Annotated in this window: 115 protein-coding genes, 1 tRNA gene and 1 riboswitch (1 of these 117 running past the window's edge); of the genes, 52 read left to right on the top strand and 64 right to left on the bottom strand. The window is 56.3% G+C overall.

All coding sequences use genetic code 11. The features are described from left to right. Positions 1-152 precede the first annotated feature (152 nt). The gene (locus QLG09_RS08805; RefSeq protein ID WP_014171619.1) at positions 153-1,628 is read left to right on the top strand and encodes a TrkH family potassium uptake protein; all 1,476 of its coding nucleotides are present in this window, start codon (positions 153-155) and stop codon (positions 1,626-1,628) included. 33 nt (positions 1,629-1,661) lie between these two features. On the opposite strand, the gene ftsP is transcribed toward QLG09_RS08805, so the two are convergent. The 4 genes from ftsP to QLG09_RS08785 all read right to left on the bottom strand — a co-directional run bounded on the left by ftsP (position 1,662) and on the right by QLG09_RS08785 (position 6,814). Beyond that, on the bottom strand, positions 1,662-3,074 hold the full coding sequence (ftsP, locus tag QLG09_RS08800) for a cell division protein FtsP (RefSeq protein WP_020883655.1): 1,413 nt from the start codon (positions 3,072-3,074) through the stop codon (positions 1,662-1,664). A gap of 59 nt (positions 3,075-3,133) precedes the next feature. Then, positions 3,134-3,871 (bottom strand): 1-acylglycerol-3-phosphate O-acyltransferase, encoded by a 738-nt coding sequence (gene plsC / locus QLG09_RS08795; protein ID WP_020883654.1) that lies wholly within the window; start codon positions 3,869-3,871, stop codon positions 3,134-3,136. 164 nt (positions 3,872-4,035) lie between these two features. Further along, complete coding sequence (gene parC / locus QLG09_RS08790) at positions 4,036-6,294, bottom strand: DNA topoisomerase IV subunit A (RefSeq protein WP_014171622.1); 2,259 nt, start codon at positions 6,292-6,294, stop codon at positions 4,036-4,038. A 118-nt stretch (positions 6,295-6,412) separates the two neighbouring features. Beyond that, entirely contained in the window at positions 6,413-6,814 is a 402-nt protein-coding gene (locus QLG09_RS08785; protein WP_223398745.1) for a NirD/YgiW/YdeI family stress tolerance protein, read from the bottom strand. Positions 6,815-6,952: 138 nt separating this feature from the next. Here QLG09_RS08785 and qseB point away from each other — a divergent pair, with 138 nt between their 5' ends. The 4 genes from qseB (at position 6,953) to QLG09_RS08765 (ending at position 9,990) form a co-directional block, all read left to right on the top strand. Beyond that, positions 6,953-7,612 carry a quorum sensing response regulator transcription factor QseB gene (gene qseB, locus QLG09_RS08780; protein WP_025203157.1) on the top strand — a complete coding sequence of 220 codons (660 nt, stop codon included), beginning with the start codon at positions 6,953-6,955 and terminating at the stop codon, positions 7,610-7,612. Further along, positions 7,609-8,958, top strand: a complete 1,350-nt coding sequence (gene qseC / locus QLG09_RS08775; RefSeq protein ID WP_282488832.1) for a quorum sensing histidine kinase QseC — start codon at positions 7,609-7,611, stop codon at positions 8,956-8,958. Before qseB ends, qseC begins: the two co-directional genes overlap by 4 nt. A gap of 105 nt (positions 8,959-9,063) precedes the next feature. Continuing rightward, positions 9,064-9,645: an NAD(P)H-dependent oxidoreductase gene (locus QLG09_RS08770; RefSeq protein WP_014171626.1), complete on the top strand. Its 582-nt coding sequence runs from the start codon at positions 9,064-9,066 to the stop codon at positions 9,643-9,645. Positions 9,646-9,675: 30 nt separating this feature from the next. Next, on the top strand, positions 9,676-9,990 hold the full coding sequence (locus tag QLG09_RS08765; RefSeq protein ID WP_014171627.1) for a putative quinol monooxygenase: 315 nt from the start codon (positions 9,676-9,678) through the stop codon (positions 9,988-9,990). 58 nt (positions 9,991-10,048) lie between these two features. Here QLG09_RS08765 and QLG09_RS08760 read toward each other — a convergent pair whose 3' ends face one another. Genes QLG09_RS08760 through QLG09_RS08750 form a run of 3 tightly spaced genes read right to left on the bottom strand, consistent with a single transcriptional unit; the run spans position 10,049 to position 14,376 of the window. Next, the gene (locus QLG09_RS08760; RefSeq protein WP_020883650.1) at positions 10,049-11,236 is read right to left on the bottom strand and encodes a glycoside hydrolase family 88 protein; all 1,188 of its coding nucleotides are present in this window, start codon (positions 11,234-11,236) and stop codon (positions 10,049-10,051) included. 27 nt (positions 11,237-11,263) lie between these two features. Further along, complete coding sequence (locus QLG09_RS08755) at positions 11,264-12,529, bottom strand: oligosaccharide MFS transporter (protein ID WP_025203155.1); 1,266 nt, start codon at positions 12,527-12,529, stop codon at positions 11,264-11,266. Positions 12,530-12,561: 32 nt separating this feature from the next. Continuing rightward, the gene (locus QLG09_RS08750; RefSeq protein ID WP_282488831.1) at positions 12,562-14,376 is read right to left on the bottom strand and encodes a DUF2264 domain-containing protein; all 1,815 of its coding nucleotides are present in this window, start codon (positions 14,374-14,376) and stop codon (positions 12,562-12,564) included. A gap of 166 nt (positions 14,377-14,542) precedes the next feature. Here QLG09_RS08750 and QLG09_RS08745 point away from each other — a divergent pair, with 166 nt between their 5' ends. Continuing rightward, positions 14,543-15,382, top strand: a complete 840-nt coding sequence (locus tag QLG09_RS08745) for an AraC family transcriptional regulator (protein WP_014171631.1) — start codon at positions 14,543-14,545, stop codon at positions 15,380-15,382. A 5-nt stretch (positions 15,383-15,387) separates the two neighbouring features. Here QLG09_RS08745 and QLG09_RS08740 read toward each other — a convergent pair whose 3' ends face one another. Genes QLG09_RS08740 through QLG09_RS08720 form a run of 5 tightly spaced genes read right to left on the bottom strand, consistent with a single transcriptional unit; the run spans position 15,388 to position 20,061 of the window. Then, positions 15,388-16,275 carry a MurR/RpiR family transcriptional regulator gene (locus QLG09_RS08740; protein ID WP_059306686.1) on the bottom strand — a complete coding sequence of 296 codons (888 nt, stop codon included), beginning with the start codon at positions 16,273-16,275 and terminating at the stop codon, positions 15,388-15,390. Continuing rightward, positions 16,272-17,222: an iron-siderophore ABC transporter substrate-binding protein gene (locus QLG09_RS08735; RefSeq protein WP_020883645.1), complete on the bottom strand. Its 951-nt coding sequence runs from the start codon at positions 17,220-17,222 to the stop codon at positions 16,272-16,274. The genes QLG09_RS08740 and QLG09_RS08735 overlap by 4 nt, the downstream gene beginning before the upstream one ends. A gap of 9 nt (positions 17,223-17,231) precedes the next feature. Beyond that, positions 17,232-18,272: an iron ABC transporter permease gene (locus QLG09_RS08730; protein ID WP_282488830.1), complete on the bottom strand. Its 1,041-nt coding sequence runs from the start codon at positions 18,270-18,272 to the stop codon at positions 17,232-17,234. Beyond that, on the bottom strand, positions 18,269-19,252 hold the full coding sequence (locus QLG09_RS08725; RefSeq protein ID WP_059306685.1) for an iron ABC transporter permease: 984 nt from the start codon (positions 19,250-19,252) through the stop codon (positions 18,269-18,271). The genes QLG09_RS08730 and QLG09_RS08725 overlap by 4 nt, the downstream gene beginning before the upstream one ends. Further along, the gene (locus QLG09_RS08720) at positions 19,249-20,061 is read right to left on the bottom strand and encodes an ABC transporter ATP-binding protein (protein ID WP_014171637.1); all 813 of its coding nucleotides are present in this window, start codon (positions 20,059-20,061) and stop codon (positions 19,249-19,251) included. The genes QLG09_RS08725 and QLG09_RS08720 overlap by 4 nt, the downstream gene beginning before the upstream one ends. Positions 20,062-20,445: 384 nt before the next feature. Here QLG09_RS08720 and QLG09_RS08715 point away from each other — a divergent pair, with 384 nt between their 5' ends. Further along, the gene (locus QLG09_RS08715) at positions 20,446-22,587 is read left to right on the top strand and encodes a TonB-dependent siderophore receptor (protein ID WP_059306684.1); all 2,142 of its coding nucleotides are present in this window, start codon (positions 20,446-20,448) and stop codon (positions 22,585-22,587) included. Positions 22,588-22,670: 83 nt separating this feature from the next. Here the strand turns inward: QLG09_RS08715 and parE are convergent, their stop codons facing one another. From parE to nudF, 5 genes are read right to left on the bottom strand one after another with little or no spacing between them, the layout of a single operon-like run. Then, positions 22,671-24,563 carry a DNA topoisomerase IV subunit B gene (gene parE, locus QLG09_RS08710; protein WP_020883640.1) on the bottom strand — a complete coding sequence of 631 codons (1,893 nt, stop codon included), beginning with the start codon at positions 24,561-24,563 and terminating at the stop codon, positions 22,671-22,673. Positions 24,564-24,591: 28 nt separating this feature from the next. Continuing rightward, positions 24,592-25,173: an esterase YqiA gene (yqiA, locus tag QLG09_RS08705; RefSeq protein ID WP_047743671.1), complete on the bottom strand. Its 582-nt coding sequence runs from the start codon at positions 25,171-25,173 to the stop codon at positions 24,592-24,594. Continuing rightward, complete coding sequence (gene cpdA / locus QLG09_RS08700) at positions 25,173-26,000, bottom strand: 3',5'-cyclic-AMP phosphodiesterase (protein ID WP_020883638.1); 828 nt, start codon at positions 25,998-26,000, stop codon at positions 25,173-25,175. Before cpdA ends, yqiA begins: the two co-directional genes overlap by 1 nt. Positions 26,001-26,027: 27 nt before the next feature. After that, on the bottom strand, positions 26,028-26,450 hold the full coding sequence (locus QLG09_RS08695; RefSeq protein ID WP_014833293.1) for a DUF1249 family protein: 423 nt from the start codon (positions 26,448-26,450) through the stop codon (positions 26,028-26,030). After that, on the bottom strand, positions 26,447-27,079 hold the full coding sequence (nudF, locus tag QLG09_RS08690) for an ADP-ribose diphosphatase (RefSeq protein ID WP_032680277.1): 633 nt from the start codon (positions 27,077-27,079) through the stop codon (positions 26,447-26,449). Before nudF ends, QLG09_RS08695 begins: the two co-directional genes overlap by 4 nt. Before the next feature lie 204 nt (positions 27,080-27,283). Here nudF and tolC point away from each other — a divergent pair, with 204 nt between their 5' ends. The 3 genes from tolC to QLG09_RS08675 all read left to right on the top strand — a co-directional run bounded on the left by tolC (position 27,284) and on the right by QLG09_RS08675 (position 30,781). Beyond that, the gene (tolC, locus tag QLG09_RS08685; protein ID WP_020883637.1) at positions 27,284-28,762 is read left to right on the top strand and encodes an outer membrane channel protein TolC; all 1,479 of its coding nucleotides are present in this window, start codon (positions 27,284-27,286) and stop codon (positions 28,760-28,762) included. Positions 28,763-28,952: 190 nt separating this feature from the next. Beyond that, positions 28,953-29,618 (top strand): DUF1190 family protein, encoded by a 666-nt coding sequence (locus QLG09_RS08680; protein ID WP_014171645.1) that lies wholly within the window; start codon positions 28,953-28,955, stop codon positions 29,616-29,618. Positions 29,619-29,620: 2 nt separating this feature from the next. After that, entirely contained in the window at positions 29,621-30,781 is a 1,161-nt protein-coding gene (locus QLG09_RS08675) for a glutathionylspermidine synthase family protein (RefSeq protein ID WP_014171646.1), read from the top strand. A gap of 69 nt (positions 30,782-30,850) precedes the next feature. On the opposite strand, the gene ygiD is transcribed toward QLG09_RS08675, so the two are convergent. Further along, on the bottom strand, positions 30,851-31,639 hold the full coding sequence (gene ygiD, locus QLG09_RS08670; protein ID WP_020883636.1) for a 4,5-DOPA dioxygenase extradiol: 789 nt from the start codon (positions 31,637-31,639) through the stop codon (positions 30,851-30,853). A gap of 196 nt (positions 31,640-31,835) precedes the next feature. Here ygiD and zupT point away from each other — a divergent pair, with 196 nt between their 5' ends. Further along, complete coding sequence (zupT, locus tag QLG09_RS08665; protein ID WP_020883635.1) at positions 31,836-32,609, top strand: zinc transporter ZupT; 774 nt, start codon at positions 31,836-31,838, stop codon at positions 32,607-32,609. Positions 32,610-32,676: 67 nt separating this feature from the next. Here zupT and ribB read toward each other — a convergent pair whose 3' ends face one another. Continuing rightward, on the bottom strand, positions 32,677-33,330 hold the full coding sequence (gene ribB / locus QLG09_RS08660; RefSeq protein WP_014171649.1) for a 3,4-dihydroxy-2-butanone-4-phosphate synthase: 654 nt from the start codon (positions 33,328-33,330) through the stop codon (positions 32,677-32,679). Between the two features lie 105 nt (positions 33,331-33,435). Then, positions 33,436-33,586: riboswitch (FMN riboswitch) on the bottom strand. 117 nt (positions 33,587-33,703) lie between these two features. Between ribB and ubiK the strand changes: the two genes are divergently transcribed. Continuing rightward, positions 33,704-34,000: a ubiquinone biosynthesis accessory factor UbiK gene (gene ubiK, locus QLG09_RS08655; protein WP_020883634.1), complete on the top strand. Its 297-nt coding sequence runs from the start codon at positions 33,704-33,706 to the stop codon at positions 33,998-34,000. A gap of 95 nt (positions 34,001-34,095) precedes the next feature. Here the strand turns inward: ubiK and hldE are convergent, their stop codons facing one another. The 3 genes from hldE to QLG09_RS08640 are packed head-to-tail and all read right to left on the bottom strand — an operon-like array spanning position 34,096 to position 39,744. Next, on the bottom strand, positions 34,096-35,526 hold the full coding sequence (gene hldE, locus QLG09_RS08650) for a bifunctional D-glycero-beta-D-manno-heptose-7-phosphate kinase/D-glycero-beta-D-manno-heptose 1-phosphate adenylyltransferase HldE (RefSeq protein WP_020883633.1): 1,431 nt from the start codon (positions 35,524-35,526) through the stop codon (positions 34,096-34,098). A 40-nt stretch (positions 35,527-35,566) separates the two neighbouring features. After that, positions 35,567-38,425: a bifunctional [glutamate--ammonia ligase]-adenylyl-L-tyrosine phosphorylase/[glutamate--ammonia-ligase] adenylyltransferase gene (glnE, locus tag QLG09_RS08645; RefSeq protein ID WP_152691348.1), complete on the bottom strand. Its 2,859-nt coding sequence runs from the start codon at positions 38,423-38,425 to the stop codon at positions 35,567-35,569. Between the two features lie 17 nt (positions 38,426-38,442). Beyond that, entirely contained in the window at positions 38,443-39,744 is a 1,302-nt protein-coding gene (locus QLG09_RS08640; protein ID WP_049023324.1) for an inorganic triphosphatase, read from the bottom strand. Between the two features lie 229 nt (positions 39,745-39,973). Here QLG09_RS08640 and QLG09_RS08635 point away from each other — a divergent pair, with 229 nt between their 5' ends. Then, positions 39,974-40,594: a TIGR04211 family SH3 domain-containing protein gene (locus tag QLG09_RS08635; RefSeq protein ID WP_049023332.1), complete on the top strand. Its 621-nt coding sequence runs from the start codon at positions 39,974-39,976 to the stop codon at positions 40,592-40,594. Positions 40,595-40,655: 61 nt separating this feature from the next. Further along, the gene (locus QLG09_RS08630) at positions 40,656-41,897 is read left to right on the top strand and encodes a multifunctional CCA addition/repair protein (RefSeq protein ID WP_049023325.1); all 1,242 of its coding nucleotides are present in this window, start codon (positions 40,656-40,658) and stop codon (positions 41,895-41,897) included. A gap of 10 nt (positions 41,898-41,907) precedes the next feature. Here QLG09_RS08630 and bacA read toward each other — a convergent pair whose 3' ends face one another. Next, positions 41,908-42,729, bottom strand: coding sequence for an undecaprenyl-diphosphate phosphatase (gene bacA, locus QLG09_RS08625; protein ID WP_014171656.1), 822 nt, complete (start codon positions 42,727-42,729; stop codon positions 41,908-41,910). A 107-nt stretch (positions 42,730-42,836) separates the two neighbouring features. Further along, positions 42,837-43,205 (bottom strand): bifunctional dihydroneopterin aldolase/7,8-dihydroneopterin epimerase, encoded by a 369-nt coding sequence (folB, locus tag QLG09_RS08620; protein ID WP_020883629.1) that lies wholly within the window; start codon positions 43,203-43,205, stop codon positions 42,837-42,839. 107 nt (positions 43,206-43,312) lie between these two features. Here folB and plsY point away from each other — a divergent pair, with 107 nt between their 5' ends. The 10 genes from plsY to ureG all read left to right on the top strand — a co-directional run bounded on the left by plsY (position 43,313) and on the right by ureG (position 51,100). Beyond that, positions 43,313-43,927: a glycerol-3-phosphate 1-O-acyltransferase PlsY gene (gene plsY, locus QLG09_RS08615; RefSeq protein ID WP_049023326.1), complete on the top strand. Its 615-nt coding sequence runs from the start codon at positions 43,313-43,315 to the stop codon at positions 43,925-43,927. A 92-nt stretch (positions 43,928-44,019) separates the two neighbouring features. Continuing rightward, positions 44,020-45,486 carry an MFS transporter gene (locus tag QLG09_RS08610; protein ID WP_049023327.1) on the top strand — a complete coding sequence of 489 codons (1,467 nt, stop codon included), beginning with the start codon at positions 44,020-44,022 and terminating at the stop codon, positions 45,484-45,486. A gap of 116 nt (positions 45,487-45,602) precedes the next feature. Then, a complete protein-coding gene (locus tag QLG09_RS08605) occupies positions 45,603-46,430 on the top strand; it encodes an urease accessory protein UreD (protein WP_049023328.1) in 828 nt (275 codons plus the stop codon). A gap of 10 nt (positions 46,431-46,440) precedes the next feature. Next, positions 46,441-46,743, top strand: a complete 303-nt coding sequence (locus QLG09_RS08600) for an urease subunit gamma (protein WP_003862556.1) — start codon at positions 46,441-46,443, stop codon at positions 46,741-46,743. A gap of 10 nt (positions 46,744-46,753) precedes the next feature. Further along, positions 46,754-47,068 (top strand): urease subunit beta, encoded by a 315-nt coding sequence (locus QLG09_RS08595; RefSeq protein WP_020883624.1) that lies wholly within the window; start codon positions 46,754-46,756, stop codon positions 47,066-47,068. Next, positions 47,061-48,764, top strand: a complete 1,704-nt coding sequence (gene ureC / locus QLG09_RS08590) for an urease subunit alpha (RefSeq protein ID WP_049023329.1) — start codon at positions 47,061-47,063, stop codon at positions 48,762-48,764. The genes QLG09_RS08595 and ureC overlap by 8 nt, the downstream gene beginning before the upstream one ends. Positions 48,765-48,773: 9 nt before the next feature. After that, complete coding sequence (gene ureE / locus QLG09_RS08585; protein WP_032678986.1) at positions 48,774-49,250, top strand: urease accessory protein UreE; 477 nt, start codon at positions 48,774-48,776, stop codon at positions 49,248-49,250. Positions 49,251-49,259: 9 nt separating this feature from the next. Beyond that, on the top strand, positions 49,260-49,799 hold the full coding sequence (locus QLG09_RS08580) for a HupE/UreJ family protein (protein ID WP_049023871.1): 540 nt from the start codon (positions 49,260-49,262) through the stop codon (positions 49,797-49,799). After that, positions 49,799-50,473, top strand: a complete 675-nt coding sequence (locus QLG09_RS08575) for an urease accessory protein UreF (protein WP_049023872.1) — start codon at positions 49,799-49,801, stop codon at positions 50,471-50,473. The genes QLG09_RS08580 and QLG09_RS08575 overlap by 1 nt, the downstream gene beginning before the upstream one ends. Before the next feature lie 9 nt (positions 50,474-50,482). Beyond that, positions 50,483-51,100, top strand: a complete 618-nt coding sequence (gene ureG, locus QLG09_RS08570; RefSeq protein WP_014171666.1) for an urease accessory protein UreG — start codon at positions 50,483-50,485, stop codon at positions 51,098-51,100. Between the two features lie 40 nt (positions 51,101-51,140). Here ureG and tsaD read toward each other — a convergent pair whose 3' ends face one another. Next, the gene (gene tsaD / locus QLG09_RS08565; protein WP_049023873.1) at positions 51,141-52,154 is read right to left on the bottom strand and encodes a tRNA (adenosine(37)-N6)-threonylcarbamoyltransferase complex transferase subunit TsaD; all 1,014 of its coding nucleotides are present in this window, start codon (positions 52,152-52,154) and stop codon (positions 51,141-51,143) included. Positions 52,155-52,390: 236 nt separating this feature from the next. On the opposite strand from tsaD, the gene rpsU reads away from it, so the two are divergent. The 3 genes from rpsU (at position 52,391) to rpoD (ending at position 56,464) form a co-directional block, all read left to right on the top strand. After that, positions 52,391-52,606: a 30S ribosomal protein S21 gene (gene rpsU, locus QLG09_RS08560; protein ID WP_001144069.1), complete on the top strand. Its 216-nt coding sequence runs from the start codon at positions 52,391-52,393 to the stop codon at positions 52,604-52,606. A gap of 114 nt (positions 52,607-52,720) precedes the next feature. Further along, the gene (dnaG, locus tag QLG09_RS08555; RefSeq protein WP_025202985.1) at positions 52,721-54,466 is read left to right on the top strand and encodes a DNA primase; all 1,746 of its coding nucleotides are present in this window, start codon (positions 52,721-52,723) and stop codon (positions 54,464-54,466) included. Positions 54,467-54,616: 150 nt separating this feature from the next. Further along, a complete protein-coding gene (gene rpoD, locus QLG09_RS08550) occupies positions 54,617-56,464 on the top strand; it encodes an RNA polymerase sigma factor RpoD (protein WP_020883616.1) in 1,848 nt (615 codons plus the stop codon). 84 nt (positions 56,465-56,548) lie between these two features. Here the strand turns inward: rpoD and mug are convergent, their stop codons facing one another. Further along, positions 56,549-57,055: a G/U mismatch-specific DNA glycosylase gene (mug, locus tag QLG09_RS08545; RefSeq protein ID WP_025202984.1), complete on the bottom strand. Its 507-nt coding sequence runs from the start codon at positions 57,053-57,055 to the stop codon at positions 56,549-56,551. 124 nt (positions 57,056-57,179) lie between these two features. On the opposite strand from mug, the gene QLG09_RS08540 reads away from it, so the two are divergent. After that, positions 57,180-57,255: transfer RNA gene (locus tag QLG09_RS08540), tRNA-Ile, on the top strand. A gap of 81 nt (positions 57,256-57,336) precedes the next feature. Here QLG09_RS08540 and QLG09_RS08535 read toward each other — a convergent pair. The 25 genes from QLG09_RS08535 to QLG09_RS08415 form a co-directional block, all read right to left on the bottom strand. Next, positions 57,337-57,537, bottom strand: a complete 201-nt coding sequence (locus tag QLG09_RS08535; protein WP_025202983.1) for an ogr/Delta-like zinc finger family protein — start codon at positions 57,535-57,537, stop codon at positions 57,337-57,339. Positions 57,538-57,604: 67 nt separating this feature from the next. Then, complete coding sequence (locus tag QLG09_RS08530) at positions 57,605-58,759, bottom strand: phage late control D family protein (RefSeq protein ID WP_049023875.1); 1,155 nt, start codon at positions 58,757-58,759, stop codon at positions 57,605-57,607. Next, positions 58,756-59,220 carry a phage tail protein gene (locus QLG09_RS08525; protein WP_014171677.1) on the bottom strand — a complete coding sequence of 155 codons (465 nt, stop codon included), beginning with the start codon at positions 59,218-59,220 and terminating at the stop codon, positions 58,756-58,758. Before QLG09_RS08525 ends, QLG09_RS08530 begins: the two co-directional genes overlap by 4 nt. An 11-nt stretch (positions 59,221-59,231) precedes the next feature. Next, positions 59,232-61,679, bottom strand: coding sequence for a phage tail tape measure protein (locus tag QLG09_RS08520; RefSeq protein ID WP_049023876.1), 2,448 nt, complete (start codon positions 61,677-61,679; stop codon positions 59,232-59,234). Further along, positions 61,672-61,791: a GpE family phage tail protein gene (locus tag QLG09_RS08515; RefSeq protein WP_014171679.1), complete on the bottom strand. Its 120-nt coding sequence runs from the start codon at positions 61,789-61,791 to the stop codon at positions 61,672-61,674. The genes QLG09_RS08520 and QLG09_RS08515 overlap by 8 nt, the downstream gene beginning before the upstream one ends. Positions 61,792-61,823: 32 nt before the next feature. Then, positions 61,824-62,132, bottom strand: a complete 309-nt coding sequence (locus QLG09_RS08510; protein WP_014171680.1) for a phage tail assembly protein — start codon at positions 62,130-62,132, stop codon at positions 61,824-61,826. A 56-nt stretch (positions 62,133-62,188) separates the two neighbouring features. Next, positions 62,189-62,707, bottom strand: coding sequence for a phage major tail tube protein (locus QLG09_RS08505; protein ID WP_014171681.1), 519 nt, complete (start codon positions 62,705-62,707; stop codon positions 62,189-62,191). Positions 62,708-62,718: 11 nt separating this feature from the next. Next, a complete protein-coding gene (locus QLG09_RS08500) occupies positions 62,719-63,906 on the bottom strand; it encodes a phage tail sheath protein (RefSeq protein WP_025202978.1) in 1,188 nt (395 codons plus the stop codon). Positions 63,907-64,219: 313 nt separating this feature from the next. Beyond that, positions 64,220-64,651 carry a tail fiber assembly protein gene (locus QLG09_RS08495; RefSeq protein ID WP_282488828.1) on the bottom strand — a complete coding sequence of 144 codons (432 nt, stop codon included), beginning with the start codon at positions 64,649-64,651 and terminating at the stop codon, positions 64,220-64,222. Position 64,652: 1 nt separating this feature from the next. After that, positions 64,653-66,851, bottom strand: a complete 2,199-nt coding sequence (locus QLG09_RS08490; RefSeq protein ID WP_079231668.1) for a phage tail protein — start codon at positions 66,849-66,851, stop codon at positions 64,653-64,655. An 11-nt stretch (positions 66,852-66,862) separates the two neighbouring features. Next, complete coding sequence (locus QLG09_RS08485) at positions 66,863-67,393, bottom strand: phage tail protein I (protein ID WP_025202975.1); 531 nt, start codon at positions 67,391-67,393, stop codon at positions 66,863-66,865. Continuing rightward, on the bottom strand, positions 67,386-68,294 hold the full coding sequence (locus tag QLG09_RS08480; protein WP_040018802.1) for a baseplate assembly protein: 909 nt from the start codon (positions 68,292-68,294) through the stop codon (positions 67,386-67,388). Before QLG09_RS08480 ends, QLG09_RS08485 begins: the two co-directional genes overlap by 8 nt. Before the next feature lie 5 nt (positions 68,295-68,299). After that, positions 68,300-68,650 carry a GPW/gp25 family protein gene (locus tag QLG09_RS08475; protein WP_014171687.1) on the bottom strand — a complete coding sequence of 117 codons (351 nt, stop codon included), beginning with the start codon at positions 68,648-68,650 and terminating at the stop codon, positions 68,300-68,302. Continuing rightward, entirely contained in the window at positions 68,647-69,288 is a 642-nt protein-coding gene (locus QLG09_RS08470) for a phage baseplate assembly protein V (RefSeq protein WP_032678996.1), read from the bottom strand. Before QLG09_RS08470 ends, QLG09_RS08475 begins: the two co-directional genes overlap by 4 nt. Before the next feature lie 109 nt (positions 69,289-69,397). Continuing rightward, on the bottom strand, positions 69,398-69,865 hold the full coding sequence (locus QLG09_RS08465) for a phage tail protein (protein ID WP_282488827.1): 468 nt from the start codon (positions 69,863-69,865) through the stop codon (positions 69,398-69,400). Continuing rightward, the gene (gene lysC / locus QLG09_RS08460) at positions 69,828-70,073 is read right to left on the bottom strand and encodes an Rz1-like lysis system protein LysC (protein ID WP_072126476.1); all 246 of its coding nucleotides are present in this window, start codon (positions 70,071-70,073) and stop codon (positions 69,828-69,830) included. The genes QLG09_RS08465 and lysC overlap by 38 nt, the downstream gene beginning before the upstream one ends. Beyond that, positions 69,973-70,386: an Rz-like lysis system protein LysB gene (gene lysB, locus QLG09_RS08455; RefSeq protein WP_032670153.1), complete on the bottom strand. Its 414-nt coding sequence runs from the start codon at positions 70,384-70,386 to the stop codon at positions 69,973-69,975. The genes lysC and lysB overlap by 101 nt, the downstream gene beginning before the upstream one ends. After that, the gene (locus QLG09_RS08450; protein WP_049023883.1) at positions 70,383-70,892 is read right to left on the bottom strand and encodes a lysozyme; all 510 of its coding nucleotides are present in this window, start codon (positions 70,890-70,892) and stop codon (positions 70,383-70,385) included. Before QLG09_RS08450 ends, lysB begins: the two co-directional genes overlap by 4 nt. Beyond that, positions 70,876-71,097, bottom strand: coding sequence for an HP1 family phage holin (locus QLG09_RS08445; protein ID WP_014171693.1), 222 nt, complete (start codon positions 71,095-71,097; stop codon positions 70,876-70,878). The genes QLG09_RS08450 and QLG09_RS08445 overlap by 17 nt, the downstream gene beginning before the upstream one ends. Next, positions 71,088-71,291 carry a tail protein X gene (locus tag QLG09_RS08440; RefSeq protein ID WP_020883600.1) on the bottom strand — a complete coding sequence of 68 codons (204 nt, stop codon included), beginning with the start codon at positions 71,289-71,291 and terminating at the stop codon, positions 71,088-71,090. Before QLG09_RS08440 ends, QLG09_RS08445 begins: the two co-directional genes overlap by 10 nt. Before the next feature lie 123 nt (positions 71,292-71,414). Next, on the bottom strand, positions 71,415-71,855 hold the full coding sequence (locus tag QLG09_RS08435) for a DinI-like family protein (protein ID WP_053058888.1): 441 nt from the start codon (positions 71,853-71,855) through the stop codon (positions 71,415-71,417). A gap of 109 nt (positions 71,856-71,964) precedes the next feature. Further along, entirely contained in the window at positions 71,965-74,160 is a 2,196-nt protein-coding gene (locus QLG09_RS08430) for a replication endonuclease (RefSeq protein WP_282488841.1), read from the bottom strand. Between the two features lie 7 nt (positions 74,161-74,167). Then, complete coding sequence (locus QLG09_RS08425; protein WP_020883597.1) at positions 74,168-74,389, bottom strand: TraR/DksA family transcriptional regulator; 222 nt, start codon at positions 74,387-74,389, stop codon at positions 74,168-74,170. Next, complete coding sequence (locus QLG09_RS08420; protein WP_020883596.1) at positions 74,389-74,616, bottom strand: DUF2732 family protein; 228 nt, start codon at positions 74,614-74,616, stop codon at positions 74,389-74,391. The genes QLG09_RS08425 and QLG09_RS08420 overlap by 1 nt, the downstream gene beginning before the upstream one ends. A gap of 67 nt (positions 74,617-74,683) precedes the next feature. Next, positions 74,684-75,022, bottom strand: coding sequence for a DUF5347 domain-containing protein (locus QLG09_RS08415; protein ID WP_040018793.1), 339 nt, complete (start codon positions 75,020-75,022; stop codon positions 74,684-74,686). Positions 75,023-75,309: 287 nt separating this feature from the next. Here QLG09_RS08415 and QLG09_RS08410 point away from each other — a divergent pair, with 287 nt between their 5' ends. Both QLG09_RS08410 and QLG09_RS08405 read left to right on the top strand, forming a co-directional pair. After that, complete coding sequence (locus QLG09_RS08410; RefSeq protein ID WP_025202968.1) at positions 75,310-75,885, top strand: phage repressor protein CI; 576 nt, start codon at positions 75,310-75,312, stop codon at positions 75,883-75,885. Between the two features lie 280 nt (positions 75,886-76,165). Further along, on the top strand, positions 76,166-77,335 hold the full coding sequence (locus tag QLG09_RS08405; protein ID WP_282488826.1) for a DNA repair protein: 1,170 nt from the start codon (positions 76,166-76,168) through the stop codon (positions 77,333-77,335). Here QLG09_RS08405 and QLG09_RS08400 read toward each other — a convergent pair whose 3' ends face one another. Next, on the bottom strand, positions 77,336-78,100 hold the full coding sequence (locus QLG09_RS08400) for a siderophore-interacting protein (RefSeq protein WP_282488825.1): 765 nt from the start codon (positions 78,098-78,100) through the stop codon (positions 77,336-77,338). Between the two features lie 146 nt (positions 78,101-78,246). Between QLG09_RS08400 and QLG09_RS08395 the strand changes: the two genes are divergently transcribed. After that, positions 78,247-78,741 carry a PadR family transcriptional regulator gene (locus QLG09_RS08395; protein ID WP_032679005.1) on the top strand — a complete coding sequence of 165 codons (495 nt, stop codon included), beginning with the start codon at positions 78,247-78,249 and terminating at the stop codon, positions 78,739-78,741. Here QLG09_RS08395 and QLG09_RS08390 read toward each other — a convergent pair. Continuing rightward, entirely contained in the window at positions 78,738-80,297 is a 1,560-nt protein-coding gene (locus QLG09_RS08390) for a methyl-accepting chemotaxis protein (protein ID WP_040018791.1), read from the bottom strand. The two genes, QLG09_RS08395 and QLG09_RS08390, sit on opposite strands and share 4 nt — an antisense overlap. A gap of 335 nt (positions 80,298-80,632) precedes the next feature. Then, a complete protein-coding gene (locus QLG09_RS08385; protein WP_025202964.1) occupies positions 80,633-82,153 on the bottom strand; it encodes a PAS domain-containing methyl-accepting chemotaxis protein in 1,521 nt (506 codons plus the stop codon). Between the two features lie 436 nt (positions 82,154-82,589). Here QLG09_RS08385 and ygjG point away from each other — a divergent pair, with 436 nt between their 5' ends. Continuing rightward, positions 82,590-83,969: a putrescine aminotransferase gene (gene ygjG, locus QLG09_RS08380; RefSeq protein ID WP_020883590.1), complete on the top strand. Its 1,380-nt coding sequence runs from the start codon at positions 82,590-82,592 to the stop codon at positions 83,967-83,969. A gap of 33 nt (positions 83,970-84,002) precedes the next feature. Here ygjG and QLG09_RS08375 read toward each other — a convergent pair whose 3' ends face one another. Next, on the bottom strand, positions 84,003-84,605 hold the full coding sequence (locus tag QLG09_RS08375) for a helix-turn-helix domain-containing protein (protein ID WP_020883589.1): 603 nt from the start codon (positions 84,603-84,605) through the stop codon (positions 84,003-84,005). A gap of 42 nt (positions 84,606-84,647) precedes the next feature. On the opposite strand from QLG09_RS08375, the gene QLG09_RS08370 reads away from it, so the two are divergent. Together QLG09_RS08370 and QLG09_RS08365 are read left to right on the top strand one after the other, a co-directional pair. After that, entirely contained in the window at positions 84,648-85,334 is a 687-nt protein-coding gene (locus QLG09_RS08370; RefSeq protein WP_049023887.1) for a B3/4 domain-containing protein, read from the top strand. 12 nt (positions 85,335-85,346) lie between these two features. Beyond that, entirely contained in the window at positions 85,347-86,195 is an 849-nt protein-coding gene (locus QLG09_RS08365; protein WP_049023888.1) for a dihydrodipicolinate synthase family protein, read from the top strand. Between the two features lie 38 nt (positions 86,196-86,233). Here QLG09_RS08365 and lsrG read toward each other — a convergent pair whose 3' ends face one another. From lsrG to lsrA, 6 genes are read right to left on the bottom strand one after another with little or no spacing between them, the layout of a single operon-like run. Beyond that, complete coding sequence (gene lsrG / locus QLG09_RS08360) at positions 86,234-86,527, bottom strand: (4S)-4-hydroxy-5-phosphonooxypentane-2,3-dione isomerase (RefSeq protein ID WP_020883586.1); 294 nt, start codon at positions 86,525-86,527, stop codon at positions 86,234-86,236. Beyond that, positions 86,524-87,411 carry a 3-hydroxy-5-phosphonooxypentane-2,4-dione thiolase gene (gene lsrF / locus QLG09_RS08355; protein WP_014171710.1) on the bottom strand — a complete coding sequence of 296 codons (888 nt, stop codon included), beginning with the start codon at positions 87,409-87,411 and terminating at the stop codon, positions 86,524-86,526. The genes lsrG and lsrF overlap by 4 nt, the downstream gene beginning before the upstream one ends. Positions 87,412-87,422: 11 nt before the next feature. Next, entirely contained in the window at positions 87,423-88,424 is a 1,002-nt protein-coding gene (gene lsrB / locus QLG09_RS08350) for an autoinducer 2 ABC transporter substrate-binding protein LsrB (RefSeq protein WP_049023889.1), read from the bottom strand. After that, the gene (lsrD, locus tag QLG09_RS08345; protein WP_014171712.1) at positions 88,421-89,404 is read right to left on the bottom strand and encodes an autoinducer 2 ABC transporter permease LsrD; all 984 of its coding nucleotides are present in this window, start codon (positions 89,402-89,404) and stop codon (positions 88,421-88,423) included. The genes lsrB and lsrD overlap by 4 nt, the downstream gene beginning before the upstream one ends. Continuing rightward, on the bottom strand, positions 89,405-90,436 hold the full coding sequence (lsrC, locus tag QLG09_RS08340) for an autoinducer 2 ABC transporter permease LsrC (RefSeq protein WP_020883583.1): 1,032 nt from the start codon (positions 90,434-90,436) through the stop codon (positions 89,405-89,407). Next, complete coding sequence (gene lsrA / locus QLG09_RS08335) at positions 90,433-91,920, bottom strand: autoinducer 2 ABC transporter ATP-binding protein LsrA (protein WP_020883582.1); 1,488 nt, start codon at positions 91,918-91,920, stop codon at positions 90,433-90,435. The genes lsrC and lsrA overlap by 4 nt, the downstream gene beginning before the upstream one ends. Before the next feature lie 215 nt (positions 91,921-92,135). On the opposite strand from lsrA, the gene lsrR reads away from it, so the two are divergent. From lsrR to QLG09_RS08320, 3 genes are all read left to right on the top strand, one after another. Beyond that, entirely contained in the window at positions 92,136-93,107 is a 972-nt protein-coding gene (gene lsrR / locus QLG09_RS08330; protein WP_020883581.1) for a transcriptional regulator LsrR, read from the top strand. Positions 93,108-93,140: 33 nt separating this feature from the next. Beyond that, positions 93,141-94,721 (top strand): autoinducer-2 kinase, encoded by a 1,581-nt coding sequence (gene lsrK, locus QLG09_RS08325; protein ID WP_049023337.1) that lies wholly within the window; start codon positions 93,141-93,143, stop codon positions 94,719-94,721. A gap of 160 nt (positions 94,722-94,881) precedes the next feature. Beyond that, on the top strand, positions 94,882-96,903 hold the full coding sequence (locus tag QLG09_RS08320) for an NADPH-dependent 2,4-dienoyl-CoA reductase (RefSeq protein ID WP_282488824.1): 2,022 nt from the start codon (positions 94,882-94,884) through the stop codon (positions 96,901-96,903). 61 nt (positions 96,904-96,964) lie between these two features. On the opposite strand, the gene rlmG is transcribed toward QLG09_RS08320, so the two are convergent. Continuing rightward, positions 96,965-98,101, bottom strand: coding sequence for a 23S rRNA (guanine(1835)-N(2))-methyltransferase RlmG (gene rlmG / locus QLG09_RS08315; RefSeq protein ID WP_014171718.1), 1,137 nt, complete (start codon positions 98,099-98,101; stop codon positions 96,965-96,967). Between the two features lie 85 nt (positions 98,102-98,186). On the opposite strand from rlmG, the gene QLG09_RS08310 reads away from it, so the two are divergent. The 4 genes from QLG09_RS08310 to sstT all read left to right on the top strand — a co-directional run bounded on the left by QLG09_RS08310 (position 98,187) and on the right by sstT (position 102,468). Then, entirely contained in the window at positions 98,187-98,690 is a 504-nt protein-coding gene (locus tag QLG09_RS08310; RefSeq protein WP_025202954.1) for a M48 family metallopeptidase, read from the top strand. Positions 98,691-98,760: 70 nt separating this feature from the next. Continuing rightward, complete coding sequence (locus tag QLG09_RS08305) at positions 98,761-99,759, top strand: Gfo/Idh/MocA family oxidoreductase (RefSeq protein WP_049023339.1); 999 nt, start codon at positions 98,761-98,763, stop codon at positions 99,757-99,759. 263 nt (positions 99,760-100,022) lie between these two features. Next, entirely contained in the window at positions 100,023-100,991 is a 969-nt protein-coding gene (locus QLG09_RS08300; protein WP_025202952.1) for a TerC family protein, read from the top strand. 235 nt (positions 100,992-101,226) lie between these two features. Beyond that, positions 101,227-102,468: a serine/threonine transporter SstT gene (gene sstT / locus QLG09_RS08295; protein ID WP_014171722.1), complete on the top strand. Its 1,242-nt coding sequence runs from the start codon at positions 101,227-101,229 to the stop codon at positions 102,466-102,468. Between the two features lie 101 nt (positions 102,469-102,569). Here sstT and QLG09_RS08290 read toward each other — a convergent pair whose 3' ends face one another. Beyond that, positions 102,570-104,057 (bottom strand): altronate dehydratase family protein, encoded by a 1,488-nt coding sequence (locus tag QLG09_RS08290; RefSeq protein WP_014171723.1) that lies wholly within the window; start codon positions 104,055-104,057, stop codon positions 102,570-102,572. A gap of 17 nt (positions 104,058-104,074) precedes the next feature. Beyond that, entirely contained in the window at positions 104,075-105,487 is a 1,413-nt protein-coding gene (uxaC, locus tag QLG09_RS08285) for a glucuronate isomerase (RefSeq protein WP_040018780.1), read from the bottom strand. Positions 105,488-105,960: 473 nt separating this feature from the next. Between uxaC and QLG09_RS08280 the strand changes: the two genes are divergently transcribed. The 11 genes from QLG09_RS08280 to QLG09_RS08230 all read left to right on the top strand — a co-directional run. After that, positions 105,961-107,259, top strand: coding sequence for an MFS transporter (locus QLG09_RS08280; RefSeq protein ID WP_138278318.1), 1,299 nt, complete (start codon positions 105,961-105,963; stop codon positions 107,257-107,259). Positions 107,260-107,376: 117 nt separating this feature from the next. Further along, a complete protein-coding gene (gene exuR / locus QLG09_RS08275; protein ID WP_014171726.1) occupies positions 107,377-108,153 on the top strand; it encodes a transcriptional regulator ExuR in 777 nt (258 codons plus the stop codon). 344 nt (positions 108,154-108,497) lie between these two features. Next, complete coding sequence (gene yqjA, locus QLG09_RS08270) at positions 108,498-109,160, top strand: DedA family general envelope maintenance protein YqjA (RefSeq protein WP_014171727.1); 663 nt, start codon at positions 108,498-108,500, stop codon at positions 109,158-109,160. Between the two features lie 2 nt (positions 109,161-109,162). After that, the gene (gene mzrA, locus QLG09_RS08265; protein WP_020883575.1) at positions 109,163-109,546 is read left to right on the top strand and encodes an EnvZ/OmpR regulon moderator MzrA; all 384 of its coding nucleotides are present in this window, start codon (positions 109,163-109,165) and stop codon (positions 109,544-109,546) included. A gap of 143 nt (positions 109,547-109,689) precedes the next feature. Continuing rightward, positions 109,690-110,058, top strand: a complete 369-nt coding sequence (locus tag QLG09_RS08260) for a DUF1090 domain-containing protein (protein WP_014171729.1) — start codon at positions 109,690-109,692, stop codon at positions 110,056-110,058. A 29-nt stretch (positions 110,059-110,087) separates the two neighbouring features. Then, positions 110,088-110,393, top strand: a complete 306-nt coding sequence (locus QLG09_RS08255; RefSeq protein ID WP_003862645.1) for a YqjD family protein — start codon at positions 110,088-110,090, stop codon at positions 110,391-110,393. A 1-nt stretch (position 110,394) separates the two neighbouring features. Next, positions 110,395-110,793: a phage holin family protein gene (locus QLG09_RS08250; protein WP_013098867.1), complete on the top strand. Its 399-nt coding sequence runs from the start codon at positions 110,395-110,397 to the stop codon at positions 110,791-110,793. Beyond that, positions 110,790-111,086, top strand: a complete 297-nt coding sequence (locus QLG09_RS08245) for a YqjK-like family protein (RefSeq protein ID WP_020883574.1) — start codon at positions 110,790-110,792, stop codon at positions 111,084-111,086. The genes QLG09_RS08250 and QLG09_RS08245 overlap by 4 nt, the downstream gene beginning before the upstream one ends. A 209-nt stretch (positions 111,087-111,295) precedes the next feature. Continuing rightward, positions 111,296-111,688, top strand: coding sequence for a DoxX family protein (locus QLG09_RS08240; protein ID WP_006178691.1), 393 nt, complete (start codon positions 111,296-111,298; stop codon positions 111,686-111,688). Between the two features lie 72 nt (positions 111,689-111,760). Beyond that, positions 111,761-112,747: a glutathione S-transferase family protein gene (locus tag QLG09_RS08235; RefSeq protein WP_020883573.1), complete on the top strand. Its 987-nt coding sequence runs from the start codon at positions 111,761-111,763 to the stop codon at positions 112,745-112,747. Positions 112,748-112,853: 106 nt separating this feature from the next. Next, on the top strand, positions 112,854-113,056 hold the 5' portion of the coding sequence (locus tag QLG09_RS08230; RefSeq protein ID WP_014171733.1) for a DUF805 domain-containing protein. The gene runs 163 nt beyond the window's last position; the window shows 203 of its 366 coding nt (coding positions 1-203); the start codon lies at positions 112,854-112,856; its stop codon lies off the right edge, out of view.

The following is a 113,056-nucleotide window of genomic DNA, read 5'->3' as shown; positions in this document are numbered from 1 at the left end:
TAGTCCGCCGGATTTGAAGAAAAGGATGCAAGAAGTAAACAGAAAATCCTGGAAGCCGTTAAAATACAGCGCACTGTTAATTTTGGATCATAATATCCACTCTATCTTGCGGTAATCAGTTACCGGGATGCATTCTGGCACGGAGTTTCTTTGTGAAGTTCAACGATTCGTTACATGTGTCCCAGCTGCGGGTTGTGCTTCACCTCTGCGGTTTTCTGGTTCTTCTGTACAGCCTGTCCATGCTGCCGCCGATGGTTATCGCCCTGCTGAATAAAGAGCGAACCTACTTTGCTTTTTTAACCACCTTTTTGACCTTTTTCACTCTTGGTGGACTCACCTGGCGGGCAACACGTCATTCCGGTATACAGCTGCGCACCCGTGACGGTTTCGTGATTATCGTTCTGTTCTGGCTGCTGTTTTCATTGATTAGCGCCATGCCGTTATGGATGGATGACGGTCTGCAACTCTCCTTTTCCGATGCGCTCTTTGAAGGGGTCTCAGGGATCACCACCACCGGGGCGACGGTGATTGGAGACGTCAGTGCCCTGCCGAAATCGTACCTTTATTACCGCGCTCAGCTCAATTTCATTGGCGGATTAGGGGTCATCGTACTGGCCGTCGCGGTCCTGCCACTGCTCGGTATCGGTGGCATGAAGCTGTATCAGTCGGAAATGCCAGGGCCGTTTAAGGAGGAGCGCCTGACGCCCCGACTCGCCGATACCGCGCGTACGCTGTGGGTAACCTATCTGGCGCTGGGACTGGTCTGCACGCTGGCGTACTGGCTGGCGGGCATGCCCTTTTTTGACGCCGTCTGTCACGGGCTTTCCACCGTCTCATTGGGTGGGTTTTCAACCCGAAGTGAGAGCATCGGGTTTTACGACAGCCACGCGATTGAGCTTGTCGCCGGGGCTTTTTCACTGCTTTCCGCGTTTAACTTTACCCTCTGGTATGTCGTCATCGCGCGCCGCACGCTGAAACCGATTCGGCGCAGCCCGGAGGTGAAATTCTTTCTCGGTGCCGCCACCGTCATTATCGCCATCACCGCCTGGCAGGTGTGGCACGCGGGGATGTACAACGGCACCGACAGCCTGGTACATGCCTTCTTTCTGGCCAGCTCCATGATGACCGACAACGGTCTTTCGACGGCCGATTACGCTCACTGGCCTCCCCACACCATTTTCCTGCTGCTGAGCGCCAGCTTTTTTGGCGGCTGCGTCGGCTCTACCTGCGGCGGGATCAAAGCGCTGCGTTTTCTCATCATGTTTAAGCAGTGTATTCAGGAGATGAATCAACTCGCGCATCCGCGCGCGCTGCTGAGTATTAAGGTCGGCAAAAGCGTCGTGAATGAACGCGTTCTGCGCTCGGTCTGGAGCTTCTTTTTTCTCTACGTGATGATAACGGGCTTTTTCGTCTGGGCGCTGAATCTGCTGGGATACGATCTGTTCACGTCATTTGCCACCGTTGCGGCCTGCATTAACAATATGGGGCTGGGGTTCGGCGAAACGGCATCAACCTTCGGGACGTTAAAAGACGAGGCCAAGCTGTTGATGTGTGCGGCGATGATTATGGGGCGTCTGGAAATTTATCCGGTACTGATCCTGTGCTCACGCTTTTTCTGGCGGGCATAAAAATTCCCGGCGAACCGGGAATCGTATCGTGGTTTAGGGTGCCGGGTTGACCAGCATCTGGCCGACGGATCCCCTGTCCATCATCTCCAGCGTCTGGCTGTGGAACAGGAACGGGAAGTGCGGCCACGAAGGCTGTCCGTAGTAGACCAGCAGTTCGACCTGCCCATCCACCCAGACGGTATCCTTCCAGCCCCTGTCTTCGGGGAACGGCATCGCGCCATTGACGTTGCGGATCAGGAAACTCACCCCTTCGATATGGAACGACTGCGGCATGTCCGAGCGAACCGTCCAGCGCTCCCAGGTACCCTGCTGCGCGGTAATATCGATACGGTTAACGTCCCACAGCGTGCCGTTGATCCCCGGGTCGTCGCCCAAGCTGATATCGCGGCTGCGCACCGGCGAACCGCTCATGATCTCCTGCGGAAGCAGGCGCATCGGCAGGCTATCGGTCACCAACGGCAGCAGGCCGGTAGGACGCAGGGTCAGCACCAGAGTGGAGACCAGGATACTCGACGGCTCAAAGAAACCGCGAATGCGGTCCACAATGCTGGCCGCTTCGCCACAGGTGATCGACACCTCATCACCATTGGTCATATCAATAAGGATTTCGCGGCGTTCGCCTGGCGACAGCGCCAGCTGCTTCACGGAAACCGGGGCCGGTAAAAAGCCCTGGTCGCCGGAGATGACGTGTAGCGCGCGGCCATCGCTCATTTGCAGCTGGTAGCGGCGCGAGTTAGAAGCATTCAGCAGACGCAGACGTACCCATCCGCGCGACACTTCGACATACGGACTTTGCGCGCCGTTAACCAGCAGCGTATCACCAACGAAGCCACCGCTGCCCGGCTCGCTGTATTCCGGCGTGCCGAAATTATCCAGCCGTTTGTCCTGAATAATGACCGGAAAATCATCCACGCCATAGTGGTTCGGGATTGGCAGGGATTTACTGATTTCATCTTCCACCAGCCACATGCCGGCCAGGCCGTTATACACCTGCTGGGCCGTGCGGTTAGGGGTATTGGCATGATACCAGAGCGTCGCCGCGCTCTGACGAATCGGCAGAACAGGCGCCCAGTCAGCGTTAGGCGACATCATGCGCGCCGCGCCGCCAAGCAGCGGGCCAGGCACCTGTAAACCACTGATGGTCATGGCGACATTTTCTGTCGTACGGTTACTGTAGATCAGCTTAACGTCATCGCCATTCCACACGCGTATGGTCGGCCCAAGGTAACGCCCGTTAATGCCCCACACCGGCGCACGCGTGCCCTGGGTAAAGGACCAGTGGCTGCGCTGTAGCGTCAGGAAAAGCGGCTGCCCGCGACGGGATTCTATTAACGGCGGAATGGGCAGCGGCTGTTGCTGCCCGGCGGCGTTGGCTGTCAGCGGCAGCGCACCCGCACAAAGGGCGATCCCGGAAGCCTGAATAAACTGACGCCGACTGAATGACATATAAGCTCCATCTGAAACGACTAACAACGCGGGAATTCGTTTTCCCTTTTAACGCCGGCTTACTTCTTACCGGCGGCTTCTCTCTCTGCGACTTCTTTGTCGAGCAGCGCAATATGCTGAGCCATCAGTTCACGGCAGTGTGCTGCCAGCTCGCGAACCTGATCTTTACCGTATTTGCTGGTATCCACCGGCGGCAGCATTTCGACAATCACCAGCCCGTTATTCAGGCGGTTAAGATTAATCTTATTAGAAGTATTGGAAACACACACAGGAATAATTGGAACACCTGCCGCAATTGCAGCATGAAACGCACCGGTTTTGAACGGCAGCAGGCCACGGCCACGGCTGCGCGTCCCTTCCGGGAACATCCATATTGAGATCCTGCGCTTTTTGAAGTGATTAACCACTTCAGCAATAGTGCTGTGCGCTTTCGCGCGGTTGTTACGGTCAATCAGCAGGTTACCGGTCAGCCAGTACAGCTGGCCGAAAAAAGGGATCCACAGCAGGCTCTTTTTGCCCACGGTCACGGTCGGTGGCAGAACAATGTTGGAGGCCGTCACCATATCGTAGTTGTTCTGATGGTTAGCGATAAAGATGGCGTTACCGAAGTTCTCAGCCCCTTCCGGCAGGCGTTTTTCAACCTTCAGGCCAAACAGCGGCGCAAGGCGGCCGAACATATGGCCGAAGGTGGCGACATGTTTCGGATTGCGCGGACTGAACAGGCAATAAATAGAGCCGAAAATACAGACCAGAATGCAGTAAATAATGGTAAGAATTAAACGAACAATGAATAGCATAGCGACCTCTGAAGCCCTGACAGCTGACAATTATACTTCACCTGTGGCCAGGTAAGGACTTTATTACGAGCGCGTATTGTTAATCGCAACGCACGAATTAACAACGATTTTACGGGAAATTTTATTGAAATTCCCCCTCCGGAACAGAGGGGGAGATAACGGCGTTACTCTTCGCTGTCGCCCGCGGTACTGCGCGCAGGAGAGTCAATCTCCACGCGGTCAATACGCTGCAGGCCGCGCATCAGCGAGCCGCGTCGACCGCGCTCGCCCACCACTTTCTGCAACTCTTCCGGACGAAGCTTGATTTTACGTTTGCCGACATGAATGGTCAGCGTGCTCTGCGGCGGCAGAATAAAGAGGTGCGCCAGACCATCTACCCCTTTCGCCGCTTCCGCTGACGGGATGCTGATGATCTTGTTGCCCTTGCCTTTTGACAATTCCGGCAGGTCGCTGACCGGGAACATCAGCATACGTCCGGCGGCAGTGATCGCCAGCAGCATATCGCTATCGTTTTCCACCACCAGCGGCGGCATCACATGCGCGTTGTCAGGCAGGCTGATCAGCGCCTTACCGGCACGGTTGCGGGAAACAAGATCGTTAAAGGTACAGATAAAGCCGTACCCCGCGTCAGACGCCAGCAGCAGTTTCTGGTCATCGGCTTCCATCAGCATATGGTCAACCGTCGCACCCGGCGGCAGCGTCAGCTTACCGGTAAGCGGTTCGCCCTGTCCGCGGGCAGAAGGCAGCGTGATCGGGTCGATGGCGTAGCTGCGACCCGTCGAGTCGATAAAGGCGACCGGCTGGTTGCTCTTACCTTTCACGGCGGCTTTAAAGCTATCGCCCGCCTTGTAGCTCAACCCTGGTGCGTCGATATCGTGACCTTTAGCACTGCGCACCCAGCCGCTCTGAGACAGCACAATGGTGACTGGTTCTGATGGCTGCATGTCGTGCTCATTCATCGCCTTCGCTTCTTCGCGCTCATGCAGCGGAGAACGACGGTCGTCACCGAATGCATCGGCGTCAGCCTGCAGCTCTTTCTTGAGCAGGTTGTTCATCTTGCGTTCGGACGCGAGGATCGCCTGCAGCTGATCGCGCTCTTTTTCCAGTTCGTTCTGCTCACCGCGGATCTTCATCTCTTCGAGTTTGGCGAGATGACGCAGTTTCAGCTCAAGGATTGCTTCGGCCTGGGTTTCACTGATGCCAAAGCGCGACATCAGCGCCGGCTTCGGCTCGTCCTCGGAACGGATTATCTCAATAACTTCGTCGATATTGAGGAACGCCACCAGCAAACCTTCAAGGATGTGCAGGCGTTTAAGCACTTTTTCCAGTCGATAGTTCAGACGGCGGCGAACGGTATCGCGACGGAACGTCAGCCATTCGCTCAGGATCTCCAGCAGGTTTTTCACTGCCGGACGACCGTCGAGGCCGATCATGTTCAGGTTGATGCGGTAGCTTTTTTCCAGATCGGTGGTGGCAAACAGGTGGTTCATCACCTGCTCCATGTCCACGCGGTTGGAACGCGGCACGATCACCAGACGCGTCGGGTTTTCGTGGTCGGATTCGTCGCGCAGGTCATCCACCATCGGCAGCTTTTTATTGCGCATCTGGGAGGCAATCTGTTCCAGCACTTTCGCGCCGGAGACCTGGTGCGGCAGCGCGGTGATGACCACTGCGCCGTCCTCTTTGGTCCACACCGCACGCATGCGCACGGAGCCGCGGCCGTTCTGGTAGATTTTGCGGATTTCCGCGCGCGAGGTGATGATTTCGGCCTCGGTCGGGTAGTCCGGCCCCTGCACGATATCCAGCAGATCGTCCAGCGTGGTCTTCGGCTGTTCAATCAGGGTGATGGCGGCTTTCGCCACTTCACGCAGGTTGTGCGGCGGAATGTCCGTCGCCATACCCACCGCGATACCGGTAGTGCCGTTCAGCAGGATGTTCGGCAGACGCGCAGGCAGCATTTTCGGCTCCTGCATCGTACCGTCGAAGTTTGGCACCCAGTCCACGGTTCCCTGACCCAGCTCGCCCAGCAGCACTTCAGCATAGCGGGAGAGACGGGATTCGGTATAACGCATCGCTGCGAAGGATTTCGGATCGTCCGGCGCCCCCCAGTTCCCCTGACCATCCACCAGCGGATAACGGTAAGAGAACGGCTGTGCCATCAGCACCATCGCTTCATAACAGGCGCTGTCGCCGTGCGGATGGTATTTACCCAGTACGTCACCGACGGTACGGGCGGATTTTTTGAACTTAGCGGTCGCATTTAGCCCCAGCTCGGACATCGCATAGACGATGCGGCGCTGAACGGGCTTCAGGCCATCCCCGATAAACGGCAACGCCCTGTCCATGATGACGTACATGGAGTAGTTCAGGTAGGCGTTTTCCGTGAATTCATGTAGCGCGAGGCGCTCTGCCATATCGCTCATTATGTGTGATTCCTCAACTCAGAAACCGAAAGGTTTCAGGCAATATTGCCGCAGATACTACCTTATCTGGCGTGTTGAGTCACAAAGAAAAAGGGCCGCATCCGCGGCCCTTTCGGGGTTATTTGTTCAGTTTGATAACCTGCTTCACGTCGATTTCAAAATCGTTCCACTCTTTATCGACTTTACCCTGGATTTCCACCTTATCCTGCGGGGTTACGGTCACGCCGTTCCAGCGCTTGTGGTCAATCTCCACGTTAACCGTACCGGTCTCATCGCGGAAGGTGTAGCGGTCATCAGACAGGCGCTGAGTGATGTTCCCGCGCAGCTTCACCCAGCTGTCGTCCTTCATGTCCTTCACTTTCACCGCGTTGGTGAGATTCGCGTCATTATCGACAAAACCGCCCGCCTGCGTCTGGGCCTGGGTTTGTGCGGCAGAGGGGCCGTTAAATCCGCCCTGTGCAGCAAAAACAGGGGCAGTGGTCATCATCATGATGGCGGCAATCGCAGCGAATTTTTTCATATTAACTCTCCCTTTAATGTGGTTTCGCAGTCCATTTAACAGGGTAAACCTTAACAACTTCTTAAGGGAAAAATTTATTTATTATTACTGTACAGCAGGCTGATGCAGAGGGTTTACTGACGTTATCAAGGAGGGAACATGCGCATTTTACTGGTTGAAGACGACAAGCTGATCGGCGATGGCATCAAGGCGGGTTTAAGCAAAATGGGCTTTAGCGTGGACTGGTTCACCGACGGAAAAACCGGCCAGACCGCGCTTCATTCTGCACCGTATGATGCCGTAGTGCTGGATCTGACGCTGCCGGAAATCGACGGACTGGATATTCTGCGCGCCTGGCGCGAAAGCGGACGCCGCGAGCCGGTATTGATTCTGACGGCGCGGGATGCGTTGAACCAGCGTGTCGAAGGGCTGCGTCTGGGGGCGGATGATTACCTGTGCAAGCCCTTTGCACTGATCGAAGTGGCTGCCCGCCTTGAGGCGCTGGTGCGCCGAAGCCACGGTCAGACCCGCAGCGAGTTGCACCACGGAAAGGTCACGCTCGATCCCACCAGTCTCGTGGCCACGCTGGACGGCGAAACGCTGACGCTCAAGCCGAAAGAGTTCGCCCTGCTGGAGCTGCTGATGCGTAACGCGGGCCGCGTGCTGCCGCGCAAGCTGATCGAGGAAAAGCTCTACACCTGGGACGACGACGTCTCCAGCAACGCCGTTGAAGTCCATGTTCACCATCTTCGCCGTAAACTGGGCAGCGAATTTATCCGCACCGTGCACGGTATCGGCTATACCCTGGGTGACGCATGAAACTGACCCAACGCCTGAGCCTGAAGCTGCGCCTGACGCTCCTCTTTTTAGTGCTGTCGCTGACGGCGTGGTTTGCCGCAAGCCTGGTCGCCTGGCAGCAGACCACCCACACGCTGGATAAGCTGTTCGATACGCAGCAGATGCTGTTTGCCAAACGGCTGTTGACCATGGATCTGGATGAGATCCGGGCCCCCGAACGGATGCGTGAGATCCCCAAAAAAGCGAAGCACGGTCGTCTGGATGACGACGCGCTGGCCTTCGCCATCTACGCCACCGACGGCAAGATGATATTAAATGACGGCGAAAACGGGCGGGACATTCCGTACCACTATCGCCGCGACGGGTTTGATAATGGACGGCTACAGGGCGACAACGACGAGTGGCGTTTTTTATGGCTCACCTCACCCGACGGAAAGTACCGCGTGGTGGTCGGCCAGGAGTGGGAGTATCGCCAGGAGATGGCGGTAGATGTGGTCAGCTCCCAGTTGACCCCGTGGCTGGTGGCGCTGCCCCTGATGCTGTTGTTGCTGATCGTTCTGCTGAGCCGGGAACTGAAACCGTTAAAAAAACTGGCGCAGACCCTGCGCTCCCGCTCACCGGATGCCACCGACGCGCTCCCGACTCAGGGGGTTCCCACTGAGGTGCGCCCGCTGCTCGACTCGCTGAACCATCTGTTCACGCGAACCCAGGAGATGATGACCCGCGAGCGTCGTTTTACCTCAGATGCCGCGCACGAGCTACGCAGCCCTCTCGCGGCCCTGAAGGTGCAAACCGACGTGGCGCAACTGTATCAGGACGATCCGCAGGCGCAGCAAAAAGCGCTGGCGCAGCTGCATGCGGGTATCGATCGCGCATCCCGGCTGGTGGATCAGCTCCTTACGCTGTCGCGTCTGGACTCGCTGGATAACCTCGACGATATCGAACCGATCGTGATGGCCGATCTCCTGCAGTCGGCGGTGCTGGATATCTGGCATCCGGCACAGCAGGCCGGGATTGATATTCGCCTGAACATTCATGCCCCGCAGGTCACACGTCAGGGCCAGCCGCTGCTGCTGAGCCTGCTGGTGCGTAACCTGCTGGACAACGCCGTGCGTTATAGCCCGCAGGGCAGCGTGGTGGACGTCACGCTGGACACCCGGCGTTTTACCGTGCGTGACACCGGCCCCGGCGTTTCCACCGATGCGCTGGCGCGTATTTGCGAGCGTTTTTATCGCCCACCGGGACAGGATGCAACGGGTAGCGGCCTGGGGTTATCTATCGTCAGGCGCATTGCCGCCCTGCATGGTATGCGCGTCGCGCTGGGCAATGCGGCAGAAGGCGGCTTCGAAGTGAAGGTCAGCTGGTAAGGGATTATTGCGTTTAATGCAAAAGACTTTGCACATTTTGCTCATTTAACCGCATCGCTCGCGCGCGTAGAATCCTCGCCATACTTTCATCTTCGAGGACACCTCATGAGCAACATTCTGATTATCAACGGTGCAAAAGAATTTGCGCACTCTAAAGGCCAGCTGAATGACACCCTGACCGAGGTCGCGGACGGTTTTCTGCGCGACGCCGGGCATGATGTTAAGGTCGTGCGCGCGGACAGCGATTACGATGTCAACGCGGAAGTGCAGAACTTCCTGTGGGCTGACGTGATTATCTGGCAGATGCCTGGCTGGTGGATGGGCGCCCCCTGGACCGTGAAAAAATACATGGATGATGTCTTCACCGAAGGCCATGGCGCACTGTACGCCAGCGACGGTCGCACCCGCTCCGACGCATCCAAAAAATACGGTTCTGGCGGCCTGATTCAGGGCAAAAAATATATGCTGTCCCTGACCTGGAACGCACCGCTGGAAGCGTTCACCGAGAAAGATCAGTTCTTCGAAGGGGTGGGCGTTGACGGCGCGTATTTGCCGTTCCACAAAGCTAACCAGTTCCTCGGAATGACGCCGCTGCCAACCTTTATCGTTAACGACGTCATCAAAATGCCTGACGTCCCGCGCTATATCGCAGAATATCGCAAGCATCTCGCGGAAATTTTTGCTTAACTGGTAACCTGGAATTAGAAGGAGTTAACCATGCTTACTGTTATTGCTGAAATCCGTACTCGTCCAGGCCAACATCACCGCCAGGCGGTGCTGGATGAGTTCGTGAAAATTATCCCCACCGTACTGAAGGAAGAAGGCTGCCACGGCTACGCGCCGATGGTCGACGCCACCACCACCGCCAGCTTCCAGGCTACTGCCCCAGACTCGATCATTATGATTGAGCAGTGGGAAACCGTGGCCCATCTTGAAGCCCACCTGCAGACCGCGCACATGAAAGCGTGGAGCGACGCGGTGAAGGGCGATGTGCTGGAAACGCATATCCGCATTCTGGAGCAAGGGGTGTAAGTTTACCCTGTTCCTGATTCCTGCCCTCCCCCTTCCGGGAGAGGGTCAGGGAGGCATATTACCAGTACAACTTCCAGCTTTGGGTAAACCTGACCAACGCCTCCACGTAGAAGTAGTCTCCCCAGCTCGCGCACTCGTCCACGCCTTTATTGCTTGCCAGATGATAAACGGAGTGCTTCAGCAGCCCAGTGCCCTTCTCGTCTTTGCCCATCAGGTAGTGTTTCGTCAGTGACGACATCATTCCTTTTGCCCATTCAGAATACCGCTCGCGATCCGGATCGGTCACCGGCAGGTGCTTCACCAGCTCCAGCAGGCCACATACCGCAATCGCCGCCGAGGACGCGTCGCGTAGCGCATCCGTGCCGACCAGCGCCAGATCCCAGTGGCAGACGTAATCTTCCGGCAGACGGTTGAGGAAGTAGTTCGCCAGCCGTTTCGACAGGGCAATCATCGTCGCATCACCGGTATAGATGTAGCTCAACAGGAAGCCGTAAATTCCCCACGCCTGCCCGCGCGACCAGCAGGAGTCATCGGCATAGCCTTGCTGAGTATTGCCGTAGCGCGGCGCGCCGGTGTGCACATCCATATAGTAGGTGTGGAACGTTGAGGCATCTTCACGGATAAGGTACCTCGCTGCCTGCATCACGTGCGCTTTGGCGGCATCGGCAAAGCGCGGATCGCCCGTCTGTTCGCTCGCCCAGTAGAGCAGCGGCAGGTTCATATTGCAGTCGATAATCATCCGCCCGGCCTGTTCCGGGTCAGCCAGATCGCCCCACGCCTGAATAATCTTTGCCTTCTCGTGGAAGCGCTCCAGCAGCGCCTCCGCCGCCAGCAGCGAGAAGCCACGCGCCTCACGGTTACCGGTCAGTCGCCAGGCCGCCACGCAGGAGAGCGTATACAAAAAGCCCAGATCGTGGGTGTTAGTGTCGTGGCGCCCGGCGATACGCAGGCCAAACGAGCGCACATGTTTTTCCGCCATCGCGCGGAATTTCGCTTCGCCGCTCATCTCCCACGCCAGCCACAGCTGCCCGGTCCAGAAGCTGGTGGTCCACTCCACGTTGTCGGTCAGCGGATAAAAACCCTGCTGGCAGGTTTCCGCCGGGAACTGCTCACCAAACGCCGTTAAATGGCGGCTAATCAGCGCAAGGACATGGTCGCGTGCTGAACTCAGTTCATCGCGGAATACGCGCGAATCAACGGGCACGGGGATAGCGGGCAGGCGTTCCTCTGCGATACGACTTAACATATTTCGGTTCCTTCTTTGACGGCTTAATTATCGTGATGAGGGTTCTGCTACGTTCAGCGCGCGGGGGCCGCGCCATTTACTCTGGCAGGCAGATAACGTAAAGGCAGAAATAAACGTGAAGATCAGCGCCGTGGCGCCCATGATGATATAAGTGTTCTCGAAACCGATGCGGTCATACATATAGCCAGCAGGCGACGAGACCACGACATTGCCGACGTACAGCATCGCCTGATATCCCAGCAAATACATGGTGGCGTTAACGCGCTTATCGAAATGTTCGGCAATATATTTAAAGACGGAGACCAGCAGCAGACAAATTTCCAGACCGTACAGCGGCTTAAGAATGGAAATTAACAGATGTGAATCACACAGACCGGAAATAATCAGACGCGCACCGACCACCAGCCCGACAATTAACAGCCCACGTTTGGCGCCAATAGCGTTCACCAGCAGCGGGATCACCATATACATGACAAACTCCATTCCCGACTGCACGGTCCCCAGATAACCAAACACCGCATTGCCCTGGTGAATATCATCAAAGAAGGTCACGAAATAGCGCGAAAACTGCTGCTCGGCGATAAACATCATCCACGCCACACCGGCCACGTACAGACAGAAGGCCCAGAATTTACGGTTACGCAGCAGCGCGTAAACGTCTGACGGGGCAATTTTCTCTTTTGTCAGCACTTCGCCGGCATGTGCGGAGTTAGTGTTCACTTTCAGGCTCAACAGGACAATCAGCATCACCACCGATGCCACGCTGCCCATAATAAAGTTATACGCTGGCGAGAGATTAAACAGCAGGCCGGAGAAGGAGGACGCCACTGCCCAGCCAAGGGAGCCCCACATCCGGATCTGACCAAACTCCATACCGTTTAAACGGCTAAACCGGTCAGAATAGGATTCGCACGCCGCCACGCCCGCATACCAGGCAAAGCTTAAATAGAGTGCGCCAATAATAATCCCCAGCAGCGTGTTGGACATTAACAGCGGCTGATAGACATAAATAAAGAACGGCGCCATCAGGGCAGACATTGCCACCACAAAATAGAGCAGGTATTTGCTCATGCCGATCTTATCGAGAATATAGCCATAGATGGGCTTCAGAATGACGGAGAAAATCCCGTTCACCGCAAATACGGTACCAATCACCGAACCACTGAGGTTCGCTTTCTGGCCTAACCAGATAGCCAGCAGGCCAATACTGGCAGACCAGGTAAAGAAATAGAGAAATATAAAACTGCTGATTTTGTAATATTCAGTTCTGTTTGTTGTAGCGGTCTTTTTCATATCATCCTCGCCGACGTGTAGGGTCAGAGTTTTTATAATGAGAACGACAGCTGTCGCTCACTGCCGGGCTCGCGGATAACAACCCGGTTCTCGCTGATATTCAGTTGTGGGACTGCCATAACCGGCTGGCTTTCGCCGGCGACGGCGGCACAACAGAGCCAGCTCTCCCCCTGCGCAAGCGTGGTTTTCAACAGCGGAATGGCAGCGCATTCCGGGAACATAATGCTGCTGTTCGGCGGTGTGACGATGCTGTCCGGTTCACGGTTAATCACCGGAGAGAGATCGACCAGCACGCTGGTGCCATTACCGGCGACAAGCCAGCATCCGTTCTCACGGATCTGCGGTTCGGTGTTCATCACCGCAAAACCGCCCTCCGCCGTATTCAGTCGACGGGCGCTGTTGATACGGTGCAGGCGCAGGTGCCACTCACCAAACGGCACTTGCCAGGTTTCGATATGGACGTCATGCCACGGAGACCAGCGTGAGTAGAGATAATCTTCAGTGACCCGCACCGCTTCACATTCGCGGCGACCGCGGAAATAGTTATCCCCGTCTGCCAGCAGCAGCATGGAGTCGCAGGCGGCATGTTTCAGGCCAAACCGTCCGCGCTCAATCGTGAAACCAAAGCGGCTGGAGTAGGCAAATTTGGTATATTTGGCTTCCGTATTCACGTAGTTATTCAGCTCAAGCTGCCCGGCGGTAAGCAGGGTGACGTGCTGCGACTGACCGTCATGCATCAGGATCTGCTGTGCATGCGGGATGACGCGTTTTTCCGCAAGCTCGGGCAGCGGCTGCTCTTCAGCCTGCCAGAACGGATGGTCCTCCGGCATCGCCAGAATCAGGTAAGTTTTCAGCGCCCAGTATGGCGAGCCGGGGGCGTTATAGTCCTCACACATCGCCAGGTTCGGGTAAGCAAAACCGAGGGTCAGAATGCCGTCCCGATCGGTGATGGGCTGTTGCTGCCACCAGCGCAGATGGCGCAGCACGATGCCCTTCACAATCCCCGGCGTGAACACCTCCAGACCGGAAAAGGCGACGGCACTCCAGAAGGCGACCATTGCAAAGCGATAGGTCAGGCTGCGACCAAACGGTACCGAGGCACCGTCGGCGGCTGACCAATAGATAAAGTCTTCGGCGAACAGGCGCGAACGCGCTCGCAGCACCTGCGTCCTCTCCTCGTCACCACTCAGGGTGGCGTAAATCAGGCCGTAGAAATGGAATGCCATCGAGATGTAATAGTCTTTCGGCCGCCCCGGCCCGTCGGAATACCAGCCATCGCCCAGGTAATAGGCCTCCATCATCGCAAACCGTCGGTCAATCGCCGTCTGGTCATACGGCAGGCCAGCGCGCTTAAAACCGAGCTGCACCATAATGGCAAAGTAGTTCCAGTTGCTGTCCGGCATTTGCGCATGGGCGATCTGGTTGAGCCATGCGTGCAGGTTTATGACCTCGCGCCCGGTAAAGTGCGCGGTGAGTTTATCCCCCAGCAGGGCAAGCCCCAGACCGTAGGCCGCCATTTCGACCAGACGCTGATCGTAGGGGCCGGTTTCGCCCCAGTAACCGTCACTGTGCGGATCGGTGCCGAGTTTGATCGCGGTAAGGTATTTTTCGCAAAAGGGGCTGGCATCGCCGGATGCCAGCAGCGGAAACAGCCCCCATAGCGCACGTGAGAGTCCCTCCATCTGCGCGATATCCGTGCTGTAGTGCGCACAGGTTTCGCCCAGCGAAAATCGTGAACTGCCCGGCGCAAACGCCTTATCCAGCGCACTCAACAGAGTATTCAGTGACGCCACGATATCCTGGCGTGAAGACAACGGATTTGATTTTTCTTTGTTTGCCGCCCACATACGCTCACCCTCGTAATCAACTGCGGCAAAGCATAGTGAATCCACACGGGGCAGAAATGTTAGCCATGTCACAGCTAAGAGCGATGAATAAACCCGCAGTTAAGAAAATTTAAAAAGGTGGTTTATAAAGAGATTCTGACGGGAAAAAGTTGAGTTTTATTGCACTATGCGCGACACGCCAACATCCGATCATCTGGAGCTGATTACCTTAAATGACACCGTGGTGTCGTTTAGCCGCCTGTTCGCCAATACGGTGCGCTATCACCACTGGCATCAGTGTCTGGAAATTCTCTATGTGGAAGAAGGCTTTGGCGTGGCGATTGTCGATAACCGTCACTACACCATGCGCCCCGGGCGGCTGTTTTTCTTCCCGCCATTTACCCTGCATAAGGTGATGGTGGACGAGAAGGCAGAGGCCCTTTACAGGCGCACCATTATTCATCTCGACCAGCATGCCGTACTGAAAACCCTGCGTGATTTTCCGCAGGCTCAGCAGCGTCTGCAGAAGCTGTCTCGTCGTGGCGGCGAGGCCTGGGTCGCTGACCTGGCGCATTGCCAGAAGCATATCGATTATCTTCTTGGCTGTTATCAGCCGCCGCTGAACAGCGAAAACATTGCCGGGCTGTTGATTAGCCTGTTTGCCATGCTGCCGGATGATAACGACGGTGCCCCGGGGAGCAGTCAGGGAGTGGCAAGTCAGGTGATGTTCTGGCTGGATGAGCACTATCGGGAGAAATTTCGCCTGGATGCGCTGGCGGCTGAGCTGGGAAAATCACGCAGCTATGTATCGCGAAAATTCCATGCGGAAACAGGCGAGAAGATCCACGACTATCTGAATACGCTACGGCTGCGAAAAGCCTGCGAGTACTTGCTGCACAGCAATGCCAGCGTGCGTGAGATTGCCGCGCGGGTGGGATTTTCCGACGTGACGTGGTTTATCAGCGCCTTTAAAAAAGGGATTGGCGAGACGCCGCTGCAGTACCGGAAAAATCATGGCGCGGCGTGATCCCCTCACCCGCTCTTCTTGCCCGGTTTTAACCCGCGATGAAATTCGTTAATGCGCTTCATCGACCTGATGGTGCGCTGGGGCTCCGTTGACGCTACAGATAAAATGATCATCTCCAGACACAGCAGCACCGTGCCGTGGAGCGGAATTTTTCCCTTTTCACCGCCGCGCGGAACGTGGATCACCACGCTGGCCTCTTTGCTGAAGCGCGAGTCCGTAGCATTGGTCAGCAGTATCGTGGGAATACCCAGCCGTTTCGCTTCACGCAGCGTGGTTTGTCCTTCCCGGTGGGCCGATTTTTGCGCCATCATCACCAGCACGTCGCCGCGCTGTAAGGCTATCAGTTGCTCTGCCAGACCAATGCCGGTGCGGTTGAGCGCAATAGCGGGCAGGCCGATACGGCTGAACAGCCGGGAAGTGTACTCGGCCAGAATGCCGGAAGCCCCAATCCCAAAGATCGCGACCTGACGTGCCTGCGCCAGCAACGACACCGCCTGCGCCATTGCGTAGCGGTTGTGCGGCTCGGATAGCACGTTACAGGTATGCTGATGCCCTTCCAGCACAAAATCGATGCTCGCGTTCACGTCGCTGGTGAGCGTATTCACCGTGGTGGACATTTTTTCACTGGAGGAGACCACCGGCCCAAACCACTGCTCCAGAGTCTGCTTCAGGTCACGCAGCCCGGCAAAGCCAAGAGCCTGAATGGCGCGTACCACCGTAGCGTCCGAGGTTTTCAGCAACGCGGCAATCTCCATCGCCGTCTGCTCCATCACCGCTTCGCGGTTTTCATTGATGTAACGCGCGACCTGCAGCAGGCGCGGCGTGAGCTGGTGCGCCCGCGAGCGAAAGCGGTCGCCATAGACATCAACCCGGGCTTTGTCTTTTCTGATCACTGTGACGCCTCCGGCAGCGGTCGACCGGCAATCTGCGACTGCACCTGGGCGGCCATCAGGCCTAAGGAGGCAAAGGAGTTCGAGATGGCCTCTTCACGGGAGATCAGTATGTAGTGGCCGGTGCGACAGGCATTGAGGAACTGACACCAGCCAGGCATCACGGCATCCATCGCTGCCAGCTCATCCTGCGGTTTGCCGCCGGTATCCCCGCGCCAGGTGGCAAAGACAAAATCTGCATCCAGCTCGGGCAGACGCTCGGCGCTGACGTCAATTCGGCCGCCGTCAGGGATGGACTCAATCAGCGGCGGGAATGTGAATCCTGCGTCGCGCAGCACGCGCCCCAGCGAGTGGTAGCTGTGCATGGCGTTGATTTTGCCCTGGTTGGCCTGTATCACCGACACGGTGATGTTGCGGGTGTCGATGGTCGCTTTCAGGGCGTTAATCTGCTCCTGATAGCGACGTTCAAGGATCTTCAACCGGGCTTCGGTGCCCGTGAGCTGTGCCAGCTTGCGGTAGATCTCCGGCGCGCCGCCATCGAGATGATCGATACTCACCGTCGGGGCAATTTTCTCCAGCTGTTCAACCGGCGTGTTACGGGTTGGTTCGGTGATGATCAGATCCGGCTTTGCAGCGGCGATGGCCTCGATGTCGATATCCGCGGAGCCGATAAATTTGATGTCGGCGTTATCAAAATCAACGCCCGTCAGCATGCCGCTGGCGCGCAGAAAATGGCTACCGTCCGGCCGCGTGCGCCCGTGGCTTGCCACTGGCGGCACGCCGAGCTCAATCAGCGGAATGGTGATATCCAGATCGTGAAGCGAGACAATCCGCTTTGGGTGAAGGGGCACAGTCACCTTGCGGTTCAGATCGTCGGTAAACGTCTGCGTCGGCTCCGCCGCACTCACGGTAAACCCCACCAGCAACAACATCGAAAAAAGTATACGCATCACCATCCCCTAAAATCTGTCCCGTCGCTGCCAGAGCAGCAACAGGAAAAACGGTCCGCCAATCAATGAAATGACTACGCCTGCCGGCAGCTGCAGCGGCAGGAAAGCCAGACGTCCGACGTTATCTGCCAGCAGAACCAGCAACGCCCCCAGCACGGCACTTCCCGCCAGCAGCGCGGTTTGTCCGCCGCGCAGCAGCAGGCGTGCCATATGTGGCGCAATCAGTCCCACAAAACCGATACTGCCCACGCACGAGACGCAGGCCGCGGTCAGCACCACCGGGGCAAGCACGCGCAGCAGCGCCAGCCGTGAGGTGTGTACGCCAAGTCCCGTTGCGGTGGGGTTGCCCATCAGGGCCACGTCTGCGGCGCGCGCGGTCAACAGCAATAGCGCAAATGCCGGCAGCGTCCAGGCTGCCGCAATGCCCACCAGCGTCCAGTTTGCTGCATGCAGGCTTCCCGCCAGCCACAGCATCGCCGTTTGCACGTCACGCACGTCGGCGGTGGTCATGAAGACCCCCATTGCCGCGGCAAACGCCCAGGAAACACCGATCCCCGTCAGGATAAATCGCGGTCGCGAAATATCGCGCGCCAGCGCCACCACCAGCAGCGCGGTGAGTATGCCCCCCGCCATTCCCGCCAGCGGTCGCCAGGCCAGGCTGAGCGCCGGGAACTGAAAAATCAGCACCAGCACCGCCGCGCTACATCCCTCTTTCACGCCGATAAGCCCCGGGTCGGCAAGGCCATTACGGGTGACAGACTGCATCGCTGCCCCCGCCATGCCGAGCATGGCACCGCATAACACCGCCATCAGCAGACGCGGCAGACGGATATCCATCACGATGTAGCGCGTATCCGCCTCCAGACTTTGCGGATACAGCAGCGCCCGTCCGATGGCCGACGTCGGGATCGGCAGCGAGCCGTGCGTCAGGCCAAACCCGAGCAGGATAAAGGCCGTGAGTAAAATCAGCGCAAGGCAGGCCAGCGCCCTCGGGCGTACCAGCGTTGAAAAGGTGCCAATACGCAACGCGCGCAGTCCGGCCCGGCTCATTTGAACGCCCTCGAGGCCATAAAGATAAAGACGGGAGCACCGACCAGCGCGGTCATAATGCCGGTCGCCAGTTCATAAGGGGTAAACAGCGTGCGGGCGGCGAGATCCGCCAGCAGCAAAACCAACCCTCCACACAGGGCTGAAAGCGGCACCATCACGCGCAGATCCACCGTCACCAGACGCCGTATCAGCTGCGGCACCACGAGGCCAATAAAACCAATCGGCCCGGCAACGGAGACTGCCGCGCCACACAGCAGCGCAATTGAAAGCAGCGCGAACAGGCGCGTTCGGAGAAGCGATACGCCAAGCCCCTGGGCCATCCGGTCACCCAGTGCCAGCATATTGAGTGACCGCGACAGCCAGAGCGCAAGGGCGAAACCCGCGCCAGCGGCCCACGAAGCGCTGCGAAGCGTTCTTTCTGTTATCCCGGCCAAATCCCCCGCCAGCCAGGTGCGTAAGGCGAGAAGCGTCTGCTCATCAAGGATCAGGACCGTGGCGGTAATCGAGGAGGCGAACGCCGACATCGCCACCCCGCACAAGGTGACTTTCATCGGCGTCAACCCGGTGCGTCCCGAAGAGGAGAGCATCAGTACCAGCAGAAACAGTGCGGCGGCGCCGGTGGCGGCAATCAACGGGCGACCAAACGGCAGGGTGAACCCGAGTGCGCTTGTCAGCACGACAGCCAGCGCGGCGCCGGCATTCAGCCCCAGAATATGTGGCTCACCCAGCGGGTTACGGATAACGGACTGCAGCAAGACGCCTGCCACGCCAAGTGCAGCGCCGGTCAGCATGGCCGCAAGGAGGCGTAACAGGCGCAGCCTGATAATGATGTTATGGTCGAAATTGCGCGGGTCGAAATCGACAAAAGCCTGCACGACCGTCAGGGGAGAAATAACGCGCGCGCCCGTGCCCAGATGTGCAATTGCGCCCATCACCAGCAGCAGCGCAAAGAGCAGAAAAGCCAGTGACGTTCGCATCATGATTTTTCTGCGACCTGGCGAAACGGCATGAAGAACGGTTTGCCGGTGAGCGGATTAACTGACATATGTACGTCAACCTCAAACACCGCTTTGATCAGTTCCGGCGTACAGGTATCGCCCTCGTGAAGCACGCCCTCGACTTTCCCCTGGCGTAAAAAGACCAGGGAATCACCGTAGTTCACCGCGAAGTTAAGATCGTGCAGCACCACCACGACGGTGCGCCCGTGCTGACGGGTCAGCGTATGCAGCAGTTCAAGGATTTCCACCTGATAGCGGAGGTCAAGAAACGTTGTCGGCTCGTCGAGCAGGATATAGGGCGTTTGCTGCGCCAGCGCCATCGCAATCCAGCAGCGCTGACGCTGGCCGCCGGAAAGGCTTTCCACCGGCAAATGGGCAAACTCCGCCGTACCGGTCAGGCGCAGTGCCTCTTCCACGGCCTGCTCGTCTTCGTCACTCCACTGGCGCATAAAATTTTGCCAGGGGAAACGCCCGCGCGAAACCAGTTCAAACACGGTTAACCCTTCCGGCAACAGCGGTGACTGCGGCAGAATGCCCAGCTGACGGGCGACCGCTTTGGTTGGCTGTTGATGAATGGCTTTGCCATCCAGCAGCGCAGCTCCCCCGAGCGGTTGCAGCAGACGTGCGATCGTGCTCAGTAGCGTGGATTTTCCACAGCCGTTCGCGCCCACCAGAACGGTTATTTTCTGTGGGGGGATCGCAAGCGAGATCTCATCGACGATGATTTTTTTCTGATAGCCAGCAGAGAGGTTCTCAAGAACCAGCCCTGACTTATTCGTGTTGTGAGCCACGTGAACGCCAACTTAATAAAAAACTAACAAATAAAAATAAAACTCATTCTCTTTTGAGAGTTTGCCGCTGCGCCATGTAGTAGTCAAGAGAAGAAACACCCTTAAAACCCCAGGGTTATCGTGCAGAAATGGGAAAACCGCTAAACGCATTAATTAATTTATTTTCAACAAGTTAATTGCTTACGACGCTAAGTATCAGAGGGGACGTACTGCTGTAGTCGATTTTTGCTTTTTTCCATTTACTACTACATCAGCGCATGATTGAATGATTCTCAATTACATGTTCGATGCCAGCGATGGCTAACGAGCAGACCGTAAAGGGCAATGACTCACACATTCTTCCGTGACGCTTCATTCGCGGGATATTTCGGGAAAACAGATGTAATGGCTACGTTCACTCCTTCACTCTCTGGGGTAAAAGGGCGCGCGCTCTTTTCACTGCTGTTTATGGCGCCGCTGGTGCAGGCAGCAGACAACACCGCGGCTCAGGACGGCGAAACGCTTACCGTCACCGCCGATCCTAATGCCGTGGTCGATGCCACCAACGGCTATCAGCCGCTGAACACCTCCACCGCCACGCTGACCAATATGCCGATGCTGGATATCCCGCAGGTGGTAAATACTGTCAGCGATAAAGTGCTGGAAGATCAGCACGCTACCACGCTGGATGAAGCCCTCTATAACGTCAGTAACGTGGTGCAGACCAACACGCTGGGCGGCACGCAGGATGCGTTTGTACGCCGTGGATTTGGCGCGAACCGCGACGGTTCAATCATGACCAACGGCCTGCGCACCGTGCTGCCGCGCAGCTTTAACGCAGCCACCGAACGTGTGGAAGTCCTCAAGGGACCGGCCTCAACGCTGTACGGCATCCTCGATCCGGGAGGGCTTATCAATGTGGTCACCCGACGTCCGGAAAAACAGTTTGGCGGTTCGATCTCGGGCACCTCCTCAAGTTTTGGCGGCGGTACCGGCCAGCTCGATGTCACAGGTCCCATTGAAGGAACGCGCCTGGCTTACCGCCTGACGGGCGAGTACCAGGACGAAGATTACTGGCGAAGTTTCGGCAAGGCGCGCAGCACCTTTATCGCGCCCTCGCTGACCTGGTTTGGCGATGACGCCACCGTGACCGTGCTCTATTCACATCGTGATTATAAGACGCCGTTCGATCGCGGCACGATCTTCGATCTCACGACCAAACAGCCGGTGAATGTTGACCGTAAAACCCGCTTTGACGAGCCGTTCAACATTACCGATGGCCAGTCCGATCTGGCGCAGCTCAACGCGGCATACCGCCTTAACAGCCAGTGGACGGCGAAGTTCGATTACAGCTACAGCCAGGATAAATACAGCGATAACCAGGCGCGGGTGATGGCCTATGACGCGAAAACCGGCAACCTGACCCGTCGTGTCGATGCGACGCAAGGATCAACGCAGCGCATGCATTCCACCCGTGCAGACCTGCAGGGGAACGTGGATATCGCGGGCTTTTACAATGAGATCCTGACCGGCGTGTCGTATGAGAATTACGACCTGCTGCGCACGGATATGATTCGCTGTAAGAATGTAAAAGATTTCAATATTTACCATCCGTCTTACGGCAATCTGAGCAAGTGTACGACCGTTTCCGCCGCGGACAGCGATCAGACGCTCAAACAGGAGAGTTACTCCGCTTATGCTCAGGACGCCCTGTACCTGACGGATAAATGGATTGCCGTCGCCGGGCTGCGTTATCAGTATTACACCCAGTACGCGGGCAAGGGCCGGCCGTTCAACGTCAATACCGACAGCCGCGACGAGCAGTGGACGCCAAAGCTGGGGCTGGTCTACAAGCTCACGCCATCCGTCTCGCTGTTTGCTAACTACGCCCAGACGTTTATGCCGCAATCGTCCATCGCGAGCTACATTGGCGACCTGCCGCCAGAAACGTCCAATGCCTACGAAGTCGGCGCTAAATTTGACCTGTTCAACGGTATTACCGCCAACATCGCGCTGTTTGATATCCACAAGCGCAACGTGCTGTACACCGAAAGCGTGGCGGGTGAAAACATTGCTAAAACCGCTGGCCGCGTGCGCTCGCAGGGCGTGGAAGTGGATCTGGCAGGCTCTCTGACCGAGAACACCAATATTATTGCCAGCTATGGCTACACCGATGCGAAAGTGCTGGAAGACCCGGATTACGCCGGCAAACCGCTGCCAAACGTGCCGCGCCATACCGGTTCGCTGTTCCTGACGTACGATATTCACAACGTCATCGGCGGGAATACCCTGACAATCGGCGGCGGTGGACACGGCGTGAGCCGTCGCTCCGCGACCAACGGTGCGGATTATTATTTGCCAGGGTACGTTGTTGCTGATGCCTTTGCGGCCTATAAAATGAAGCTACAGTATCCGGTGACGCTGCAGGTCAACGTGAAGAACCTGTTTGATAAGACCTACTACACCTCGTCGATTGCGACCAATAACCTCGGCAACCAGCCAGGCGATCCACGTGAAGTGCAGTTTACGGTGAAGATGGAATTTTGATGTAAAAAAGCCCGGTGGCGCTAGCGCCTACCGGGCCTTCGTTCCATCCCCTCTCCCGGTGGGAGAGGAGTAAAGAGAGGGCATCAGGCCTCAATATCCGCCATATCGCCTTTTTCCTGCAGCCAGTTGCGTCGGTCTTCCGAACGCTTCTTAGCAAGCAGCATATCCATCATGGCGTTGGTTTGCTGTTCGTCTTCGTCGCTGATGGTCAATTGCACCAGGCGGCGGGTGTTTGGATCCAGCGTGGTTTCGCGCAACTGCATCGGGTTCATCTCGCCCAGCCCTTTAAAGCGCTGCACGTTCGGTTTGCCCTTCTTACGCTTGAGCTGTTCCAGTACGCCCGCTTTTTCCTCTTCCGTCAGCGCGTAGTAGACCTCTTTGCCGAGGTCGATACGGTAGAGCGGCGGCAGCGCCACGTGGACGTGACCGTTTTTCACCAGCGTCCTGAAGTGCTTCACAAACAGCGCGCACAGCAGCGTGGCGATGTGCAGACCATCGGAGTCCGCATCCGCGAGGATACAGATCTTACCGTAGCGCAGCTGGCTCAGATCGTCGCTGTCCGGATCGATACCGATCGCAACGGAGATATCATGCACTTCCTGCGAGGCCAGCACTTCATCCGACGACACTTCCCAGGTGTTCAGGATCTTACCCTTGAGCGGCATGATCGCCTGATATTCACGATCGCGCGCCTGCTTGGCAGAGCCTCCTGCCGAGTCCCCTTCCACGAGGAACAGCTCGGTGCGGTTCAGATCCTGCGCGGTACAGTCCGCCAGCTTGCCCGGAAGCGCCGGGCCACTGGTCAGTTTTTTACGCACCACCTTCTTGGCAGCACGCAGGCGTCGCTGGGCGCTGGAAATGGCCATTTCTGCCAGCATCTCGGCGGCCTGTACGTTCTGGTTCAGCCACAGGGTGAAAGCATCTTTGACCACGCCGGAGACGAACGCCGCACACTGACGTGAGGACAAACGTTCTTTGGTCTGACCGGCGAACTGCGGATCCTGCATCTTCACCGACAGGACGTAGGCGCAGCGATCCCAGATATCTTCCGCCGACAGCTTCACGCCGCGGGGCAGAATGTTGCGGTATTCGCAGAACTCGCGCATTGCATCCAGCAGCCCCTGACGCAGACCGTTGACGTGCGTACCGCCAAGCATGGTCGGGATCAGGTTGACGTAGCTTTCGGTCAGCAGCTCGCCGCCTTCCGGCAGCCACAACAGCGCCCAGTCCACCGCTTCCGTATCACCGGTGAAATTACCGACAAACGGTTTTTCCGGCAGGGTTGGCAGGCCGTTAACGGCTTCGCACAGATAGTCGTTTAGACCGTCTTCATAGCGCCAGGTCTGTTCGGTGTTGTTGACGTTATCTTTAAAGGTAATTTCCACGCCAGGGCACAGTACCGCTTTGGCTTTCAGCAGGTGCGTCAGTCGTGAAACAGAGAAACGAGGACTGTCGAAGAAGCTTTCGTCAGGCCAGAAGTGGACGCTGGTCCCGGTATTGCGCTTGCCGCACGTGCCGACGACCTGCAGATCCTGCACCTTCTCGCCGTTTTCAAAGGCGATGTTATACACCTGACCGTCGCGGCGGACGTTGACTTCCACGCGTCTGGACAGGGCGTTAACCACGGAGATCCCCACGCCGTGCAAACCACCCGAGAACTGGTAGTTTTTGTTGGAGAACTTACCGCCCGCATGAAGACGACAGAGGATCAGCTCAACGGCTGGCACACCCTCTTCCGGGTGGATATCCACCGGCATGCCGCGTCCGTCGTCGATGACTTCCAGCGACTGATCGGCATGGAGGATGACGTCAACGCGTTTGGCATGGCCAGCCAGCGCTTCATCCACACTGTTATCAATAACTTCCTGGCCCAGATGGTTTGGGCGTGTCGTATCGGTGTACATCCCAGGGCGGCGGCGAACCGGCTCAAGCCCGGTGAGTACCTCAATGGCATCAGCGTTATAGGTTTGCGTCATGATTTAAACTAGCAGTTCGCATTGATTGTCAGTGGCTGTGCAGTCCAAGAAAATCGACAATCTGGGTGAAATGATTCTCAAAGCCCGTGAAAGCATGGTTTCCGCCTTCTTCTATAGTCTGGCGGCAGGATGCGTAATACGCCACTGCCTGGCGGTAATCCAGCACTTCATCACCCGTCTGTTGCAGCAACCAGATAAGATCGGGCGCTTCAAGCGGGTCTACCTGCATAACTTTGAGATCGTAAATATGGCGTGACTCTAGCACATATTGTTGGCCGGTGTAGGGGTTCTCGTTTTGCCCGAGAAAGTCCCGCAGCAGCTCAAATGGCCGAACCGCCGGGTTAACCACCACCGCAGGCAGCATAAAACATTGCGAGAGCCAGGTGGCGTAATATCCGCCCAGCGAAGAACCGACCACGCCGAACGATTCGCCGCCGTGTTCCATCACAACCGATTCCAGCATTTCTGCGGCTTCCGCCGGGTAAGGCGGCAGTTGAGGGACGATCATCTCAACGTGCGGGTGATGTTCGTTCAGCCACTGGCGAAACTGCGTCGCTTTCGCGGAGCGCGGCGAGCTGTTGAATCCGTGCAGATAGAGGAGCGTAGACATCAATAGCCTTCTGAAGCGGTGTCCGGGCGGAATTTTGCGCCGGTTAAACGGCAGACTTCCGTGGTGAGCAGGCCATCGGGATGCAGTTCGAGCCAGCGCCAGCCCGGTGCGATGGTGTCCAGGGTAAAGTTTGCGCAATGCGGCTTGAACTGAACGCAGGTCGAGGGCGTGGCCAGCAGTCGGCGGCCATTCCAGTCGAGATCCTGTTCCTGATGAATGTGTCCGCACAGGAGATTCTGCACCCGCGGGAATTTCGCCAGCACTCTGTCCAGCGCGGCAGAGTTGCGCAGGCTGTGTTGATCAAGCCAGCTACAGCCCGCCGGCAAAGGATGATGATGCAGCAACAGCAGCGTATGACGTTCAGGTTCGGCAGACAGTTTGGTCTCAAGCCAGTCGAGTTGAAAGTCGCTTAACTCACCGTGTGGGACGCCAAAGACCTGGCTGTCCAGCAGCAGGATCTGCCAGTGCTCACCCACAAAAACACATTTTGCCGGAGAGATCCCCGCATCCTGCAGCGAGCTGTACATGGCAGGCTGGAAATCGTGGTTTCCCGGTAGCCAGACGCAAGGCACGCTAAAACTCGCGATGCCTTCAGCGAAATGCTGGTAGGCCGCGGAGGATTGGTCCTGCGCCAGATCGCCCGTCGCGACAATCAGATCGCATGGGCGATTTTCAGCGTGAATGGCGCTAAGTACCGCCTGATAGCTCTCCCAGGTATTCACCCCAAGCAGAGTTTCATGCTTTTCGGCAAAAAGGTGGGTATCGGTGATTTGTAATATCCTGACTGGTGCCCCACCAGCAACAGTCAGGTTCAACAGGCTTTCCAAATGGTGTCCTTAGGTAGGTTTATGACGCTAACAAACCGGAATCGCCATTGCTCCATGTGCTAAACAATATCTTAGCCAGTCGGCTAAAAACTGGTTAATTTGATGCTTTTCGTCGCGTTGATGCAACTTTTTATTCGGATAATCATACCGCGCTTTGAAGCGAAAGATCTGCTGGCTTGAACACACTTCAGCGACCATCGCGTCATGGTAAAGGCGCACCGTCATCGACGGCAGGCTCCAGTAGCTAATGCTGGGCGCCGTTTGTTCAATTTCGACAAGCGTAGTGTAGCGCGTTGATTCTGTTATCGTTAATCGATACTGCGCGTTGCTCACCTGATAGCTCACCGTTTCGCCGGGTGCGTCGTTTTTCGGCAGCAGGCGGCGCAATTGTGCGAAATTGGTTTCGCACAGGCGCATCATTTCTGGGAAGTCAGGTGTATAACGCTTCATTTTTTCCACTCGTTTCGTAAAGTCTGATAATGCAGTTGCAGCCATTGCAGAGCGATGACAGACGCTGCGTTGTCGATTTTCCCCTCTTCTACCCACTGATAAGCCTGCTCCCGACTCACCACATGAACCCGAATATCTTCGTTTTCATCTGCCAGACCGTGGATCCCTTCCGCCGTCGTGGCGTCCACTTCGCCCACCATAATGGACAAGCGCTCGCTGGTGCCGCCTGGGCTTGCCAGATAACTCAGCACCGGTTTTGTCCGGCCAACCACCAGCCCCGCCTCTTCCAGCGCCTCGCGGCGGGCAACGTCTTCGACCGATTCGCCCTCTTCAATCATGCCGGCCACCATCTCCAGCAGCCAGGGGCTGACGCTGACGTCATACGCGGCAATGCGGATCTGCTCCACCAGCACGACTTCATCACGCACTGGGTCAAAGGGTAGCAAGACTGCCGCATGCCCGCGCTCAAAAATTTCGCGTCTGATTTCACCGCTCATTTCGCCGTTAAACAGGCGATGCCTGAAACGGTAAAGTTCCATTGAAAAAAAACCGCTATAAAGCGTTTCTCGTGCAATAATTTCTACATCGTTTTTCGCGAATGTCACGGGCAAGTTTTCTGGTTTTTGCATGAGTCGAGTCCTGGTAGCAATGGTGATGAAATTATGAATTTCAAGGCTGTTTGGCTGCCGTTTGTAAGGCTATATGGTAGATTGGTGCAAATTACCGCCAGATGGCACGTAACGCCAACCTTTTGGTATGGAAGATTCTGTTAGAATCGGCAATTATTTTTTAATTAGATCAGCGCTAATACTGCTTCACAACAAGGAATGCAAATGAAGAAATTGCTCCCCATCCTTATCGGCCTGAGCCTGACGGGCTTCAGTGCAATGAGCCAGGCGGAAAACCTGTTACAGGTCTACCAGCAGGCACGTCTGGGCAACCCTGATTTACGTAAATCAGCGGCCGATCGTGATGCTGCGTTTGAAAAGATTAACGAAGCGCGTAGCCCATTGCTGCCACAGTTAGGTTTAGGTGCAGATTATACCTACAGCAACGGTTTCCGCGACGCCAATGGCGTTAACTCCAATGCTACCAGCGCCTCACTGCAATTAACACAGACGCTGTTTGATATGTCCAAATGGCGCGCCCTGACCCTGCAGGAAAAGAGCGCGGGCATCCAGGATGTGACGTATCAGACCGATCAGCAGACGCTGATCCTGAACACCGCCACCGCATACTTCAACGTGCTGAGCGCAATCGACTCGCTCTCCTACACCGAAGCGCAGAAACAGGCGATTTACCGCCAGTTAGATCAAACCACCCAGCGTTTCAACGTGGGTCTGGTGGCAATCACTGACGTTCAGAACGCCCGTTCACAATACGATAGCGTCCTGGCCAACGAAGTGACCGCACGTAACAACCTCGATAACGCGCTGGAATCCCTGCGTCAGGTTACCGGGAATTACTACCCTGAGCTGGCGTCTCTGAACGTCGACAGCTTCAAAACGGATAAACCGCAGGCCGTTAACGCCCTGCTGAAAGAAGCGGAAAACCGCAACCTGACGTTACTGCAGGCGCGTCTGAGCCAGGATCTGGCCCGCGAGCAAATCCGTCAGGCACAGGACGGCCACCTGCCGACCCTGAGCCTGAGCGCGTCTACCGGCGTGTCTGATACCACTTACAGTGGTTCTAAAACGAACACCTCCCAGTACGACGACAGCAACATGGGTCAGAACAAAGTGGGTCTGAACTTCTCGCTGCCACTGTACCAGGGCGGCCAGGTGACCTCTCAGGTGAAACAGGCGCAGTACAACTTTGTTGGCGCGAGCGAACAGCTGGAAAGTGCCCACCGCAACGTGGTACAGACCGTTCGTTCGTCCTTCAACAACGTGAATGCCTCTATCAGCAGCATCAACGCCTATAAACAGGCCGTTGTGTCTGCGCAGAGCTCTCTTGATGCCATGGAAGCGGGTTACTCCGTGGGTACGCGTACCATCGTTGACGTCCTGGACGCAACGACCACGCTGTACAACGCGAAACAGCAGCTCTCCAGCGCACGTTACCAGTACCTGATTAACCAGCTGAACATCAAACAGGCGCTGGGTACGTTGAACGAGCAGGATCTGCAGATGCTGAACAGCACCCTGGGTAAACCTGTCTCTACTTCTCCGGAAAATGTTGCGCCAGAGAACCCTGAGCAGGTTGCCGCCGTTGATAACTTCAACGGTAACGGTGCTGCACCTGCCGCGCAGCCAGCTGCCGCACGTACGACTGCACCCGCCAGCAGCGGTAACAATCCGTTCCGCAATTAAGCATGTCATCGGGCCCACTGCGGCCTGATGCCTTCGCCATACCCCTCTCCTTTTGGGAGAGGGCGTATGCAAATCACACCTGAACGTAAGCCAACGTAAAGATCCCCCTCATTCCGGCCATCATCGCTTCATTTTCAACCACTCATCCTCTATCCTGAGCGTTATTACCACTGGGTCCAGGAAGACAACGATGAAACGGACAAAATCTATCAATCACGCTTCGTTCCGCAAAAGCTGGAACGCGCGTCATCTCACCCCTGTTGCGCTGGCCGTCACGGCTGTCTTTATGCTGGCAGGCTGTGAGAAAAGCGATGAAACAGTTTCGCTTTATCAAAACGCGGACGACTGCTCTGCTGCAACCGGCAACGCCGCAGAGTGTAAAACGGCGTATACCAACGCCCTGAAAGAGGCGGAACGTACTGCGCCGAAATATGCTTCACGTGAAGACTGCGTGGCAGAGTTCGGTGAAGGTCAGTGTCAGCAGGCACCGGCTCAGGCAGGCACAGCCCCTGAAAACCAGGCACAGGCCCAGTCCAGCGGCAGTTTCTGGATGCCGCTGATGGCAGGTTACATGATGGGCCGCCTGATGAGTGGTGGTGCGGGTTACCAGCAGCAGCCGCTGTTTAGCTCGAAAAACCCGGCCAGCCCGGCTTATGGTCAATATACCGATGCCAGCGGCAAAGGCTATGGCGCAGCCACCCCTGGCCGCTCCGTAACCGTACCGAAAACGGCGATGGCTCCGAAACCTGCGACCACCAGCACCATTACCCGTGGCGGGTTCGGTGAGTCTGTGGCGAAACAGACCAGCATGCAGCGTAGCGCGTCAGGCACGTCCACTCGCTCAATGGGCGGCTGATCATGGAACGAGTCAGTATCACCGAGCGCCCGGACTGGCGCGAAAAAGCGACCGAATACGGTTTTAACTTCCACACCATGTACGGCGAGCCATACTGGTGTGAAGACGCTTACTACAAGCTCACGCTTGCCCAGGTTGAGAAACTGGAAGAGGTGACCGCCGAGCTGCACCAGATGTGCCTGAAAGTGGTGGATAAAGTCATCGACAGCGACGCGCTGATGGCGAAGTTCCGCATTCCGAAGCACACCTGGAGTTTCGTCCGCCAGTCGTGGAAAACCCACCAGCCTTCGCTTTACTCACGTCTCGATCTGGCGTGGGACGGCGTGGGCGATCCTAAGCTTCTGGAAAACAATGCTGATACGCCAACCTCGCTGTACGAAGCGGCGTTCTTCCAGTGGATCTGGCTGGAAGACCAGGCCAATGCCGGCAACCTGCCGCAAGGCAGCGACCAGTTCAACAGCCTGCAGGAAAAGCTGATTGAGCGTTTCGCCGAACTGCGCGAACAGCATGGTTTTAATCTGCTGCACCTTGCCTGCTGCCGCGACACGGAAGAAGACCGTGGCACGGTGCAATATCTGCAGGACTGCGCGGCTGAAGCTGAAGTGGCGACCGAGTTTCTCTATATCGAAGATATCGGCCTGGGTGAGAAAGGTCAGTTTACTGACCTGCAGGATCAGGTGATAAGCAACCTGTTCAAGCTCTACCCGTGGGAATACATGCTGCGTGAAATGTTCTCCACCAAGCTGGAAGACGCCGGCGTGCGCTGGCTGGAGCCGGCGTGGAAGAGCATCATCTCCAACAAAGCCCTGCTGCCGATGCTGTGGGAGATGTTCCCGAACCATCCGAATCTGCTGCCGGCTTACTTTGCGGAAGACGATCACCCGCCGATGGAGAAATACGTCGTTAAGCCGATCTTCTCCCGCGAAGGGGCGAACGTGTCGATTATCGAAAATGGCAAAACGCTGGAAGCCGTTGAAGGGCCTTACGGCGAGGAAGGAATGATCGTCCAGGCGTTTTATCAACTGCCGAAGTTTGGTGACAGCTATACCCTGATTGGCAGCTGGCTCATCAACGATCAGCCAGCCGGGATTGGCATCCGCGAAGATCGCGCGCTGATCACGCAGGATCTGTCACGGTTCTATCCGCACATTTTCGTCGAGTGATCGGGTGTGCCGGGGTGCGAGCGGAAGCCCTCACCCCGGCCCTTTCTCTTTGGGAAAGGCATGCATACGTTATCCAATCTGCACCGACAACATACTTAAGCTTCCCATCTCAATGCCATCGACCGGTATGCTGATCGGCTCCTGACCATCCCACGCGCCCAGTACATACAGCAACGGCAGGAAGTGTTCCGGCGTCGGGTTAGAGAGTGAACCGCCTTCGTGATCCAGATAGTTCACCAGCGGATGCTCCTCAACCGGCCCTTGCCAGGTCAGATTCGCTTTCACGTAATCGTTAAAAGATGTCGCCCACGGGTATGGCGTGTTCTCACCGTGCCAGCGCGCTGTACGCAGGTTGTGTACCACGTTGCCGCTTGCGATCAGCATGATACCCTCGTCGCGTAAGGTCGCCAGTTTTCGCCCCATCTCCAGGTGCCAGGCCGCAGGTTTAGTGCTGTCGATACTCAACTGCACCATTGGGATGTCCGCCTCGGGATACATCTTTATCAGTACGCCCCACGAGCCATGGTCAAAGCCCCAGGCTTCGTTATCCAGCGCCACAGGCACAGGCGCGAGTAATTCCACCAGCTGTCGGGCCAGCGCTGGCGAGCCGGGTGCCGGATAGTGCGTGTCGTACAACGCCTGCGGGAAGCCGCCGAAATCATGAATGGTTTTTGGCGTTTCCATTGCGGTGACGCCCGTGCCCCGGGTAAACCAGTGCGCAGACACCACCACAATCGCTTTCGGACGCGGTAGCGTCTCGCCCAGATGACGCCATACTCGGGTATAGACGTTGTCTTCCAGAACGTTCATTGGGCTACCGTGGCCTAAAAACAGTGCTGGCATACGGGAAGAAGTCATGGTGATATCCTTACAGAAGGTGTCAATTTAATGGTTCTACATTACGCGCAATCTCGCCCGGATGAACGCTGATAAGCGTGAAGATCATCATCAGGAAATTTGAATGTAAGGAATGTGTAAAGCAGGGTTTCGCCTCTCGCTTTGACCGAAATGAACCATTAATATTAATGATAATCATTATCATAAGGAGCAATGCATGTCAGTCCCCTTGATCCTGACTATACTGGCGGGCGCCGCAACTTTCATCGGTGCCATTCTCGGTGTGCTTGGTCAAAAGCCGTCTAACCGCGTGCTGGCCTTCTCATTGGGCTTTGCTGCCGGGATCATGCTGCTCATCTCTCTGATGGAGATGCTCCCTGCCGCACTGGGCACCGAAGGCATGTCTCCGGTGCTGGGGTATGGCATGTTTGTATTCGGCCTGCTTGGCTACTTTGCCCTCGACCGCATGCTGCCGCACGCGCATCCGCAGGATTTAATGCAAAAAAGCGTGACCCCGATACCGCGCAATATTAAGCGCACGGCCATTCTGTTAACGCTCGGCATAAGCCTGCACAACTTCCCGGAAGGCGTGGCAACCTATGTCACCGCCAGCAGCAATCTGGAGATGGGCTTTGGTATCGCCCTGGCGGTCGCTTTGCACAATATTCCTGAAGGACTGGCGGTGGCCGGGCCGGTTTATGCCGCCACGGGCTCGAAACGGACCGCGGTCTTCTGGGCGGGGATCTCGGGGATGGCCGAAATTCTCGGCGGCGTGCTGGCGTGGTTGATTCTGGGCAGCCTGGTCTCGCCTGTGGTGATGGCCGCTATCATGGCCGCCGTGGCCGGGATAATGGTGGCGCTCTCCGTGGATGAGCTGATGCCGCTGGCGAAAGAGATCGATCCGAATAATAACCCGAGCTATGGCGTGCTGTGCGGCATGTCGGTGATGGGCTTGAGCCTGGTGCTGCTGCAAACAGCAGGGATCGGCTAAGACAATCGCGCATTAACGTCTCACAACAAAAAAGCCGGGTTTCCCCGGCTTTTTCACATCAGCCCTTTCAGCTGGCTTTGCGCGCGTGCGCCTGGCGATACTCCACCAGATCTTCAATCGTCACCACGGGCATATTATGCAGACGGGCAAAGGTGATGCACTCCGGCGCACGTGCCATGGTGCCATCGTCGTTGGTGAGTTCACACAGTACGCCCGCAGGTTTAAAGCCTGCCAGGGTCACGAGGTCAATGGTCGCTTCGGTGTGACCGCCACGGGTCAATACACCGCCGGCCTGCGCACGCAACGGGAAGACGTGGCCTGGACGATGCAGGTCTGATGGCTTCGCATCATCGGCAATCGCGGCACGTACGGTGGTCAGACGGTCAGCCGCCGACACGCCGGTGGTCACGCCATGTGCCGCTTCGATGGTCACGGTAAAACCGGTTCCAAAGGCGCTGGTGTTATTTTCAACCATCATGGGCAGGTCGAGCTGCTTACGACGGTCTTCGTTGATACACAGGCACACGATGCCGCTACCGTGACGGATGGTCAGCGCCATCTGCTCAACGGTCATGTTTTCGGCGGCGAAAATCATGTCGCCTTCATTTTCACGGTTTTCATCGTCAAGCACCATCACGCCGCGGCCTTCGCGCAGTGCATCCAGTGCATGTTCAACACGTTCAATAGAAGTGCCAAAAGAGGAAAGTAGCGTCTGATTCATGGTAAAAAAACCTCATTAACATTATGGTTACCAGAATCAGGGCAGTCTTAGGAGCGCCGTATAAGCGGCAAAAAGATAACGTGAGCGGGCCAGGCCCGACTTGATCGTTACTCTCTCCCATCCGGACTCTAACCGTCGGCCCCGGAATTACACCGGATCTGCTGTCCTTTGAGTGGTGACCCAAAGCGCTCGCGGGCTTTCAGCGTTACGCTGATTTACCGCCGGTGGGGAATTTCGCCCCGCCCTGAGAATAAGCGAGATAACTATAACGCGATTGATTACCCTGGGCAATGCGCAGACATAAAATCTCCTTTATCCTGGGGCATGACGCGCTACAATGTTCATTAACACCGTCTTATCAAGGGAAGCCACAATGATTGACCCGAAGAAAATTGAGCAAATTGCGCGTCAGGTTCATGAGTCTATGCCAAAAGGCATTCGTGAGTTTGGGGATGACGTAGAGAAGAAAATCCGCCAGACGCTGCAGGCGCAGTTGGTTCGCCTTGATTTAGTCAGCCGCGAAGAGTTTGACGTGCAGACGCAGGTTCTGCTGCGTACCCGCGAGAAGCTGGCCCTGCTGGAGCAGCGTCTGAACGAGCTGGAAAACCGCAATACGCCAGCGGAAGTAAAACCGGCGCCGGCCATTCCACCGGTTGATGAAGCAGAATAACAGCCGCGTATAACGGGCTGTTTGCGAAGATACCCCCTCCTGCAAAGAGAGGGTGAAAAAAACGGGCCAGATGGCCCGTTTTTTATTGGCTGACTTTATTTGCTGTCTTTCTGGATCTTCTTGATGATGTTGGTGGTTGAGCACCCGTCCTCAAAGTTGAGCACCATCACTTCACCACCATTGGCCCAGACCTCTTCGCTGCCTGCGATTTGATCCGGTTTGTAATCGCCGCCTTTCACCAGCAGATCCGGCAAAATTCCGGCAATCAGGCGCTGCGGGGTATCTTCTTCAAACGACACCACCCAGTCCACCGCTTCCAGCGCACCCAGCACGATCATGCGCTGCTCCAGCGGGTTCACCGGACGCGTTTCACCTTTAAGACGTTTCGTCGACGCATCGCTGTTCACCGCCACAATCAGACGGTCGCCCAGCTTACGCGCATTGGCCAGATAAGAGACATGACCGGCATGCAGGATGTCGAACACGCCGTTGGTCATCACCACTTTTTCACCGCGTTTACGGGCGGCGGCAACGGCCACTTTCAGCTCATCTTCGCTCATCACGCCAAAACCGGTATCGGCACGACCACGCACCGCGTTTTCCAGTTCGATCGGCGAAACGGTGGAAGTCCCCAGCTTGCCAACGACCACGCCTGCTGCCGCATTAGCGAAGTAGCACGCTTCTTCCAGAGAGTTCCCTGCCGCCAGCGTCGCCGCCAGAACGCCAATGACCGTGTCGCCGGCACCGGTCACGTCATACACTTCCTGCGCCTGGGTCGGCATATGCAGCGGCGCTTTGCCAGGCTGCAGCAGCGTCATCCCCTGCTCGGAGCGGGTCACCAGCAGCGCGGAGAGTTCGAAGTCAGCAATGATCTTCATGCCGCGCTCAACGAGCTCTTCTTCCGTCTTACATTTGCCCGCCACCGCTTCAAACTCAGAGAGGTTTGGCGTCAGCAGCGTTGCGCCACGATAGCGCTCAAAGTCAGTACCTTTCGGGTCGATCAGCACGGGCACATTGGCTTTACGCGCGAGCTGAATCATCTGCTGTACGCTTGCCAGCGCACCTTTGGCGTAGTCGGACAGCACCAGCGCGCCGATAGTGCTCAGCGCCTGGTTAATGCGCTCGTGCAGCGGCTCAGGATCAACGCCCTCAAAGCCTTCCTCGAAGTCGAGGCGGATCAGCTGCTGGTTACGCGACAGAACGCGCAGTTTGGTGATCGTCGGGTGTGTCGGAACCGAAACGAAGTCGCACTTCACGTTCACGTCCGCCAGCGACTTGCTCAGCGCACGCGCCGCATCGTCAATGCCGGTTAAGCCAACCAGACGCGACTGCGCGCCCAAAGAGGCAATGTTCATCGCCACGTTTGCCGCGCCGCCAGGACGCTCTTCAATGGTGTCGACCTTAACTACCGGTACCGGTGCTTCCGGAGAGATGCGGCTGGTCGGCCCGTACCAGTAGCGATCCAGCATGACATCCCCGACAACCATAACTCCAGCACGTTCAAACTCTGGCAGTGTTACTTTCATTCCTGACTCCAGAAAGATTCACAATTTGCGCGCGATAATATCACACTTGTTTTGTTACGCACGGTTCCACCAGCCACTTCTGCCAGCTGGCGGTGACCTGCGCGCGTTCAGTGGCGAAACAGTCCAGCGCAACGTGGCCAGGCTGCTCCTGTAAGGCCAGGTGGTGCAGCTCGTCGCGCAGCGTGGTGTAGGCGCGCGTTAAGGCCTGCGCCTCCTGCTCATCCATAATGTCGTTTTGCGCCAGCAGTTCCAGAATACGCACATTATCAGACCAGCGGGTCAGCTTCGGTTTAGCGTGCGCATGGCGTAGCACCAGATATTGCGTAATAAATTCAATATCGGTAATGCCGCCCTCATCCGCTTTAATATCAAAGCGATCGCGATGCTTATTGCCCAGGTGCGCGCGCATTTTCTCGCGCATCTCACGCACGTCGGTCTGCAGCGTGCTGCCGTCACGCGGGGTTGTCATAATCTCCCGACGAATGGCATCAAACTGCGTTTTCAGCGACGGATCGCCGTACACCACGCGGGCTCGCACCAGCGCCTGATGTTCCCACGTCCAGGCTTCATTCTTCTGGTACTCAGCGAAGGACTCCGTTGAGGTCACCAGCATGCCGGCCGCGCCGGAAGGACGCAGACGCGCATCCACTTCATATAAAATGCCGGATGACGTGCGGGTGCTGAACAGATGCATAATGCGCTGGGCCAGACGCAGGTAGAACTGACGCCCGTCGATTTCACGCTCGCCGTCGGTCATGACGTCTGCCGGGCAGTCATGCAGGAAGATTAAATCGAGATCCGAGCTGTACCCCAGTTCCCATCCGCCGAGCTTACCGTAACCCACAACGGCAAAACCGCGGCCTTCGCGGTCAGCAAGGTGTTTCGGCTGGCCGTAGCGCGCCACCATCTGAATCCATGCCTGATGCACCACCGCATCAATGATCGCTTCTGCAAGCCAGGTTAAGTGATCGCTCACTTTCATCACTGGCAGCGTTCCGGCGATATCTGCCGCCGCCACGCGCAGCATTTGCGCCTGCTTAAACTGACGCAGCGCCTCCAGCTGTTGCTCTTCGTCCTCTTCCGGTACGCGCAGCAGATACTGACGCAGCTCGTCACGGTAGGCGTCCGTTGCCGTCGGCTGGTAGAGCGTATTGGGATCGAGCAGCTCATCCAGCAGCAGCGGATACCGCGCCAGCTTGTTGGCCACCATCGGTGAGGCGGCGCAAAGCGTAATCAGATGCTTGAGCGCGCCCGGGAACTCGCTCAGCAACTCAAGATAGGTCGTACGGGTGATGATGCCGCTCAGCAGCGGCATCATGCGCGACAGCGGGACCGGCGCATCCGCACGCGAGCAGACGTTGCTCAGCAGGTGCGGCATCAGATGATCCAGCACCTGACGACCGCGCGGACCAATGGCCCGTTTATTCAGTTCGAGACGGAAATCAGCAATTAACGCCACCACACGATGGCGATCGTCGTCGCTCAGGTGCGCCAGCACCGGCGTGGTGTCATCTTCCTGCAGCGCGTCCTGCCACAATTCGCGCCAGTGTTCAGAGAGCGTATCGTCCTGCGATTCACTTTCATCGTCACCAATCAGCGCGTTAAAGACACGCCGCACGCCGGCCATATGCGCATCCAGTTGCCCGGTCAACGTTGACCAGTCGTCGACGTGCATCCCCCAGGCCAGCCGCGCCCGGTTCAGATCATCGCCTGGCAAAGTCTGGGTCTGCTCGTCATTGATGCTTTGCAGCAGGTTTTCCAGGCGACGCAGGAACAGATAGGCCTCACGCAGGATCTGCGCGTCGCCTTCCGGCAGAAGATGCAGTTGCTCTATGGCTGACAGCGTCGGCAGCAGCGAACGGGATTGCAGTGAAGGCTCACGTCCGCCGCGGATCAGCTGGAAGACCTGAACGATAAATTCGATTTCGCGAATGCCGCCCGCGCCGAGCTTGATGTTGTCCTTCAGACCCCGGCGACGCACTTCACGGGCGATCATTCCTTTCATGTTCCGCAGCGACTGAATAACGCTGAAGTCGATATAGCGACGGAACACGAACGGGCGCAGCATGGCGCGCAGCTCGTTGGCGTAGGCATCGTCGCTGTCTCCCATGATCCGCGCTTTGACCATCGCGTAACGCTCCCAGTCGCGCCCCTGCTCCTGGTAATAATCTTCCAGTGCCGCAAAGCTCAGCACCAGCGGACCGCTGTCGCCAAACGGGCGCAGGCGCATATCCACGCGATAGACAAAACCATCCTGGGTAGGTTGATCCAGCGCTTTAATCAGACGTTGCCCGAGACGGGTAAAGAACTGCGCATTGTCCAGTTCACGGCGGCCCCCGCGTGTGGAGCCGTTCTCCGGCCAGGCAAAAATCAGGTCGATATCCGAGGAGAAATTCAGTTCGCAGCCCCCGAGCTTGCCCATGCCCAGAATCAAGAGTGGCTGAGGAACCCCATCCTCATTGCACGGCGTGCCCCACTCTTTACAGCAGGCGGCATAGAGCCAGTCCCGTGCGGCAACAATCAGCGTCTGTGCCAGCTCGCTCAGCTGTTGCAGGGTACTTTCTTCGCTGACCAGTTCCAGCGCCTGAGCCCAGGCAATACGCACCATCACCCGGCGGCGGAACTGGCGCAGGACGCGCATCAATGTCGCTTCATCCGCGACCTCTTCAAGTGCGGTTTGCAACCAGCCCGTATAATGCCGCCACTCGTCTGCCTGCGGCGGGGTGCTCTCAAGCGCCTCCAGCCAGTCCGGGTAAGCGGTGATACTTTCCTGCACAAAATCACTGAAGGTGAGCACGCTCCTGGCCTGCTCGCTTAACGATGACGCCGGTAATGACTCAGGCAGACGTTCGCAAACGGTCTGCCACTGCTGCTGTAACTGCGAAGAAAGCGGCATTATAGGGTTCCTTGCCAGAGTTAACGTTTTCCGCTGTGCAGCCAGAACGGCTCCTGCGAAATGGCTTCATTGCGGAAATGCTCAATCTCAATGTGCTGACGGGTTTCGATAGCATGTTTCAGCCCCTGCCAGTTCTCCAGCCAGGCCTGCGCTTTAGGGCCGTCATAGGCACCCGACAGCAGCAGCATGCTGTCGATATTGCGCGACAGGCGGATCAGCTGATCGCCATACTGGTCTCCCAGCGGATACGCAAAGGTGGTTTTAAGCTCCGCCGCGTGGCGTGAAAGATGGATATCCGCGAAACGTTTGAAGTTATCTTCAATTTTGGCCTGCGCTTTTGCATCCAGGAAGGCACGCCAGCTGCGCGTCACCAGAAACTCGGTCAGCGCCAGCCTGGCGGCGGCGTTTTGCGGGCTATAGAGCGCCGTTTGCGCGGATACGTCAGAGAGCAGCAGCGCTTCGGTCTGGGTCAGCAGGTCACGTAAGTGAGCGCTCGCTTTGCGAGGTACGATGCCGCCGAACAGAGCCAGGGTATGACGCACAAGGCTCATCGCCGCTAACACGTGCGCTTTTGCGTTTTTCACATTACGCACCCACAGCTCTTCATGATAAAGCCACTGTGAGAGCGCCAGCTCCAGCGCCGCCTCCATGCCCTGCTCAACGCTGGCTTTCGGTGGCACGTGCAAAATAGTCGTCTCTTTCAGCAGGCGTGGCGCATTACCGGCGGCCAGATGATATCCCCGCGCCGCTTTGCTCAGGCTGCCCTGACGCAGGCCCGGCTGGCTTACCAGCTTACGCGCCAGCTTCAGTACGTCCTGGACTTCACCTTCCAGCAGTTCGAGCTCCAGCTCGCAAATCGGCTCCTGAAGCTCGCCCGCTTTTACCTCACCCTGATCGAGGGCGATTTCAATGCGGCTTTTCCCTTCCGTTACCAGCCATTTTTCACGCCAGAAATCGGTGCTAAACAGCGGTTTCACCTCGGCGGCTAAGGTTTCTGGCAGCACGCCGTCCGGCCAGACTTCTGCCGGGAAACGATCCAGCTCAAGTTCTGGCTGATTGATGTCGATATTGTATTCCGGGCGCTGATGCAAACCGCCGACCACGCGGCCAGCGATTTTCATCGTCATCTCGTAGCGCCCGTTCGCGCCACGGATGCGCAGTCCCATATCATGGCGGCGCAGCCAGTTGTCTGGCGTTTCGTAATAGATATTAAGCAGTTGTACCGGTTCATGGTGTTCGCCGGAAAGGGTCTGCAGATGCTGACGGAGTGCGTCAACGCTGTCTTTTTCGACGATAAATTTTAATTCGATTTCTTGAGCCATAGCCTTGTACTTTTGCAGGCGTCACAGACGCGTCAATGAGGGCGAACTTCCTCGCCATTTGTTTGTCAGTACATAGTATTTTGCGCCAAATTGCCACGCAATGAGCAATTTGACGGGCGTAAATGTTTAGGGTCGTGACACAGATGATTCTGATTGCTGACGAATGCTTTGCGTAGAGACACTGTTGCCACTACTATCGTTCCACTATTTATGAAAATAACGACTAATGATGCTTAAATTACGCCTGATTGGACTTACTTTCCTCGCTTTTAGCGCCGCAACCGCCGTGCACGCTGAAGAGAAGCGTTACGTTTCTGACGAACTGAACACCTGGGTACGCAGTGGCCCTGGAGATAATTATCGCCTCGTGGGTACGGTCAATGCCGGCGAGGAAGTGACGCTGTTACAGACCAACGCGGAGACCAATTATGGTCAGGTTCGCGACAGTACCGGCCGCACGTCCTGGATCCCACTGAAAGAGCTGAGCGCGGTGCCAAGCCTGCGCACCCGCGTGCCGGATCTGGAAAATCAGGTGAAAACGCTGACCGACAAGCTGAACAATATCGACGGTACCTGGAACCAGCGTACCGCGGAAATGCAGCAGAAAGTGGCCCAGAGCGACAGCGTGATTAACGGTCTGAAAGACGAGAATCAGAAACTGAAAAACGAGCTGATTGTCGCGCAGAAGAAGGTGAACGCCGCCAATCTGCAACTTGATGACAAACAACGTACCATCATCATGCAGTGGTTTATGTACGGTGGCGGTGTGCTGGGCGTTGGCCTGGTGCTGGGTCTGGTGCTTCCTCACCTGATCCCAAACCGTAAGCGTAAAGACCGCTGGATGAACTAATTCGTCTTCTCTGCCAGACTTACGTATTATCTTGCGAAAAGAGAAAACGGGAGTACAGGGCGTGAAGAGTTATCTGGTCGGTGGTGCGGTACGTGATGCGTTGTTAGGTCTGCCGGTCAAAGATAAAGACTGGGTGGTGGTGGGAGCCACACCTGAAGAGATGCTTAACGCGGGCTACCAGCAGGTAGGCCGCGATTTTCCTGTGTTTCTGCACCCGCAAAGCCGTGAGGAGTACGCCCTGGCGCGTACCGAACGGAAATCCGGTTCGGGTTATACCGGCTTCACCTGCTATGCCGCACCGGACGTCACGCTGGAGCAAGATCTCCTGCGTCGCGATCTCACCATCAACGCGCTGGCGCAGGACGAAGACGGCCAGATCATTGACGCGTATGGCGGTCAGGACGATCTGCGTAATCGACTGCTGCGTCACGTCTCCCCGGCGTTTTCTGAAGATCCGCTCCGCGTGCTGCGCGTGGCGCGCTTTGCGGCGCGTTATGCGCATCTGAGCTTCCGCATTGCCGATGAGACCCTGGCACTGATGACCGCCATGACCGAGGCGGGCGAACTGGCCCACCTCACGCCAGAGCGCGTCTGGAAAGAGACGGAAAACGCCCTTACTACCCGCAACCCGCAGGTCTTTTTCCAGGTGCTGCGTGACTGTGGCGCACTGAAAGTGCTGTTCCCGGAAATTGACGCGCTGTTCGGCGTGCCCGCCCCGGCGAAATGGCACCCGGAAATCGATACCGGCGTGCATACCCTGATGACCCTGAGTATGGCTGCCATGCTCAGCCCCGAGGTGGATGTGCGTTTTTCAACGCTGTGCCACGATCTCGGCAAAGGATTAACGCCAAAAGCCATGTGGCCGCGCCACCATGGCCACGGTCCTGCCGGGGTGAAGCTGGTCGAAGGGCTTTGCCAGCGCCTGCGGGTACCCAACGAGATCCGCGATCTCGCCAGACTGGTGGCGGAATTTCACGACCTGATCCACACCTTCCCGATCCTCAAACCGGCCACCATCGTTAAGCTGTTTGATAACATCGACGCATGGCGCAAACCCCAGCGCGTCGAGCAGATCGCGTTGACCAGCGAAGCCGACGTACGTGGCCGCACCGGTTTTGAAGCCTGCGATTATCCGCAGGGGCGGCTGTTACGCGCAGCGTGGGAAGTGGCAAAAGCGGTACCGACTAAAGCGGTTGTCGAGGCGGGCTTCAAGGGACCGGAAATCCGGGAAGAGCTGACGAAACGTCGAATTCAGGCGGTGTCGGACTGGAAGGAAAAGCATTGCCCTCAGCCTAAAGACTGAGGGCCGTCGGTCAGAAGAAGACCACGTAAACCGCAGCCGCCACGATAAAGCGATAGATCGCGAACGGAATAAACGAGATACGCTTAATCAACTGCAGGAAGGTTTTGATGGCGATCAGCGCCACAATAAAGGCAGTGACAAAGCCCACGGCGAACATCGGAATGTCACCCGTGGTGAGGAAGCCAATGCTTTTATAGACGTCGAGTGCGGTCGCGCCCATCATCATCGGCACCGCCAGCAGGAACGAGAACTCCGACGCAGCATAGCGGCTAACGCCCATCAGCATCCCGCCAGAGATGGTCGCGCCTGAGCGTGAAAAGCCCGGCCACAGCGCCAGACACTGGAAACAACCGATGATAAACGCCTGACGGTAGGTCATGTCATCCAGACCTTCCGCGCGTGGCGTTTTCGGCTTCAGCAGTTCTGCCGCGATCAGCAGGAAACCGCCGACGACCAGCGCATACATGACGTTAATCGGGTTAAACAGCGATTTAATGGTGTCGTGGAAAACCAGGCCCAGAACCACTGCCGGAACCATGCCAAGCAGAATATGGATAAGCGTCAGGCGACCTTTGCTTTCACCCTCGCGCTGAGGAAGACGGCCAAAGTGGATACCGATAAGCCCGAACAGACGACGCCAGAACATCACAACGACCGCCAGAATAGACCCCAACTGAATGACAACTTCAAACGTCTTTGCGGTATCGCCTTCAAAGCCCAGCAGATGGCCAACGATAATCATATGGCCCGTACTGGAAACCGGCAAAAACTCCGTCAATCCTTCGACCACACCCAGTATTGCCGCCACCAGCAGCGAGTGCATATCGCTCATCTATAAACCCCTAAAAAGATATAAAAAAAACGGTGTCCCACGCGGACAACCGTGAAAGATACAGCTTTAAGACCGGTATAACCTAAAATGGTTTAGCTATTATGACGTTAAATCTTCCCTTTCAGATTTGTGCCACGCTCAATGATCACGCCGACGTTAGCGGCACGCGCCACGGCGCCCGGTTTGCTCAATTTGATGCGTACCCACGGTGCGTTGAACTTGCTCAGCAGCAGCTCGGCCACCTCTTCTGCCACACGCTCCACCAGCGCAAAACGTTGCCCTTCGACGTGGCCCACAACCGTTTCACTGATATCCGCGTAGCTCAGACAGTCATTCACGTCGTCGCTTTTTGCTGACTTGCGGTTATCCCAGCCCATTTCGATATCGAACACGAGTTTCTGCTCAATGGTCTGTTCCCAGTCGTAAACACCAATAGTGGTGATTACCGAAAGTTGCTCTATAAATACAATATCCATCACGACCTGCCTGCTTTTTGGCTAAACCGGATACCACTTCCGGCGAATTATGCGTATTATCCACAGATGCTGAGAATACAGATACATTTTCAAAACGGAACAGCGTTATGAGTGCAATCGCGCCTGGAATGATCCTCCTCGCCTACCTTTGCGGCTCAATCTCCAGCGCCATTCTGGTCTGCCGCATTGCCGGGTTACCTGACCCGCGCGAAAGTGGTTCCGGGAATCCGGGGGCGACCAATGTACTACGAATTGGCGGCAAGGGAGCAGCCGTAGCGGTATTGATTTTTGATGTTCTGAAAGGAATGTTACCCGTCTGGGGAGCGTATGCGCTGGGCGTAACGCCGTTTTGGCTGGGGCTCATTGCTATCGCCGCCTGTGTCGGCCATATCTGGCCTGTATTCTTTGGTTTTAAAGGCGGTAAAGGCGTCGCCACCGCCTTTGGTGCTATTGCCCCAATCGGCTGGGACTTAACCGGCGTGATGGCCGGCACCTGGCTACTGACCATTCTTCTGAGCGGTTACTCATCACTGGGCGCCATCGTCAGCGCGCTGATCGCGCCATTCTATGTCTGGTGGTTCAAACCGCAGTTCACCTTCCCGGTGTCGATGCTCTCCTGCCTCATCCTGCTGCGCCATCACGATAATATTCAGCGCCTGTGGCGTCGCCAGGAGACCAAAATCTGGTCGAAGCTCAGGAGAAAGAAAAAAGACGCCCCGTAAGGGGTTAGTTATGCCTTATAACCAAATGTGATTTTGGTCACCCTCTGCCTGTGGTAACTGTTAATGACACAACACAACCACACAAAAAGAAAATGGCAGACATTACAGACACAACTCCCCTTTCAACGGCAGGACATTCGCCTGATGGCAACATCAAGTGGGTACGTAACGCCTCTGACGTTTCACGTCTGGTCAACGACGGTTCTCAGGGTCGGGCCAACGCCCGCATCGTAGTCGGTATCGCGCTGGGCGGTATTTTCCTCGATGCGTACGACCTTGGTGCGCTGGCGTTCGGCATCAAAGACATCACCCGCGAATTTAATCTCACCCCTGCCGGTACCGGCATGGTGGCCTCGGCCATTACCTTTGGTGCGATTGTCGGGGCGCTACTGGGTGGCTATCTCACGGACAAGATCGGACGCTACCGCGTCTTTATGGCCGACATGCTGTTCTTCGTGGTAGCGGCCATCGCCTGTGCACTGGCACCGAACGAATATGCGCTGGCGGGCGCACGCTTTGTGATGGGCCTCGGCGTGGGGATCGATCTGCCGGTGGCGATGGCGTTTCTTAGCGAGTTCGCCAGGCTCAAAGGCCCCGGAAACAAGGCCTCCAGCGTCGCAATGTGGTGTCCAACCTGGTATGCCGCAATCAGCATCTCTTACCTGTTGGTGTTATTCTTCTACGCCGTACTGCCAGAAAGTCACAGCGACTGGCTGTGGCGCTTAATCCTGGGGTTTGGCGCAGTGCCTGCGCTGGTGATTATCGCCATTCGTAGCCGCTACATGAGCGAGTCCCCGGTCTGGGCGGCGAATCAGGGTAACCTGAAAGAGGCGGCCGCTATCTTGCGGCAATCGTATAACATCAACGCCCACGTGCCGCAGGATGCGCTTAATCAACCGGCACCGGTGGTCAACAAGGCGAAGTGGGCAAACTATCTGAACCTGTTCCGTGGCGTCTATCTGCGACGTACCACGCTCGCCACCCTGCTCTCGGTGGTGTCGTCTTTCGCCTATAACGCCGTCGCATTTGGTCTGCCGGTCATTATCTCCAGCTTCTTTGTGCAGTCGATGCTGACCACTATTCTGATCTCACTGGTGCTAAACCTGCTGTTTGCCTTCGTCGGCGGATTGCTGGCGGTGCGCTATGTTCCGCGCTTCGGCGCGTGGCGGATGTCACTGGCGGGCTACGTTTGTCAGCTTGTTGCTCTGCTGGGGCTGGCGCTGACTGGTCGTCCGGAAGGCGTATCGGAAGGCGTTATCGCCGTCGCGATGCTGGCGCTATTCCTGTTCGGTCAGGGATTTGGGCCCGGTGCCCATACCATGACGTTTGCGTCCCTGAGCTATCCCACCTCTCTGCGCGGCGTGGGCGTGGGCCTTAACCAGACGCTGATGCGCAGCAGTTCTACGCTCTCGCTGTTTCTGTTCCCGCTGCTGGTGGCCTCGCTTGATACCGCCGTGTTCTGGGTGATCGCTCTGGCACCGTTTATCGGGCTGGCTTCGCTGCTGGCGATCCGCTGGGAACCGTCCGGCTATGATGTGGATGCAGAGGATTATCGATAACCTTCTCAACCGGCTCCTTGAGCCGGTTTTTTTATCCATAAGCGACTCATATGACAGCCTTCATTTCTGCCAGGGCATACTGAAACGTCTCCCGATGATGAGCAGATGGATGCAGCATGTTAGCAGCTCAGGTCACTGATAATTCTTACAAAGGCTGGCAGGCATCGCTTGCCCTGCAGTTTTGTTACACCCCTGAGAAAACCCTCCTGCACGCTGCTCATCACATCGGGCCCCTCACCGTACAGCGACCTTTTTATCCCGAAGGCGACACCTGCCACCTGTATTTGCTGCACCCGCCAGGCGGGATAGTCGGCGGCGATACGCTGGATATTTCGGTGCATCTGGACGCGAAAAGCCATGCGCTGATCACCATGCCCGGCGCGAGCAAGTTCTATCGCAGCAGCGGCCCGCAGGCCTGTCTCAATCAGCACTTCTGGCTCGATGATGAGGCTACGCTGGAGTGGCTGCCGCAGGACACCATTATCTTTCCCGGTGCGAATGCCGCCCTGCGTTCCGTTTTTCATCTGAAGGCTTCGAGTACGCTGCTGGCGTGGGAATTGTACTGTCTGGGTCGCCCGGTGATCGGCGAAACCTTCAGCCACGGCACGCTGGAAAGCCGCCTTGAGATCTGGGTCGAGGATGAGCCACGGCTGATTGAACGTCAGCACCTCAGTAATGGCGATCTCACGCCCGTTGCAGGTCTCCCGTGGGTCGGCACGCTGCTGTTCTTTCCGGCCAGGGAAGCGCACCTCGAAATGGTGCGCGAGCTGCTGACGCCGCTGAGCCATTTTGCCGGGGCAACGCTCACAGACGATCTGCTGTCGGTGCGTTTTCTCTCCCACGACAACCTGATTTGCCAGCGGGTGATGCGCGATATCTGGCAGTCGCTTCGCCCGCTTTTAACCCCCAAAACCGCCTGTTCGCCGCGTATCTGGCAGACATAAGAGAAACGTTATGGAACTGACCCCCAGAGAAAAAGACAAGCTGTTGCTGTTTACCGCTGCGCTGGTTGCCGAACGCCGCCTTGCGCGCGGGGTAAAACTGAATTACCCGGAATCAGTCGCGCTGATCAGCGCGTTTATTATGGAAGGCGCCCGCGATGGCGAAACCGTCGCCTCACTGATGGAAGCGGGCCGTCACGTCCTGACGCGCGACCAGGTGATGGAAGGCGTACCGGAGATGATCCCCGACATTCAGGTGGAAGCGACGTTCCCGGACGGATCAAAGCTCGTCACCGTCCATAACCCGATCGTATAAGGAGCGCGTAATGATCCCAGGCGAATACCAGATCCAATCCGGAAACATTGCGATCAACGTTGGGCGAGACACGCAAAACGTGATCGTCGAAAACCATGGCGACAGGCCGATACAGGTGGGATCGCACTACCACTTTTATGAGATTAACCCGGCGCTGAAATTCGACCGGGAAGCCACCAAAGGCTATCGGCTGAATATTCCGGCAGGCACCGCCGTGCGTTTCGAACCCGGACAGAAGCGCGAGGTGACGCTGGTTCAGGTCAGCGGCGCGCAGCGTATTTTCGGCTTTCGCGGCGAGGTGATGGGAGAGGTGAAAAATGGCTGAAATTTCACGCCAGGCCTACGCCGATATGTTCGGCCCCACCACTGGCGATAAAGTGCGTCTGGCCGACAGCGAGCTGTGGATAGAAGTGGAAAACGATCTCACGGTCTACGGCGAAGAGGTCAAATTCGGCGGCGGGAAGGTGATCCGCGACGGTATGGGCCAGGGGCAGATGACATCCGACGGCTGCGTGGATCTGGTGCTGACCAACGCGTTGATTATCGATCACTGGGGGATCGTTAAAGCCGATATTGGCGTAAAAAACGGGCGGATCTTTGCCGTGGGTAAAGCCGGTAACCCGGATATACAGCCCGGGGTCACGATCCCGATTGGCGCAGCGACAGAAGTGATCGCCGCCGAAGGGAAAATTGTCACCGCCGGCGGGATCGACACGCACATCCACTGGATCTGCCCGCAGCAGGCGGAAGAGGCGCTGGTCTCTGGCGTAACCACCATGATTGGCGGGGGCACGGGCCCAGCGGCAGGCACCAACGCCACGACCTGTACGCCAGGGCCCTGGTATATCGCGCGGATGTTGCAGGCGGCCGATACACTACCGGTGAATATCGGCCTGCTTGGCAAAGGTAACGGTTCCAACCCTGATGCCCTGCGCGAGCAGATCGCAGCGGGTGCCATCGGGCTGAAGATCCACGAAGACTGGGGCGCGACGCCGGCCGCCATCAACTGCTCACTGGCGGTGGCGGAGGAGATGGATATTCAGGTGGCGCTGCACAGCGACACGCTGAACGAATCCGGGTTTGTTGAGGACACGCTGGCGGCTATCGGCGGGCGGACCATTCACACCTTCCATACGGAAGGGGCGGGCGGCGGACATGCACCGGATATTATTACCGCCTGCGCGCACCCGAATATTCTGCCCTCCTCTACTAACCCGACGCTGCCCTACACGGTGAATACCATCGACGAGCATCTCGACATGCTGATGGTGTGTCACCACCTCGACCCGGATATCGCCGAGGACGTCGCCTTTGCTGAATCACGCATTCGCCGGGAGACCATCGCCGCGGAAGATGTCCTTCACGATATCGGTGCCTTCTCGCTGACCTCGTCCGACTCCCAGGCAATGGGTCGCGTCGGCGAAGTGATTATTCGTACCTGGCAGGTGGCGCACCGTATGAAGGTTCAGCGCGGCGCACTGCCGGAAGAGACCGGGAACAACGATAATTTCCGCGTGAAACGCTATATCGCCAAATACACCATTAACCCGGCGCTGACCCACGGGATTGCCCATGAAGTGGGCTCGATTGAGGCCGGGAAACTGGCGGATTTAGTGGTCTGGTCCCCCGCGTTCTTTGGCGTCAAACCCGCCACCATTGTGAAAGGCGGGATGATCGCCTGCGCGCCGATGGGGGATATCAACGCCTCTATCCCAACGCCGCAACCGGTCCATTACCGTCCGATGTTTGGCTCGCTGGGTGCCGCACGCCATGCAACACGGCTGACGTTTGTCTCCCAGGCTGCCGATGCGAAGGGCATTTCGCACCAGCTCAGCCTGCAGAGCGGCATAGCCGTCGTAAAAGACTGCCGCACGGTGAAAAAGGCCGACATGATCCATAACAGCCTGCAGCCCAACATCACCGTTGATGCACAAACTTACGAGGTTCGCGTTGATGGCGAGCTCATTACCAGCGAGCCGGCAGACGTTCTGCCGATGGCCCAACGCTATTTCCTGTTTTAAGGAGTGACGATGATCTACCTGACCCAACGCCTTGACCATGCCCATCCGATAACCGCCAGCGTCACGCTGCCGATTGATGTCCGGGTGAAAAGCCGTGCCCGCGTGGCGCTGAATGACGGCCGCGAAGCCGGGCTGATGCTGCCGCGCGGCCTGCTGCTGCGCGGGGGAGATCTGCTGACCACTGACGACGGCAGCGAGGTGATCGAGGTGATCGCCGCGCCGGAATCGGTCTCCGTGGTGCGCTGCGACGATCCGTTCCTGCTCGCCCGCGCCTGCTACCACCTCGGCAACCGCCACGTGCCGCTGCAGATCATGCCCGGCGAGCTGCGCTATCACCACGATCATGTGCTCGATGACATGCTGCGCCAGTTCGGGCTCGAGGTGACATTTGCCACCCTCCCGTTTGAACCGGAAGCAGGGGCGTATACCAGCGATGCCCACAGCCATAGTCATAGCCATAGTCACTCTCACGCTCATTCACATTAAGGATTCATCATGCGTACGTTTTTACCTCTGCTACTGCTGGCCTTTTCTCTTCCTGCCCTGGCGCATCCCGGACACGGCACAGACAGCTTTCAGGCCGGTTTTTTCCATCCGCTGACGGGTCTTGATCATCTGCTGATGCTAACCGGTGCGGGCGTACTTTCGGCCCTGAGCGGGCGCAAGCTGCTGCTGCCTCTCGCCACTCTCGGCATGATGCTGGCCGGGGCCGTTGCAGGCAGCCTGCTTGGCGGCTTTAGCGGCATGGAAATGCTGATTATCGCCTCGCTGGCGGTCTGCGGCACGATGATGTTTAAAACCGAAAATCGCCTGCTGTTGGCCGTGCCGGCGCTGGCAATGTTCCACGGCTGGGCGCACGGGGTAGAGATGTCTGGCCACAACTTCTGGCTCTTCACCAGCGGCTTTATGTTTGCCAGTGCCACGGTGCTGTGCGCCAGCTTCGCCGCCGGGTTGCTGCTGCGCCGTCACGACGGGTTACGTAAAACCTTTGGTGGCGGGCTGATTGTCTCTGCGCTGCTGGCGCTGATGGGCTGATGGAGCACGTCCGCCAGCGGCTGCGCCTGATGCAGCTCTCCAGCAGCAGCCTTCCGGTCGGGTCATTCACCTGGTCGCAGGGGCTGGAGTGGGCCGTAGAAGCAGGCTGGGTCCCCGATGCTGAGGCGTTCAAAAACTGGCAGATCCTGCAGATGGAGCAGAGCTTTTTCTGTGTCGATCTGCCGCTGTTTTCCCGACTTTATCAGGCGTGCGAGCAAAACGATTTGGCGACGGCAACACGCTGGACGGCCTACCTTCTCGCCTGCCGGGAAACGCGTGAACTGCGTGAAGAGGAACGCAACCGCGGGGCGGCCTTTACGCGCCTGCTCAAAAGCTGGGAGCCAGACTGTCCGGCAGAGTGGCGGACGCTGTTTATGCAAAGCCAGCTCAGCGGCATGGCGTGGCTCGGAGTACGCTGGGGCATTAGCGCCCATGAGCTGGCCCTGAGCCTGGGCTACAGCTGGATTGAGAGCGCGGTCATGGCGGGCGTCAAGCTGGTGCCGTTCGGGCAACAGGCGGCGCAGCAGCTGATTATCGACCTGAGCGACCACTTTGCCGCCGGGCTTGAACCGGCTTTTTTGCGTGGCGACGACGCGCTGGGTGCGGCAACGCCGCTGTCGGCCATCGCCTCTGCGCGCCACGAAACACAATATTCACGATTATTCCGTTCCTGAGGAGACAACATGGCTGATTACAAACATCCCCTGCGCGTGGGCGTGGGCGGCCCGGTGGGGTCGGGCAAAACCGCGTTACTGGAAGCACTCTGCAAAGCAATGCGCGACACCTATCACCTGGCAGTGGTGACCAACGATATCTACACCAAAGAGGATCAGCGCATTCTCACCGAAGCGGGGGCCCTTGAGCCCGAGCGCATCGTGGGCGTGGAGACGGGCGGCTGCCCGCATACCGCAATCCGGGAAGATGCCTCAATGAACCTGGCGGCAGTGGAAGCGTTAAGCGAAAAGTTCGGCAATCTGGACCTGATCTTCGTTGAAAGCGGCGGTGACAACCTGAGCGCCACCTTCAGCCCGGAGCTGGCTGACCTGACGATCTATGTGATTGACGTCGCTGAAGGGGAGAAGATCCCGCGTAAGGGCGGCCCAGGGATAACCAAATCCGATTTTCTGGTGATCAACAAAACCGACCTGGCACCCTATGTGGGGGCCTCACTGGAAGTGATGGAGCGTGACACCAACCGCATGCGCGGCGAGCGCCCGTGGACCTTCACCAATCTGAAGGCGGGCGACGGACTGGCGACGATCGTGACATTTCTGGAAGAGAAAGGGATGTTGCGGGTGTAACCGTATAAATCCCCTCTCCCTGGCGGGAGAGGGTCAGACATTACGCCTCCGGCAACTCCGCCAGCGGCCAGCGTGGACGTACAGAGACGCTCAGATCGGCGGTCGCGCCAGCGTTCAGACGTACCATACCCGCGTAGGCGATCATCGCCCCGTTATCGGTACAGAATTCCGGACGGGCATAAAATACTTCCCCACCACGCTTTTGCATCATCTGCGCGAGTTTTGCACGCAGCGTGCGGTTGGCGCTGACGCCCCCGGCCATCACCAGACGCTTAAAGCCGGTCTTTTCCAGGGCGCGTTTGCATTTGATCATCAGGGTATCGACCACCGCGTCTTCGAACGCACGGGCGATATCAGCACGGGTCTGCTCGCTATCGTCATTATTGCGAATGGTATTGGCCGCGAAGGTTTTCAGACCAGAAAAGCTGAAATCCAGCCCTGGACGGTCAGTCATCGGACGCGGGAAGACGAAACGCCCTTCCGTGCCCTGCGATGCCATTTTCGAGAGCATCGGACCGCCAGGATAATCCAGACCCAGCAGTTTGGCCGTTTTGTCGAAGGCCTCACCGGCTGCGTCGTCAATGGACTCGCCGAGCAGCTCATACTTGCCAATCCCCGTTACGCTAATCAGCTGGGTATGGCCACCTGAAACCAGCAGCGCCACAAAAGGAAACGCAGGCGGATTATCTTCCAGCATCGGCGCCAGGAGATGCCCTTCCATATGGTGAACCGGAATGGCCGGCACATCCCACGCGAATGCCAGCGAACGGCCCACCGTTGCGCCGACCAGCAGCGCACCCACCAGGCCCGGGCCTGCGGTATACGCTACAGCATCAATATCAATAGAGCTCAACCCGGCTTCTTTCAGCGCCGCCTGAATCAGGGGAACCGTTTTACGCACGTGGTCACGAGAAGCCAGTTCAGGCACGACGCCGCCGTAGTCAGCGTGTAATTTCACCTGACTATACAGTTGGTTGGCAAGAAGCCCTTTTTCGTCGTCGTAAATGGCGATGCCGGTCTCATCGCAGGATGTTTCAATACCCAGTACACGCATGACTTGTTTTACCTCGTTTCAATACCGCGCAGTGTAGGGCCAATGCGGATTGATGTAAAACTTTGTTCGCCCCAGGAAGAAGCCTCGTGTATACTCCTCACCCTTATTAAAGTCCCTTTCAAAAACGCGTCGGTGCTTTACAAAGCAGCAGCATTTGCAGTAAAATTCCGCACCATTTTGAAATAAGCTGGCGTTGATGCCAGCGGCAAACCGAATTTATCAAAGGTGAGAGTTACATGCCGGTAATTAAAGTACGTGAAAACGAGCCGTTCGACGTTGCACTGCGTCGCTTCAAACGTTCATGCGAGAAAGCAGGTGTTCTGGCTGAAGTTCGTCGTCGTGAGTTCTATGAAAAACCAACGACCGAACGTAAGCGCGCTAAAGCTTCTGCTGTGAAACGTCACGCGAAGAAACTGGCTCGCGAAAACGCACGCCGTACTCGTCTGTACTAATCAATTGAGGGCCTCAGCCCTCAATGACAGACAGAGTTGTAGTCGTAAGGCCGTGCTTCCGGAAGGAATGCGCGGCTTGTTTTCGTTTATGAGTTACTAAAATTTTTGGGGCATATGGCCGGACGAATCCCACGCGTATTCATCAATGACCTGCTAGCCAGAACCGACATCGTCGATCTCATCGACGCGCGGGTAAAGCTGAAAAAGCAGGGCAAGAACTACCATGCGTGCTGTCCTTTCCATAACGAAAAAACCCCCTCCTTCACCGTAAACGGTGAAAAGCAGTTTTACCATTGCTTCGGCTGTGGTGCTCACGGTAATGCTGTCGATTTTTTAATGAACTACGACAAGCTCGAGTTCGTTGAAACCGTCGAAGAGCTGGCGGCGATGCACAACCTTGAAGTGCCGTATGAAGCAGGCAGTGGGCCAAGCCAGATCGAGCGCCATCAACGGCAGACGCTGTACCAACTGATGGATGGTCTGAACTCGTTTTATCAACAGTCTCTTAAGCACGCTGCTGCTGAGCCTGCGCGTCAGTACCTGACAGCGCGCGGACTGAGTGACGATGTGATTGCGCGTTTCGCTATTGGTTACGCCCCGCCCGGCTGGGACAACGTGTTAAAGCGTTTTGGCGGCAATAGCGAAGATCGTAAGTCTCTTATCGATGCCGGCATGCTGGTCACCAATGACCAGGGACGAAGCTACGACCGCTTCCGCGAACGGGTGATGTTCCCGATCCGCGACAAGCGTGGCCGGGTGATTGGTTTTGGTGGTCGCGTGCTGGGTGATGCCCTGCCGAAGTACCTCAACTCCCCGGAGACCGATATTTTTCATAAAGGCCGCCAGCTTTACGGTCTTTATGAGGCGCTGAAGGATAACGCGGAACCTCCGCGCCTTCTGGTCGTCGAAGGCTATATGGATGTCGTCGCGCTGGCGCAGTATGACATCAACTATGCGGTTGCATCTCTGGGCACCTCGACCACAGCCGATCACATTCAGCTGCTGTACAGGGTGACTAACAATGTCATCTGCTGTTACGACGGTGACCGTGCAGGGCGCGACGCCGCCTGGCGTGCGCTGGAAACCGCACTGCCTTATATGACCGACGGGCGTCAGTTACGTTTTATGTTCCTGCCCGACGGTGAAGACCCGGATACGCTGGTGCGTAAAGAGGGCAAAGCGGCGTTTGAAGCGCGGATGGAGCAGGCTCAGCCGCTCTCCACGTTTTTGTTTAACAGCCTGATGCCGCAGGTCGATTTGAGTACCCCTGACGGGCGCGCGCAGCTCAGCACGCTGGCGCTGCCGTTAATCAGTCAGGTGCCCGGCGAAACGCTGCGCATCTATCTGCGTCAGGAGCTAGGCAACAAGCTCGGCATTCTGGATGACAGCCAGCTTGAACGTTTAATGCCTAAACAGTCTGAAAACGGTGCGGTTCGTCCCGCGCCTCAGCTAAAACGCACAACCATGCGTATACTGATAGGGTTACTGGTTCAAAACCCCGAACTTGCTCCGCAAGTGCCATCGCTGGCGGGTTTGAACCACGAAAAATTGCCCGGGCTTGGCTTATTTTCAGAATTGGTCAACACTTGTTTGTCTCAGCCAGGTCTGACCACCGGACAACTTTTAGAACATTATCGCGGCACAAAAGAGGCTGCTACCCTTGAAAAACTGTCGATGTGGGACGATATAGCAGATAAGGACATTGCAGAAAAAACGTTCACCGACTCACTCAACCATATGTTTGATTCGATGCTTGAGCTGCGCCAGGAAGAGTTGATAGCTCGCGAGCGCACACACGGCTTAAGCAGCGAAGAACGCCGGGAACTCTGGATGCTGAACCAGGAGCTGGCAAAAAAATGAATTCAACGGCTTAAGTGCCGAATATCGATCGGGAAGCCCCCGGCAGCCGCACTGAGAGGCAGCGGCACAAATATAAGTACGCCCTCGCTTTAAAGGTTGGCAGCCCCATCGCCGACACCAATCAAACGAATTAAGTGTGGATACCGTCTTATGGAGCAAAACCCGCAGTCACAGCTGAAACTTCTTGTCCAACGCGGTAAGGAGCAAGGCTATCTGACCTATGCCGAGGTCAATGACCATCTGCCGGAAGATATCGTCGATTCAGATCAAATCGAAGACATCATCCAAATGATCAATGACATGGGTATTCAGGTGATGGAAGAAGCACCTGATGCCGATGATCTGTTGCTGGCTGAAACCTCCAACAACACTGACGAAGATGCGGAAGAAGCTGCTGCACAGGTCCTGTCCAGCGTGGAATCTGAAATCGGGCGTACCACTGACCCGGTCCGCATGTACATGCGCGAAATGGGTACCGTTGAACTGTTGACCCGCGAAGGCGAAATTGACATCGCGAAACGCATCGAAGACGGGATCAACCAGGTTCAGTGCTCTGTTGCCGAATACCCTGAAGCGATCACCTATCTGCTGGAGCAGTACGATCGTGTTGAAGCGGAAGAAGCGCGCCTGTCTGACCTGATCACCGGTTTTGTCGACCCGAACGCTGAAGAAGATATGGCACCGACCGCCACTCACGTTGGATCTGAACTGTCTCAGGAAGAGATGGATGATGACGAAGACGAAGATGAGGAAGATGCCGACGACGACACCGCCGATGATGACAACAGCATCGACCCGGAACTGGCGCGCGAGAAGTTTGCCGAGCTGCGTACCCAGTACGAAGTCACGCGTGACACCATCAAAGCAAAAGGTCGCAGCCACGCAGCCGCACAGGAAGAGATCCTGAAACTGTCTGAAGTCTTCAAACAGTTCCGTCTGGTGCCTAAACAGTTCGACTACCTGGTTAACAGCATGCGCGTGATGATGGATCGCGTACGTACCCAGGAACGCATCATCATGAAACTGTGCGTTGAGCAGTGCAAAATGCCGAAGAAGAACTTCATCACCCTCTTCACCGGCAACGAAACCAGCGAAACCTGGTTCAACGCGGCTATCGCGATGAACAAGCCGTGGTCTGAAAAACTGCACGACGTGAAAGAAGACGTGTTCCGCGGCCTGCAGAAACTGCATCAGATTGAAGAAGAGACCGGCCTGACCATTGAGCAGGTTAAAGACATCAACCGTCGTATGTCCATCGGTGAAGCGAAAGCCCGCCGTGCGAAAAAAGAGATGGTTGAAGCGAACCTGCGTCTGGTTATCTCTATCGCCAAGAAGTACACCAACCGTGGCCTGCAGTTCCTGGATCTGATTCAGGAAGGCAACATCGGTCTGATGAAAGCGGTTGATAAGTTTGAATACCGTCGTGGTTATAAGTTCTCCACCTATGCTACCTGGTGGATCCGTCAGGCTATCACCCGCTCTATCGCGGATCAGGCGCGCACCATCCGTATTCCGGTGCATATGATTGAGACCATCAACAAGCTCAACCGTATCTCCCGCCAGATGCTGCAGGAGATGGGCCGCGAGCCAACGCCGGAAGAGCTGGCTGAGCGCATGCTGATGCCGGAAGACAAGATCCGTAAAGTGCTGAAGATCGCCAAAGAGCCAATCTCCATGGAAACACCAATCGGTGATGATGAAGATTCGCATCTGGGTGATTTCATCGAGGATACCACCCTCGAGCTGCCGCTGGACTCTGCGACGACCGAGAGCCTGCGTGCTGCAACGCACGACGTTCTGGCTGGCCTGACCGCCCGTGAAGCAAAAGTGCTGCGTATGCGTTTCGGTATCGATATGAACACCGACCATACGCTGGAAGAAGTGGGTAAACAGTTCGACGTTACCCGCGAACGTATCCGTCAGATCGAAGCGAAGGCGCTGCGTAAACTGCGCCATCCAAGCCGCTCTGAAGTACTGCGTAGCTTCCTGGACGATTAATCGATCCTGTCAGTGAAAAAGCTCCCTTTGGGGAGCTTTTTTTTTGCATTTTCTCCGCCCCCTCAGGGACAAGGAAACACCGCCCTACAGCCCACGCACAACCAGGGCCTCATCCAGTTCCCGATACGCCTCCACCAGCTTATCCAGCGTTGCCCTGTTAAGCCCGCTCGGGTTCGGCAGCACCCACACCTGCGTGACGCCAATGGTGATGGCCTGTTTGCCCCACTGCGCACCGCGCTGACTGAACGCCTGTTCGTAAGCCTGCTTGCCCAGGATTGCCAGCGCTGCCGGCTGATAATCTTCAATCTTCTTAATCAGCTCCCGCCCACCGCTGCGCAGTTCATGCAGGTTCACCTCACTCGCCTGTACCGTGGGCCGCTCGACCAGCATGGTAATCCCGCAGCGCGTATCCAGCAGGTGCTGCTCCTCTTCAGGCTTCAGTAGCCTGTCGGTAAACCCGGCCTGATAGATAACCTTCCAGAAGCGATTCCCCGGATGGGCAAAGTGAAAACCGGTGTGCGCCGAGGACTTCCCAGGGTTAATCCCGCAAAACACCACCCGCAAGCCCGGGGCCAGAATATCGTTGATCATCTCTACTCCCATTGATACATCCTTATGGAAGTATAAAGGATTGATTATGCATTGTTTATAAAAACAGCAGGCAGGTGTGAATGGCTGGATTGCTGAAGGGAGTTCCTCTATAATTCACCGCCACGGCCCCTTAGCTCAGTGGTTAGAGCAGGCGACTCATAATCGCTTGGTCGCTGGTTCAAGTCCAGCAGGGGCCACCAAATTTAGCTGTAGAATCAAATAATTAAGCCACTCGATTGAGTGGCTTTTTTATTGATTTTTTTGAGCCGGTGGCGAAGTCGCTAACCGTGGGTCTGCGAAGCCGTTCGGACACGCTCAGCGGCGCCAGGTGTCGCAATCAGACGCTCCACGGACTCCATCGTCACGAACGTACAGCTGCAGTCCACATTGGTGCACTGGTGATAGCGCTCTTTGGTATTTTCACTTAAATAGCGACTGGTACGCGCATGCGCGGAATGCTTGCACTTAGGACAATGAAACATGTACCCCTCCACGTAATTCACAATTTGTGAATAGATAATACCCAAAAAGAACACAATAGCAAATATATCACTCAATTTTGATAGAAAATTTTTCATCCGCGACGTTCAACTCAAGCTTAAGTTGCGTGGTAAATCCACTATCGCTGAGAGTATGAACCACCTCGTTGATAATCCACGCCTGCTCGTCAATGACCCGTTTAAAGCCGTTGACCAGCACCGGCGTTTCGGGATACAGATCGGCACGTCCCAGCGCCAGCTGGATAGAAAAATTCACGGTACCCCGCTGAAGCGCGCGCCACTTCGCCTCCGCAGCCCTGAGCGCCTGCTCTTCAGAGGCATAAACCGTGGTGAGCTCAAAAACGTTTTCCGCCGACCCCACCAGCCTCTCTTGCGGCTTCTCTGCCTTGCCTCCTGCTCCCGCTACCGGTGCAGCGGCATCCGGATGCTGTAGTCCTTCTGTCGGCTGCCCCCCGGGCTGACGATTAATACTCAATTGAGCATTTTGTTGTTTTGGGTCACGCGTTTGCAGCCATTTGGCCGTCACGCCGGAATAATTTTCACGGTCAGCGACGGAAAAAAGGTGCCGATCGCCATCCCCACGTTCAATCATCATTAAGGGAAGCGGTGTGCCACTGGCCGTCACGGCATGGCCCGCTTTCATAAAAATAACCTTCCCGGCTTTGATTGAAACAAATGCACCATTACGTTCGGCCAGGCGGGAGAGAAACGCCGCGTCAGTCTCCTGTGACTGATCGATATGAGAAATGGCGATGGATGCAAGTCCCGCCCCGACGCTGGCGGTAAACTGGTTACGCTGAGCAATGGTGTTGACTATCGCGCCGATCGTCGTGTCATGCCACGACTGTTCGCGCCGCACGTTGAGCTTCCCACGAAAATCTGCGCTGCATCCCCGGATGGTCAGCGTGTCCGGGGAGCCCCGGAATTCAATCGCATCTATCGTAAAGTCCCCTTTCGGCTGGAGCGGTGTTCCCTCCCATCCCAGCCATAAGGACAGTCTTGCCCCCCGGGCAGGCAGGTCTAACAACCCGTCGGAATCATCCAGAAGAATATCCAGCTGATCGGCTTCCAGCCCACGTTTGTCGGTCATGGTCAAACTGATAAGACGATGGCTGAAGTTTTGCGTGATATCGCGCTCGTCAAGCTTAAGCATGAAATCAGGGGCGATTTTCCCACCCGCTCGGATATTCATTTCGGTGATCATCCCACCAGCCCTCCAATGCTATTACGTGCGCTTTCCACCAGCTCTGAGGCCTGCGTTCTCAGGTCGCCAAACGTCGTCATCAGCGATTCGTCCACGCGTTTCAGTACCAGGGTAAAATCAATTTTCCGGGCAGTGCCATCGCTGTAAAAATCCGAATGCGTATGCGTGACTTTCTCAATGATAAACATGCCGTGAATGATGCCGGTACCGTCTATCAACGGCCATGCCCGCCCTTCATTCGCCATCAGCTCAACCGCCTTGAGAGAAAGCCGCCCTCCCGTGAGCTCCGGATAAAGTAATCCGGAAAGGTTAAAGGATGTCTCACCTTCGCCAAGGTACTGCCAGGCTTTGGGTTTCCCGATGCGTTCGTTGGATGCCCAGCGGTAGTCTTTTGTAAATACCATTGACTGATACGGTAAGGTTCGTCGTTCAAAGACAAACAGACCCAGCACCATTAACATTTTCTCTCTCCTTAACCATACATAAAGCTGGATTGCTGCCGTCTCGCTTTTACCTGCTCACTGCTCTCTATAGCCTCCCGGATTTGACGAGTCAGATCCGTTCCGGAGACTGCGCTCCCCTGCAGCGTGAAGTTGTATTCACTTTTACTCTGATCGATGTAAGAACGCCCTCCCGCTGCTGCCATCGGCTGATATCCCATGAAGCCGCTGTAAACAGGTGACGCCGGGTCCCAGGCACTGCCGGCGTCAGCAGAGGATGTGCCTTCTTTCGGTACAGCCGAGTCGATATTGCCCGACTCTTTTTTTATGACGCCGAGTTTCTCCAGCAGCCAGCTGGTCTTGCCGCGCAGGCTGTTAAAAAGATTTAGCGGCGCCATTAGCGCATCACCCAGTGCCTGACCGAACGCCACGCCGACATTTTTGCAGCTGTCGAGCATTTCCTGCGTCGCCTTAATCGGCGCAATCAGATCGATGAACCACTGCCAGATCCCGCCCAGTTTTTCTGAAATGAAACCAAAGGCCTGTAACAGCGGAGAGAACAGCTCGCCCAGCGGCGCGAAGGCCGCAGAAAGCCCCTCAATCACCCCACCAAAGAAGGCGCTAATGGGCTCCCAGTATTTAAGAATCAGTAAAGCGCCGGCGGCAATTGCCGCTCCGAGAGCAATAACGGGCCAGCTCAGGGCGCCCAGCACCGTCATGATGCTCCCCCCCACTACGCTGAATACCGTGCCCAGCATCCCGGCAGCGGTTATCACCAGATTCAGGCCTGACACAATGGGGGAGACCACCATACCTAGCGTGCCCAGGACACCGGCAAAGGCTTGTGCGCCCATAACCACGCTGACCAGGGCTTGCGTCAGTGCAGGGTTAGCGTTGACCCAGAGAGAGAGCGTACTAAGCCATCCGGTCGCGGTTGAGATCAGCGTGCGCAGGGCACCCTCGGCCTTATCAAAGACATCAATCTTCAGGCCGTTTAATGCAGCCTGGAACTTGCTGATATCACCCTCGAGGTTATCGCCCTGAACCGAGGCTGTCAGCGCGGTGCTCCCCCTCGCGCCCTGGAGTGTCTGGCGCTTGTTATCCAGTGTTCCATTCCCAGCCGCTGAAACCAGTACGCCTGCGCCTTGCATCGCATCCGCACCGAAAATGGTCTTCAGGTATTCCGTTTGTTGAGCCGCACCGATTTTGCTGTTTTCGAATGAGGCAGAGATCGCCTTGAGGATATTCTCTGTCGGCAGTGGATTACCCTCGCCATCCCGGGTTTGCACCTTCAGTTCATTCAGCGCTGCAGAACGCTGCCCATCCGGCGTCTGCAGGCGGCTCAACATAGCGCTAACCTCTGCGCCGGCATCGGCCCCTTTCATCCCCTTTTCCATCAGAATACCAAGCAGCGCGGTGGTCTCCTCAAGGCTGGCGCCGGCTTCTCCGGCGGCAGGTGCTGCGGATGCAACGGCGGTACTCAGTTCGGTGAGACTGGTATTTGACGCAGTGAAACCGCGGGTAAGGACATCTGCAACGCGTTCAACATCCGTATTCGCCAGGTTAAACGAGGCCTGCGTGCTGCGGATGATGTCGACCGCTTTGGCGGCATCAATATTCCCAGCGAGGCTGAGGTTGACCGTCGGCACAGTGGCGGCCACCACCCCGTCGGCGTCATAGCCTGACCGGGCCAGCTCGCCCTGCGCCCGGGTAACAACATCTGTAGAGGTTCCTGTACTGACGCTGACATCCCGTGCCTGCTGGCGAATGGCCTCCAGCCTGGTATCCCCCTTCTGCAGACCCAGGCTTGCCTGTATGGCAGACATCTGCTTTTCAAAACGGATGCCTGGGGCAATAAAGCGGGACGTCTGATTAAAGCCCGCCTTTGCCATTCCTGCGCTCGCATTAGCAAACTGCTGCACACCCGCGGCAACACGTTTGCCAGACTCGTAGCGGTTCTGAACGGTATTAAGCCGCTCCTGTTGCTGATTGACCCTGGCAAGCGCCTCTTTATGTCGATTTAGTTGTAGCGTTTTTTCGCTGATACGCTGTCTTAAACGACGCTCATCTGACGACAGCGTGCGCGTATTAATCCCTGCCAGCGCCAGCTCACCGCGCTGGCGCTGCACTGACTGGCGTAAATTGTTGTACTCAAGCTTAAGCGCGGCGGCTGATTGGCGGGCTGCCGCCAGCGCATCCGCCTGGTCACGGGTTGGGTTCTGGGTGTTTTTGAGCTGGAGCGCCAGCTCCGCAGTCTGCTGTTTCGCCCGGGCAAGAGACTGCCCCGTCACGGCGAGCTGTTCGTTGGCTTTTCTGAAGCCGTTAATGCGGCCCGCCTGTTCATCAAGCGCGCGCAACGCCGCCTCAGAATCGCGGATACTGGCCGCGAGAGAGAGACTGGCGTTCTGGATAGCGTTAAGCGGTCGGCTTGCCCGGTCGACTGCCTTAAGCAACTCCTGAAGTCTGACATTATTACTCATGGTAGTTTCCGCTTCGCTGCAGCGCCTTTTCGCGCCATATAAGGAGTTCGGTCATGCTCAGCGAGTACAGCTCTGACGGCGGCCAGTGAAAGATCACCGCGATATCCGCCATCAGATCATCGACCGACAGGTTTCCGGGAAATGTTAGCGAGCCGAAGCCGGTGACAAAAAACCGATCACCTTGCCCGCAAAAGAGAGCAGATCGGAAGCATCCAGACGCGCAATCTCATGCTCGGTCAGGGCCGGAGAGGTCATTCGCGGCAGCACTTTAATCAGCGCATCGACGTCAGATTGTGCCAGCGACGCCAGCGATACCCCACGCAGGGTCCCCGCGTTGGGTTTTGCGACGGTCACCTTTTCGATTTTTTGCTCGCCGCGCAGAACGGGAGTGTCGAGCGTAATGGTGTTCGGGTTTTCGCTTTCGTTAATGACGGTCTCGTTGATATTTTCCATTTCGTTACTCTTCAGAAAGTTAACTTACCGGCCGGCAGTCCCGGCCGGTTAAAGGTTTACAGGCCAATCGCCTTACGGTGTTCCGCCAGACGATCGACGCCGTCGACTTTCAGCACCATGTTGATGATGTCAATTTCGATGATCTCTTTGCCATCGATGGTCAGCTGGTAGTAAGCGCACTCGGTGGACATCTTGGTGGTGCCGCTCTCGCCCTGCTTGTTTTCACCACCATCAAACTCTTTATGACGGCCTCGCATGACGATTTCGACGGCGGAGATTTCGCCCGTGTCGTCACGCTGGAAGGAGCCGGTAAAGCGCAGAGGCACGCTGTCCGCGCCCGGAGAGGCATACTGTGCCCACAGCGCGACGTCCGGCAGACCGCCAATGGTCCACTCAAGCGCCAGGGCATCATCGTCCAGGCCGAGGTCGACAGAGACCGATCCCGGCATACCGCCGCCGCGATACTTCTCCAGTTTGCGGGTGAGCTTCGGTAAGGTGACAGACTCAACAACGCCCATATAGCTCAGGCCATCGTTGAACATGTTCAGATATTTAAGTTTGCGTGGTAACGCCATGCTTCAGCTCCTTAGCTGTTAACCGAATCGGACAGGTCTGCCAGATAGGTATCGGTGATGCGCTGGCGCAGGGTCAGGTTCTCCAGCGGCGGGACAGGGGTGTAGTCGTAATCGATGTACAATTTCCCTGCTTTCAGGGTCGATGCATCATTTGATTCCGGGTCATACCAGCAAGTGCCATCAACGATATAGCCGTTGGTTTTCAGCTCACGGAATTTGGCATTGATACCGGAAACGATGTCGCGGATGAGCGTTGGCGTAATGGGTTTATCCATTGCCCATGCGTGTGCTTCGGCCATGGTATCGGCCAACACCTGCGCGGTACGGGTGTAGTTTTCAAAGACGAAGAGCGGATCGTCTGAACAGGTACGGTTGCCCCAGAATTTGAAGCCGTCGTTACGAATAAGCGTGGTGACGCCGGCCTGGTTAAGCAGGTTCGCATCGGTCGCTTGTTCCTGCAGATCCCAGGACACGGAGGCGCTTACACCTGTGACACCGTTAACGCCGATGTTGGACAGGGTTTTGTGCCAGCCAATCGTCTGGTCGATTTTGGCGCGCAGGCCGAGAGCACGTGCAGTGGCCCAGGCGTGGGTCGTCGTGTTGGTGGTGGTATCCCACGCCAGAAAATCAGGGTGAATCACCATCAACTCGCGCTGACTGAAGTTTTTGCGGTAATCGATAGCGGCTGAAATGGTTTTACAACCCCATGCACTGACATAGCCAAACGCGCGCAGGCTCTGGCACATGGCGGCCAGCGCGGTCGCCACTTCCTGCGAATCCAGCCCCGGAACACCGAGAATACGTGGCTTAACGCCAGTGACCGTTTTCGCGGTAAGGAGCGCTTTCAGACCGGTATATTTACCGTTTTCATCGGTTGTACCGATGATATTAGAGATAGTCTCTTTCTGTGCTTCCTCAGCGGTATCAGCGGTGCCTTCAGCGACACGCACGACAACAACAACCGGTTTACACTGATCGGCAATCGCCTGCAGGGAAGCGGACAACGTCCCCATTTTCCCGGCTTTCGCAATCGCGGTTTGCACGTTGGTAATGAGCACAGGCTCGTTTAAAGGAAATGTCTTGTCGTCCGCATCGCTGGCCGTACAGACCATGCCGATGATTGCCGTCGAGACGGTGGAAATGGTGCGGGTGCCATCGTTGATTTCGATGACTTCCACGCCGTGATGATAGTCGCCCATCCGTTTAACTCCGTGGTGTAGTGGAGTCATCATTTTGTGGTGAGTTCGAAATATTAGAAATGAAATGCCGTTGGTGAAGTTACAGCACAACGCATAATGGCAGGACGTAGGTTTGCCAGAAAAAAATATTGACGGTAGCGTTTAAAAAAAGGCGAAATGCTTACTCAAAGCAATCATGAAAGTTTTTTATCTTATCTCGCGAAAAATGTAGATATGACAATGCCGGTTGCTGTCGGGGAAGGATAGAGTGTAATGATGGGTTAGTGTTTAGAAGAAAGAAAAAATGAAGCCCGCGACATACGCGGGCTTTGTGTTAATTGTTAGACGGAGCGTCAGGCCAGATAATATCTGGTGCGTTGTTGGTATCAATACGATTAAGCAATACCCGGTATTTCTTCCACTGCTGTAAAGAGAGAATTTCCGCTTCAGTCGCCATAGATAAATCAACGGCATCCTGAAGAGGTGAGATAGCTTGTGTCGCCAGAGACAATAACCTCGACTTCATTGACTGGGCATTATAAATATACTTTTCATGTGATGGCGGGGCAATTTCAACCCATTCCATGCAACTTTTATTAACATTGTAATGAGGAGTCATCCTGTCAGGTGATACCATGAAAGATTCGTATTCCTGTTCTGAGATCTCCTTCAAATCTGGAGGAACAGCAATACCTTGAGCTTCGTAAACCTGAATAGTGTCTTCAAGATAAAAGCTGCTATCTGAGTTACTAAAATATTTTTTCATCTCAATAGCCTGCCACAATTAATGAAAATGTACCGTTACAGTTATGCGTTTCTATTTTGACCTGATTTTTCCCAACAGGTGTGCAAAGATAAAATGAATCGGAATTATTACCACCGCTTCCAAAATAACTGACGCCAGTACCTAAAATACCATTAGGGAATGACGTTGGCAGGGTGACAGTCACAGCAGTGTTATTGCCGACTGCAATACTTCTAACTGCCTGCATAAAAACAGTGCCATTGCCATGGGTGTAATAAGCGCTATTGTTACCCGTCGTGGTTCTTCCCGTTCCATAACGAGCATCCGATTCAGCTTTGGTATAAGCCTGGCCAGCAGGTGTGTAGCTGCCTTTCGCCTGAAAACGTCCATCACTTTCGGTTTTTGTATACGCACTGGTTTTAGGCATATAACCGGCATCTGACTGCGCTTTCGTGTAATAGCGGGCGTCAAAATTGGCATAATCACCAGGCACAAATTGACCAATTGTTCTTAGTTGCTTGCTTGCCCCGGCATAAGAAATAACAAAATTACCGCCAGTTGAATCTTCATTAATACGAAACCCACTCCCATCAGCAACTATAAAATACTTTTTCCCAGTATCGGATTCAGAAAAAGTAATGATGGGCGCGTTATTATTAATCTCCAGATTCCCGCTAAGCCTCCCCCCAGCTAACTTGAGATATCGTTCATCGAAGTTGGCATAATCGCCTGGAATGATTCGCTCCTTCATCTCAAGGCGACCGTTGCGGGTATTGATGTACCCTGTAATACCCGCTTCTGGACCACCTGCTGAGGTTAAGGTGCAATAAAATCCAATCCCATACCACGATTTCAATAGCATATTGTTATCAGAAAAACTTGCTGCATCGCCCCCAGAAAAAATCCCGGTAGCACTTCGCACGTTCAGACCGCCATTAAAATTTACAGTTCTCTGAAATGCTCCGCCTTGTGATGCTGAAACAGCATCAACTTCACCAGCGGTTGGTTTATTTACAGCATCATACTGTTTAGTCCAGGCTGACCACGTTCCACTGTAGAGCGTGCGGATGTAAGCGCGAGAGTTGTTGTATATCCGATAAACCTGCGTAATACCCGCGTGTTTATAAACCTCAAGTGAACCGGCATTCGACTCTGGGTAATTCTTACCCGTTTGGGCCTGTGCATTCGCTGGCTGATAATATAGTCCCGGCATGGTGTAGGCATTCAAATCTTCAGCATTGCCAATCCCCACTGCCTGACCGTTAAAAATATCCTGTGCCGTAATATTGATATCGCTAGTCAATGCCCGCCCATTTACTTTACGCCCTGACGGCACGCGTCCATTAGCATTGTCATACGCAGCCTTCACCGCTTTCGGTGTCGCGGCCAGTGTCTCAGATACATTGTCAATGGCGCTGCTGAGCTGGACGATACCTTTTTGTGCCGTGCTGGCATCCTGAGCCGTATATTTTCCTTTGGCCAGGTCATAGGCGGCCTTTACCGCTTTAGGCGTTGCGGCCAGCACCTCAGACACGCTGTCGATCGCACTACTGAGCTGGACGATACCCTTTTGTGCCGTGCTGGCATCCTGAGCTGTATATTTCCCTTTAGCCAGGTCATACGCGACCTTCACCGCTTTTGGCGTCGCGGCAACGACTTCAGAGACACTGTCGATCGCACTACTGAGCTGAGTAAAACCTTTTGCCGTCAGAGAAGCATCAGGATGGCGTCGGGACTGCTCGTGCTCGGTAAGTTTGTCGTCGACGTAATCCTGCGTCGCCATCACCGTTGAGGTGTCAATCGTCAACTCAACCGAAGCGATATCACTCACCATGATGACCATACGCACAGTCTGCGCACGTCCCGATCCTTCAGCGAGTGCAGGTTTGTAACTTTCAGCCATATTGCCGACAGCAATCAGCGTCCCGGTATCATCATAGAGCCCCATTTCACGCATCCAGAACCCGCCGATCTCCGGAGGGATCAGCAGCTCCGCCACGACATAATTTTTATTCTTTTTGTCCTGGCTGATTTTGTTCAGCGCATGACGCCAGACCTCATTGATGAGTTTCGTCTGGCTGGCATTTGGCGTCGGGAGTTGCCCGCCGCCATCACCCACCGCCATCGCCGTAAAATTCACTTTCTTCCCGTTCGGGACGGTTGCGGCAGCCAGTTTTTCGGCGCCGGCTTTGGTGATAACCGTTTTATACTTCACTGTCATTGTGATCTCACTTATCCGGGGTAAACCGTGATGATGTCGCCGTCATAGCTCAGGGCACCGGTATAGAGATAGCCCGGAACGTCCTGAATGATATTGAGGCCGATAAGATGTCGGCTGGCAGGCTTTGCATCAGCAATAAGCCGCTCCATTTCGTAATACATTTCTTCGGTGATGCCGGTTTCCAGCACGCCAATGTCCAGGCGAAACGTGCCTGCCGGGTCGTTGGTTTGCCACCACTCCGTCACGTTGATCAGATAGCCAAGTGGCTCCACCACGCGGCGTACTGCGCCGATCGTTCCTTTGTGTGCATGGATAAACCATGCATTGCGGATAACATCGCGCTTGGTGGCCTCCGGCCAGTTTTCATCCCAGCGATCAACCGAAAACGCCCACGCCAGCCAGGGCAACAGATTTGCCGGACAGCTGTCGGCATTCCAGAGGTGACGAAGCGGGACGGGGGTATTCTCAATGTCGGCACAGGCGCGCGCCGCCGCGACCTCAAGCGGCGACGACCCCACCGGTAACAATCGGGCATTACTCATCGTTTCCCCCAACGGTTACGCTGTACTGGCTGCACCATGAGGCCTGGGTTTCATCAAGCACAATATCGGCCGCAGGCGCGGTCAGTTCGACGCGTTGTACACCCTCAACATGCAGTGCAGCGTAAATGGCGGACTTACGAATATCCCGCCCGAGCCGGTGCTGTGCCGTTATATAGGCCTGCAGCCGGGCCCTTGCCGCGTTGAGCACTGGCTCGCTTTCGGGACCTGGGAAGAGAAAAAGAGAAGCCGCAATGCGGTAGTCGACAATGCTGGCGGACTGGACGGTCACACGATCGGCAACGGGCCTGACGTCCTCATCGTTCAGCGCGTTGCGAACAATGGCCAGCAGCTCTTCAGACGCCACGCCGTTATTCTCCCGGGACAGCACGGAGACGGTAACGTTCGCAGGCTGAGGACTGATGACAGAGATGTCCGCTACCCGGCCATCCGCGCTGCGACCATGGAACTGATAAGCCCCCGTCGATCCCGCCACGCTCAGCCCTTCCGGGGCTTGCTGGATGCGCAAACGAAAGTCGGTGTCAGACTCCATCACTGCCGGCGTGGGCGGAAACGTCATGTCGTCGGCAGGCGTTATCACCAGACGCGCAAGGTTAGCGTTAGCACCAAGCTGGTCGAGATCGCTACCGGTGGCGTAGGCCAGCATGACCGCACGCGCTGCCTCGTTAACGCGCTGGCGCCAGATAACTTCCCGATACGCATTCTCCTGCAGCAGTTTCACAATCGGCTCTGACTCAAGCGTCAGCGTTCGTGCAATTGCCTCCTGCTCTTCTTCGGGATAGAGCGAGACAAAAGTGGCCTTTCGTTCTGCCAGCAGCGTTTCGTAATCCACCTCCTCCACGACATCCGGCGCGGCGAGCTGGCTCAGATCAACAATAGCCATAGCGTTTAACTCAATGAAATAGTGATAGAAAAGGAATGTCCGGAGGTCTGGCGGGTGCCGGTGAGATCGACATACAGCGTCCCGTCATTCTCCGAACGTTCGAAAGTGATGGCCGTCAGGCTGATCCGCGGCTCCCATTTCTGGATAGCGGAGTAACATGCGGCCATGATTTGCAGGCGCAGCGCCGGACTCTGCGGCCTGTCGATCATTGCCGCCAGCAGTGAACCGTACTCGCGGCGCATCACCCGCGAGCCAATCGGCGTGACCAGAATGTCCCGCACGCTTTGTCTGATATGTTCAGCCTCTGAAATGCTGAGCCCGGTCTGACTGTTCATTCCCCTGTAGCGCACCGTCATTGCGTCCCCTTAGTCCAGCTTCCGCCGCTTTGCACACTGCCGTGAGCATGGTTGTCCACCTGCACCCCATTGGAGGTGAATTTACCGCCGGAATGCTCAATATTGCCGGCCATTACCCCGCCCTTCTGCACTTCAAGAGAGGCGGTAATTAGCTTGTTGGTACACACCACCTCAGGTGTATCCAGGGTGATGCGCGTCTCAGACTTCACCAGGACCACCGGTACGGTGGCGGTGAGTGATTCAGAGGCTGTGATGTCAGCCGTTTTAATGCCTGCGGCCATGAGTGCTCCGCTCCCGGGCTCGTACTCGATAACTGCCCCATCAGGGAACGAGACGTGGAGTGCGTCAGGGGAACCTGACGGCGCCGGGTGGTCATCGGAAAAGATACCTGGCAGCACGAAGGCGGTATCAAGCTCACCGCCGATGGCCAGCAGCAGCACTTGTTCTCCCTCGGACGGTGCCCACCACACGCGCGAACGGCCGGCGCGACAGGTCAGCCAGTTCAGCCAGGTGGTTTTCATCCCTCCGGACTGGACGCGGCAGAGCCCTCTGTTGAGGTCAACATCGGTGACAACACCGATACGAATCAGGTTACGGATCGCGCGAGCGATACCGTGCATGGAAGTGAGTGTATTCATGAGAAGAGAATGCCCTTCAGGGGGATCGGCAGCAACGAGACGGGGTTTTATGCGGGATGAAACAACAATCGTTCACGCTGATGGCTGGACAGCCATCAGCGTGGTGAACTTACGCTTTCCACTGGCTGACCAGTTCACCGTTGATGTACAGCTCCAGCGGACGTGTGACGGGCTCTGGTAACGGCGGCTCCGGGGAATAGGTGGCATGCAACGTTCCCTGCTCCTGCGAAACAAGAATGCGCTCGGTGAGCTGCAGGCTAAAGCTGATATTCGCCGTACCATCGTCGTTGATGGTGACGCCAAAGAGAAACCCGTTTTTTCGCCCGTCATCGAGGGTAAAAATATCTGGCTGGTTATCACGCAGCCAGGCCAGTACCGGGACGAAGACCCCCTCGCTGTCGCCGGCGAAGCTACTGATATTCGCTTTCAGTTCATACTTTTTTTCAAAGGAGAGCGAGGACGCGAGGCGGGCGTCAATATTTCCGCTCCCCACCGACATCTGCAGATGATCAGGGTGATCGTTCAGTTGAGGAACGGCGTCAATTAATGCCTGACGCAGGCTGTTGAGTTTGTGCATCGAGTTTATCCTGACAGTCTTTTATGGTTTCGACCTGCAGCGCGCAGGCGATAAGGGCATGCTCAAGCCGACGAATATCAGCACTGAGATCGCCGTTGGTGATGGGCTCACTTCCCGGCATCGGACAGGCGCTCACCTTCGGGCAGGCGTTGTAAACAATGTGCTGCGGAGGCGCAGGCGGCGCGGGTGTGCAACCTGCGCACAGCATCAGGCAGCTGAGCGTTATACCAGCGGCGTAACTCTTCATTTTCATTTACCCATTTCCCGATAGCCGCTTCGCGTCGTGCCATCTCCTCGCCGACGGCAGCAAGATCCTCGCGGAGCCTGACCTGCGCATCTTCGTTCGACCTGGCAATCCGCTGTGCTTCGGATAACTGCTGAAGCAGCGTGTTGATTGTGTTTTTTTGATCGCGGGCGATCTGGTTGGCTTTAGCAAGAGAGCGGGACAGGTTCACGTTGTCATGACGAAACCACAGCGTGATGGCCAGCAGAACGGCCAGTACCAGCAGGAGAGGTTTCATGGCATCCCCTTCAGGCACCAGGCCTTCTCACGAGCTCGACGGTTTTCCAGTCCGGCATTTTTGACCCCATTGACGTACACCCAGCGGGTAAGCTGATTGCACGCCTGCGGCCACTGTTTACGCTTTATGAATGACACCAGCGTGGAACGGCAGGCAGCCCCTGTTCCAACGTTAAAGGCAAAACTCACCAGCGCATCATAGACACGGGGTGGCATCTCCACCGGTGCGCATACCGCCAGCCGTCTTTCAACGTTCATCACGTCGGCAACAAGGTTCGCTGCCGCCTCACGCTCTGTAATTTCCCGTCCCGGCACGACGCCTGACGTATGGCCAATGCCTGATGTCCATACGCCCGCACTGCAACGATAAGGCGACAGGCGACACCCTTCGAGATCAGCAATGAGCGCCAACCCCTCCGGTGAGATGTTCAGTAACCGGAAGTCAGGCATCAGCACCGCCAGGGCCAGTACGCCCGCGGCACTGCAACGCTTAATGATTGAGTTCACGAATACTCTTCTTATCGAGTCCAAGAGAGGTCAGATAGCGATAGGTTTTCCGCTTAAACCAGTAATTCGTCAGCGCGGTAAAAATGGCGCAGAGGCTTCCCACGTATAGCGCGACTTTTTCAGGAGACATCGCCCCGAACCAGGCCAGCGCTACGGCCAGCCAGTAGGCGATAAACGTGGTGATTTTCTCAAGACTCAGTCCCATAGGTTCACTGATTCTTTAGTCGGTGCGCTATCAACCTCTGGCATGTCTATCGGCGTGCCATGAGGTAAGATGACCCCCAACTCCGCGAGGCCAGAATTGGCGTTCAGAACGGTTTCAACCACCCCTGCCGTGCGCCCATAATAACGGGCACAGATGGCATCAAGCGTGTCCCCCTGCATTGCATAGATTTTCATCAGACGCTCCCAACATCCGGATTTCCAGGTACCGTTGAGTTTCCAGCGCTGGCGCCCTTTTTGCTATTGCTGCAGGATGGACAATCGCGGACACAACAGACTGCCCGTGAGATGGCAGAGGGCCTAGCGCCAGCTCTCGTCTTCCCAGACTTCCCGGAGGATATTGTCCAGCGCTTCGCGATCGGCCTCTCTTTCAATCCCCTGCAACTCCACGCCGGTCATGGATCCTTTTTTGACGGTAACCAGCGTTGACGGAAACACGGATCTTATCCTGCGGGTTAATTCGTCCTGAAACGCCTCCACGACGGACTGACCAATAAGCTGATCCTTATCCAGGGTAATGTTCACCCGTACGCTGGCCTCTTTTTTGATTCTGTCCGGAACGGGTGATGCTGAGAAAACCACGGTAAACGCGTTGTTCCTGATTAAATTTCCTCTCGCAATCTCAGCGATCAAATTCAGGGCAATTTCACGATCTCTTTCCTGACACGTTCCTTCTGTCGTCAGCCGCGCAATCATCTCGACGCGTTCAATCATGACTTGCTCGTTCAACTCTCTGTCCACACAACCTCCACCACGAGATACTGTATAAACATACAGTAGCATGTATTCATAAAAAGAGTGAAGCAAAAAATCAGAACCATGCGAGGTATGTACATGATATCGATGAAGATTAGCGAATCCCTTTGCTTATCAGATGCGTTAAATACCTCATACGTTCAAGGATTTTCCGGGCCTTTTGCTGATAAGACGGTGCCGCAGGAAATAGCGATCCGTCTGCAGATCCCCGGCACCATTTGTCGTTAAAACGGCTAATGCCCCCCGCCATAAGATGCAGGGCTTCCCCCCGGCTGATCGTTATTCCGGTGGCGAGCCGTATCTCATCAATCACTCTCTCTGCCACTCCGTTCTGCGGATCCTTGTCATAGACAAAGGGAGTCTTTGCAACCGGTCTGGGGAGGGTTATGCGTGCGGCTAACGCGCGTCTCGCACGCCGGCTGAGGGGTTGAGAGACGTCGCTCACCGTACAGTTATTGACAGAACTCCAAGAACGCGCAGCGGTGCCGTTAAGGTCAACGTCCAAATCAACGGCACGCTTCGGCACAATTTTCCACTGCGTGAGCCGGGTCAAAATCGGCGAGCCCGGGCCGAGTGCGGCGTCGTAGACGCCGCGAATACAAACACGTTCTTCGCCGTACTGATTGTATTCGGCACGGGGCTCATACAGCGTGCGCACCTGCAACGCATCCCGACGGACAAACGGTCCTCCCTGTGCATTGACGTATCCTGCCCAGTCTCCGGCGTCCGCGGCGTCATGCGCTGCCGCAAATTCTACGCTCAGACCGTGTGCGGCCTGCGTATCAGTCAAACGGCGCAGCTCACGGTAGACGGTCACCGGTGCACCGCCGATGAACTGAAACTGACGGATATGCCAGCGCGCCGCCCAGGCCGAAACAGCAGATGCAGTCACTTTAAGCAACTCGCCGCTTTCGTTATCAGTCTCGCCATCAAGGGCATAGCCGTCGATATTCTTGGAGATGTATTTAGCGATATAACCGGTGGCGCTGCCCTTTTGCGGGTCTATAGCTTCAGCGTGAAAGCGAGCTTTTCTGACGTTATCGCTTTGCAGTTCAAAAGCGTCTTCCTCCTGTGTGTATTCCTCCATAATGCGGCGAACGCGCTCAACGTTTTCGGGCAGCATGAACATCAGCATGTGCCAGTGAGGCGTACCGTCATGGTGGGGTTCAGCAACGCGGATGCCAAACAGACGAATCGCCTGCCGGTGGAGTTTTGCCCGGATCCGCGCCCACAGTTTTGTCAGGTAGCTTTGTGTATCCGCAGGGCTCGCCCCGTTCCATTTGCCGTTACGATAGCCGGTGTTCAGGGTGGCGTGATATTTCGACGGCGCGGTTAAGGTATAGAACTCGCCCACGTAGCCAAGCTCATGGCAGATATTTTCAAACCCGCGGATGCGGGTCATCAGTTCGCAGCGACGTATCGCGGGATTGGCCACCGAGCCATCGTGCCTGGCAATCAGGCTTATACGGTTGCCCTCTTCATCCTCCAGTTCCAGACCTTTAAGAAATTCACGCGTGCGCCGCTTCTGTTCACGCCAGTCAGTGATGCAGCGTTTACTCGCATAGGCAGACTTCTTTTTGCTGACGTTTCCAAGTGCAATCTGCACATGCTCACGCCAGGCGGCCGCCATGCGACGCAGTCGTCCACGCCACCAGTCTTCGGAAAACATGCGGATCACCGCTGGCGCAATGTCCTCTTTGTTAAAGAGTATCTTCGACACGCGCTCCCAGTGAGGAGGCAGTACATTGAACTGGCGGGTGATTAATCCAGCGCGCTGATACCAGACATGAAGGGTTTGAAATTCGCCGAGGCCAGCGTCATTGATATTCGCCAGCTCGGAACGAATAAAGCCAGCGATGTCAGCGGCCAGCAAATCAATATCGGCGCGGGACATATCCGGGAGACGGTTGAAGCGGGCAATCAGCGTAACCATCCGCGATGCAAGATATTGCGAAAGCGGCGTGTCGAAGTGTCCACCAAAAACGGCGGTGGAGACGTTACGGTCAACACCTGAACAGGCATACCGTGCCGAGACCTGCTGCAGACGCGGTAATACCCTGTTGCAGAACCGAATCAAAAAGGCATTGGCTCGCAGGCTGCCCTGATGGAGTTCAAGAGCATCAACCGTGCGCCAGACGTCAAAACGCACGCAGTCAGGCTGCAGAGCGAGCGCTTTTCTGGCTTGCAGCAGCGCCGCGAACAGACGGTCGCGACGCTGTAATTGGGGGTGAGTCAGGTAGGGGCTGGCAATAGCCGATCGGGGTTCATTCCACGGATAAGCAAATGACATCACCAACTTATCCTCCCCGGAAATGTTTGTTTTTCAGCTCCGTTATCTCCTGGCAGGTGACGCATAAGGCCACTCCAGGTAACGCCTTTCGCCGCGCCTCGGGGATGGGGATGTCGCACTCCTCGCAGGTAAAACGCGAGGGCGATGCGCATCGCTGGCGGGCGCTATTAATATGACGTTCGCGATCTTCAAGCTCACGCTCCTGCGCCAGATCGATAAAATCGGCCATCAGTGCAGCTCCTGGGATTCGCGTTCGTAACGGGCAGCCTCGTGACACAGCAGTTCCGCTGCGTCTTCGCCACACATTCCGGTCTTATAGATGTGACTGGCTAATGCCTCCAGACGCAGGGAGACGGCGAGTGCGCGCGCCCTGCGCTCCTCCATCTTCGCCTGCACCAGCAGGCGCTGGAGTTCCTCGCGCCCGTTCAGAAAAGTGCGGTTTTCGCTATTTCGCATCACTCATTCTCCTTAATTCAGGCAATAAAATGCCCGGCGGGTTTACGCCATTACGTTTTGGGGTGGATTAAAGCGGCATGGTCAGCCGTTCAGGAAATAAACTCACGACTGCACGGAAATGATTCATGGCTCCGATAAGCGCTCTTTTCTCCTCAGTCGTCAGCTCGTTGATACCGCATTCGTGACGGGCGGCGGGTAATTTAGCCAGGAAAAAGATGGCCGCCAGCGCCCTGTTATTCTCCTCAAAACTGGGATCGCGCTTATCACGCATCTCGGCCAAAAACCGCGCCAGCGCTTTCTCGTTATCGCCCCAGTACCTGGCACGCAGTTCGGCCACGTGATTAAGCCCGGAAAGACGTGCCCCCACCTTGAGTGGGACCGTTGCACGTGTCGCTTCTATTGCCATAACGTCCCTCGCGTTGATTCACACTGTGTGAATTACTCACCCGTAACGGGTTGAAAACGGGATTGGCCTACGCGTTACGCCGCTTTCCAGCGCAGCGAACTGCGCCAGCCTAACGACAGGGCTGGCACTTTGATGATTGCGATTTCAGAAGCCATGTTGCATGATTCCCATTTTGATAATGTCTGCAATCATTAGCCTCTGTTTGCCAACGTCTGCCGCTGATTGCCCGAATTCGCATTGATACTAATACCCAATTGAGTATTAGTAAATACCCAAAGGAATATATTTTGATTTTAGATTCTCAAGTGAATAATGAAGAGTTACTCGATAGAATCTGTCAGGTATATGGTTTTACCCAAAAAATCCAGCTGGCCCGGCACTTCAATATTGCCGCCAGTTCCCTTCAGAACCGCTACGCGCGCGGCACCATCTCCTACGACTTCGCGGTACAGTGTGCACTGGACACAGGGGCCAGCCTGCGCTGGTTGATGACCGGACAGGGTGCCCAGTTTGAAGGTAACCCTGCGCCTGGCGATCCCGTTGCTGTTGTGACATTCACTCTCAGTGATGGTCAGCTGGAAGAAAATTCCACTTTGAGTATCGATTCACATCTCTTTAGCAAACCGCTCACTCGCGGTATTGCAGTCCGGTCTGAAGCAAAGCTCCACTTTGTTGAAAAAGGGGCGTCATTAACCGACGGGCTATGGCTGGTTGAGATTGAAGGCACTATCAGTCTTCGTGATTTAACCCTGCTGCCGGGGAAAAAACTCCACGTCGCGGGCGGCAAAGTCCCCTTTGAATGCGGTATCGATGAGATAAAAACACTGGGCCGTGTGGTGGGCATCTACAGCGAGGTGAACTGATGGCGGGTCGTATGGTACGTATGGTTCGTATAGCATCATTCGATTTCGCTATGCAGGGCATTCAGCCTTAGGTATTCCTTCAGGAATGGCAGAACAAGAACCGGGGCCAACGCTCCCCCGCCAGCCTTTCGGCTTCCTGTTCGTGCCACTCTTCTTCACAAACCCTAAAAACTAAAGAAATCCCCCATCGCGCCGATCATCATCCGTGTGTATTATTTCCTGTAGCGTTTACAACAATTAACCTTAACTCAAATACTTAAGCGCCAAAGCGAAAGGCATCATGAGCACACCGATCAAACGGCTAGAAATCATAAAAAATGCGATTGAACTGGAAGACAACGACATCATCCAGAGCCAGCTGACACGGCTGAAAAATGAAGCGTTTGACGATGAGCTACAGGCAATCGTCGCGGCGCTTGAGCAGAAAAACTATACCGTTGCCATGGCGGCGATCGCTGCCTGGCTACAGGGCCAGCGCGCCATGACGCAATGGCGTGACCCGCAGGTGGCGGCCAGCAAGATGGAGCTGAAAGCGCTGGAAGAGCGCCTCAGGGATTTGATTGACCGTCGCAATGCCCGCGTGCAACAGCTCGATGAATTCAACGATCTCTATTTCTCACGCCTCGGACCTCTGATGCAGCAGATCCTCGCCCTGCGTAAAACGCTGGCGGAGCTGAACCTGCGACGTCAGCAGGCGGAGGCGCGTCGACGTGAGGAAGACTACCGTCGCTGCCAGCGCTATATGGCGCAGGCGGTGGAGGTGCTGGCGATGCTGACCCAGCGCTGGCGCGATCTGCCTGCGGATTCCGTACAGGCCGCCGAGGCGCGTAAGCAACTGCAGCAGCAAAGCAATCTGATTGCTAACCTGCTGGCCGAAGCGCTGGAGCTGGAGAGTGGCTTAACGCGCGAAGAAGAGCCTGCACGTCAGGCGCGCGACGAGGCCAATGAAGAGTACGAGAAATATCGCGAGCAGCATCACGATGCCGAAATGCGTCTGCGTAAAGGCAAGAACCTCTCCGAGGAAGATCAGAACGAACTGAAGCGTCTCTGGCGTCAGGCGAGCAAGCTCTGCCATCCGGACCTGGTCGCTGACGATCTGAAAGAAGAAGCCAACGCGATGATGGTGCAACTCAACCAGGCCAAACAGCGTGGTGACGTTAAAGCCATTCGTTCGCTGGTGGCACGTCTGCAGCAGGGCTTTGAGCCGCTGATGGCCAGCGACAGGCTGAACGATCTGGAACGTATCCGCAAAAAAATGGCGCAGGTTCGCGAGCAGATTGACACGTTAGTGAACGAGCTGGCGGAGCTGGAGAAAGAGGAGTCCTGGCTGCTGGTCTCGTCGCTGAGCAATATGGAAACCTACTTTGCCCAGCAGGAGAAAGCGCTGCACGACGTTCGCGCTTCGCTCGAACATCAGGTGAGCGAAGCGCAGCTGGAGTCCGCAGCCTGATTATTTAGCGTGCCAGTATGCACTGGCACGCACCAGTTGCTGGTCGATTGCGTCGGTTTCAAACTGACGGCTCAGGTTTTTCACCACCTTCCCTTCCCCGGTCAGCCAGATAAAATAATCTTCCGCAGGCACCGTCAACGCCGCCAGATGCTCGGCCACCGTCTGTTCGCTGTGGCCGACAACCCAGGTGATGTTGAACGCGCTCAGATGGGCCAGATAGTCCTGATACGACGCATCACCGACCGTCACCACCGCATGAATGTCCGGGCGAACCGGCAGTGTTGCGATGCTTTCCAGGCGACGGCGCAGCGCGGGCATGCCGGATTCATCGCACACGTACAGTTGCCAGGCATAATCTTCCGGCACAACCAGTGAGCCGCGCGGGCCGCCAATCGTGAGCGTGTCACCCACTTTTGCCTCTGTCGCCCAGTGACTGGCAACGCCGCCATCGTGTATGAAGAAATCGAGCACCAGCTCATGCCGTTCGGCATCGTACAGAGGTGTATAGTCTCGCGCCTGCGGACGCACACCGTCGCCCCAGTCGATACCTTCATCGGTAACAACCGGTGGTACAAAGGTCGCCCCCGGGGCCGGGAAAAACACTTTTGTATGGTCGTCGAAACCGCGAGAGCTAAAGCCCTCCAGCGCTTCGCCGCCTAAAACAATGCGCTGGAAACCTGCGCTGACACGCTCATCGCGAAGCACGTCCAGCTTGCGAAAACGGAGATCATTACGAACACGTTGTGGGTAACGGGTGGATGTCATGGTGAGACCCTTCTCAGGTGAATACGATATATCTAAATCAATTTTAAATGATAATGATTGCTAATCAGCAAGAATGCAAGATCTTTTAGATTGCATCTGAATATATCTAAGATATAGTTTAGATATATCAATTTGAAGGGGTGAGTATGCGAAACGAACACGACGGCGGCGGACGCCGACCACGCTTTTTTGGTCACGGCGATCTGCGTCTGGTGATACTGGATATCCTGACCCACAACGCGAGCCATGGCTACGAGTTGATCAAGGCGATCGAGAACATGACGCAGGGGAATTACACCCCAAGCCCTGGCGTTATCTACCCGACCCTCGATTACCTTCAGGATCAGACCTATATCACCATCACCGAAGAAGAGAATGGCCGCAAGAGAATTGCGATTACCGTGGCCGGTCAGCAGTGGCTGGATGAAAATCAGGAGCAGCTGGCGCAAATTCAGGCGCGTATCAAAGCGCGCTCCGTCGGCTTCCAGCTGAGAAAAAACCCGCAAATGAAGCGGGCTCTGGATAACTTCAAAGCGGTGTTAGACCTGAAGGTGAACCAGGGCGAACTCAGCGATGCGCAGCTTAAGCAGATCATCGGCGTGATCGACCGCGCAGCGCTGGAGATCTCCCAGCTGGATTAAGCCAGTACGCGATCGCTCACGCGGAAGACGCGGACAAGGTCTTTCAGGTGCATCGCCTGTTCGTTCAGGGACGCTGCTGCCGCGACAGACTCCTCCACCAGGGCGGAGTTCTGCTGCGTGGTGGCATCAATCAGGCCGATCGCGCTGTTAATCTGCGAGATCCCTTCCGTCTGCTCATGGCTGGCCTGGCGGATCTCACGCAGAATGACGTCCATCTCTTCCACGTTGCCGACCATACCGTTAATCAACTCGCTCGCTTTCTCGACCAGGTTCATCCCGTCCTGCGTCTGGCTGGTAGAACTTTCGATCAGCTGACGAATTTCACTGGCAGATGATGCACTCTTCTGCGCAAGCTGACGCACTTCGCCTGCCACCACCGCAAAACCACGACCGTGCTCGCCCGCACGTGCTGCTTCCACCGCCGCGTTCAGCGCCAGAATGTTGGTCTGGAAAGCGATGGCATCGATCAGGTCGATGATGTCGGACATCCGGTTAGAGGTCTCGTTAATCAGGCGCATTTTGCTGGTGACCTGCTTCATCATCTCGCCATTGTTTTTGACCACCATGGCGGCGTCCGCCGAGAGGTGAGTTGCTTCTCCGGTGTGTGAGGCGGTGTTTTTTACCGTCGCCGTGATCTGCTCCATCGAGGCAGCGGTCTGTTCAACAGAGCTGGCCTGCTCTTCAGTGCGCGCGGCAAGATCCTGGTTCCCCGCGACAATCTGCGCGGCGGCAGTCGAGATATTCTCCGAACCGGTCTGGACCTGCTGCACAATGTCCAGCAGACGCGTTTTCATCTCCATCAGCGCATGCAGCAGCAGGCCGGTTTCGTCTTTACCGTGCGGCGTGATGCTGCCGGTCAGATCGCCTTCGGCAATGGCTTTTGCAAAATCCACCGCCTCGCCCAGCGGACGCGTGATTGAGCGCACGATAAACCAGCCAATCAGGCTGCCGGTCGCGACGCTAAAGAGCGTGATCAGGATCAGCAGCAGGCGGTTCGATTTGAAATCGCCCTCGACCTGCACTCCTGCGCTTTGCATTTCCTGGTTCTGAATCGCGATCAATGCCTGCACGTTGGCTTTATAGGCCTGCTGTAGCTTCAGGGTGTTGGTCATCATCTCCTGAATAGCGCCCGCCCGATCGTTATTCTGCACCGCCTGCAAAATGCGATAACGCGAGTCCAGATACTGCTGACGCACACCGCGTATCTCAGCAAGAACCCGCTGTGATTCAGGATCCTGCAGCGCAGTATTCAGCTCGCCGAGGATCACCGTAATCTGTTCGCTGATCGCTTTAAGACGCTGCTGTGACTGCGCTGTATACGTTCCCTGTTCATCCAGTAACATCAGCTGCTGAGTGCCAATAAATTCCTGGAAGTTGTCGATTAACTGGTTCGCTTTTACCGTGGTCGGATAATCACGGGTAATGATGGATTGCATTCCGTTGTTCGCCCGGTTCAGGCTTAGCAAGGATAAACTCGCACTGACCACCATCAGGACAATAAAGAATCCAAACGCCAGAAATAATTTCGTGCCGATCTTTACGTCATGTAAGAACATATTTTCTCCATCGATGTGATTATTTCTCAGACGATCACCGTTATCGGTAACGAAACCGCTAACTTTATGACTTTGATCGTTTTTTTATTTCATAACCACGATAATGGATAGGTGCAGGCTATTAATATCCGCAAATCGATCGTTACGTCACCCTCTGATGAGGCATTTTCAAAATAGCATCGGGGAAAACGGACTTAGGCAGGGGTAAATATCTGATGTGCTTTCTTTAGTTACTTAATATAAAGTTAACAATAAAAGACATTAATAATTACATTCAGAAAAAATAAAGCCGCTTATTCCTGATGAAATAAACGGCTTTCTGGAACCTTACTGGCTCAATGGAGCACGGTTACCGCATCCTTAAGACGCCCGGCGCGATGCTTCACCATTGCGGATATGTGGGCACTTTCCTCAACCAGATCGGCATTTTTCTGCGTAATGCTGTCCAGCTCGGCCACCGCACGGGTGAGCTCTGACAAGCCGGTAGCCTGTTCAGAGGTCGAGTGGCTGATCTGCGCGATAAGCTGCGTCACGTTTTTCACCTGCTCGACGATATCATCCATTGTACGACCGGCGGCATGAACCTGATCAGAGCCGGACTGCACCTTGCTGGCGCTGGCATCAATCAGCTTGCGAATATCGTTGGCTGCACTGGCGCTACGGCTGGCAAGATGGCGCACTTCGCCGGCGACAACCGCAAAGCCTTTCCCCTGCTCACCGGCTCTTGCCGCCTCCACCGCCGCATTCAGCGCCAGAATATTGGTCTGAAACGCGATGTCGTTAATAAGGGAGGTAATCGAGCCAATCCGCTGCGTGCTATCCGCGATGTCATCCATGGTTTTCACCACCGTCTGCATCGCGTTTCCGCCTTTGGTCGCCGCGCTGCTGGCGGCCACTGACAGCTTGTCCACTTCGGCGGCGGTTTCTGAATTACTCTGCACGGAGGCGGCCATCTGGTTCATTGTCGCCACGGTCTGCTGCACATTGGCCACGGTCTGACGCGTCCGATCGTTCAGATCTTCATTCCCCTTTGCCAGCCTGTCGCTGCCATCACGCACGCTCACCACCTGGCTTGACACATCGTTAATCAACCAGCGGCACATCAGCCCCAGCTGCCCTACCGCACGCAGGGTCAACCCCAGCTCGTCGCTGCGGTTCAGGTGCTGCACGCTGTTGCGCTCGCCGGTGGCGACTTTCAGCGCCTGACGCGCCACGTTTTCGATCGGACGAACAATCTGCTGCTCGAACAGCAGCGTGCCCAGCAACATGACTACCGCGGCGGCAGCCAGCGGGTACGCACCCGCTGAGGTGGCCACCAGCGTGGCAGCCAGCACCGCAAACAGCCCCGCCATCACGCTGCGCACGCGCCAGCGCAGCGGCATTGCCGGAAGTTTCCCCAGCCAGCCTTTCCTTACCACCAGTCCTTTATGAATACGTTTCTTGCAGCGCCCGTCATTCAAAGCCCGATAGAGCGGCTCCACGCCAGCAATCTCTTCTGCCGTGGCTTTGGTGCGAATCGACATATAGCCCGTCACCTGCCCGTGACGCACCATCGGCACCGCGTTGGCGCGCACCCAGTAGTGGTCGCCATTTTTACGTCGGTTTTTGACAATGCCGCTCCACGGCTCTCCCTTTTGCAGGGTGTACCACATATCGGCAAACGCCGCTTTTGGCATATCGGGGTGGCGCACCAGATTGTGCGGCTGGCCCATCAGCTCATCAAGCTGATAGCCACTCACCTGCACAAAGGTGTCGTTGGCGTGGGTCAGGTAACTGTGGATATCGGTGGTCGACATTAAGGTGGTGTCATCGTCCAGAGGATATTCATTCTGGGTGACAAAGGTTGGAGCGGACATCGTGAGCATCCCTTGCAGGTTATTTGAATGTTAATTTTGTGGATTAATGTTTTTTCGGCGGTAAAGAATTTATCTTTAGTTGTTAAAGTTGATAGAGATCGCAGATTTCACTTAAACCGCACTTTTTGTGAGATTTTATAATTCATTGATTTCAAATACTTTCGTAGAGAAATTACCTGCAGAGTATGACGCGTTAACGCCCACTTAAGTCGCAGCGTCTGCACTCTATAAGTGCAATGGCCTCTTGTTCGCACCTCCCCAGGCCTTTTCCGCCGTACCGCTAAATCCCGTATCGGTTATATCGGCATGATTAAATTTTGCGCAACATAATGTTAACCTGGTGTTTATCCTGATTTTCGTTAAGGCATCTGAAGTGGCGTAATCCCTGCAATACTTAATCCAGTATCATGTGATACGCGATCCCCGGGAGCACATTTTGAACAGGTTACCTTCCAGCGCCTCGGCTCTTGCCTGTACCGCGCACGCACTGAATCTCATTGAGAAGCGAACGCTTGATCATGAGGAGATGAAACAACTTAACCGAGAGGTCATCGATTACTTTAAAGAGCATGTCAATCCAGGGTTTTTGGAGTATCGCAAATCTGTTACCGCCGGCGGGGATTACGGAGCCGTAGAGTGGCAAGCGGGAAGTCTTAATACGCTTGTCGACACCCAGGGACAGGAGTTTATAGATTGCCTGGGTGGTTTTGGAATTTTCAACGTGGGGCACCGTAATCCAGTTGTGGTTTCCGCCGTACAGAATCAACTTGCGAAACAACCTCTCCATAGCCAGGAACTGCTCGATCCGCTTCGCGCTATGCTCGCGAAAACGCTCGCGGCCTTAACGCCCGGCAAACTGAAGTACAGCTTCTTTAGCAACAGCGGCACGGAATCGGTCGAAGCGGCGATTAAACTCGCCAAAGCGTACCAGTCGCCGCGCGGCAAATTCACGTTTATCGCCACCAGCGGCGCGTTCCACGGAAAATCCCTGGGCGCACTGTCGGCTACCGCCAAATCCACCTTCCGCAAACCGTTTATGCCGCTGCTGCCGGGCTTCCGCCACGTGCCGTTTGGTGACATTAGCGCTATGCGCACCATGCTGAGCGAATGCCGTAAAACCGGCGACGACGTGGCAGCGGTGATCCTGGAGCCTATTCAGGGTGAGGGCGGCGTGATCCTGCCCCCGCAGGGCTATCTGCCTGCCGTGCGTCAGTTGTGCGATGAGTTTGGCGCACTGCTGATCCTCGACGAAGTCCAAACCGGGATGGGGCGTACGGGCAAGATGTTTGCCTGCGAGCATGAGAACGTCCAGCCGGACATTCTCTGTCTGGCAAAAGCGCTGGGCGGCGGCGTGATGCCGATTGGCGCGACGGTGGCGACCGAAGAGGTCTTCTCGGTGCTGTTCGACAACCCGTTCCTGCACACCACTACGTTTGGCGGTAACCCGCTGGCCTGCGCGGCCGCGCTGGCGACCATCAACGTGCTGCTGGATCAAAACCTGCCTGCACAGGCGGAACAGAAAGGCGATATGCTGCTGGACGGTTTCCGCCAGCTGGGCCGGGAATATCCGGATCTGGTACAGGATGCGCGGGGTAAAGGGTTGCTGATGGCCATTGAGTTTGTCGACAACGAAATCGGCTACAGCTTCGCGAGCGAGATGTTCCGCCAGCGGGTCCTGGTTGCCGGAACGCTCAACAACTCGAAGACCATTCGCATTGAACCGCCGCTGACGCTGACGGTTGAACAATGTGAGCAGGTGCTGAAAGCGGCGCGTAAAGCGCTGGCAGCCCTGCGGGTAAGCGTGGAAGAAGCGTGATATCCCCTCCCCCTCCTGACGGAGGGGGCGTTTTTAGCGGTGAAACTCCGCCACCGTCATGGTAAACCGCAACACATTTTCGCCCTCATTCGCGTAGCCGTGTGCCGCTTCCGTTTTCGCCACCGCCGAAGCGCCTGCCGCCACCTGCGTCACCGTCTCTTCCACCGTCAGGGTCAATCCTCCCTCAGTAACATGCAGCAGCTCAAACGTTCCCGCCGGATGCCCCGGCGAGGTAAAACGCTCCCCCGGATGCATCACCCACTGCCAGAGTTCAATCATATCCGGGCCAGACGTGCCCGCGAGCAGCCGGGCATATCCGCCCTGTGGGCCCTGCCACAGAACCGGGATCGCCGCTTCTTCTATGACGTGCACCCGCGGCTCGCTGGAGACGTTAACGATATCCGCCACCGAAACGCCCAGCGCGGCAGCCAGCTTGCAGAGAATGGCAATGCTGGGATTCGCCGCCCCTTTTTCAATCTCCACCAGCATGCCTTTGCTGACGCTGGCGCGGCGTGAAAGCTCATCCAGCGACAGTTTTTTCTCTTTGCGCCAGTTGCGAATGCGGGTGGCGACGGCCAGGCTTACCTGGGCGATATCGGCACCCGAATCGGTCATTATATTGACTTTATCAGTCATTGGTCACTACCATAGTATAAAACAGTCAATACAGGATTATTTATGTCTCTCGTTACGCCGTCAATAGACCCGCGTCTTACCGGGATTGCCCCCGGCTTTCGGGCGCTGAGCATTCTGGTTGAAGCCGCCCCGATAACCCAGCCGGACGTGGCCTCTGCCGCGCTGGCACAGGCCTGCCAGCAGGTCCTCACTGATGATGTCGCCTGGGCGGAAGCGCACCTCAGCGCCTGGGATGACGTGTTCAGAGCGTTTGGTACGAAACCGAAACGCACGCCCTGCTCGGCATCGGCCCTGCGTAAGCGAGTGCTGAAAGAGGGCGCACTGCCCCCGCTCGATCCAGTGGTCGATATTTACAATGCCATCAGCATTCGTTACGCCATTCCCGTCGGGGGTGAGAACCTTGCCGCTTATGCAGGCGCACCGCGTCTGACGCTTGCCGAAGGTAATGAACCGTTTGATACCCTGAAAGAGGGCCAGCCGGTTATCGAATACCCGGATGCGGGCGAAGTTATCTGGCGCGATGATATTGGCGTCACCTGCCGTCGCTGGAACTGGCGCCAGGGCGTGCGTACACGTCTCGATAGCCAGGCGCAACACATGTGGTTTATTCTCGAAAGTCTGCCGTCGATGCCGTTATCGGCGTTGCAGGAGGCTGGCGATGAGTTAGTCAGCAACCTGCAGCGACTGATGCCGGGCTCCACTGCTCACCTTCAACTGATTGAACTCTAAAAGGATAAGCGGATGTTTCACGGGTTAAGCGCATTCCCTCTGACGCCATTGCGAGAGGGGAAATTTGATGAGCAGGCGTTTGTGCAGTTGCTGCGCCCGCTGGTGGATGCCGGTGTCGATTCACTGGGGATCCTCGGTTCGACGGGCAGTTACGCGTATCTGACGCCTGAAGAGCGCACGCATATCACCCGCTGTGCCGTGGCGCATGCCGACAACATTCCGGTGAGCGTAAGTATTGGCGCGCTTCGCCTCGACGATATTCTCCGTCTGGCGGATGAGGCGCAAAACGCTGGCGCCCGCGGGGTGTTACTGGCCCCCGTGTCGTACCAGCGCCTGACGGCAGAGGAAGTGTTTACCCTGTATGAGACGGTGACCCACCGGATCTCTGTTCCGCTGTGCATTTACGACAACCCGGCCACCACCGGGTTCGAGTTTAACGACGATTTGCTGTATGCCGTGGCGGCGCTACCGAACGTCAAATCCGTCAAGCTCGGGCGCACACCGGACAATATCGCCCACATGCGTGCCCGTCTTCCTGAAAACGTCACCCTGGGCATCAGTGGCGACTGGCGGGCGGCGTCAGCCCTGCAGGCCGGGTTCGATGTCTGGTATTCGGTTATCGCAGGGCTCTATCCGCAGACGGCACTGGCGATTGCACGATCCAAAGACACCGCAGCCTCTGACCGGCTGGCGCCGCTGTGGGCACTGTTCCGCCAGTACGGCAGTTTGCGGGTGATGGCCGCAGCAGCAGAAATGTCAGGGAAAGTGGCCGCGCCTGCACTGCCGTTCCCGCTTGCGTCACTGAGCGGGAAACCGCGCGAAACGCTGGCAGCGATCCTGGCGGAACTGGCCCTCGCCTGAGCATCGCCGGGCTAGCGTAAGCGCTACCCGGCGGTCTGTTACGCCGGCAACAACCCGACAAAACTGCGTTTTTTGCGCGGCTCTGACATCAGGTCCTCAAGCTTATCCACGCAGGCCAGATAGTGCGGGGTTTTCTTGTGCGCCAGCACCGCCTCTTCATCCTTGTAGGCTTCGTAGATAAAGAACCGGGTTTTCACGCGCGGATCCTGTAAAACATCAAAGCGCAGATTGCCCGGCTCCTGAATCGCCCCTTCGTGGTTAGCGCGAAACACCTCCAGAAACTCATCGACCCGCTCGGGTTTGATGTTGATTTCCACTAATGTCACGTTCATTTTGCTTCTCCCTGTTTCTCTTCCTGCCAGAACTGGAACGCGTCCCGCGCGCTCATGTTCTCATGTACCACTTTTTTCACCGCTTTCAGCATGGCCAGCGGGGCGCTGGACTGGAAGATATTGCGACCCATGTCCACCCCGGACGCCCCCTGGTCAATCGCCCGCCAGCACATCTCCAGCGCGTCGTGCTCCGGCAGCTTTTTGCCTCCGGCAATCACGATCGGCACCGGGCAGCTGGCGGTTACTTTTTCAAACCCTTCGTCGACATAATAGGTTTTGACGAACTGCGCCCCCATCTCGGCCGCGATACGGCTGGCAAGCGAGAAATACCGCGCGTCGCGCGCCATCTCTTTGCCAACGCCCGTTACCGCCAGGGTCGGCATGCCATAGCGCGCACCGGCATCCACCAGTTTGATGATGTTGTTGATCGACTGATGTTCAAACTCACTGCCGATGTACACCTGCGCCGCCACCGCGCAGACGTTCAGGCGCAGCGCATCTTCCATCGCCACCGCCACGCACTCGTTGGAAAGTTCTCCTAAAATCGAATTGCCGCCAGAGGCGCGCAACACGACGGGTTTATTGGTGGCGACAGGCACCTGGCTGCGCAAAATACCGCGGGTGCACATCAGCACGTCGGTTTCCCCAAACAGCGGGGCGATAGAGAGATCGATACGCTCAAGGCCGGTCGTCGGTCCCTGGAAATAGCCGTGATCAAAGGCCAGCATCACCGTGCGGTTGCTTTTTGGGTTGAAGATGCGCGCCAGCCTGGACTGCATTCCCCAGTCCAGCGAGCCGCATCCCTTCAGGGTAAACGGCACGTTCTGCTGCGGTGTGCCGATGCCAAAATCTTTGCCGTCTTTGATGTCGTCTAAATCAGCCATTTGCTCCCCCGTCAGAAATCGTATTTGTTGATGTTCTCTTTGGTAAACACCACCCGCTCCGGCAGCAGCACAATGCCGTTGCCCTTCGCTTCATACTGGTAGCCCTGCACGCTGTTCGGCTCGACCTTCAGCGTACCGATATCTTTCACCTCCACGCTGTCGCCAACGTTAAGATCGCCTTTTTTCAACAACCGATCGGCGACATTGACCGCAATTTTGCCCTGTTGCACCACATCCCACAGGCCGAAGGCTTTCACCGTGCCGCGCTCTACGTACGGACGCATCACGTTAGGCGTGCTGAAGCCGACAATCGCCACCCCTTCTCGCTTCAGGTTTTCCGCCGCCTGCGCCGCCGCCGGCAGGGCGTTGGCATCCGGGGCGATGATCGCATCCAGATCCGGATACGCTTTTAAGATCCCCTCGCCGGTTTGTAGCGATTTGGTGGCATCGTTATAGCCAAACTGCGTGGTCACGACCTGCCACTGCGGATGATCTTTCTCGATTTTGGCCTTCGCCTCTTTCACCCACTGGTTCTGGTCGGTAACGGTCGGGCTGGAGTAAAAGAACGCCACTTTGGCATTCGGTTTGGTGACCTGTTTACCGGCCATGTCGACCAGCAGGCCGCCGAGCTGCGCCGGGGTGCCCTGGTTGATGTAGATGCTGCGGCATTCCGGTTTGGTGTCGGAGTCCCAGGTCAGTACTTTGACGCCACGCTGCATCGCGCGCTTCAGCGCCGGGCAGAGGCCATCCGGCGACACCGCCGAAACGATAATGGCGTTATAGCCCTGGTTAACGAAGTTATTGATAAGCTGCACCTGGCCTGAGACGCTGGGCTCGGTCGGGCCGTCGTAGGTGACGTCCACGCCGAGATCTTTACCCGCCTCTTTCGCGCCATTGCCGCCGCTGGTAAAGAAGCCAACGCCCACCAGCTTGGGGATAAAGGCGATGCGGTCCGCGGCCTGTGCCGACGCGAAGCTGAGTGCCATCGCCAGGACTATCAGTTTTGTTTTCATCTTACGCTCCGGGTATGTTTTGTGAGGAGAGAGCGCACCCATTCACGGTGCAAACTCAGTGAACGTCCCATCACCACCACAACCAACAGCGCCCCTGACAGCGCGCTCGACACCTGGTTGGGGATGCCGACCATCTGTAAACCCTGCTGCAGATACCCCACCAGCAACGCCGCCAGGGCCGTACCGATTACCGACCCCGAACCGCCATAGATATTGGCGCCGCCGAGGACCGCTGCGGTCAGTGCAGGCATCAGTAAATCGCGTCCCAAATCCGAACGCGCCGAACCGAAATAGGAGACCATCACCAGCGCAGCAATGGCCGAAGCGACGCCCACCAGGCCATACAGGGCGTAGGGCATCCCGTTGACCGAGAGCGCCGCATAGCGCGCCGCGCGCGGGTTCTGCCCAATCAAAAACAGATGGCGGCCAAAGCGTCCGCGATGGGTAATCAGCCAGAAGAAGACGGTAATCACGGCGAACAGCACCAGCGGGATTGGCAACCCCAGGAACGTGAGGTTAGCGAACGCGGTAAAGCTGTCCGGGAAGCCACCGATGCCTTCGTAACCGGTCGCCCCCGCCATGCCGGAGAGCAGCAGTGCGCCACCGCCGTAGAGATAGAGCGTGCCGAGGGTGATAACCAGTGGGCTGATGCCGGTGTAGTGGATCAGCGCAGCGTTGACCAGACCGCACAGCAGGCCGAGCAGCAGCGTCAACGGTATCGCCAGCGCCATCGGCCAACCCGCCTGCATCATCACCCCCAGCGCGATGGCACACAGGCCGATGGTCGAACCGAGGGAAATATCAATGCCGCCGCTGATGATCACCAGGGTGAGCGGCAGCGCCACAATGCCAATGCAGATAAAATCGCTGGTGCTGAACAGCAGCATGTTGATATCGAGCATGCGCGGATTGATGGCCCCAAAGAGCAGGATTTCCAGCACCAGTAATATCAGCAGCGCGCTTTCCCAGTTAAGCTTCATTTACGCCACCTCTTTTTTGTGTTTCGTAAACGGGGTGACATGCTTCCCCCCTTTGTTACCGGGCTGGAAGCGGCTGTACTTAAGTGCGCGCTGATGCCGGGCCAGCGCCTGGCGTAAACGCCCGTCGAGCACCAGCACACCGAGCAGCACCAGCCCGGCGATAAAGTCATTCCACCACGCGGGCAGCCTGAACAGCACCAGCACGGTGTCGATTTGAGTCAGGAAAAAAGCCCCCAGTAAGGCGCCAATAAGCGTCCCGGTACCGCCCAGCAGAGAGATCCCCCCGAGTACGCAGGCGGCAATGGCTTTCATCTCCAGCCCGCTGCCGGTCTGGTTTGGTACAAAGCCAATCTGCGAAGCGAAGACAATCCCCGCACACGCGGCCAGCATGCCGTTCAGCGTAAAAGCGATCATTCGCGTCCGGTTCACCGCCACGCCCAACTGGCGTGCGGCGGCAAGGTTGTCGCCCACGGCGTAGAAATCGCGTCCGAAGGCGGTGCGCGACAACGTCCATGCGCCGACCGCGGCTAAAAACACCACGCCCATTCCGAGCGGTGAAATACCCATAGCGGCAGGTTCAGAGAGCGATTTCAGGCTCGGCGGTAGCCCTTCAATCCACTTTCCTCCCGTCCACAGCAGCATCGCCCCGCGATAGAGGCCCAGCGTGCCGAGGGTGGCCACAATTGCCGGAATACGCAGCCCCACCACCAGAAAACCGTTAAATGCTCCCGCCAGTGCGCCAATCGACAGCGCAAAGAGGATCGATACCGGCAGGGTGTAGCCGCTGTTCAGAGCCACCCCCACGGCAATGGCAGACAGCCCGACGGTAGAGCCGACGGAAACATCAATATTGCGGGTCAACATCACCAGCGCGGCGCCGAGCGCCAGCAGGATCAGGATTTGCGAACTGGCGAAGATCATCCCCAGCGTTTGCAGGCTGAAATAGGCCGGATTGAGCCCCACCAGCACCGCGAACAACGCCAGAATGGCGATGAACGCGCTCAGTTCGCGATTTTTCAGTAAGGTCTTCATGACTGCCCTCCGAATGCCAGCGCCATCATTCTGTCGAGACTGACCGCGTGCCGGGACAACTCGCCGCTCAGCACGCCCTGGTGCATCACCAGCACGCGATCGGCAAGCCCGGGGAACTCATCCAGATCGCTTGAGATCATCAGCACCGCCACGTTCTGCGCCGCCACGCTTTTGATGAGCTGATAGATATCGGCCCGCGCCGACACATCCACTCCGCGTGTCGGTTCATCGACGATCAACAGCAGCGGGTTCGCCTCCAGACAGCGCGCCAGCAACACCTTCTGCTGGTTGCCGCCGGAAAGCGTGCGCACGGTTTGATCCGCATGGTTAAGCTTGATCCCCAGCGCCCGGTGATAGCGCTCCACCACCGCCGACTCCCGTTTGCGCTGCTGCCAGACCGAGGGCTCATTCAGCGCCACGGTGTTCCAGCGAATCGGCGCATCCAGGAACAAGCCGGAAACCTGTCGGTCCTCTGGCAGGTAGACCAGCCCTTTCTCCAGCCGTGCCGCCACGGGTTCGCCGGTTATTTCCTGATTTTCCAGCCAGACTCGTCCACCGCGCACCGGGCGCAGCCCATACAGCGTTTCCGCAAATTCGGTGCGCCCGGAGCCGACCAGCCCGGCGAGGCCAACTATTTCCCCGGCATAGATTTCCATGCTGAGATCGATAAATCCCTCACCGGTAAGCTCTTCCACCCGCAGCACCGGGAAATCCTGCGGCTGCGTGCGGCGATTGCCCGGCAGCGCCAGCCACAGTTTTTGTGCATCACTTAATCCTTTTTCGCGGCTCACCGGCGTCATGGCCGCAATCAGGGCGTTATCGTCAAACTGTGCAGTTTCACCGCTGAGCACGATCGCGCCGTCGCGCATTACCGAGACGTGGCTCGCCAGCTGGCGGATCTCCGGTAATTTGTGCGAGATAAAAACAATGCCGACGCCCAGCGCCTGCAACGCGCGGATCTGGCGGAACAGCCGTTCGGTTTCCCCCGGGGTGAGCGACGCCGTGGGTTCATCAAGGATCAGGATCTTCGCGTTACGCATCAGGCCGCGCAGGATCTCCACCATCTGTTGATCCGCCACTTCAAGGGTGCTGGCGGTGGCATCAAGATTGAGCTGACACTGCAGCTGCTGGAGTTTCTCCGCCAGCCGTTCCCCCATACCGGCCTCACGCGGCAGGCGGAAAAGGATGTTTTCCCGCACCGTCAGGTTGGGGAAAAGCAGGGGTTCCTGCGGCACCAGATAAATCCCCAGCCTGTGGGCCTGCGCGGGCGAAAGCCGCGCAAACGCGTGGCCGTCAACCGAAAGTTCACCGCTGTCCGGCGTTTCCACCCCGGCGATGATTTTCATCAGCGTTGATTTTCCCGCGCCGTTACCGCCCATCAGCGCATGCACCTGACCCGCAAGCAGCGTGAAATGAATACCTTTCAGGACCGGTACGCCGGAGAACTGCTTGCTGATATCACGTGCTTCGATAAGTGGCGTCATTATCGCTCCGCTATTGAACAAATGATTTTTAGATTTAATAATGTTCAAAAGCGTAGACGGTGAACTATATTTAGAACCGTGCAGGGATCACAAATTTATCGATTAAGATCCACACAGACACAAATCAATCTAAAAGATCTGTTTTGTCGCGTGGTTCACACTTTCTTTCTGCGCGATCACGAACATATGATCTAAATTTTTATAAGAGTTCAATTATGAGCGATAAACGCACTGCGGAAGAAGGTCGTTTTGCCGGGCTGGCACTGGCGGAAGAAGAGCTGGTTGCCCGCGTCGCCTGGTGCTACTACCACGACGGATTAACCCAGAATGACATCGGCGAGCGGCTCGGACTGCCGCGCCTGAAGATCTCGCGTCTGCTGGAGAAAGGACGCCAGTCCGGGGTGATCCGCGTGCAGATCAACTCCCGTTATGAGGGGTGTCTGGCGCTGGAAACCGAGCTGCAGCAACGCTTCGGGCTCAAGCTGGTTCGCGTGTTGCCGGCCCTGAATACCCCGCCCATGAATGTCCGGCTGGGCATTGGTGCGGCACAATCGCTGATGGGCGTGCTGGAGCCCGGCCAGCTGCTGGCGGTGGGATTTGGTGAAACCACCATGAGCAGCCTGCAGCACTTAAGCGGTTTTATCAGCTCGCAGCAGATCCGCCTGGTGACGCTCTCCGGCGGTGTTGGGCCGTATATGACGGGCATCGGTCAGCTTGATGCCGCCTGCAGCGTCAGCATGATCCCCGCCCCGCTTCGCGTTTCCTCCGCCGAAGTGGCCGGGATCCTAAAACGCGAATCCAGCGTGCGGGACGTGATCCTCGCCGCCGCCGCGGCCGATGTGGCGGTGGTAGGCATTGGTTCGGTGAACCAGCGCCGGGACGCCACCATATTGCGCTCCGGCTATATCAGCGAAGGTGAACAGCTGATGTACGCCCGTAAAGGGGCGGTGGGCGATATCCTCGGCTATTTCCTGAACGCCGAAGGGGAATGCGTGCACGAGCTGGAGATCCACCGGGAATTACTGGGCGTCACGCTCGATGAACTGGCGCAGTTGCCCACCATCGTTGGCGTGGCCGGAGGTGAAGAGAAAGCCGATGCGATTTATGCCGCACTCAAAGGCCGCCGTATTAATGGCCTGGTGACGGAGGAGACGACAGCCCGCGCGGTGCTGGCTCTGGCGAGCTAAGAGCCTGTCCTGCGCCTGACACGAGGCATGCTCATGAGTTACCTTTTAGCGTTAGATGCAGGGACAGGCAGCGTTCGCGCCGTAATTTTCGATTTGCAGGGCAACCAGGTTGCCGTTGGCCAGGCCGAGTGGAAACACCTGAGCGTGGAGAATGTGCCGGGCTCGATGGAGTTTGATCTCGACATTAACTGGCGACTCACCTGCCAGTGTATTCATCAGGCGCTGGAGCGCGCCCGCCTGAGCGCAGCGGATATCCAGTCCGTGGCCTGCTGCTCAATGCGCGAGGGGATCGTGCTGTATGACCGCAATGGCCACGCCATCTGGGCGTGCGCCAACGTCGATGCCCGCGCCAGCCGCGAGGTAGCCGAACTCAAAGAGATCCACGACTACCGTTTTGAATCCGAAGTGTATGACGTCTCTGGCCAAACCCTGGCCCTGAGCGCCATGCCGCGCCTGCTGTGGCTGGCGCACCATCGTCCGGACATCTACCGCAAAGCCGCCACGATCACCATGATAAGCGACTGGCTGGCGGCAAAACTGTCCGGCGAGCTGGCCGTTGATCCGTCCAATGCCGGGACTACCGGTATGCTGGATCTCTTCTCCCGCGACTGGCGTCCGGCGCTGCTCGACATGGCCGGGCTGCGTGCCGATATCCTCTCTCCGGTGAAGGAGACCGGTACCGTGCTCGGTACGATCACCAAAGATGCCGCACAGCAGAGCGGCCTGCGCGAAGGCACGCCGGTGGTGATGGGCGGTGGCGACGTGCAGCTTGGCTGTCTTGGGTTAGGCGTCGTGCGGGCCGGGCAAACGGCCGTGCTGGGCGGTACCTTCTGGCAGCAGGTGGTCAACCTGCCGCAGGTACGCACCGACCCGGAGATGAACATCCGCGTGAATCCGCATGTGATCCCCGGCATGGCGCAGGCGGAGTCGATCAGCTTCTTTACCGGCCTGACCATGCGCTGGTTCCGTGACGCCTTCTGCGCGGAAGAGAAACTCATCGCGGAGCGGATGGGAATGGACACTTACTCCCTGCTTGAGGAGATGGCCAGCCGCGTGCCCGCCGGTTCACACGGTGTTATGCCGATCTTCTCAGATGCTATGCACTTCAAGCAGTGGTATCACGCCGCGCCGTCGTTTATTAACCTCTCCATCGACCCGGAAAAATGCAACAAAGCCACGCTGTTCCGTGCGCTGGAAGAGAACGCGGCGATTGTCTCGGCGTGTAATCTGACGCAGATCTCACGGTTCTCAGGGGTAACGTTCGACGGTCTGGTGTTTGCAGGCGGTGGCTCGAAAGGCGCGTTGTGGAGCCAGATTTTAAGCGACGTGACCGGTCTGCCGGTGCGCGTCCCGCAAGTGAAAGAGGCGACAGCGCTGGGCTGCGCGATTGCTGCCGGAACAGGAGCCGGGCTGTTTTCGGATATGGCGGCGACAGGCGAACGGCTGGTGAAATGGAGCCGCGAGTTCACGCCAAACCCGGCGCACCGGGAGTTGTACGACGGTATGATGCAGAAGTGGCAGGCCGTTTATGCCGACCAGCTTGGGCTGGTGGACAGCGGACTGACGACATCGATGTGGCAGGCACCGGGTTTAGTGCGTGCCCCCTCTCCCTGAGAGCTATAACGCCCCCTCTCCCTCAGGGAGAGGGGGTCAGGCCACACCAATATTTGAATCCCATCACAATCGCCGCATTCCCCTTTTCCCTTTTACTCATCGCTGGCTAAATTAGTAACTCATCCGACCACATAACAATAATTTTACACTGGAAGAGACTATGAGCCACTACCCGTCGTTATTTACCCCCCTCGATCTGGGGTTCACCACCCTTAAAAACCGCGTGCTGATGGGCTCAATGCATACCGGGCTTGAAGAACATCCGGACGGGGCCGAACGTCTGGCGGCCTTCTATGCCGAGCGTGCACGTCACGGGGTGGCGCTGATTGTTACCGGCGGGGTGGCTCCTGCGCCTTCTGGCGTGGGGATGGAAGGCGGTGCGGTGCTGAACGACGCCAGCCAGCTGCCGCATCATCGCGTGGTCACTGACGCCGTTCACCGGGAGGGGGGGAAAATTGCCCTGCAGATCCTGCACACCGGGCGTTACAGCTATCAACCGAATCTGGTCGCACCGTCGGCCATTCAGGCCCCGATTAACCGCTTTACGCCCCATGCCCTCAGCCACGATGAGATCCTGACGCTGATTGACGACTTCGCCCGCTGTGCAGCGCTGGCGCGTGAAGCGGGCTATGACGGTGTTGAGGTGATGGGCTCGGAAGGCTACCTGATCAACGAATTCCTCGCGGCCCGCACAAACCAGCGCGACGATGAGTGGGGTGGCGATTACGCGCGCCGCATGCGCTTTGCAGTGGAAGTGGTGCGCGCCGTGCGTGAACGTGCCGGGGCGGATTTTATTATTATCTACCGCCTGTCGATGCTCGACCTGGTGGAAGGCGGCGGGACGTTCGACGAAACCGTGCAGCTGGCGCAGGCGATTGAAGCCGCCGGCGCGACCATCATCAATACCGGCATCGGCTGGCACGAGGCGCGTATTCCGACTATCGCCACGCCGGTGCCACGCGCGGCGTTCAGCTGGGTCACGCGCAAGCTGAAAGGGAAAGTGTCTGTCCCGCTGGTGACCACTAACCGCATTAACGACCCGCAGGTGGCGGAAAATGTGATCGCCGCCGGTGATGCCGACATGGTCTCCATGGCGCGTCCGTTCCTTGCAGATGCCGAGCTGCTTTCCAAAGCGCAGAGCGGGCGTGCAGATGAGATTAACACCTGCATCGGCTGTAATCAGGCCTGTCTGGATCAGATTTTTGTTGGCAAGGTCACTTCGTGTCTGGTCAACCCCCGCGCCTGCCACGAAACCAAAATGCCGATTTTCCCGGCGGTGCATAAAAAACGCCTGGCCGTGGTCGGTGCCGGCCCGGCGGGTCTGGCGTTTGCGGTGAATGCCGCCTCGCGCGGCCACAGCGTGACGTTATTCGATGCCGCCGCTGAGATTGGCGGGCAGTTCAATATCGCCAAACAGATCCCGGGCAAAGAAGAATTTTACGAAACCCTGCGCTATTACCGCCGAATGATCGACCTGACGGGCGTGGATCTTCGCCTCAACCAGTTTGTAAATCCGGCGGATGTAATGGAGTACGATGAGGTGATCCTGGCGAGCGGGATCGCACCACGCAGGCCTGCGATCGAGGGCATCAATCATCCGAAAGTCCTGAGCTATCTGGACGTTTTGCGTGACAAAGCGCCGGTGGGGGCAAAAGTGGCGATCATCGGCTGCGGCGGGATCGGGTTCGATACCGCGATGTACTTAAGTCAGCCCGGCGAACCCACCAGCCAGAACATTGCCGACTTCTGCGTGGAATGGGGTATCGACACCAGCCTTAACCAGTCCGGCGGCTTGCGACCGGAAGGACCACAGCTGCCGAAAAGCCCGCGTCAGATCGTCATGCTGCAGCGTAAAGCCAGCAAACCCGGTGAAGGCCTGGGCAAAACCACGGGCTGGATCCATCGCGCAACCCTGCTCTCTCGCGGGGTGAAGATGATACCGTCGGTGAGCTATCAGAAGATCGATGATGCGGGGCTGCACGTGCTGATCGGCGGTGAGCCGCAGCTGCTGCAGGTGGATCATGTGATTTTGTGTGCGGGTCAGGAGCCGAAGCGCGATCTGGTGGATCCGCTGCGTGAGGCGGGAAAAACGGTGCACCTGATCGGCGGATGCGACGTGGCGATGGAGCTGGATGCGCGACGCGCCATTGCGCAGGGCACAACGCTGGCATTGAGTCTCTGAGTGACGCAACGCTCACCGGGCCTGCACGCGAGGCAGGCCGGTGTAAACTCAGCGCCCCGCGTTAGCGGCGGCGACCCAGCTTGACGGATTTCAGCACCACGAACTTGTTGTTGGTGGCAACCGTGGTGCAGTTACCGAAGATCTTCTTCAGCTTGTGGAAGTAGTCCAGGTGACGGTTCGCCACGATATACAGCTCGCCGTTAATTTTCAGGCAGCGGCGTGCGTGGTGGAACATCTCCCAGGCGACGTTATCCGTCAGGGCGTGTTTCTGGTGGAACGGGGGATTACAGAACACGGCATTGAAGCGGAACGGCTCAACGCCCGACAGCGCGTTGTTAATCATAAACTCGCAGCGATCCAGCGCGTCCGGCATGTTGGTTTCAACGTTCAGACGACTGGAGGCCACCGCCATCGGCGACTCATCACTAAATACTACGCTCGCGTCAGGGTTCTTCGCCAGCAGCGTCAGGCCAATCACACCGTTACCACAGCCCAGATCGACGATTTCGCCTTCCAGGTTATCCGGCAGATTTTCAATAAAGAAACGCGCCCCGATATCAAGGCCGGTGCGGGAGAAGACATTTGCGTGGTTATGGATTGTCCAGTCAGTGCCTTCCAGCGTCCAGCTCAGGGTTTCTGGCGCGTCGGCCAGTTCCGGGGCACTGAAAGTACAGTTAATGAGACGCGCTTTTTTCCAGGCCAGCGTCGTGGTGGTTGGGCCGAGCACTTTCTCGAACAGTTCCAGCGTTGAGGTATGGATATCACGCGCCTTGGCCCCCGCGATAATACGCGTTTGTGGGGTTACGACGTTGCGCAGTGCGCGCAATTGTTGTTCCAGCAGCGCCATTGTTTTCGGCACTTTGATCAGCACCACGCCCGGCGCCTGCGGGTAGTCCGCGGTGCTGTCGAGGAACTTAACGCTGGATTCGTCGATGTCGTTGTGACGCAGGTTTTCCCGCGTCGCCAGCTCGCTCAAGTAGGAATCACCGATGCTGTAAGGCGTGTGTTCTGCCAGAGCACAGCCCAGCGCGCCAAACGCGTCATTCAGGATCAAAACCGGGCCGCTGATTTCAGTGTCATCCAACTGTTGCAGCAGATATTCATCCGCCGCTTCCCACGCCTGAAGCGGGTTAACGTCGTCCGTTTCCGGGAAACGTTTAAGGTTGAGTGAACGGAAACCGTTGTCTAAGTGGCTCATCGGCCCTCCTGAGTGGTAAAATTTCGGCGTTATCCCTGAAAAGGGTGCGTGAGTATACCCGTTTTATTGTCAAATTGGGGCGTTGATGAACCAACTAACTTATCTCCAGGGCTACCCGGAGAACTTACTTTCTCAGGTTCGCAGCTTAATTGCCGAGCAAAAGCTGGGCGCGGTGCTGGAAAAACGCTATCCGGGTACGCATGACTTCGCGACCGATAAGGCGCTCTGGCAGTATACCCAGGATCTGAAAAACACCTATCTGAAGAGCGCGCCCCCCATCAATAAGGTGATGTACGACAACAAGATCCATGTGCTGAAAAACGCGCTCGGCCTGCACACTGCCGTTTCCCGTGTTCAGGGCGGCAAGCTCAAAGCGAAAGCGGAGATCCGCGTTGCCACCGTGTTTCGTCACGCGCCGGAAGCGTTCTTGCGGATGATCGTGGTGCATGAGCTGGCACACCTGAAGGAAAAAGAGCACGACAAGGCCTTCTACTCCCTGTGCTGCCATATGGAGCCGCAGTACCACCAGCTGGAGTTCGATACCCGTTTATGGCTTACGCATTTATCGTTAAAGAGTAATGCGCAGTAGCGCACTGGTTTTGCAATAATCACGTGCTACAGTGGCTAAAGGTTCCCTGCTACGGAGTACGTAAACGTTTATGATACGTTTCGCAGTTATTGGCACGAACTGGATCACCCGCCAGTTCGTCGACGCCGCCCATGAAACCGGCAAATTTAAGCTCACCGCAGTCTATTCCCGCAGCCTGGAGCAGGCGCAGAGTTTCGCGAACGACTATCTGGTTGAACATCTGTTCACGTCGCTCGATGAGATGGCGCAAAGTGACGCCATTGACGCGGTCTACATCGCCAGCCCAAACTCCCTGCACTTTCCGCAAACGTCGCTGTTTCTCAGCCATAAAAAACATGTGATTTGCGAGAAGCCGCTGGCCTCGAACATTCAGGAAGTGGAAGCCGCGATTCAGCTTGCCCGCGACAATCAGGTGGTACTGTTCGAAGCGTTCAAAACCGCCAGCCTGCCAAACTTCCTGCTGTTACAGCAGTCTCTGCCGAAGATTGGCAAAGTGCGTAAAGCGTTTATTAATTACTGCCAGTACTCGTCGCGCTATCAGCGTTATCTGGACGGTGAAAACCCGAACACCTTTAACCCGGCCTTCTCTAATGGCTCGATTATGGACATCGGTTTTTACTGTCTGGCCTCTGCCGTGGCGCTGTGGGGCGAGCCGCACGGCGTCACCGCCACGGCCAGCCTGCTGGAAAGCGGTGTGGATGCGCACGGCATCGTGGTGCTGGATTACGGTGATTTCAGCGTTACGCTGCAGCACTCCAAGGTGAGCGATTCCGTTCTGCCCAGCGAAATTCAGGGCGAAGCGGGCTCACTGGTTATCGAGAAGATTTCCGAGTGTCAGAAGCTGAGCATTGTCCCACGCGGCGGCAAAGCGCAGGAGCTGACGCAGCCTCAGCATATTAACACTATGCTCTATGAGGCAGAGGTCTTCGCCCGTCTGGTGGAAGACAACGAAGTGAATCACCCTGGGCTGGCGGTCAGCCGCACCACGGCGAAACTGCAAACCGAGATCCGCCGTCAAACCGGCGTGGTCTTCCCTGCAGATGGCGTGGGTGCAGAAGCTGTCGCGTAAAGCTGTGTAATGAAACGGTGCAGACCATTGACGAAATCACTGGTCTGACATATTTTGTTACCTGCAAAGGGGAGTAACTTCCTTGCCGGTGGATCGTCATTACGATGCGTGCAAAACCGCATCCGGTCGCCGGGCAATCAAAAAGCCCGTCTTTTTGGTTGTAAGTGAGACCTTGCCGGAAGGCGAGGTCTATGCATAAAAAGCTAACGGCTATCGTCTTCTGACCATGGCCGTTTTTGTTTTTTATGTGTAAGGAAAATAGTATGCATTCTGTCGGCACTCCCATGTTGTGGGGCGGATTCGCGGTTGTCGTGCTCATCATGCTGGCGATCGACCTCTTTTTGCAGGGGCGTCGCGGCGCACATGGCATGACGATGAAACAGGCTGCGGCCTGGTCACTGGTGTGGGTCACCCTCTCCCTGCTCTTCTGTGCTGCCTTCTGGTGGTACCTGGCCTCAACGGAAGGCCGCGCGGTTGCCGATCCTCAGGCGCTCGCGTTCCTCACCGGCTATCTGATTGAAAAAGCCCTGGCGGTCGATAACGTCTTCGTCTGGCTGATGCTGTTCAGCTACTTTGCCGTGCCTGCGGCCCTGCAGCGTCGCGTGCTGGTGTACGGCGTGCTGGGTGCGATTATCCTGCGTACGATTATGATCTTCGCCGGAAGCTGGCTGATTACGCAGTTCGAATGGCTGCTGTATGTCTTCGGCGCATTCCTGCTGTTCACCGGGATCAAAATGGCGCTGGCAAAAGAAGATGGCTCCGCCATTGGAGACCGTCCGCTGGTGAAGTGGATCCGTGGTCATCTGCGCATGACCGACAAGATCGAGAGCGAGCACTTCTTCGTGCGTAAGAACGGCCTGCTTTTTGCCACGCCGCTGCTGCTGGTGCTGATTCTGGTTGAGCTGAGCGATGTGATTTTCGCGGTAGACAGCATTCCGGCTATCTTCGCGGTCACCACTGACCCGTTCATTGTGCTGACATCTAACCTGTTCGCCATCCTCGGTCTGCGTGCCATGTACTTCCTGCTGGCAGGCGCGGCTGAGCGCTTCTCAATGCTGAAATATGGTCTGTCGGTGATCCTGGTGTTTATCGGTATCAAGATGCTGATTGTCGATTTCTACCACATCCCTATCGCTATCTCGCTCGGTGTGGTGTTTGGCATTCTGATCGTGACGTTGCTTATCAATACCTGGGTTAATCGTCAGCACGATAAGAAGCAACAGGTGGAGTAATTACGGTCCTTCCTGCTGCCTTTACGCTGGCCCTCTTCCCCCCAGGGAGAGGGCCAGCACACTTTTGTAAATGAATAGTTAAAAACTATGACGCAACACGTAAAATGCAGCATTTTACGCTTCCCTCCGCATCCGGTTTCCCTATACTCAACCAGGCAAACATTTTCTTACATCCGGACATAAATGTGACTTAGAGCACATAAAGGATGGAACGCAATTTCACTTAGGAATTTTTATGAGCACACAATCAACTGGTCTCTTTGCGCGCCTGGCGCAAGGCAGTCTCGTTAAACAAATTCTGGTAGGGCTGGTACTGGGGATTCTGCTGGCAATGGTGTCAAAACCGGCTGCGGAAGCGACGGGGCTGCTTGGCACCATTTTCGTTGGCGCACTGAAAGCCGTGGCACCGGTGCTGGTGCTGATGCTGGTCATGGCGTCAATTGCCAATCATCAACACGGACAAAAAACCAACATTCGCCCTATCTTGTTCCTGTATCTGCTGGGCACCTTCTCTGCAGCCTTAACAGCCGTCGTTTTCAGCTTCCTGTTCCCGTCCTCGCTGCACCTGACCAGCGCTGCGGGTGATATCACCCCGCCATCCGGTATTGTGGAAGTGCTGCGCGGCCTGCTGATGAGCATGGTCTCTAACCCGATTACGGCACTGATGAACGCTAACTACATCGGCATCCTGGTCTGGGCGATCGGTCTTGGTTTTGCCCTGCGTCACGGCAACGAAACAACGAAAAACCTGGTCAACGACGTGTCGAACGCCGTGACCTTTATGGTCAAAATTGTGATTCGCTTTGCGCCAATCGGCATCTTCGGTCTGGTCTCTTCCACACTGGCGACCACCGGCTTTGGCGCACTGCTGGGCTATGCGCAGTTGCTGGTGGTACTGATTGGTTGCATGCTGCTGGTTGCGCTGGTGATTAACCCGCTGCTGGTGTTCTGGCAGATCCGCCGTAACCCGTATCCGCTGGTGTTAACCTGCCTGCGCGAGAGCGGTGTGTATGCATTCTTCACCCGCAGCTCTGCGGCAAACATTCCGGTTAACATGGCGCTGGCGGAGAAGCTGAATCTGGATCGCGACACCTACTCGGTTTCCATCCCGCTGGGTGCGACCGTGAATATGGCGGGTGCGGCAATTACCATTACCGTGCTGACGCTGGCGGCTGTGCATACGCTGGGCATTCCGGTCGATCTGCCCACGGCGCTGTTGTTGAGCGTGGTGGCGTCGCTGTGTGCGTGTGGTGCATCGGGTGTGGCGGGTGGTTCGCTGCTGCTGATCCCACTGGCGTGCAATATGTTCGGTATCCCGAATGAGATTGCCATGCAGGTAGTGGCCGTCGGCTTTATCATCGGTGTATTGCAGGACTCCTGCGAAACCGCGCTGAACTCCTCAACGGACGTGCTGTTCACCGCAGCGGCATGCCAGGCGGAAGACGCGCGTTTAGCGAAGAACGCGTTACGCGGGTAAACAAAAGCCCGGTGACAAACGTAAAGCAAAACGGCAACCGAAGGTTGCCGTTTTAGTGTTTGACCCTCTCCACAGGGTTGAGGGCATCACCCGCACCACACTTACAGCGTCACGCCACTCTTGAAGATCGCCAGTTCGCGGAAGTCATTCTTCTCGTTACAGGTCTGTCTGCCGTTGGCAAACTCTACAATGGTATCCACGAATTCCGTCAGTAACTGCGGCATCCCTTTGCCGTGGATTAACTGGCCTGCATCAAAGTCGATCCAGTGTTTTTTCTTCGCTGCCAGCTCGCTGTTGGTCGCGATTTTGACCGTCGGCACAAAGCCACCGTACGGTGTCCCGCGCCCGGTGCTGAACAGCACCATGTGGCAGCCGGCGCCGGCCAGCGCGCTGGTCGCAACCGCATCGTTACCCGGTGCGCTGAGCAAATTCAGACCGTGCGTTTTCAGACGTTCACCGTAGCGCAGGACATCAACCACCGGGCTGGCACCCGCTTTTTGCGTGCAACCGAGAGACTTCTCTTCAAGCGTGGTGATCCCGCCCGCTTTGTTACCCGGAGACGGGTTTTCATAAATCGGCTGGTTGTGGGCGATAAAGTACTGTTTGAAGTCGTTCACCATGGTGACGGTCTTCTCAAACGTCTCTTCGTCGCGACAGTGGCTCATCAGAATACGTTCAGCGCCGAACATTTCCGGCACTTCTGTCAGCACCGTCGTACCGCCGTTGGCGATCACATAATCTGAGAAGCGGCCCAGCATCGGGTTCGCGGTGATCCCGGACAGGCCATCAGACCCGCCGCACTCCAGGCCGAACTTCAGCTCACTCAGCTTGCCCGGCTCACGCCTGTCGTGACGCATCACCTCATACAGCTGGTGAAGGTGCTCAATGCCCGCTTCCACTTCATCATCCTGGTGCTGACACACCATAAAGTGCACGCGCTCGGGGTCAAACTCACCCAGCGTGTCGCGAAACGCATCCACCTGATTGTTCTCGCAGCCCAGACCAATCACCAGCACCGCGCCCGCGTTCGGGTGGCGGACCATGTTTTGCAGCATGGTGCGGGTGTTGATGTGGTCGTCGCCAAGCTGAGAACAGCCGTAGGTGTGGCTGAACAGGTGCACACCGTCCGTACCTTCGGCGTCGTGGGTCTCTTTCAGGAAACGTGTCTGGATTTGACGCGCGATCCCATTCACGCAGCCGACGGTGGGAAGGATCCACAGCTCGTTGCGGATCCCCACCTCACCGTTCGCCCGGCGGTAGATCTGTACCTCGCGATCCGCCGCCTGCGCTTCTTCTGCCGCTAAATCAGGTTGATAGCTGTACTCGTCCAGATCGCTCAGATTGGTGCGGGTGTTGTGGGAATGAATATGCTCACCCGGCGCAATATCCGCCAGCGCATGACCAATCGGGAGACCGTATTTAACAACGTTGTCTCCTTGGGCGATCGGCTTCACGGCAAACTTATGCCCGCGAGTCACCGCCTGACGCAGGGTTACCGTCTGGTTATCAACGGTGACAACTTCACCTTCGGCCAGATCCGCCAGCGCGACGGCAACGTTATCCAGCGAATGGATTTTGATGTATTGCATATCAACCTCAAACGGCCTTAGTTCAGTTCAATGGCGAAGTAGTCGCGCGCATTGTTAAAGCAGATGTTTCTCACCATTTCGCCCAGCAGCTGAATATCGGCAGGGGCCTCACCCGCGGTCACCCAGCGGCCAATCATCTGGCACAGAATGCGGCGGAAATATTCGTGGCGCGTGTAAGAAAGGAAGCTACGGCTGTCGGTCAACATGCCCACAAAGCGGCTTAACAGACCCAGCTGTGCCAGCTGCGTCATTTGACGCTCCATCCCGTCTTTCTGGTCATTGAACCACCAGCCGGAACCGAACTGCATCTTGCCTGGCATACCTTCACCCTGGAAGTTACCGATCATGGTACCCAGCACTTCGTTATCGCGCGGGTTCAGGCAGTAGAGGATGGTTTTTGGCAGCAGATTTTGCTCGTTCTGTTTGCTCAGCAGCTTAGAAAGTTCTTCCGCAAGCGGGCGATCGTTGATGGAGTCGAAGCCCACGTCCGCGCCCAGCAGTTTAAACTGACGCTGGTTGTTATTGCGCAGGGCACCAATGTGGTATTGCTGCACCCAACCGCGACGAGCATATTCCGCACCGAGGAAGACCAGCACCGCCGTTTTGAACTGTGCCACTTCGTGCTCGCTCAGGGATTCACCGGACAGGCGACGTGCCAGAATGCTATCAAGCTCGGCTTCATTCGATTCCGCAAACATCACCACATCCAGCGCGTGGTCAGAGACTTTACAGCCGTGTGCCGCGAAGTGGTCCAGACGTTTGGTCAGCGCGCTCTGCAGGTCTGCAAAACGACGAATGTCGGTGTCAGACACTTCCGCCAGCTTCGCCATGTAATCATTGAATGTCGCCTGTTCGATATTAAAGGCTTTATCCGGACGCCAGCTTGGCAGCACTTTAATATCAAACGAGGTATCGCGGGCGACCACCGCGTGATGTTCCAGGGAGTCAATCGGATCGTCAGTGGTCCCCACCATCTTCACGTTCATCTGCTTCATGATACCGCGGGCGGAGAAGGTATCCTGCGCCAGTAATTCATTGCACCGATCCCAGATTTCATCGGCGGTAGCCGGGGAGAGCAGCTTTCCGGTGATGCCGAACGGACGGCGCAGCTCAAGGTGCGTCCAGTGATATAACGGGTTGCCGATGGTGTGCGGAACGGTCGCCGCCCAGGCGTCAAACTTCTCGCGGTCGCTTGCATCACCGGTACACAGGCGCTCCGCCACGCCGTTGGTGCGCATCGCACGCCATTTGTAGTGGTCACCTTTCAGCCAGATGTCATACAGGTTTTTGAAACGGTAATTTTCGGCAACCTGCTGCGGCGGTAAATGGCAGTGGTAGTCGAAAATTGGCTGGTCTTTGGCGTAGTCGTGGTACAGGCGGCGAGCAAATTCGGTATCTAACAGAAAATCTTCGGTCATAAACGGTGTCATTATCGTCTTCCTCGTAACGAGAGCGTCAGAAAGCTTATGCTCAGATGCTGCAAAGTTATCACACCAATTTCCAGAGACAGAACATTTTTTCGTGAGTTAGATCAATAAACGCAGACAAATTAATTACCTCAAATGAGGTAAACCCTTCGCCAGGCCGCGCCAGAACTGGCTTTATCCGTAACACATAATGTCCCTACAAATAATCATGCATTTGTGATGTCACTCACCTTTTAAAGTTGTATGACAAGTTATCTTTTCGCCGTCGCAAACACTAAGCCGACGGAATGCATTCCCGGTGTGAAAACATCGGTTTTAACGGTACGGATACCGACTTATGCACGCTTACTTATGGCAAGGTTCGGGCCGTTCCGGGACATCTCCCGGTTAAGCCCCTCCCGTTACACAACCGCTCCCGGACACGGTCGAGAGGTTGCCGTGCAAGGCACGGAATTAACATAACGATGAGGTTTTAGATGCGTAAAATTAAAGGGTTACGTTGGTATATGATCGCACTGGTGACGTTAGGCACCGTGCTGGGCTACCTGACACGTAACACCGTGGCAGCCGCAGCCCCGACGTTGATGGAAGAGCTGCATATCTCCACTCAGCAATATTCCTACATCATTGCTGCTTATTCCGCGGCTTACACCATCATGCAGCCTGTCGCAGGCTATGTTCTGGATATTCTCGGGACCAAAATCGGCTACGCCTTCTTCGCCATCGCCTGGGCTATTTTCTGCGGCGCCACGGCGCTGGCGGGTAGCTGGGGTGGTCTGGCGCTGGCACGTGGTGCGGTAGGTGCGGCGGAAGCGGCAATGATCCCGGCCGGGCTGAAAGCCAGCTCTGAGTGGTTCCCGGCGAAAGAGCGTTCTATTGCCGTCGGCTATTTCAACGTCGGTTCTTCCATCGGTGCGATGATTGCACCACCGCTGGTGGTGTGGGCAATCGTGATGCACAGCTGGCAGATGGCGTTCATTATCTCTGGTGTACTGAGCTTTGCGTGGGCCATGGCGTGGCTGATTTTCTATAAACACCCGCGCGATCAGAAAAAACTGTCTGAAGACGAACGCGAATACATCATTGGGGGTCAGGAAGCTCAGCATCAGACCAACAACGGCAAAAAAATGACGGTCTGGCAGATTCTGGGTACCCGTCAGTTCTGGGGTATCGCCCTGCCGCGCTTCCTCGCCGAACCCGCCTGGGGGACCTTCAACGCCTGGATCCCGCTGTTCATGTTTAAGGTCTACGGCTTTAACCTGAAAGAGATTGCGATGTTCGCGTGGATGCCAATGCTGTTTGCCGATCTGGGCTGTATCGTTGGCGGTTACCTGCCTCCGCTATTCCAGCGCTGGTTTGGCGTGAACCTGATCGTTTCCCGTAAAATGGTCGTGACGATGGGCGCAGTGCTGATGATTGGCCCGGGCATGATCGGCCTCTTCACCAGCCCGTATGTGGCAATCGCCCTGCTGTGCATCGGTGGTTTTGCTCACCAGTCACTGTCCGGTGCGCTGATTACGCTCTCTTCTGACGTCTTCGGGCGTAACGAAGTGGCTACCGCTAACGGCCTGACCGGTATGGCTGCCTGGACGGCGAGCACCCTGTTTGCTCTGGTGGTCGGTGCACTGGCGGACACCATCGGCTTCAGCCCGCTGTTTGCCGTACTGGCTATCTTCGACCTGATGGGTGCAGTGGTTATCTGGACGGTGCTGAAAAGTAAGTCGGCAGAAGAGGTGCTAAAAGAGTCCCTGGGGGGACCGGCAACGCAAAGTTAGCGCCCCTCCTGATGTCACAGAAGCCGCCTCCGGGCGGCTTTTTTCATGGCAAAATCTGGAGACTGGCACGCAAAAGTGGTATAACAAATAATCCGCCGTACCCTGCCTGGAGCGCATATGGAAATCACCGAACCACGTCGTTTATATCAACAACTTGCTGCCGAGCTGAAAGATCGCATCGAGCAAGGTGTCTACCTTGTCGGTGATAAACTCCCCGCTGAGCGCTTTATCGCTGATGAAAAAAGCGTAAGCCGCACCGTGGTGCGTGAAGCGATTATCATGCTGGAAGTGGAAGGCTACGTTGAAGTTCGCAAAGGTTCCGGCATTCACGTGATTTCTAATCAGCCGAAACACTCCCCGGTCGCCGACGAAAGTCTCGAATTCGCCAGCTACGGTCCGTTTGAACTGCTCCAGGCGCGCCAGCTTATCGAAAGCAATATTGCGGAATTTGCAGCGACTCAGGTGACCAAGCAGGACATCATGAAGCTGATGGAAATCCAGGAAAACGCGCGCAAGGAAAAATGTTTCCGTGATTCAGAGTGGGACCTGCAGTTCCACGTTCAGGTCGCGCTGGCAACGCAAAACACGGCGCTGGCGGCAATCGTGGAAAAAATGTGGACTCAGCGCGTTCACAACCCGTACTGGAAAAAACTGCACGATCACATCGATTCCCGCACCGTGGATAACTGGTGCGACGATCACGATCAGATCCTTAAAGCGCTGATTCGCAAAGATCCCCATGCGGCAAAACTGGCGATGTGGCAGCACCTGGAAAACACCAAGCAGATGCTGTTCAATGAAACCAGCGATGACTTCGAATTTAACGCTGACCGCTATCTTTTTGCCGATAATCCTGTCGTTCATCTCGATACGGCAGCCAGTGCGGCAAAATAGTTGACCTTTTCGCTGGCAGGCGCTTCGCTGCGCCTTCTGGCAGAGGTGGGTAAGCAAAACATATATAGTGTCAGCCTTTGTAAATCCCCTCGCTCCCCTCCATGGCTTACGCCAAAATCATCACACCCCTGCAAATTCTGTGACGCAGAACCTTGGGCTTTGTTACAATTGGATTCAATTCGTTATTTTGTAAGTTAGTGCTTGCTAACCAGCCAATTAACAGGGAACAGTGTTGGCCACACCTCAATGTGTCCGCGAGCGACCATAATGAAATCACAACAATGTCGCCGTGCTGTTTGTCCCGGATAACAGGCGTGACGTTAACCGATTTCCAGGAACACTGAATGGAACTTTTGACCCAACTACTGCATGCCCTCTGGGCGCAGGATTTTGAAACGCTGGCCAACCCTTCCATGATTGGCATGCTCTACTTCGTCTTATTTATGATTCTGTTCCTTGAGAACGGTTTACTGCCTGCTGCCTTTTTACCGGGCGACAGCTTACTGGTGCTCGTCGGCGTGCTGTGTGCCAAAGGGGCAATGGCCTTTCCGCAAACCATTTTATTACTGACCATCGCCGCCAGCCTTGGCTGCTGGGTGAGCTATATCCAGGGACGATGGCTGGGCAATACGCGTCTGGTGCAGAACTGGCTCTCCCACCTTCCTGCGCATTATCACCAGCGGGCGCACCATCTTTTCCATAAGCACGGGCTTTCCGCGCTCCTGATCGGCCGCTTTATCGCCTTTGTACGCACCCTGCTGCCTACCATTGCGGGTCTTTCCGGATTAAGCAGCACCCGCTTCCAGTTCTTCAACTGGATGAGCGGCCTGCTGTGGGTTCTGATCCTGACCACGCTGGGCTATGCGCTGGGCAAAACGCCGGTCTTCATGAAATATGAAGATCAGCTCATGTCCTGCCTGATGCTGTTACCGGTGGTTCTGCTGGTCTTTGGTCTGGTCGGTTCGCTGGTGGTGCTGTGGAAGAAGAAATACGGGGCCAGAGGTTAACGATGGTTATCTCACCGCTTGCCGTGCGCCGTTTTGCCGTGGCCATGATTGCCCTGGGCTTGCTCAGCCTCATGTTCCTGGCCTGGACGACGCTTTCGCATCAGGAATCGACGCTGGCCATTCGCCCGGTGAGTCAGGGTGTCAGCGTGCCTGACGGTTTTTCGGTGTGGCATCATCTTGATGCCAACGGCATCCGCTTTAAGAGCATCACCCCGCAGGACGATGTTTTACTGATTAAGTTTGATTCCCGCGCGCAGAGTGCCGCCGCGAAAGTGGTGCTCGACCGTACGCTGCCGCACGGTTATATCATTGCCCAGCAGGAAGATGACAACCAGCCTGCAGCCTGGCTGTCACTGATTCGCGATTCGTCGCATAGATTTGGATAATTACCAGGATTCCGAATCTTTTCACTCACTTTGGTGAATCCCCCGTTTACTTACTATGCTTAAGTACGCGGAGCACCCCATGTATGTACTCCGCTTGACTCTGGATAGCGGCTCACGCCGCAACACAATGGAAGGTTTCGATAATGAAATTCCGCATTACTCTGGCTCTGGCCCTTTTTTCTTTAAGCACAGCGTCCTTCGCCAACTCTCTCTGTCAGGAGAAAGAACAGGATATTCAGCGTGAGATCAGTTATGCCGAAAAGCATAACAATCAGCATCGTGTTGAGGGTCTCAAAAAAGCGCTGAGCGAAGTGAAAGCGAACTGTTCTGACAGCAAGCTACGTGCCGATCACCAGAAAAAAATCGCTGAACAGAAGGACGAGATAGCCGAGCGCCGTCACGACCTGCAGGAAGCGAAAGAGAAAGGGGATGCGGAAAAAATTGCTAAGCGCGAGAAGAAGTTGAAAGAAGCGCAGGACGACCTGAAAGCGCTGGAAGCTCGCGATTATTGAGTTAACGGAAATCTCAACAGGAGAGAATCATGTCAAAAGATACGACGTCTGAAAATCTGCGCGCTGAACTGAAATCCCTGGCCGATACCCTGGAAGAGGTGCTGAACTCCTCTGCAGATAAGTCAAAAGAAGAGGTCAGCAAACTGCGCAGCAAAGCTGAGCAGGCGCTGAAAGAGAGCCGTTATCGCCTGGGTGAAACCGGTGATGCACTGGCGAAACAGACCCGCGAAGCGGCAGCTCGCGCGGACGAATATGTTCGCGATAATCCGTGGACGGGTGTAGGGATTGGTGCCGCGGTAGGTGTGGTACTGGGTGTCCTCCTGACGCGTCGTTAATATGGAAGATCCTCGTCACGCACAAGGGCCTGCTAATAACGTCCTCGGCATCGGCCAGCGTATTCTGACGACGCTGGTCGGGATTGCCGAAACGCGCGTCCGGCTGGCAGTGGTTGAACTGGAAGAGGAGAAAGCGAACCTTTTCCAGATGCTGCTGATGCTCGGGCTTACCATGCTCTTCGCCGCGTTTGGTCTGATGAGCCTGATGGTGTTAATCATCTGGGCCATTGACCCGCAATATCGACTCAACGCGATGATTGCCACCACCGTTGTTCTGCTGGTTGCGGCATTGATTGGCGGCATATGGACGATGCGTAAAGCACGCAAATCCACTTTCCTGCGCCATACGCGCCAGGAACTGGCCAACGATCGCGCCCTGCTGGAGGATGACAAGCCGTGAGCGATAAAGCCGAACGTCAGAAGCGAAAAGCATTCCTGCTCAGTCAGATCCAGCAGCAACGGCTGGATTTGTCTGCCAGTCGTCGCGACTGGGTTGACGCGACGCGTCGTTTTGACCGGGGCTGGAATACCTTCCTGAGCCTGCGCTCATGGGCGCTGGTCGGAAGCAGCGTGATGGCTATCTGGACGGTTCGTCATCCAAATATGCTGATCCGCTGGGCCCGCCGCGGCTTTGGTGCCTGGAGCGCCTGGCGTCTGGTGAAAGCGACGATTCGTCAACAACAGCTGCGTTAGTTCTTATGCCGGGTAGCGTTTCGCTTACCCGGCACACTTTCCCCCCTCCCCGTTACTCAATATCTTTGAAGAAGATTGACAGTTTTCCTTGCTAACAATTCCCATCTGCCCCGTTTACACTCCTCTCCATCGACAGCAAAGACGCGGTATCTACCCGAATTTGCACACAAATAAAGTTCAGCCGCTGATGTGGTTTCCTGGAGAGTAAAATGAAAAAATTAGAAGATGTTGGTGTTCTGGTAGCGCGTATTCTGATGCCGGTTCTGTTTATCACCGCAGGCTGGGGCAAAATCACCGGTTATGCGGGCACGCAGCAATACATGGAAGCCATGGGTGTTCCCGGGTTCCTGCTGCCACTGACTATTCTCCTTGAGTTCGGCGGCGGCCTGGCGGTACTGTTCGGCTTCCTGACCCGCACCACGGCACTGTTTACCGCAGGCTTCACCCTGCTGACGGCGTTCATCTTCCACAGCAACTTTGCGGAAGGCGTGAACTCTCTGATGTTCATGAAAAACCTGACCATCGCGGGTGGCTTCCTGCTGCTGGCCATCACTGGCCCTGGCGCATACAGCATCGACCGCGTTCTGAATAAGAAGTGGTAAGCACGCTATACTGAATGAACACAAAGCGAGGAGATATCTCCTCGCTTTTGCTTATTGACGGAGGAGTAAAAAATGGGACAACTCGTAGACGGCGTCTGGCAGGATGTCTGGTATGACACCAAATCCACCGGGGGACGCTTCAAGCGCTCTGTTTCGGCCTTCCGTAACTGGCTAACCGCCGATGGCGCACCGGGCCCAAGCGGCGAAGGCGGCTTTGCGGCTGAGAAAGACCGTTATCATCTCTATGTTTCTCTGGCCTGCCCGTGGGCGCACCGCACGCTGATTGTGCGCAAGCTGAAAGGACTCGAATCCTTAATTCCGGTTTCGGTGGTCAACCCCCTGATGCTGGAAAACGGCTGGACGTTTGACAGTGATTTCCCGGCCGCCACCGGTGATGACCTCTACCACCACGATTTTCTCTATCAGCTCTATCTGCGCGCCGATCCGCACTACACCGGACGCGTGACCGTACCCGTGCTGTGGGACAAGAAAAACCAGACCATTGTCAGCAATGAGTCCGCAGAGATCATCCGCATGTTCAACACCGCGTTTGATGCCCACGGGGCCCGCGCCGGGGATTACTATCCGGTTGAGCTGCGCGATAAGATTGATGAGCTGAACAGCTGGATTTACGACAACGTGAATAACGGTGTCTACAAGGCCGGCTTTGCCACCAGCCAGGAAGCGTATGACGACGCAGTGGGAAAAGTATTTGAATCGCTGGAGCGTCTTGAGCAGATCCTCGGCCAGCATCGCTACCTGACGGGCGACCGCCTGACGGAAGCAGACATTCGTCTGTGGACAACGCTGGTTCGCTTTGATCCAGTGTATGTTACCCACTTCAAGTGTGATAAACACCGCATCAGCGATTACCTGAACCTGTACGGTTTCCTGCGCGATATTTATCAGATGCCGGGCATTGCTGAAACGGTCGATTTCAACCATATCCGCACCCACTATTTCCGCAGTCATAAGACCATCAACCCGACGGGTATTATCTCGGTGGGTCCGTGGCAGGACCTGGATGAACCGCACGGTCGCGACGTGCGTTTCGGATAAATATCAAGGGCATCAATTGATGCCCTTTTTTAATTCACAATCTCCATCTATCCTTACCTCGATCGCTTAAAAAACAAGTGATTGACTGACTAATGAGGCAAGGAAAATGGACTGGTATTTAAAAGTACTGCGCAACTACATTGGATTTGGTGGCCGCGCTCGCCGTAAAGAGTACTGGATGTTCGTTCTGGTGAACTTCATCCTCATCATGGTGCTGGGCATTATCGATAAAATTCTTGGCTGGGAACGAGCCGGCGGTGAAGGTGTTCTCACCACGATTTACGGCCTGCTGGTCCTGCTTCCCTCATG

This window comes from Enterobacter sp. V89_11 (genome assembly GCF_029967775.1).
GTDB classification, from domain to species: Bacteria; Pseudomonadota; Gammaproteobacteria; order Enterobacterales; family Enterobacteriaceae; genus Enterobacter; species Enterobacter ludwigii.
Note: the sequence above shows the minus strand (reverse complement) of the source record. Positions and strands in the feature narration are given on the sequence as shown.

Coding starts and splice junctions, on each gene's coding strand:
- QLG09_RS08745 (WP_014171631.1), top strand. CDS start 14,543: ATGCGCGACACGCCAACATCCGATCATCTGGAGCTGATTACCTTAAAT.
- plsY (WP_049023326.1), top strand. CDS start 43,313: ATGAGTGCAATCGCGCCTGGAATGATCCTCCTCGCCTACCTTTGCGGC.
- QLG09_RS08730 (WP_282488830.1), bottom strand. CDS start 18,272: ATGAGCCGGGCCGGACTGCGCGCGTTGCGTATTGGCACCTTTTCAACG.
- QLG09_RS08235 (WP_020883573.1), top strand. CDS start 111,761: ATGGGACAACTCGTAGACGGCGTCTGGCAGGATGTCTGGTATGACACC.
- lsrR (WP_020883581.1), top strand. CDS start 92,136: ATGAGCGATAAACGCACTGCGGAAGAAGGTCGTTTTGCCGGGCTGGCA.
- QLG09_RS08415 (WP_040018793.1), bottom strand. CDS start 75,022: ATGGCAATAGAAGCGACACGTGCAACGGTCCCACTCAAGGTGGGGGCA.
- QLG09_RS08305 (WP_049023339.1), top strand. CDS start 98,761: ATGATACGTTTCGCAGTTATTGGCACGAACTGGATCACCCGCCAGTTC.
- QLG09_RS08535 (WP_025202983.1), bottom strand. CDS start 57,537: ATGTTTCATTGTCCTAAGTGCAAGCATTCCGCGCATGCGCGTACCAGT.
- rpsU (WP_001144069.1), top strand. CDS start 52,391: ATGCCGGTAATTAAAGTACGTGAAAACGAGCCGTTCGACGTTGCACTG.
- lsrA (WP_020883582.1), bottom strand. CDS start 91,920: ATGACGCCACTTATCGAAGCACGTGATATCAGCAAGCAGTTCTCCGGC.
- lsrG (WP_020883586.1), bottom strand. CDS start 86,527: ATGAACGTGACATTAGTGGAAATCAACATCAAACCCGAGCGGGTCGAT.
- QLG09_RS08445 (WP_014171693.1), bottom strand. CDS start 71,097: ATGGGACTGAGTCTTGAGAAAATCACCACGTTTATCGCCTACTGGCTG.
- QLG09_RS08510 (WP_014171680.1), bottom strand. CDS start 62,132: ATGGAAAATATCAACGAGACCGTCATTAACGAAAGCGAAAACCCGAAC.
- parC (WP_014171622.1), bottom strand. CDS start 6,294: ATGAGCGATATGGCAGAGCGCCTCGCGCTACATGAATTCACGGAAAAC.
- QLG09_RS08760 (WP_020883650.1), bottom strand. CDS start 11,236: ATGTTAAGTCGTATCGCAGAGGAACGCCTGCCCGCTATCCCCGTGCCC.
- QLG09_RS08680 (WP_014171645.1), top strand. CDS start 28,953: ATGAAACGGACAAAATCTATCAATCACGCTTCGTTCCGCAAAAGCTGG.
- lysB (WP_032670153.1), bottom strand. CDS start 70,386: ATGAAACCTCTCCTGCTGGTACTGGCCGTTCTGCTGGCCATCACGCTG.
- tsaD (WP_049023873.1), bottom strand. CDS start 52,154: ATGCGTGTACTGGGTATTGAAACATCCTGCGATGAGACCGGCATCGCC.
- QLG09_RS08640 (WP_049023324.1), bottom strand. CDS start 39,744: ATGGCTCAAGAAATCGAATTAAAATTTATCGTCGAAAAAGACAGCGTT.
- QLG09_RS08695 (WP_014833293.1), bottom strand. CDS start 26,450: ATGAAGCGTTATACACCTGACTTCCCAGAAATGATGCGCCTGTGCGAA.
- parE (WP_020883640.1), bottom strand. CDS start 24,563: ATGACGCAAACCTATAACGCTGATGCCATTGAGGTACTCACCGGGCTT.
- QLG09_RS08465 (WP_282488827.1), bottom strand. CDS start 69,865: ATGCACAAACTCAACAGCCTGCGTCAGGCATTAATTGACGCCGTTCCT.
- QLG09_RS08675 (WP_014171646.1), top strand. CDS start 29,621: ATGGAACGAGTCAGTATCACCGAGCGCCCGGACTGGCGCGAAAAAGCG.
- QLG09_RS08390 (WP_040018791.1), bottom strand. CDS start 80,297: ATGTTCTTACATGACGTAAAGATCGGCACGAAATTATTTCTGGCGTTT.
- yqjA (WP_014171727.1), top strand. CDS start 108,498: ATGGAACTTTTGACCCAACTACTGCATGCCCTCTGGGCGCAGGATTTT.
- QLG09_RS08770 (WP_014171626.1), top strand. CDS start 9,064: ATGAGCAACATTCTGATTATCAACGGTGCAAAAGAATTTGCGCACTCT.
- qseB (WP_025203157.1), top strand. CDS start 6,953: ATGCGCATTTTACTGGTTGAAGACGACAAGCTGATCGGCGATGGCATC.
- QLG09_RS08735 (WP_020883645.1), bottom strand. CDS start 17,222: ATGCGTATACTTTTTTCGATGTTGTTGCTGGTGGGGTTTACCGTGAGT.
- lysC (WP_072126476.1), bottom strand. CDS start 70,073: ATGCTGTGCGCAGGTTGCACACCCGCGCCGCCTGCGCCTCCGCAGCAC.
- QLG09_RS08370 (WP_049023887.1), top strand. CDS start 84,648: ATGTCTCTCGTTACGCCGTCAATAGACCCGCGTCTTACCGGGATTGCC.
- QLG09_RS08240 (WP_006178691.1), top strand. CDS start 111,296: ATGAAAAAATTAGAAGATGTTGGTGTTCTGGTAGCGCGTATTCTGATG.
- QLG09_RS08250 (WP_013098867.1), top strand. CDS start 110,395: ATGGAAGATCCTCGTCACGCACAAGGGCCTGCTAATAACGTCCTCGGC.
- QLG09_RS08530 (WP_049023875.1), bottom strand. CDS start 58,759: ATGATCACCGAAATGAATATCCGAGCGGGTGGGAAAATCGCCCCTGAT.
- QLG09_RS08310 (WP_025202954.1), top strand. CDS start 98,187: ATGAACCAACTAACTTATCTCCAGGGCTACCCGGAGAACTTACTTTCT.
- lsrC (WP_020883583.1), bottom strand. CDS start 90,436: ATGAAGACCTTACTGAAAAATCGCGAACTGAGCGCGTTCATCGCCATT.
- QLG09_RS08470 (WP_032678996.1), bottom strand. CDS start 69,288: ATGAATACACTCACTTCCATGCACGGTATCGCTCGCGCGATCCGTAAC.
- yqiA (WP_047743671.1), bottom strand. CDS start 25,173: ATGTCTACGCTCCTCTATCTGCACGGATTCAACAGCTCGCCGCGCTCC.
- QLG09_RS08750 (WP_282488831.1), bottom strand. CDS start 14,376: ATGTGGGCGGCAAACAAAGAAAAATCAAATCCGTTGTCTTCACGCCAG.
- bacA (WP_014171656.1), bottom strand. CDS start 42,729: ATGAGCGATATGCACTCGCTGCTGGTGGCGGCAATACTGGGTGTGGTC.
- QLG09_RS08420 (WP_020883596.1), bottom strand. CDS start 74,616: ATGCGAAATAGCGAAAACCGCACTTTTCTGAACGGGCGCGAGGAACTC.
- QLG09_RS08495 (WP_282488828.1), bottom strand. CDS start 64,651: ATGAAAAAATATTTTAGTAACTCAGATAGCAGCTTTTATCTTGAAGAC.
- dnaG (WP_025202985.1), top strand. CDS start 52,721: ATGGCCGGACGAATCCCACGCGTATTCATCAATGACCTGCTAGCCAGA.
- QLG09_RS08595 (WP_020883624.1), top strand. CDS start 46,754: ATGATCCCAGGCGAATACCAGATCCAATCCGGAAACATTGCGATCAAC.
- QLG09_RS08485 (WP_025202975.1), bottom strand. CDS start 67,393: ATGAGTAATGCCCGATTGTTACCGGTGGGGTCGTCGCCGCTTGAGGTC.
- QLG09_RS08430 (WP_282488841.1), bottom strand. CDS start 74,160: ATGTCATTTGCTTATCCGTGGAATGAACCCCGATCGGCTATTGCCAGC.
- QLG09_RS08320 (WP_282488824.1), top strand. CDS start 94,882: ATGAGCCACTACCCGTCGTTATTTACCCCCCTCGATCTGGGGTTCACC.
- mug (WP_025202984.1), bottom strand. CDS start 57,055: ATGATCAACGATATTCTGGCCCCGGGCTTGCGGGTGGTGTTTTGCGGG.
- ureC (WP_049023329.1), top strand. CDS start 47,061: ATGGCTGAAATTTCACGCCAGGCCTACGCCGATATGTTCGGCCCCACC.
- rlmG (WP_014171718.1), bottom strand. CDS start 98,101: ATGAGCCACTTAGACAACGGTTTCCGTTCACTCAACCTTAAACGTTTC.
- rpoD (WP_020883616.1), top strand. CDS start 54,617: ATGGAGCAAAACCCGCAGTCACAGCTGAAACTTCTTGTCCAACGCGGT.
- QLG09_RS08500 (WP_025202978.1), bottom strand. CDS start 63,906: ATGGGCGACTATCATCACGGCGTGGAAGTCATCGAAATCAACGATGGC.
- exuR (WP_014171726.1), top strand. CDS start 107,377: ATGGAAATCACCGAACCACGTCGTTTATATCAACAACTTGCTGCCGAG.
- lsrD (WP_014171712.1), bottom strand. CDS start 89,404: ATGAAGCTTAACTGGGAAAGCGCGCTGCTGATATTACTGGTGCTGGAA.
- QLG09_RS08480 (WP_040018802.1), bottom strand. CDS start 68,294: ATGGCTATTGTTGATCTGAGCCAGCTCGCCGCGCCGGATGTCGTGGAG.
- QLG09_RS08575 (WP_049023872.1), top strand. CDS start 49,799: ATGGAGCACGTCCGCCAGCGGCTGCGCCTGATGCAGCTCTCCAGCAGC.
- plsC (WP_020883654.1), bottom strand. CDS start 3,871: ATGCTATTCATTGTTCGTTTAATTCTTACCATTATTTACTGCATTCTG.
- QLG09_RS08715 (WP_059306684.1), top strand. CDS start 20,446: ATGGCTACGTTCACTCCTTCACTCTCTGGGGTAAAAGGGCGCGCGCTC.
- QLG09_RS08280 (WP_138278318.1), top strand. CDS start 105,961: ATGCGTAAAATTAAAGGGTTACGTTGGTATATGATCGCACTGGTGACG.
- sstT (WP_014171722.1), top strand. CDS start 101,227: ATGAGCACACAATCAACTGGTCTCTTTGCGCGCCTGGCGCAAGGCAGT.
- nudF (WP_032680277.1), bottom strand. CDS start 27,079: ATGCAAAAACCAGAAAACTTGCCCGTGACATTCGCGAAAAACGATGTA.
- QLG09_RS08635 (WP_049023332.1), top strand. CDS start 39,974: ATGCTTAAATTACGCCTGATTGGACTTACTTTCCTCGCTTTTAGCGCC.
- QLG09_RS08260 (WP_014171729.1), top strand. CDS start 109,690: ATGAAATTCCGCATTACTCTGGCTCTGGCCCTTTTTTCTTTAAGCACA.
- QLG09_RS08610 (WP_049023327.1), top strand. CDS start 44,020: ATGGCAGACATTACAGACACAACTCCCCTTTCAACGGCAGGACATTCG.
- lsrB (WP_049023889.1), bottom strand. CDS start 88,424: ATGAAAACAAAACTGATAGTCCTGGCGATGGCACTCAGCTTCGCGTCG.
- QLG09_RS08765 (WP_014171627.1), top strand. CDS start 9,676: ATGCTTACTGTTATTGCTGAAATCCGTACTCGTCCAGGCCAACATCAC.
- QLG09_RS08385 (WP_025202964.1), bottom strand. CDS start 82,153: ATGTCCGCTCCAACCTTTGTCACCCAGAATGAATATCCTCTGGACGAT.
- zupT (WP_020883635.1), top strand. CDS start 31,836: ATGTCAGTCCCCTTGATCCTGACTATACTGGCGGGCGCCGCAACTTTC.
- QLG09_RS08255 (WP_003862645.1), top strand. CDS start 110,088: ATGTCAAAAGATACGACGTCTGAAAATCTGCGCGCTGAACTGAAATCC.
- mzrA (WP_020883575.1), top strand. CDS start 109,163: ATGGTTATCTCACCGCTTGCCGTGCGCCGTTTTGCCGTGGCCATGATT.
- QLG09_RS08425 (WP_020883597.1), bottom strand. CDS start 74,389: ATGGCCGATTTTATCGATCTGGCGCAGGAGCGTGAGCTTGAAGATCGC.
- QLG09_RS08290 (WP_014171723.1), bottom strand. CDS start 104,057: ATGCAATACATCAAAATCCATTCGCTGGATAACGTTGCCGTCGCGCTG.
- ygiD (WP_020883636.1), bottom strand. CDS start 31,639: ATGACTTCTTCCCGTATGCCAGCACTGTTTTTAGGCCACGGTAGCCCA.
- QLG09_RS08405 (WP_282488826.1), top strand. CDS start 76,166: ATGAGCACACCGATCAAACGGCTAGAAATCATAAAAAATGCGATTGAA.
- QLG09_RS08440 (WP_020883600.1), bottom strand. CDS start 71,291: ATGAAAATCTATGCAATGCAGGGGGACACGCTTGATGCCATCTGTGCC.
- QLG09_RS08520 (WP_049023876.1), bottom strand. CDS start 61,679: ATGAGTAATAATGTCAGACTTCAGGAGTTGCTTAAGGCAGTCGACCGG.
- ftsP (WP_020883655.1), bottom strand. CDS start 3,074: ATGTCATTCAGTCGGCGTCAGTTTATTCAGGCTTCCGGGATCGCCCTT.
- QLG09_RS08755 (WP_025203155.1), bottom strand. CDS start 12,529: ATGAAAAAGACCGCTACAACAAACAGAACTGAATATTACAAAATCAGC.
- qseC (WP_282488832.1), top strand. CDS start 7,609: ATGAAACTGACCCAACGCCTGAGCCTGAAGCTGCGCCTGACGCTCCTC.
- lsrK (WP_049023337.1), top strand. CDS start 93,141: ATGAGTTACCTTTTAGCGTTAGATGCAGGGACAGGCAGCGTTCGCGCC.
- QLG09_RS08785 (WP_223398745.1), bottom strand. CDS start 6,814: ATGAAAAAATTCGCTGCGATTGCCGCCATCATGATGATGACCACTGCC.
- QLG09_RS08475 (WP_014171687.1), bottom strand. CDS start 68,650: ATGACGGTGCGCTACAGGGGAATGAACAGTCAGACCGGGCTCAGCATT.
- uxaC (WP_040018780.1), bottom strand. CDS start 105,487: ATGACACCGTTTATGACCGAAGATTTTCTGTTAGATACCGAATTTGCT.
- QLG09_RS08605 (WP_049023328.1), top strand. CDS start 45,603: ATGTTAGCAGCTCAGGTCACTGATAATTCTTACAAAGGCTGGCAGGCA.
- QLG09_RS08725 (WP_059306685.1), bottom strand. CDS start 19,252: ATGATGCGAACGTCACTGGCTTTTCTGCTCTTTGCGCTGCTGCTGGTG.
- tolC (WP_020883637.1), top strand. CDS start 27,284: ATGAAGAAATTGCTCCCCATCCTTATCGGCCTGAGCCTGACGGGCTTC.
- QLG09_RS08400 (WP_282488825.1), bottom strand. CDS start 78,100: ATGACATCCACCCGTTACCCACAACGTGTTCGTAATGATCTCCGTTTT.
- folB (WP_020883629.1), bottom strand. CDS start 43,205: ATGGATATTGTATTTATAGAGCAACTTTCGGTAATCACCACTATTGGT.
- ubiK (WP_020883634.1), top strand. CDS start 33,704: ATGATTGACCCGAAGAAAATTGAGCAAATTGCGCGTCAGGTTCATGAG.
- QLG09_RS08600 (WP_003862556.1), top strand. CDS start 46,441: ATGGAACTGACCCCCAGAGAAAAAGACAAGCTGTTGCTGTTTACCGCT.
- QLG09_RS08525 (WP_014171677.1), bottom strand. CDS start 59,220: ATGTTAATGGTGCTGGGTCTGTTTGTCTTTGAACGACGAACCTTACCG.
- QLG09_RS08375 (WP_020883589.1), bottom strand. CDS start 84,605: ATGACTGATAAAGTCAATATAATGACCGATTCGGGTGCCGATATCGCC.
- hldE (WP_020883633.1), bottom strand. CDS start 35,526: ATGAAAGTAACACTGCCAGAGTTTGAACGTGCTGGAGTTATGGTTGTC.
- QLG09_RS08365 (WP_049023888.1), top strand. CDS start 85,347: ATGTTTCACGGGTTAAGCGCATTCCCTCTGACGCCATTGCGAGAGGGG.
- QLG09_RS08505 (WP_014171681.1), bottom strand. CDS start 62,707: ATGGCGTTACCACGCAAACTTAAATATCTGAACATGTTCAACGATGGC.
- lsrF (WP_014171710.1), bottom strand. CDS start 87,411: ATGGCTGATTTAGACGACATCAAAGACGGCAAAGATTTTGGCATCGGC.
- QLG09_RS08580 (WP_049023871.1), top strand. CDS start 49,260: ATGCGTACGTTTTTACCTCTGCTACTGCTGGCCTTTTCTCTTCCTGCC.
- QLG09_RS08395 (WP_032679005.1), top strand. CDS start 78,247: ATGCGAAACGAACACGACGGCGGCGGACGCCGACCACGCTTTTTTGGT.
- QLG09_RS08515 (WP_014171679.1), bottom strand. CDS start 61,791: ATGGCGGATATCGCGGTGATCTTTCACTGGCCGCCGTCAGAGCTGTAC.
- ureG (WP_014171666.1), top strand. CDS start 50,483: ATGGCTGATTACAAACATCCCCTGCGCGTGGGCGTGGGCGGCCCGGTG.
- ribB (WP_014171649.1), bottom strand. CDS start 33,330: ATGAATCAGACGCTACTTTCCTCTTTTGGCACTTCTATTGAACGTGTT.
- QLG09_RS08490 (WP_079231668.1), bottom strand. CDS start 66,851: ATGACAGTGAAGTATAAAACGGTTATCACCAAAGCCGGCGCCGAAAAA.
- ureE (WP_032678986.1), top strand. CDS start 48,774: ATGATCTACCTGACCCAACGCCTTGACCATGCCCATCCGATAACCGCC.
- QLG09_RS08300 (WP_025202952.1), top strand. CDS start 100,023: ATGCATTCTGTCGGCACTCCCATGTTGTGGGGCGGATTCGCGGTTGTC.